The organism is Streptomyces sp. NPDC087845 (assembly GCF_044742755.1).
GTDB lineage: Bacteria > Actinomycetota > Actinomycetes > Streptomycetales > Streptomycetaceae > Streptomyces.
The window spans coordinates 57,090-172,432 of record NZ_JBIUVC010000014.1 but is presented as its reverse complement, the minus strand read 5'-3'; the positions used below and the strand labels follow the sequence as shown (position 1 = coordinate 172,432).

Below are 115,343 nucleotides of genomic sequence, written 5' to 3'. Positions count from 1 at the left end.
GGACGTCGCGTGCGGCGGATGCGGGCGGCGGGCGGTGGCCGGGAGGGGGGCCGGGGGTGGGGCGGGGCGGTCGGAGGCGGCCGGGTCGGCTCGTGTGCTCGTCACCGTCGTGGCCGGTGCGGTCGGTTCCCTGGTTGCTGCCCATGGCGATGGCGCCCCTCTCCCCTTGGTGCGATGTCGCTGTCGCGTGCGCGATGTACGTCGTGCGGCAAACGCCGGCCGCGCCCGGGACTCCCCGGACCGGGCGCGGCCGACGCCCGGATCATGCGGTGGTGGCGCGGTTCGCTACGGTTGTGCCGGTTCGTGCTCCCAGAGCTGCCCCGTGAAGGCACGCTGCTGAAGCGAGGCGAAGAGTTCGTCGAGGCGGGCGAGGTGGACGTGGTGCGCGTCCCGTGTACGCCTGGTCTCCCGAAGACGCCGGTCGAACGTGTCCTGCATGTCCCGCGGGGGGACCGGAATCCGCAGGGACCGCACGTCGTCGAAGTTGAGACCGGCTTTCACCGCCTGCCGGTTCCTTCCCAGGATCTGGCGCTGCCCGGCCGGGCTCGAAATGTACTCAGCGAGAAAGTTCGGGTTCAACGACGGCGCCCGCAGGATCGCGAGGTGCTGGTTGATGTGCGCGTCCCCCAGCTCTTCGGGGACCACCGCGACCCGTCCCAGGTCGGCCGTGATGCTCAGGAGCACGTCACCCGCCCGGACCCGGGTCCGCTCGGCCTCCTTGGTCTGCGGCGGGGTCACGTACGCGATGTCGTCCAGCAGGAGTTCGCCGCCGCGTACGTTCTGAATCCGCAGGAACAGCACGCGTGGATCATCGGTGTAATACTTCGCCCACCCCCGTGAACCGCTGGTCAGGAAATCCAGGGCATCACCCAGCGGCCTGGTAGGCCAATTCTCCAGGATGTCGGACGGGCCGCCGAACATGTCGAGGAAAACGGAGCCGGCCAGGTCGGCGAGGAGGGCGGCGGCCTGGCGACGGCGCGCGCGCAGAGCATCCACCTGGTCGAGAACCGCGGCGATACGGCGCTGCTCGGCGGGCGGAGGCAGGGGGATCTCGATGTCCCTCAGCGCCTTCACGGAGAGGTGTTTCACCGTGACGAACGGTGTGGCGTCCTCAATGGCCTTGAGCGCCGACGGCAGGAATCTCACGAGATACCCGGCATCGAGCCGGTCGGACACGCTCTCGACCTTGCAGACCCGCTGGTTCAGCAGTGCCTTGCCCCCGCGCCAACGAGCCAGCGAGAACTCCCCGTCCATTCCGATCAGATAGTCACCGTCGGACACAATGAATTTGGGATCGTATTCGCCGCTGTAGTAGGTGTCCGAACGACCGGCCTTGACATCGCGAATCCTTACGATCGGAAGCCCTTCGCCCTCCGTATTGAAAAAGGCGGACTTGAAGGCGAACCCGGAAAGGAAAGATACGTGCTCACCGAGCCGAGCAGTTGCGGGGAGTGTCACCCGAGCATCCCCCTGAGCTCCTCCGTGCCCTGGGCGATCTCCTTTTCGATGAGCTCCAGGTCGGCCAGAATCTCCAGCGGGGCCCGCGTCTCGATCCGGTCGTGGACGATTTCCTTGTAGCGGGTCAGGCTCAGGTCATATCCCTGGCCCGCGACTTCCGCCTTCGAGACGCAGAAGCTCTGTTCCGTCCTCGCCCGGCTGCGCTCCGAGCCGTCGCGCTCGATCCACCGCGCCAGGACATCGGGGAGGTTGTTCTTCGCGTGCTCGGCCGCCGTCAGGGGACCGCCCGTCGGGCGGACGCCCAGGCGGTCCTCCGGCAGGAGTTCGTTGCGCTTGTCGTCGAGGCTCAGCCCGTCGGCCCTGACGTCGTAGAACCAGACGTCCTCCGTGCCCCCGCTGTCCGTGCGGGTGAAGAAGAGAATCGCCGTCGAGACTCCGGCGTACGGCTTGAACACGCCGCTCGGAAGCTTCACCACCGCCTGGAGCTGCTGTTCCTCCACCAGCATTCTGCGCAGCTCCTTGTGAGCCTTGGACGAGCCGAACAGGACACCGTCCGGGACGATGACCGCCGCCCGGCCACCGGGCTTGAGGAGGCGCAGGAACAGAGCCAGAAAGAGGAGTTCCGTCTTCCTCGTCTTGATGACCGCCTGCAGGTCCTTCGCCGTCGACTCGTAGTCGAGGCTGCCCGCGAAGGGGGGGTTGGCAAGGATCAGGGAGTACTTCTCGGACTCGCCCGCCGCCGACTCCGCGAGGGAGTCGCGGTAGCGGATGTCCGGGTTCTCCACACCGTGCAGGAGCATGTTCATCGAGCCGATGCGGAGCATGGTGCTGTCGAAGTCGAAGCCGTGGAACATCGACTCGTTGAAGTGCTTGCGCTGCTCGGCGCCCAGCAGCGCGTCCGCGTGGGTCCGCTTGACGTACGACGACGTCTGGACGAGGAACCCCGCCGTACCGCACGCCGGGTCGCAGATCTCGTCACCGGGGCCGGGCCGGGTCATCTCGACCATCAGGTCGATGATGTGCCGGGGTGTGCGGAACTGGCCGTTCTGGCCGGCGGAGGCGATCTTGGCGAGCAGGTACTCGTAGATGTCGCCCTTGGTGTCGCTGGACTCCATCGAGATCTCGTCGAGGAGGTCGACGACCTTCGCCAGCAGGTTCGCGCTCGGGATCGTGAAGCGCGCGTCCTTCATGTGGTGCGCGTACGTCGACTCGTTGCCGCCCATGCGGCGCAGGTACGGGAAGACGCCCTCGGCGACCAGCCCGTACATGATCTCGGGATCCCTGACCTTGAAGTTCTGCCAGCGCAGATCCTGCTGCTCGCGGGTGAAGAACGGGGCGGGGTCGGGTGTGCCCGTGGCGTTCGCCCTGCGGTCCTTGACCGTCTGGAGCTCGTCCAGCCGCTTGACGAAGAGCAGGTAGGTGATCTGCTCCATCACTTCCAGCGGGTTGGAGATACCACCCGACCAGAACGCGTCCCAGACGCGCCCCACCGTGCTCTTCAGTTCGCCAGTAATCACCCTGCGAGCTTACTTCCGCCCACCGACAGCGGGGGTCGCGCGGTGCAGCCGGCCCCGGCTGTACCGGGCGGCGGAGGCCGGGGCTCCCCCGTGGAATCCCCGGCCTCCGCTCCGCCCGCGGCGGCTACGCGGCCAGCTTGGCCAGTGCCGCGTCGACGCGGGCCAGGGTCTTCTCGCGGCCCAGGATCTCCAGGGACTCGAAGAGAGGCAGGCCGATCGTGCGGCCGGTGACGGCCACGCGGACCGGGGCCTGGGCCTTGCCGAGCTTCAGTCCGTGCTCCTCGCCCGCGGTGAGGATGGCGTTCTTCAGGGCGTCCGCGTTCCACTCGGCGTCGGCCAGCTTGGCGCGGGCCGTGACGAGCAGGGCGTCGGAGCCCTCCTTCATCGCCTTGGCCCAGGACGCCTCGTCCGTCGCCGGCTCGTCGAGGAAGAGGAAGTCGACGTTGGCGGTGATGTCCGAGAGGACCGTGACGCGGGTCTGGGCGTGCGGGGCGATCGCCGCGAACCGGTCGGCGTCGAAGGACTCCGGGGCCCACGGGGCGAACGGGGCCTTCAGCCAGGGGCCGCACGCCTCGGTGAAGGTCTTCACGTCGAGCTTGCGGATGTGCTCGGCGTTGATGTGCTCGCACTTCTTCAGGTCGAAGCGCGCCGGGTTGGCGTTGACGTCCTTGATGTCGAACGCGGCCACCATCTCCTCGATGGAGAAGATGTCGCGGTCCTCGGCGATCGACCAGCCGAGCAGGGAGAGGTAGTTGAGCAGCCCCTCGGGCAGGAAGCCGCGCTCGCGGTAGAGGTTGAGCGAGGCCTGCGGGTCGCGCTTGGAGAGCTTCTTGTTGCCCTCGCCCATGACGTACGGGAGGTGGCCGAAGGCGGGGGTGCCCTTGGCGATGCCCAGCTCGATGAGCGCCTTGTAGAGGGCGAGCTGACGCGGGGTGGAGGAGAGCAGGTCCTCGCCGCGCAGGACGTGGGTGATCTCCATCAGCGCGTCGTCGACCGGGTTGACCAGCGTGTAGAGCGGGGCGCCGTTGGCACGGACGATGCCGTAGTCCGGCACGTTCTCCGGCTGGAAGGTCAGCTCGCCGCGGACCAGGTCGGTGAAGGTGAGCGCCTCGTCGGGCATCCGGAAGCGGACGATGGAGGTGCGGCCCTCGTTCTCGTACGCGGCGGTCTGCTCGGCCGTGAGGTCGCGGCAGTGGCCGTCGTAGCCGGACGGCTTGCCGGCGGCGCGGGCGGCGTCGCGGCGGGAGTCGAGCTCCTCGGTGGTGCAGTAGCAGTGGTACGCGTACCCGCCGGCGAGGAGCTTCTCGGCGACGTCCCGGTAGATGTCCATGCGCTGCGACTGGCGGTACGGGGCGTGCGGGCCGCCGACCTCGGGGCCCTCGTCCCAGTCGAAGCCGAGCCAGCGCATCGACTCCAGGAGCTGGTTGTAGGAGTCCTCGGAGTCGCGGGCGGCGTCGGTGTCCTCGATGCGGAAGACCAGGGTGCCGCCGTGGTGCCGGGCGAAGGCCCAGTTGAAGAGTGCGGTGCGGACCAGGCCCACGTGGGGGTTGCCGGTCGGGGAGGGACAGAACCGTACGCGGGGGGTCGCCCCCTGGCCGAGCGGGGCCGGGAGCTTGGGGGAGGATGCGTTAACCACGCTTGATCACCTTGTTGGTGAGAGTGCCGATGCCTTCGATGGTGACGGCGACCTCGTCGCCGACATGGAGGGGTCCGACCCCTGCGGGAGTGCCGGTGAGGATCACATCGCCCGGGAGCAGCGTCATGGCTTCCGTGATGTGGACGACCAGATCCTCGATCGAGCGAATCATTTCGCTCGTACGGCCCAGTTGGCGTTGCTCGCCGTTGACCGTGGCCTGAATGGTCAGGTCGCCGGGGTCGAGGTCGGTCTCCACCCACGGGCCGAGCGGGCAGGACGTGTCGAAGCCCTTGGCCCGGGCCCACTGCTTCTCGCGCTTCTGGGCGTCGCGGGCGGTGACGTCATTGGCGCAGGTGTAGCCGAAGATGACGTCCTTCACGCGCTCACGCGGCACTTCGCGGCACATGCGGCCGATGACCACGGCCAGTTCGGCCTCGTGGTGCAGCTCGTGGGAGAAGGAGGGGTACTCGATGGCGTCGCCGGAGCCGATCACCGAGGTGGTGGGCTTGAAGAAGGCGACGGGGACGTCCGGTACCTCGTTGCCGAGTTCCGCGGCGTGCTCCGCGTAGTTGCGGCCGATGGCCACGACCTTGTTGGGGAGCACGGGCGGCAGGAGGCGGACCTTGCTCAGCGGGACCTTGGTCCCGGAGAGCTCGAACTCGGCGTACGGGATGCCCTTGATGATGTCGAGGACGAGACCATCGGGCCCCTCGCCCTCGACGGCGCCGAAGGCGACATTGCCGTCGATGGAGAACCTGGCGATGCGCACGGGATGCTGTCGCCCCTCACTTGCTGGCTGGAAGACTGACGCTCCAGGCTAACGCGGGTGAGGGGGGACAACGCGCGCATTACTCCGGGGCCGCGGCGGTGACCGGGGCTTCCATGAGGATGGTGCGGCGGGGGTTGGCCGTCTGGGTGGGCAGGTCGACGGCGTGCTCCGGCAGCTCCGGCGTCCGCAGCTCGTCGGCGTCCCTGAGGTGCGCCAGCGTGGTGCGCCGGGGGTTGGCAATGTTGCGGAACATCATCGTCGTCTTCATCTGCCGTTCGGACCCTGTCGGTACGGGCGCCGCCCGGAGGGGCGCCGGTTGTCGGATTTGCCATCCCTGTAAAGCGTCAGGCTAAACATCCGATTCCCTTCGGAAGCCCGGATGAGACGGCGATCATCATGTGAGTTTGCTCACGACCGCGTCGACAATCGCCCCATTTCAGGCGCCCGAGCACCTCGACAGAAACGGACATTGCGGCACTGAATCAGCCATTCCGCTCCTGATCATGTCGACTGGGACACCCTTCACTCTCCGCCGATTCACCCGCAATGATCCACTTTGCCCATGAACACATTCCACGGCTTGTTACTCATTCATCACAACGCGTCACCCGGGTCACGGCCGGACACGGGGCCCTTGTTGGAGATCCGGCACTGTGCTGGAATTCCACGCACCGCCGCGGGTTTCAGGGCCGGCGCGCAGGGGCGCAACGCAGCGCCGAGTGGCGGCGGGAAGGGGAAGAGCGCCGGTCACTCACGACCACCATGGGGCGGACACAACGTCCCACGACGCCGACACCGTCCCACCCGTCTTCGCGCGGAGGGACGCCTGGTCCAGAGGTTGCGACGCTAGTGCAGGGACGTTTCAAGAGGGATGGCAGCGCTGCGGCGGAACAGGAGCCGCACGGTGGGACCGACCGCGGTTCCTCGCCCCAGCACGCCCAGAACCCCGGCCCGGCCCCGGCCGGCGACAGCGGCGACCGCGACCGGGCCCCCGGTGCCACGGCGTCCAGCAGCACCGACCCCATCTCGTCGCTCAAGCCCCGGGGCCCTGTCAGCACGGGCTCGCGGGTGGCACTGCGCAACTGGCGCATCAGCACGCGCCTGGTCTCCCTGCTCGCCCTTCCCGTGGTCGCCGCGACCACGCTGGGCGGCCTGCGGATCAACGACTCCATGAACGACATGCAGCAGCTGGACCACATGCAGCTGCTGACCAGGATGACCAAGCAGGCGACCACGCTCGCCCAGGCGCTCCAGGAGGAGCGCGACCGCTCGGCCGGTCCGCTGGCCAACGGGGCGAAGACCGACGACTTCAAGGTCACCGAGCCCCGCAAGAAGACCGACCGGGCGAAGACGGCCTTCCTCGACGCCACGAACTCGATCGGCGACCCCACCGGCGACGAGGCCCTCGAAGGCATCTACTCAAGCGTCCAGCAGATCGCCAGCCAGCTGACCGAGATCCGCGAGATCCGCAAGACGGCGTACACCAAGGACACCCCGAGTCTCCAGACCGTCGACCAGTACAGCCAGCTGATCACCTCGCTGCTGAGCCTCTCGCAGGACATGGCGCAGGCGACCAGCAACTCGGAGATGATCAAGCGGACCCGGGCGCTGGCGGCCTTCTCCTCCGCCAAGGAGTACGCCTCGGTCCAGCGGGCGATCATCGCCGCGGCGCTGCCCGCCGGCAACGACAAGCAGCCGCACCTCGACAAGAACGACCAGCAGTTCGGCCGCGCCGCGCTGCGCAAGGAGACCTCGGCACGCCGCTCCTTCGCCGCCGTCTACGCGGCCACCGGCAACAACGCCGAAGAGCTGACCGCCACGCTGGACGACGGCAACCCGGAGATCAAGGCCGCCAACACCTACGCGAAGAAGGTGCTGGACAGCCCCTCGGGCATGACCGGCACGGCGCGGCGTTCGTACCTGGACTGGTACGACCAGAGCTCCACCAAGATCCAGGCGATGAAGACCATCGAGGAGACCCTCCTCGGCGACATGGAGGGCAAGGCCCGCGAGCTCCGCGACGAGTCGAAGCGCGAAGCGATCATCAGCGGTGCGCTCATCCTGCTGGTGCTCGGTGTCTCGCTGGTCGGTGCCTTCGTCGTCGCCCGGTCGATGATCCGCTCGCTGCGGCGGCTCCAGGACACGGCTACGCGCGTTGCGCAGGACCGGCTGCCCGAGCTCGTCAAGCAGCTCTCCGAGGCCGACCCGCAGGACGTCGACACCTCGGTGGAGTCGGTCGGTGTGCACTCCCGGGACGAGATCGGCCAGGTGGCCGCGGCCTTCGACGACGTGCACCGCGAGGCGGTCCGCCTCGCCGCCGAGCAGGCCCTCCTGCGGGGCAACGTCAACGCGATGTTCACCAACCTCTCGCGCCGCAGCCAGGGCCTCATCCAGCGTCAGCTGTCGCTCATCTCCGAACTGGAGTCGCGCGAGGCCGACCCGGACCAGCTGTCCTCGCTCTTCAAGCTCGACCACCTCGCGACCCGTATGCGCCGCAACGGCGAGAACCTCCTCGTCCTCGCGGGCGAGGAGCCGGGCCGCCGGTGGACCCGCCCCGTCCCGCTGGTCGACGTGCTGCGCGCCGCCGCCTCCGAGGTGGAGCAGTACGAGCGCATCGAACTGGCCGCGGTGCCCGCCACCGAGGTCGCGGGCCGGGTCGTCAACGACCTCGTGCACCTGCTCGCCGAGCTGCTGGAGAACGCCACGTCGTTCTCCTCGCCGCAGACGAAGGTCCGGGTCACCGGTCACGCGCTGCCCGACGGGCGGGTGCTGGTCGAGATCCACGACACCGGTATCGGCCTCTCCCCCGAGGACCTCGCGGCGATCAACGAGCGGCTCGCCTCGCCGCCCACCGTGGACGTCTCGGTCTCCCGGCGCATGGGTCTGTTCGTGGTCGGCCGGCTGTCCCTGCGTCACGGCATCCGGATCCAGCTGCGGCCCTCCGACTCCGGCGGTACGACCGCGCTGGTCATGCTGCCCGTGGATGTCGCGCACGGCAACAAGCAGCCGGTCCCCAAGCAGGGGCCGGGACAGCAGCCCGCCCCCGGTGGTCTGCTCGGCGGTGCCGGTGGTACGGGACCGGGCAACGGCTCCCGTCCCGGCCTCGGCGGCACCCCGGCGGCCCCGGCCGGCCGGCTCGCCCCGAGCCCGGCCGCCGGGCGTGGTCAGGTCGGGGCCGGCTCGGGCCCGCGCGCCGCACTGCCCTCGCGCGACGGCGGACCCCGCCGGCCGCAGAACCAGCCGGGCCAGCAGAACGCCGGTTTCCCACCCGCCGGGCCGGTCGACGCCGGCCACCAGGACAACCCGCGCCAGGAGCCGCAGCGGCACGGCGGCGGTCTCGCCGGGGCATTCGGCAACGGTGCCCGGCTCGGTGCGCGCGGCCAGGGCGACGGAGCGGGCCGTACGGACTCGGGCCGTCCCGACCTGTTCGGCCAGAACCGCCAGGACCAGAACCAGAACCAGGACTGGAACGAGCAGGGCCGCGACGACCAGCAGGGACGGGCGAACGGCCCGGCTCCGTGGGGGGCTCCGCAGCCGCAGCAGGCCCGGCAGAACCCGGCCGGCCAGGGCGGCTTCCCGCAGGCCGGCGGCCCGGCCGAGCCCGGTCGCCAGCTGCCCCCGGTCGGCGGTCCGCGTGCCGAGCTGCCCGGTGGCAACCCGCAGCCGCAGCGCTCGCAGACCACCAGCTGGGGCGCCGACGAGCCGTCCGCACCGCGGCGTACCCCGCTGGACGCCCCGCGCGGCCACGAGGAGCCCGAGACCACCGGCCAGTTCCAGCGTCCGATGGGCCCGCCGTTCGCGCAGCGGCCGCCCATGGACGACCGGCAGGGTCCCGGCTCCACCGCCGAGTTCGCCCGCCCGGACTTCTCGGCTCCGGCCCCGCAGGCGCAGTCCCCGCAGGGGCAGTCCCCGCTGGACCGGTCGTCGCAGGACCCGGCGAGCACCGCGCAGTTCGCCCGCCCCGACTTCGGACAGCCGCAGGACCAGGGGCTGCCGGCGCCGCGTCAGCGCGACGGCGGCAACGGGGACTTCGGTGCCCCGCGTCCGCCCGCCGCGCCCAGCGGTGACGGGCAGTACCGTCCGGTCCTGCCGCCGCAGCCGCAGCCCGAGGCGCTGCCGCCGGCGGCCGGCCCCGGGGACGGTCGTACGCCGCTGTACGACACCCTGGAGACGAACTGGTTCCACGGCCCGCAGCAGGGCGGCCAGCAGCCGCCCGCCGAGCCGCAGGCGCCCGCGTTCCCCGAGCAGTCGGCCCAGGAGCGTCCCGCTCCCGCGGCGCCGCGCCGCGGCGGGGGCGATCCGGGCTCCACCACAAGTTCCTGGCGCCCCTCGCCGAACGACGAACTCGTACGGCAGGCGGAGCGGGTCAAGAAGCCCGCGGCAGGCGGAGTCACCACCTCCGGACTGCCTCGCCGGGTACCTCGCGCCAACCTGGTACCGGGCACCGCCCAGCAGCAGAACCACCAGTCCGGTCCTCAGGTGTCGCGTGCGCCCGACGATGTGCGCGGGCGGTTGACCAATCTCCGCCGGGGCATCCAACAGGGGCGGCAGGCCAACAACGGCCAGTCGACCGGCAGTTTTCCACTCGGCCCCACTCACCAGCAGGAGCGTTAGTTGAGCCCGATGAGTCAGGCCGCGCAGAATCTGAACTGGTTGATCACCAACTTCGTGGACAACACCCCCGGGGTGTCGCACACGGTGGTGGTCTCCGCCGACGGACTCCTGCTGGCCATGTCCGAAGGTTTCCCGCGTGACCGCGCCGACCAGCTGGCGGCCGTCGCCTCCGGTCTGACCTCGCTGACCGCGGGCGCCTCCCGGATCTTCGAAGGCGGCGCCGTCAGCCAGACCGTGGTGGAGATGGAACGCGGGTTCCTCTTCCTGATGTCCATCTCGGACGGCTCCTCGCTGGCCGTACTCGCCCACCCGGACGCCGACATCGGTCTGGTCGGGTACGAAATGGCCCTCCTGGTCGACCGGGCGGGCACCGTCCTCACCCCGGACCTCCGCGCCGAGCTCCAAGGCAGCCTGCTCCACTAGGCGGCCACGGATCGATGACAGACTCCATAGCCCCAGGAAACGCCCTCATCCCTCGCCCGTCGGGCCGCTCAGAGCCCCACCGGCCCCGTTCAGACGGCAAGCCGACACCCTGCTGTCACGCCCGGAGGATTCATGACCCCGCCACCCGCCTCACCCGATCCGTACGGCGCACTGCACCACGCGTCGTACGACGGTGAAGGCGACCAGCCGCTGGTCCGTCCGTATGCCATGACCGGCGGCCGGACCCGGCCCCGCTACCAGCTCGCGATAGAGGCGCTGGTCTCGACCACGGCCGACCCGGCGCATCTGGGGACGCTGCTCCCCGAGCACCAGCGGATCTGCCACCTCTGCCGTGAGGTCAAGTCGGTGGCCGAGGTCTCGGCGCTGCTGTCGATGCCGCTCGGTGTGGCCCGGATTCTCGTCGCGGACCTGGCGGAAGCCGGCATGGTGGCCATCCACCAGCCGGGCAATGGAGAGGCCGGCGGCGCGCCGGATGTGACACTGCTCGAAAGGGTGCTCAGTGGACTTCGCAAGCTCTAGTGGCGGTGCTGCCCGGGCCACCACCTCGGCGAAGATCGTGGTGGCAGGGGGCTTCGGCGTGGGCAAGACCACGTTCGTCGGTGCCGTCTCGGAGATCAACCCGTTGCGTACGGAAGCCGTGATGACGTCCGCGTCCGCGGGCATCGACGACCTGACGCACACCGGCGGCAAGACGACGACCACCGTCGCGATGGACTTCGGTCGCATCACCCTGGACCAGGACCTGATCCTGTACCTCTTCGGTACGCCCGGACAGGACCGCTTCTGGTTCATGTGGGACGACCTGGTCCGCGGCGCCATCGGCGCCGTCGTCCTCGTCGACACCCGCCGCCTCGCCGACTGCTTCCCCGCCGTCGACTACTTCGAGAACAGCGGCCTCCCCTTCGTCATCGCCCTCAACGGCTTCGACGGACACCAGCCCTACACCCCCGACGAAGTCCGCGAAGCCCTCCAGATCGGCCCCGACACCCCGATCATCACGACGGACGCCCGGCACCGGGCGGACGCCAAGAGCGGCCTCATCACGCTCGTGGAGCACGCGCTGATGGCACGGCTGAAGTAAGCACAAGTCTGTATTGACATACGGCAGTTGCCGTAACCAAACGGGGGCGGGCTGTGTCCTTTGACACGATCCGCCCCCGTATTCATAACGTTTCGACAGAGAATTGCCCTGCGTTCAGCACCCGATGCGTTCAATCGGTGCCGCTGTGCTCACGTGAGCCCCGCCTTTTGACGGGGCTCGTTCTTTATGCCCGTTTTATCTGAGGCCTGGACCACTCGGAATGGCTGGTTCCGACTGTTTGGAACGCGACCGGTCCCCGTGCTGGAATTCGATGAACTCCGGAGTAGTACGGCCCTGAACGAAACACGGCACAGCGTAGGTGCCGACGCCGAGAGGTTGTTGGTCGAGTGAGGCGAAGCAACGAGGGCTCCGCGGCGCGGTCGGAGCGGGGCAACTTCACCCCGCCGCCGCGCGCCGCGGCGTCTCCTGCCGCCGTGTCCGAAGCGGCGAAGTCCGGAGGCAGCACCAGTCGACTGGCCCCGCGCAACTGGCGGGTGCCCACCCGGCTGAACGCGATCCTCCTGATCCCGGTACTGGTCGGCCTGGTGATGGGCGGCTTCCAGGTGAAGGGGTCGATCGACACCTGGCGGGAGGCGCAGGACGCCGAGAAGACCGCGCTGATCGTGCGCGCGGCCTCCGCGTACGGCCAGGCGCTCCTCGATGAGCGCGACCTCACCGCTCAGCCCCTGCTGTCGAACAAGCGGGACGCCGCCGCCGTCGACCGGGTCCGGGCCACCACCGACGCCGCCGCGGCCGAGTTCGACAAGGCCGTGAAGGACCTGCCGCGCAAGCAGGGCCTGGAACGGCGTCTTCAGCTGTTCCGGCTGGAGGAGCCCAGACTGCCCGAGCTGCGCAAGGCCGCCTACGCCGAGGCCATGGACCCGGTGAAGACGGAAGAGGGCTATGTCCAGGTGCAGCACTCCCTGATGGAGTTCTGCAACGAGCTGGGTCTGGGCACCGGCAACATCACCAGCTACGGCCGTACGGTCTACGCAATCGAGCTCGCCAAGGCTGCAGAATCGCTTCAGCGCTCCATCGGCATGCACCTGCTGGTGCGTCCGAGCCAGGAGAACGCCAAGTTCGACGCCCAGGTCAAGGCCTTCGGCTCGTACAACTACCTGGAGCAGATCGCGCTCGGCGAGTTCCTCTCCGGCGGTACGGAGGCCGACGCGGCCCGGCTGAGGCAGGTCATGGCCGCGAAGTCGGCCGAGGGCACGAAGAAGCTGAAGAAGGCCAGGGAGCAGGCCGACGCCGCGGGGGTCCCGTTCGTCGCGCCGCCCAGTGTCGACGGCTCGGTCTTCGACGGCATGGCCCAGCAGATCGGGCAGGGACAGTCCCCCCGGAAGCTGGCCGCCAAGGGCATCACGCCCGAGAGCTGGATGGCCGCCGCCACCGCCAAGTTCGACGGCTACACCACGGTCGAGAACGAACTCGTCGACAAGGCCGTGACCGAGGCCGCGGACATCTCGTCCGGCGCCAGGAAAGACGCCTTCGTCAACGCCGCCGTCGTGATCGTGGCCCTGCTGGCCGCCTTCGTCCTGGCCGGGCTGATGGCCCGGCAGATGAGCCGCTCGATGCGCCATCTGCGCACCGCCGCTTTCGGGATCGCCGAGCAGCAGCTGCCGATGCTGGTCGACCAGCTCTCCCGGACCGATCCGGGCCGGATCGACACCCGCGTCCAGCCGATCCCGATCGACAGCCGCGACGAGATCGGCGAGGTCGCCCGCGCCTTCGACCAGGTCCATCGCGAGGCGGTGCGGCTGGCGGCCGAGCAGGCCATGCTGCGGGGCAACGTCAACGCCATCTTCACCAATCTGTCGCGTCGCAACCAGTCGCTGATCGAGGGCCAGCTGAGCCTCATCACCGCCCTGGAGAACAACGAGGCCGACCCGGACCAGCTGGAGAGCCTTTTCCGGCTGGATCATCTGGCCACCCGTATGCGGCGCAATGGCGAGAACCTCCTCGTGCTGGCCGGCGAGGAGCCGGGCAGCCGCTGGAACCAGCCGGTACCGCTGGTCGACGTGTTGCGGGCCGCCGCCTCCGAGGTGGAGTCGTACGAGCGCATCGAACTGTCCGGGGTGCCGGAGACCGAGATCCACGGCCAGTCCGTCACCGACCTCGTGCATCTGCTGGCCGAGCTGCTGGAGAACGCCACCACGTTCTCCTCGCCGCAGACCAGGGTGCGGGTCACGGCGACCCGGCTGCCCGACAGCCGCGTGATGATCGAGATCCACGACAAGGGCATCGGTCTCACCGCGGAGGACTTCGCCGACATCAACCACAGGCTGGCCAACCCGCCGACCGTGGACGCCGCGGTGTCGCAGCGGATGGGTCTCTTCGTCGTCGGCCGCCTCGCCGACCGGCACGGCATCCGGGTCCAGCTGCGGCCCTCGGGCGAGCAGGCCGGCACCACCTCGCTGGTCATGCTGCCGGACGCCATCACCCACGGTGGCGGCGGCGAACCGGCCTCCGCGCAGGACGACTTCACCGTCTCCTCGATCATTCCGCAGCAGCAGAGCTTCGAACAACCGGCGCCCCAGCCGCAGTTGCGCACGGCGGCGGAGCTCGGCTTCGACGACTCGCGCTACGAGCAGCCGTCGGCGGACGCCGCGCAGCTGGACCCGGTGGGCCGGTCGCTGATGCGCGGGGAGCGCCGGGCCACGCTGGAGGCGCAGACGACGGGTGAGCACCCCCGGTTCGCGCCGGATCCGTACGCCGGGGACCAGGCGGCCGACAGCCCGTACGCCGGGAACGGGTACGCCCAGGAGCCGCGGCAGGAGCAGTACGAACAGGCTCCGTACGAGGGCGACTACGCCCCCTACGGTGGTGGCGCGGGCTTCGCCGAGCCGTCCGGCCACACCCCGCAGAATGGCTATGCGGAGGCGGCATATGCGGCTGGCGAGAACGCGCAGCCGTCGTACGAGGAGCAGTTCACCCCCCAGCCCCACCAGGACGAGTGGGCAAATCAGGGCACGTACCAGGAAGCGTACGAGCCGTCGGCGCAGATCGAAGCGGAATCTGCTCCGAGCACCCCCGCCGAGCCGCAGGAACGCGTAGGCTTCGACCGTCCGGGGCCCACCCCGAACTCCGGCCACGAGCTGACCGAAGCCGGTCTGCCGCGCCGGGGCGGTCAGCAGCACTGGCAGCCCACCGGTCGCGGGAACAACGGGCCCGCAGCCGCGCGACAGCAGCCGCAGCAGCAGGAGGAACTGCCGCAGCGGCAGCCGTCGGCGCGACAGGACGGGAACGGCTCCGACGACTGGCGTTCGACGAACGACGAGCGCTGGGAGCGGGCCGAGAAGCTCCGGGAGCCGAAGGCGGGCGGGGTCACCCCGTCCGGGCTTCCCCGGCGGGTGCCCAAGGCCAATCTGGTCGAGGGTACGGCGGAGCAGACGCTGCAGGGCGGCCCTCAGGTCTCCCGCGCCCCCGAGGACGTCCGCGGCAGGTTGAGCAACCTGCGGCGCGGCGTACTGCGGGGACGTAACGCGGGTTCGGACACAAGTAATACCTACAACCAGGAGCGTTAGTGTGAGCCCGATGAGCCAGGCGGCGCAGAATCTGAACTGGTTGATCACCAACTTCGTGGACAACACCCCCGGGGTGTCGCACACGGTGGTGGTCTCCGCCGACGGACTCCTGCTGGCCATGTCCGAAGGATTTCCGCGTGACCGAGCCGACCAGCTGGCGGCCGTCGCCTCCGGTCTGACCTCGCTGACCGCAGGCGCCTCCCGGATCTTCGAGGGCGGCGCCGTGAACCAGACCGTGGTGGAGATGGAACGCGGATTCCTCTTCATCATGTCCATCTCCGACGGATCCTCGCTGGCCGTGCTCGCCCACCCGGACGCCGACATCGGTCTGGTCGGGTACGAAATGGCCCTTCTTGTCGACCGCGCGGGCGGCGTCCTCACCCCGGACCTCCGCGCCGAACTTCAGGGAAGTCTTCTTAACTAGTAGACAGACAGTGCGTTTCGCGCCACCGCGCCTTAAAGTGCGGTGGCGCGGACCCACTGGGATCGGGACCGGCAGGCGGAGGAGGAATCGTGACAACACCCCCAGACGGACACCGGCACAACGGTGGCCAGAACGTACCGGGTGAGCACGGGGACAACCGGTTCAACTTCCCCTCGGCACCAAGCGGGCAGGGCGCGCAGCAGCCCTACCAGCCCTATCAGCAGCCGCAGCGGCCGTATCACCAGCCGCAGCAGCCGCAGGGCGCCCAGCAGGGCTCCGGGTGGCCTCCGCAGCGGCCGCACCGCTACGAACCGCCCCAGTCGCCCCGCATCCAGCCCGTGCAGCCGCGGCAGGCCCCCGAGCCGGTCGAGCCGGCCGCGCACAATCCGCTGGTCCGTCCGTACGCCATGACCGGCGGCCGGACGCGACCGCGCTACCAACTCGCCATTGAGGCGTTGGTCAGTACCACGGCCGATCCGTCCCGGTTGCAAGGGCAGTTGCCCGAGCACCAGCGGATCTGCCGGCTGTGCTTCGAGATCAAGTCGGTCGCCGAGATTTCGGCACTGCTCTCGATCCCGCTCGGCGTTGCCCGGATCCTCGTAGCCGACCTGGCAGAGGCCGGACTCGTCGCTATCCATCAGCCCGGCGGCGACGAGTCCGCCAGCGGCCAGCCAGATGTGACACTGCTCGAAAGGGTGCTCAGTGGACTTCGCAAGCTCTAGCGGCGGAGCGGCCCGCTCCACTACCTCGGCGAAGATCGTGGTGGCAGGGGGCTTCGGCGTGGGTAAGACCACGTTCGTCGGTGCCGTTTCGGAGATCAATCCGCTGCGCACCGAAGCCGTGATGACGTCCGCGTCCGCGGGCATCGACGACCTGACGCACACCGGGGACAAGACCACCACGACGGTGGCGATGGACTTCGGTCGCATCACCCTGGACCAGGACCTGATCCTGTACCTCTTCGGTACGCCCGGACAGGACCGCTTCTGGTTCATGTGGGACGACCTGGTCCGCGGCGCCATCGGCGCCGTCGTCCTCGTCGACACCCGCCGCCTCGCCGACTGCTTCCCCGCCGTCGACTACTTCGAGAACAGCGGCCTCCCCTTCGTCATCGCCCTCAACGGCTTCGACGGACACCAGCCCTACACCCCCGACGAAGTCCGCGAAGCCCTCCAGATCGGCCCCGACACCCCGATTCTCACCACGGACGCCCGGCACCGGGCGGACGCCAAGAGCGCGCTGATCACCCTCGTGGAGCACGCGCTGATGGCACGGCTGCGTTAGAGGTGCTGCGAGGCCTCCGGGCCGCGCAGCGCGTGAGGCCCCGCACTCCAGGAGGAGTGCGGGGCCTCACGCGCTGCGGGTGTCTGTCAGCCCTGCCAGGAGTGCGGGGCGCGGAAGCCCGGGGTGCGTTCCAGGCGGCGCCAGCCTGCGGTGCTGCGGCCGCGGTGGGCGGGGGTCGCGGCGGGCTGTGCGGCTGCGCGGGCGAGCAGGACCGCGGTTATCGCGGCCAGCTCCTCGGGGTCGGCAAGACCCTTCTCGACACGCAGCACGGACTCGGTGGCAGTGCTCATGGGTGGTTTCTCCGTCTTCTCGGCAGGTCTTCGCGGGTCCGGCAGGGGCGCTGGGAGAGCCGCGGACTACTGCGGGGGGTTGCCGTGCTTGCGGGACGGCAGGTCGGCGTGCTTGGAGCGGAGCATGGCGAGCGAGGCGATCAGCACCTCGCGGGTCTCGGCGGGGTCGATGACGTCGTCGACCAGGCCGCGCTCCGCGGCGTAGTACGGGTGCATCAGTTCGGCCTTGTACTCCTTGACCATGCGGGTCCGCATGGCCTCCGGGTCCTCGGCGTCGGCGATCTGTCGACGGAAGATGACGTTCGCGGCGCCTTCGGCGCCCATCACCGCGATCTCGTTGGTCGGCCAGGCGTACGTCAGATCCGCACCGATGGACTGGCTGTCCATCACGATGTACGCACCGCCGTACGCCTTGCGCAGGATCAACGAGATCCTCGGCACGGTGGCGTTGCAGTACGCGTAGAGCAGCTTCGCACCGTGCCTGATGATTCCACCGTGCTCCTGGTCGACCCCGGGCAGAAAGCCGGGTACGTCCAAAAGAGTGATGATGGGGATGTTGAATGCATCACACATCTGGACGAACCGGGCCGCCTTCTCCGACGCCTCGATGTCCAGGACACCGGCGAGGGACTGCGGCTGGTTGGCGACGATGCCGACGACCTGGCCGTCCATCCGGGCCAGGGCGCAGATGATGTTGCGGGCCCAGCGCTCGTGGATCTCCAGGTAGTCGCCGTCGTCGACGAGCTCCTCGATGACCTTGTGCATGTCGTACGGGCGGTTGCCGTCGGCCGGCACCAGGTCCAGCAGGACGTCGCCGCGCCGGTCGGCCGGGTCGTCGCTCGCCACGGTGGGCGGGTTCTCCCGGTTGTTGGACGGCAGCATCCCGATCAGGTAGCGGACCTCGGCGATGCAGGTCTCCTCGTCGTCGTACGCGAAGTGCGCGACGCCCGAGGTCTCGGCGTGCACATCGGCGCCGCCGAGGCCGTTCTGGGTGATCTCCTCACCGGTGACCGCCTTCACGACGTCCGGCCCGGTGATGAACATCTGGGAGGTGTCGCGGACCATGAACACGAAGTCGGTGAGCGCCGGGGAGTAGGCCGCGCCGCCCGCGCACGGGCCGAGCATCACGCTGATCTGCGGGATGACACCGGAAGCCCGGGTGTTGCGCTGGAAGATGCCGCCGTATCCGGCGAGCGCGCTGACACCCTCCTGGATGCGGGCGCCCGCGCCGTCGTTCAGCGAGACCAGCGGGGCACCGGCCGAGATGGCCATGTCCATGATCTTGTGGATCTTGGTGGCGTGGGCCTCGCCCAGGGCGCCGCCGAAGATCCGGAAGTCGTGTGCGTAGAGGAAGACCGTACGGCCGTCGACCGTGCCCCAGCCGGTGATGACACCGTCGGTGTACGGCTTCTTCGCCTCCAGGCCGAATCCGGTCGCCCGGTGCCGGCGCAGCTGCTCGACCTCCTTGAACGACCCCGGATCGACCAGAAGCTCGATGCGCTCACGCGCCGTCAGCTTGCCCTTGGCGTGCTGCGCCTCGGTCGCCCGGTCACTCGGTCCGCGGCGGGCCTGCTCGCGCAGTGCCAGCAGTTCGGCCACACGGCCACGGGTGTCACTCGGCTCGCCCGGGGTTTCGTCCACAACGGTCATGTACCGACCCTACGAAGCCCGGCAAGTAAATCCTGCCGTCGACTCCGTACAGTCTCCTGACCCGTTTCCTGGTGGAGCCTGACAGAAGTTCGGCTCCATGCAGTCGAAGTACCAGCCCCCGTGGGTCCGTCTTTGTGCGGGTCCGACAAAGACTCACTGTGGTCTGCTGCACACTCGTGTCAGTCTCGGAGTGTCCTCCGGTTGGGCGTCCTGCACCTTCTGGATGGCCTCCAGACGCTCTCGCACCGGGTCACCGGGGTGAGCGATGGTCAGCAGCACCGCCTCGTAGAACGCGTCCCGCACGGCGGCCGGCATGACGTCGGAGGCGTCCAGGCAGAGCGGAACCCGCTGGTCGGTGAGCCGGCCGCTGATCCGCTTCTCGACCGCTCCGCTCTTGGCGTGCACGGCGGAGTTCGGCGAGAATACCCCGGCCTTGCGGCCCCACTCCTCCTGGGCCTTGCGGGAGGTGAGCCGCCCGAGCAGACCGCGGGCCTGCGCGGACCGGCCGAACAGCGCGGCGAAGTCGGCGGACACCTCGCGGCCCTTCACCGAGGGGCCGCCGGGCAGCAGCCGCGCGGAGTCCGTGAAGGCGGCCCGCTCCTTCAGGTCCCCGTAGAACGAACGGGCGAACGAGCCCTGGTGTTCCAGATCGCAGCCGCCGCCGAAGAGCAGCCCGTGGCCGCCGGGCCGGCCCCGGTGGTCGGAGAGCAGGGCGCGGTCGGCGGCCGCCGGGTCCTGGGCCAGCAGCCCGGCCCACCTGGTCCAGGCGTTGATCACCGGACCGTCCGTCCATGCGATGCGCCCGGTCGCCCACTGCTCGTACAGCACCGGCCCCGCGGTCTGGAGGATCAGGTCCTCGATCCAGTCGCTGCCCGGCCAGCCGGAGGCCCCGTCGTCGCCCATGCCGATGCACCAGGAGGTGAGCGGGGCGGGGGAGGAGGGCGGGGGCCGGTCCTTGCGGTACCAGACGATGCTCTTGAGGTCGGCCTTGAGCGGCACCCACAGATCGTCGGCGATGCCCTGCGCCTCGGGCTGCCAGGGCTTGCCGTACTCCTTCGGCTCGTACAGCCCGCGCAGGGAGCGCAGCCGGTTCTCGGCGGCGTACTCGACGAGTTCCCCGACGCCCGGCAGGATCGCGATGTCGGGCGGATTGCCCGCCTGCACCTCGGCGAGCAGGACTTCCCGGGTGGCGGCGGTGCCCTGGTAGGTGTAGGGGATGCCGAGCCCGTTCAGGACGTCCTTGAACTGCTTCTCCTGGTTGTCGGTCCAGGGGCCGAGGATCGTCACCTTCGGTTCTTCGTCGCTGCCGCCCGGGGCGGCGAGCCCGCAGCCCGCCGCGGTCAGGACCAGGGCCACCAGGAGCAGGACGGCGCGGGCGCGCGGGATCATCCGGCCCTCCAGTAGTCGGCGTTGAGGCGCCTTCCGATACCGACGGCGGGCAGCAGGACGATCAGCGCGCCACCGCCCAGCGCCCCGTAGTAGGTCCAGCTCTGCCAGCCCTGGGCGGCCAGATGGGCGCGCACGTCCGTCGACTCGTCGGTGACGTACTGCTGGGACCCGGCCAGGTCGTGCGGGCCCTGGGCCCGCTGTTCGATCTCGACGAGCCCGGTGTGGGCCGTGTTCAGCCGGTGCTGGGTGTTCGCGGTCGCCCACAGCGGGAACACCGCCAGCGCCACCGTGGCCAGCAGCGTGATCAGCAGCCAGGGATCGAAACTGCGCCCGCAGCGGCGGCGCAGTACCCGCAGCGCGGACAGAGTGGTCAGGGCCATCACCAGCAGGGCGAGTTCGGCGATCGCCCAGCCGGTCCGCTGGAGGGCGCCGAGGGAGCTGACGTTGTCGATCCGCTCCATCTGGTGCCTCTGGAGGACGTCGAGGCGGGGCACCACACCGGTGCCGTCGCGGCTGAGGATCGTCCTGGCCTCGGCGAATTTCTCGCGCTGCATCCGGTCGTCCGACACGTACTTGACCGCGCCGGGGGTGATGGAGCTGCTGTACGAGGTCAGCAGGCCGTTGACGGTTTCCAGCACCCCGCGGCCGCGGTCCCCGTCGATCTGTACGTCGTTGAGCCGGGAGAGGCCCTGGGCGGCGGCGGAGAGCTGGTTCTCGTAGCGCGCACCGGCCCCGACCACGTTGTCGATGTCCTGGTCGACGGAGTGCTGGGCCTCCCGGTGGGCGCGCAGCAGGGCGAGCTGGGTGGCGGCCACCCCCTGTACGGCGGGCGCGCCGCGGGTGCGCATCTCGCCCGCCGAGATCTGCACTTCGCGGTACGAGACGAGCAGGACGCTCGCCGAGAGCAGGGCGGCCGCGAGCAGGGCGGTCAGATGCCGTTCCAGGAGCCGCCGGGTCCGTGAGCCGCCGGACCGGCGGGGCCGCTGCGCCCCGGTCCACCGGGCCGGTCCGGGCATCACAGCCGCCTCCCGCAGGCGATGCAGAACCGGGCGGCGTGGCCGGCCGGGTGCTCGCACCCCGGGCAGCGGGCCGTCGGCCCGGCCGGGCCCTCGGGCGGCTCCACCCGGTGGGCGGAGGCGATGCTCAGCCGCCCCCGGCGGACGGTGCCCCGGTCGACGGTCGGCCCGATCCTGACCCGCCCCTCCCGCTCGTCGACGATCTCGGCGACGTTGCGGACCTCGGCCGGGACCCAGGTGGCGCCGATCCCGGCGGCCAGCCGCACCGCGCGTCCGAACTGCTTCTCGGCCTCCCCGTGCCGCTCCCGGTCGAGGGCGTCGTACGCGCGCCTGAGGGCGGTCCGTATCTCGGTGGAGGCGTTCATGGCGTGGACGCTCCGGTCCGCGCCGCCGGAGTGGTCCGCCGTGGCCGCGGCGGCTCCCGCGGGCAGCCAGCGGATCACGACCGGTTCGGTGAGGTCGCCGACGGTGACGGTCGCGAGCTGGAGCGGCACCCCGAGGGGATCGTTGCCCGCGTCCACCCGGAGGGAGAGCAGGTAGTCGCGGGTCTCCGGCTTCCACTGGCGGGTGAGGAACTCCAGTCGGCGCGGATCGTCCCCGTCGCCGGCCGGGTCGAGCCGCTGCTGGCGGGGGGCGGTCTCGGTGAGGGTCACCTGGCGGACCGCCGGACGTACCGTGACCGTGAGGGCAAGCGCGGGGCTGCGGATCCGGCGCAGTCGCCCGACGGCCGCGGCAATGGCCGGGGCGAACGCGTCGGGCGCGTACGCGGCGTCGCCGTGCAGCCGCTCGGCGACGGCGATCAGCGGAGCCGGGTCCCAGGACTCGCCCACGGCCAGCACGTCCGCGGTGAACTCTCCGCCGCAGCGGGTGAGTTCGGTGCGCAGCGCGCTGTCCTCGCGGTAGGCGTCGCCGTCCTCGCCGCGACCGCTCCCGTCGGTGATCAGCACCAGATGCCGTACGGGGAGCGCGCTGTCGGCGAACAGTTCGCGCGCCCCGGCCAGCCAGCGGGCGTATCCGGCGGGACGGCGCACGGCGGGGGCCGCGGCGATCCGGCCGACGCTGAACGCGGCACGGCGCCGGTCGTCCGTATCGGCGACCGCCCAGCGGCCGTGCAGGGGGTAGCACCGGGAGGCTTCGCCGTCCAGCACCGTGTAGGAGATCCCGTCGGGCAGCGCGCCCACCGCTTCGGCCAGCGCGGCGACGGCCGCGGCACGGCGCGACGCGGCGACGTCCACCGCGATGACGAGGGCGAGTTCGGCGGCGGGAATGGCGTCCCGGGGGCCGACGGCGACCGCCTCGATCCGCACATGGGCTTCGATCCGGACGTCGCGGCCCGGCGGGTGCCTCTCGGGGACCTCGACGAGCAGACCGGGTTCGAGGCCGGGCGAGGGAGCGGTGCGGCCCATTCAACTGCCTCCAGGGGTGCGGCGTCGGGTTCGGGGTCAGAAGCGGGTCTGCGGGCGGACCGCGTGCGAGAGGTCGATCAGCCGCTCGTACTCCGCGGGTTTCTGGCGCTGCCGGGCCAGCCAGCGGTAGCACTGCTCCAGCTCCTCGCGTACGGCCCGCTCCCCGGGGACCGGCGGCGGGGGCACCCCCTGCCGCCGTCGGCCGCGCCGCGGGCCGGGGGCGGCGGCCCGGACGACGTCGAGCTTCCACTCGAACAGCTCGGTGCGCAGCAGCCGTGCCGCTTCGTCGCCCGACACCGCGGACGCCGGGTCCGGGCCGCCCTCGCGGAGCGGGACCGCGGCGAGACTGGCGTCGATCGCCCGCGGCTCGGGCAGCGGCCGCTCCCCCGTCGCGAGCCGCGCCGCGCGGATGCGCAGCGCGGCCACGCGGGCGACGGCGTGGTCCCGCGACTCGTCGGGCACCCGGTCCAGGACGCCGGCCGCCGCTTCCCGGTCGCCGCGCGCCAGGGCCAGCCTGGCCAGCCCCAGCGCGGCGCCGACGTGCGAGGGGTTGCGGGCGTGCACGGCCCGGAATAGTTCGTACGCCGACGGGGCCGTCCCGGCCGGGAGGTCCGGGCCGAGCTGTTCCGCGACGTACGCGAGCGCCAGCTTCGCCGCGTACTCGCCGGGCAGCGCCCGGTGGACGGCCGCGAAATGCTCCAGGGCGGCCTCCAGCATCTGCCGCCGGTCGTCCAGCACATCGGCGCTGCGCAGCGCGACGAGTCCCCGGTGCCAGCGCAGCCGCCACTGCCGCACCGGGCCGGGCCCCGGGATGCCGTTCGCCTCCTGCACCTGTTCGCGCGCCCCGGCCAGTGCGTCCGCGTCCTCCTGGCCGAGCAGCAGCCGGGCGTTGTGCAGGCAGATCTCCACCGACCGCTCGCCCTCGGCGGGCTGGGTCAGCGGCCGGCCGGGGTCGTAGCTGCTGACCAGGAACCGGGCGGCCGCCGGGTCCCCCGGGTAGGGCCTCGGCACCGGCAGCCGCCGGGCGATCTCGGTGGGGGTGGGCAGCCCGGAGTCCAGGGCCGGGGCGTCGGGCGTTTCGTGGCGGCGGTAGAGGGGGCGGCGCAGCCAGTGCGTGTAGTCGGGTACGGAGCCCAGCCGGGCGCCGAGCAGTTCGGTGGACGGGGTGAAGTAGGCGGAGGGCTCGGGCTGGTCCCGTTTCCCGCGCAGCGCCCGGATCTCGCGCAGCACGCCGCGGAGCTGGCCGGCCATCTCCTCGGCGGTGCCGAAGCGCCGTTCCGGGTCGCGGGCCGTGGCGCGCTCCACCACCAGCCGGAAGGAGCTGATGCCGAGGCCGGGCACGTCGTCGCCGACCGCCCAGCCCGCGAGTTCGGCCAGGGTCGCCCCGACGGTGTGGATGTCGTGGGCGACGGTCAGCGGTCTGCCGCTGTCCGTCTCGGGCGCCGCGAATCCGGGGGTGATCACGGGGGGCGGTTCGGTGGCCCCGCTCTTGCGCACCCCGCCGAGGTCGATGACCTTGATGCCGTCGTGCCGGTGGACCACGTTGGACGGCTTCATGTCCCCGTACAGGAATCCCATGCCGTGCAGATGGGCGAGGGCTTCGAGGATCTGGCAGCCGTAGGTGACGACGTGTTCGATGTCGAGGACGAAGGTGCCCTGCCGGGTCGATTCGACGATCGCGGAGAGCGTGCGGTCGCCGACGTCGTCCATCACGATGTAGCCGCCGGAGACCGTGCCGTCCTCTCCGCGGGTGCTGATGAAGTCCCGGATGCGGACGATGCGTTCGTGGCGGATGGCGACGAGGCTGCGGCGCTCCTCGTCGGCCTGGGCGGCGCCCCGTTCCGCGTAGCGGTTGAGGAGTCCCTTCACGGCGACGTACTCCTCCAGGTGGGTGTCCTCGGCGAGGTAGACCCAGCCCTGGCCGCCGTGGGCGATGGGGCCGCGGATGCGGTACTGGTCCTGGAGCAGCGGCCCGTCCTCGGTGAGTTCGGGCCGGTAGGCGTACGGGGCGCCGCACTTGGGGCAGTGGCCGGTGTCCGGGGGCGGGGCGGCGGTGTACGGGGCGATGAAGTAGGTGGCGCAGGACTTGGCCGAGCAGCTCATCAGGACGTGTGCCTGCGAGGTGGCGGCGTCCAGCCGCCGGTCGGGGCCGCTCGGTTCGAGCGGGGGCAGTTCCAGCAGGCCGCCGGGGCCGTACTTCTCGGGTGCGGTGGGCAGCGGCGGGAGTCCGGGGCCGTTCCTGGAGCGGCCGCAGGTGTCGCAGTAGCCGGTGGACTGCACGGCGCCGCCGCAGGGGGCTCCGGTGAACCGGCGGTGCGGGCAGTCGGTCCTCATCGGCGCTCCGTCCGTCCCCGGTCGGTGCGCGGTCCCGGGACGTCCGCCCGGCCGGCTCCGGCGTGCCGGTCCAGGTCCGCCTCCAGCTCGCGCAACAGGACGCGCAGGGAGGCGAGTTGCTCCCTCGGGTCGGCGAGCGCCCGCAGCCGCTCCAGCTGCCGGTGGCGGCGGGCCGATGCGACCCGGGGCAGCGGGGCCAGCGAGGCGGATTCCACCATGCCGTTCAGCACGGCCCAGTTCCGCTCGATGGATTCGACGCGGCCGAGGAGCGCGGTCGCGCGTTCGTCGAGGGCCGGTACGAGCAGGTGCCGCGCCACCTCGGTCACACCGTCGCCGGATGCGTCCCTGACGACGACCAGCAGCCGGAAGCCGAGCGTCCGCACCCGGGCGAGTAACGGGACCAGTTGGCGCGGCCGGCGGTCCTCGTCGAGTCCGATCACGGCGAGCGTGGGCCCGGCGGCCCCGGGCAGCGGGCCCGCCGTCCGGTCCGGCGGGGTGCCGCCGTCCAGCAGCCAGTCGCGGTAGGCGCGGAGCTGGTGGCGCGGCGGGCGCAGCCGCGCCACCAGCTCGTCGACGAACTCCTCGGGCGTGGTGCGGCCGCCCCGGTAGACGAGGTGGGCGCGGTACAGCTGGTGGCGCAGGGTCCGCTCGCGGCCGCCGCCGCACGGCACGACGCTGAAGCGCACCGCGGGCTGCTCACCGCCGGCGAACCACTCCCTCAGCCGTCGGGCGAGGCCGTGGTCCCAGCCGTCCGGTCCGCTCAACTCCGCGACGAGCGGGACGAGTTCGGCGATACGGTCGATCGAGACCATGTACGAGAACGCCAGGTCGTTCTCGCGGGGCACCCCCAGGTCCAGGTCGCCGCGCCAGCTGACCACCATGCCCACGACCCGCTCCGGCCGCCCCTCCCCGTCACCGCGCACCTGCACGGCGGCACCGCTGAACCCCGGCCGCACCACCTGTTCGTTGCGCCGGGCGTCGAGCTGGATCCACCCGCCGTGCGCCCCGCTGATCCGGCCGCCCAGCCACATGCCGTCGGCGAAGCTCCGCGCGTACCCGCCGATCCACACCTCGCCGTTGCGCTCCAGGCTCCGGTCGAGCGTCGCGGGGGTGGCCTGCGGGCGCGGGCTGTCCAGGGCGAGTACGGCGATGTCCTCGCGGGTCGCGCCGAGGCCGGGCAGCCAGCCGTCCTCGGCGACCCGTGCCCCGACCCCTGCGATGCCGGGGTTCTCGGCGAACTCCACCCATATCCGGGCGTCCGGCTCACCGACGACATGGGCGCAGGTCAGCGCCCGGTCCTGGGTGAGCAGCACTCCGGCGCCGCACACCGGCCCGTGCGGCTCGCCGCGACGCAGCCGGAGCCGCCAGTCCGCCTTCAACTCCCCCATAGCACATGAGGGTACGCGCGCAACCGGCACCGCTCCCAGTCCCCGGACATACTCCGGTCACCCGGTGTCTACCGGACGTCACACCGCAGGGTGCGTCCCTCCGTCCCCGGTTCGATCCTGAGCACCAGGCGCCGCCCGGTGGCGCGCACCTCGATGCCCGGGTCGGCCGAGACGACGGTGTGCACCGGCCGCTCCCAGACGACGTCCACCGGCGCACCCGTCCGGTCGGGGCCGCTGACGCACACCGTGCTCGTACGCCGCCCCTCCCGTACGAGCACGCTCGCCGCGGCCGTGGCGGAGAGCGGACCGGCCGCGCCCGGCTGCCAGAAGTTGGCGGCGGTCACCCCCAGCGAGCGGACGGCGACCGCCTGCGCGGCGCCGGTGTTGGCGAGCACGGTCAGCCACTGCCGGTCGGCGGCGCGGGCGGTGACGGTGCGGCGGGAGGCGCCGGGCATCAGCAGGTAGACGTAGCCGGCGTCGACCGGGTCGGTGCCGTGGTCGAGCCAGAGGGTCTGGTAGCGGCGGGTCCGGCGCTCGGTGGAGCTGGTGGTGTTGATGTCGGACCAGGCGCCGGTGCGGTCCTCGCGCAGGGTGCGCAGGTCGGCTCCGCCGGGGAAGACCCAGCCGCCGTGGCCCTCCAGGTGGGCCCAGCGGGGGGCGGTACGGTCGTCGACGGTGAACGGGTCCGTGCCGCCCTCACCGAGCATGCGGTTGTCGACGATCGTCTCGACCGGGACCTGGTCGGTGCTGGTGATGCCGGAGCCGAGGCAGATGACCGTGTCGGCGACGCAGAACCACGACTTGCGGGCGCCCAGGGTCGACCCGAGGCCCTTGAGGTGCTGGCCCACCGCACCGAATTCGCCGTCCGTGGCGCCGCCGACCCATTTCACCGCGGGCTTGGACGCACCCCATTCGCCGCCCGCCCGGTCGGCGAGCCGCTTGGTGGACACGGTCGTTCCGGGCAGCCGGTAGGGGTCGACGGTGGGCCAGAACCAGTCGGTGTACTGGTCGTTCTCCTTCTCGCCCGGCCACCAGTAGAGCATTCCGGCGCCGGTGTGCCAGCCGCGCGGATTCTCGCCGTTGCCGCACTCGTAGTACGAGATCCGCTCCGAGGCCATGGAGATGCCCGCGGCCCAGTCCGGGCGCCGGTGCACGGCGCGGGCCATGCCGGCGAAGAGGTGGTGGCCCACCCGCTCGGGCGCAGCCGGCACGGCGGTGGCCTGGACGGCGTGCAGCCGGGCGAGGTCCGCGATGCCGAACTGGCGGGCGGTGAGGATGGGGCTGGTCCGGTCACGGGCGATCCAGCCCTTGACCATGCCGTGCCACCGGTCGCGCTCGGCCGCCGAGGCGCCCGCGGCGAGGAGGGCGATCCCGGCGATGATGCCCTGCCCGTGGAAGTGGTCGCCGCGCATCACCTTCAGGTCGTCGTTCTTCAGGTAACCGCGGCTGATGGCACGGCCGTTGACGCTGTCCATGACCAGACCGTTGTAGATCAGCGGCGCGTAGGCGCGCTCGACGCTGTCCAGGATGATCTGCCGGCCGGGGTCGGTGACGGCCCAGGTGGATCCGGCGAGCAGCGCGAAGAGGCGGCCGAGGCCGTCGAGCATGACCTGCCCGTAGGTGCCGGAGTAGGCGATGGTGGTGTGCTGGATGAAGGACCCGTCCGCGTACAGGCCGTCTCCCCCGGTGACGTACGGGAAGACGGGGGACAGCGCGTCCCTGGCCAGGGCGATCTTCGCGGGCGCACGGCCCAGGACGCCGCGCAGGGCGACGGAGCGGCAGAGGTCGACGCGGTTGGCGCCGGTGGAGGTGCCGCTGTAGTCGTGGAGCACCGAGTCGGGGATGAAGTGGTCGACGGCGGCGCAGGCGGCCTCGACGCGGGCCGTGCCCAGCTGCCCGTACAGGGCGGACGTGATGTCCATGAGGAGGCGCGGGCTGCCGATCTGCCACTCCCACCAGTTGCCGTACGGGGTGACGGAGGCGTGGTAGGCGTGCGCGGCGAGGTGGTCGTAGCCGCGGAGGATGTCGGCGAGGAGGGCCGCGTCGCCGGTCGATCCGGTGCCGTCCTGGGCGTACGCCTGGGTCATCGTCCACAGCCGGCTGTAGCTCTGGGTGATGCCGGACGGTGGGTCGAAGGTGGTGCCGGGCCACAACGAGTCGGCGGCCGGGCTCATCGTGTCCCGGAATCCGCGGGCGAGCGTGCCGGTCTCGGCGAGGCGGGAGGCGAAGGGTTCGGCGGTCGCGTCGAAGCCGGCGCCGAGCGTGATGTCGGCCCAGCGCAGCCGGAGCACGTCGAATTCGTCGGCCCCGGCGGCGGTCGCGGCCGTCGCGGAGGCCGGGAGGGAGATCGCCAGTGCGGTGGCGGTCGAGAGGGCGAGCAGAGTGCGGCGTGAGATTCCGGACGGGTTCGGCATGTGCGGCTCCAGGCTCCAGGTCGTCAGGGGGTGGACGTCGTCGGGGAAAAAGGGAGGGCGGGGCGGGTGCTCGCCATGCGCACCCACCCCGCATCCTGCGGTCTCAGCCACCGCAGTGGAAGCGTGCGTCACCCCAGTCCGCGTGGTCGTTTCCGTTGCCGTCGCCACCGTCGCCGACGACCAGTTCGACGTACTTGGCGCCGGTGGTGTCCGCCGTGAGCGACCAGGCGCTGTCGGCCGCCTTCAGGACCGGCGACTTCACCTTCTCGGTGCCGTCGGCCGTGACGCTGAACTGCACGCTGCCGCGTGAGGTCTGTACGTCGTCCACGCCGACCTGGGCGGTGAAGGAGGTGCACTTGCCGCCCAGGTAGTAGCGGACCTTCGCCGGGGCGTGGCTGCCGAGGCCCTTGGTGTAGACGGTGCCGCCGATCTTCAGCGGGGTGCCGTCGCCACTGCCCTGCTCACCGTTGGAGAGATCCCGCTCGACGGGGCCCCAGCCGTTCTCGGAGGCCGTCCAGTCGAGGTCGCTGGCCCAGCTGTCCGTGGTGGGCGGCGGCGGCAGGGTCCGTACGGAGGTCTGCGCGCCGAGCGTGCGCCGTTCGCCGCCGACGGTGTACGTCGCCTGCGAACTCAGGCTGTATGCCTGGTACTTGGCGTCGACGGGCGGGGTGACCAGCCAGCTGCCGGTGGCCTCGGCGCCCGCCGCGACCGAGTCGAAGGCGACGGCGCCGGCGGGCTTTGCCTTCCAGCCCTCGGGGACGGTCAGGCTCAGCGCGACACCGGTCGCCGCGGTGGCCTCGTAGTTGGTGAAGCTCGCCTTGACGGTGTTGGCCGTGCCCGGCTCCAGGGTCTCGGCGACCGGGTCGATGCCGAGCGTGCCGCAGGCGGCGATCTCACCGGCCGGGGCCGGGCCGAGGTCGGTCACGGTGAAGGAGTCGAGGACGAAGTCGGCGCCGTCGGGTGCGTCGCCGCGCTTGCGCAGCCCGGTCCAGGTGTCGCCGCAGCCCGCGGTGACGGTCTCGGTGAAGTGGCCGGTGGTGCGCTGCTGTCCGACGGGGGTGGTCCGGGTCTCGACCGAGTCGGGCTTGCCGTCGGCGGTGATCCGGTCGTAGCCGTCGACCCACTCGTAGGCGCCGGCGTGGCTGGACTGGTAGTCGTACTCGACCTTGTAGCGGTGGCCGTCGGCCATCGGCACGGTCCAGGGAGCGGTGCGGTAGACGAGCCCGGCGTTCTCCTCGTGGGCCTTGAGGGACTCCTTGCCACCGATCACGTCGTCGATCAGCTTTCCGTTCCACCCGGCCTGGGTGTACGGGGCGTGCAGCTGGGAGATGACGGTCCGGGGGTCGGTGGAGCCGCCCGCGTCGCCCTTGAGGAAGGGGCCCCAGCCCTGGTCGACGTCCTCGAAGTCCTCGTGCACGACGGTGTTCTTCTCGACCGCCGGGGCGTTGGCGACGATGCGTACGTCGTCGGCCCGTACGCTCGCCGCACTGCCCCCGGCCGCTTCGATGCGGAACGTGGTGCGGCCGTTCGCGGGGGCGGTGAAGTTCACCTTGGCGCGCTGGAAGTACGTGCCGTGCCAGTCGGAAGCGGCGACGTAGTCCTCGGCGGTGGAGCGGTCCACGGCGACGGACCGTCCGCCGATCGAGAGCGTGGTGTGCCGGGTCTTTCCGGGCTGGACCTCGATCAGCGCGGAGGCGGTGTAGCGCTTGCCGGGGGTCAGGCCGTCGACGCGCTGCGACAGTGCCGCCGTGCCGGTGCCGGAGAGCCTGGCGCTGTTGCGGCCCTGTCCGTCGGTGTCGCGGGCGACGGTTCCGGTCTTCGACCAGGCGTCGAGCCCGTCGTCGTTGAAGCCGGGGTCGCCGACCGGGGTGCCCTCGCCCCACCGGGGGTCGGCGGCCTTCGGCGCGTGGTCCGGGTAGAGGACGTACGGCTGTCCGGCGGTGGCCGTCAGCGTGATCCTCCCGTCGACGGGCTTGACCGTGCCGGTCTTCACCCGGCCGTTGTCCGTGAGCTTGTAGACGGTGTACGCGCCCTTGGAGGGCACCGCCCAGCTGCTCGTGCCGCCGGACTTGCTGTAGTGGTAGAGCTTCTTGCCGCCGTCCCACGGCAGCAGGTAGTCGGTGCCGCTGAGCACCTTGCGGCCGTGTTCGTAGAAGGTCCGCCTGCCGTCCTCGACCGCGCCCCGGACACCGTCGGTGAAGGTGATGTCGTTGCCGTCCCAGCGGGTGATCTTCTGCTGCTGGAGGTACTTCGCGGGCAGGTCGCGCTGCCAGATGTTGTCGTAGAAGGCGTTCCAGTCGGTCTCGTTGGTCCAGCCCTCGAACTCCTCGATGGCGGTCTGGCCGAGGACCGGATCGTTGTTCCAGACGTCCTTCTCGTCGTTGCGGATGAACCGGATGATCTTCGAGTTGAGGCCCTTGTTGGTGGCGCCGCCGTAGTCGAGGTCATTGGCCCAGTGCGACCAGAGCGAGCCTCGCTCGAACTTGTCCGCCCACTCGGTGCCGACGTTCCAGCCCTGCTTCTGCACGGCCTGGAGGGTCTTGTCCGCGATCCAGCCGTGCGTGTAGTACACGTCGATGTAGAGCAGGCTGAGGTTGCGGTCGGTCTCGTCGCGCAGTTGCTGGAAGCGCTTGGCCAGGTCACCGCTGTTGATGTCGCGGCGCTGGTCGATGTAGTAGCTCTGGCCGAGCCAGTTCCAGCCGGGCTTGGTCTTGTCGACGAGCTTCTCGTCGAAGGCCCCGGCGTCCGGGTACGCCTCGGTGGCGTTGACGTGGACGCCGAAGGTGGCGCCCCACTTCTTGCCGTCCTTGAGGAGCGCGTTGAGGTCCTTCAGGCCACCGGCGCGCTGGTTGTAGTTGCCGCCGTAGTCGGGATGGGCGGAGTCGTGGCCCTCGGAGGCGTACCCCTTGAGGAGCGCCATCTGCCCGAGGCCGTCGGTGGCGAGCGAGATCCGCTTGACGTCGTCCAGCGTGCGCAGGAAGGGATGGGTGGCCTGGCTGGCGAAGTTGAACGGGATGTGGGTGATGACCCGGTCCGGGGTGTCCTCGCTGCCGGGCGCCTTGACGCCGATGGAGCGGAACGCGACGGCGCCGTCCTGCCAGTCGACTCTCCTGTCGCCGTTGGCGTCGGGGGTGACGACGACCTTCGCCCAGGGGAGGCCGTCCCCGCTCTCCGGCTTCGGCGCGCCCTCGCCGCGGTAGGTCCACTGCCCGGACCAGACGCCGACCCGGACGCTGCCGTCGTCGGCCTTGCGGGCCTGGTGCCAGAACCGGGCGTCGTCGCCGCCGGTGGCGCCGGCGGGCTTGTCGTACGAGGAGTTGGACTCGACGGCGGCGGCGAGGGAGCCGGTGTTGACGATCGCGTACGAGGCACCGACCGGTGCCTGGTCGGCGGCGGTGTCCGGGGTGACCGCGGCGAAGACGTCGGCGGTCTTCGTCGAGTCGTTGTCCAGCCGTGTGAAGGCGGTGGCGCCACCGGTGTCCGTGGAGCCGACGGAGACCAGGTCGTGGCCGGGGATGTCGATGGTGCCGACGCGGAACGCCTCGGTGTCGCGGACGGCCGTCACCTTGAAGGTGGTGGCGCGGCCGGAGACGGAGAGCGAGGCGTCGATCTCGATGCCGGGCAGGTCAGTGAAGGTCAGCGTGTAGCGGGCGGTCGTGGCGGTGACCCGGGGGGCGCCCTTGAGCTTCACGGGGTGCGCGGTGCCGTTGAGGGTGACGGCGGTGACCGGCTGCGTACTGCCGAGCAGCCGGCTGCCACTGGCCCTGTCGGTGTACGCCAGAACGCGCGGGAAGTCGTCGGCGACGGCGACCGAGAGCTGTGCGGACCGGATGACGGTGGCGTCCGCGGGCACGGCCGACTCGACTGCGGCGGGAGCGGGAGCGGCGGCTGTGGCGGGGAGCGCGGTCCCCACCAGCGCCAGGACGGCGGCTGAGGCGGCGGCGACAGCGCCCGCCGAAGTGAATCTTCGCGACATGTGCTCTGAGTAGCCCCCGTGACCGGACACCGTCAACGACCTGCGACGACTCGGAGCCCTCCAGTCCAACAACCGCTTTGCGTAAGTCCAAGTGGACGGCAGGTTTACAGGGAGGGGCTCGGTGAACACCCGGCAAAGGCGGTGCGGAAAATGTCGGGTGATCAAGACCGGTGTCGCCGCACGATGGGGGCATGGATGACACGACCTTGGTATCCCGCTTCCTCCGCGACGGCTTCGTGAAGCTGGAGGGCGCCGTCGCGCCGCGCGTGGCCGCGGACTGCGCGCGGCTGCTGTGGCGAGAGACGGGCTGCGACCCGGACGATCCGGCGACGTGGACGCAGCCCGTGCACTGGGTGGCCGGCATGGCGCAGGGGCCGTTCGCCGCCGCACCCAACTCCCCGTCCCTGCAGCGCGCGTACGACCTGCTCGTCGGCGCGGGATGCTGGGAGCCGCGCTACTCGCTGGGCACGTTCCCGCTGCGCTTCCCGCACGAGGAGGAGCCGGACGACGCGGGCTGGCACATCGAGGGGAGCTATCTGCCGGAGGGCGAGAGCTGGTACTTCACAAATCTGCGCTCCCGGGGCCGCGCACTGCTGATGCTGTTCCTGTTCAGCGAGGTCGGTGAACAGGACGCCCCGACCCGCATCCGGGTCGGCTCACACCTCGACGTGCCGAAGGTGCTGGAGAAGTACGGGGAGGACGGGGCGAGCGGGCTGGCCCTTGCGCCCGATCTGGTGGCGGCGTCCGACCACCGGCCACTCGCCCTCGCCACCGGGTCCCCGGGCGACGTCTTCCTGTGCCATCCGTTCCTGGTGCACGCGGCGCAACCGCACCATGGGGTGCGGCCGCGCTTCATGGCCCAGCCGCCGCTGATGCCGGCCGCGCCGTACGAACTGGAGCGGGCCGACGGCGCGTACTCACCCGTGGAGATCGCGATCCGTCGGGGTCTGGGACAGGACACCCCCGGTCCGGACGGGGACGGCACCGACTGCAGCGCCGGGTAGACAGGCTTCGTCCGTTCCCAGAACTGGGCGGAGAACCAGTGTCCGACAGCGGCACGTCCGGCAGCGCCGCGCCGTCCGTTGTCGGCCGTCGGGCGAGTGCTGTCCACAACACACCAGCCTCACGACGATCCTCCGGCGGGCGCAGGGGGCGGTGGTGGCGGTGGTGCGGGCACCCTTGCATAGGCTGGCCGTCTCATCCGACGCACTGCGACGAGGATCGGCCCATGCGCAGCAGCACCAGGATCCGCCTGATCGAGCCCACCGACGCCGCCCCGATCGCCGCGCATCGGGTGCGGGACTACGAGGCTTTCCGGCCGTGGGAACCGGCCCAGCCGGCCGACTTCTTCACCCCGGAGGGCCAGGCGGAGCGGATCGACAGCCTGCTGGCCGGATACCGGGCCGGCACGGTCTGGCCGGGCGTGGTGCTCGCCGACGACCAGGTGATCGGGCAGGTCACCGTCGGAGGCATCCTGCCGCAGCCGCACCTGCGCCGCGGCTCCGTCGGATACTGGATCGCCGGCGTCGCCCAGAATCAAGGGCACGCCGGGCACGCCGTCGGGCTTGTGCTTTCCGGGTGATGACGGACGAACTCGGGCTGCATCGCGCCGAGGCGTCCACCAATCTGGAGAATCTGCCGTCGCAGCGGGTGCTGCGCCGCAACGGGTTCAGCCCGTACGGCGTCGCGCACTCCTCGATCTTTCTCGACGGGAGCTGGCGGGACGGGCTGCTGTGGGAGCGGGTCCTCGGCGACTGACCTCGCCGTTTCGGCCGAGATGGGGCCGAAAACGGGGAGGGAGTACGAAAGTGCCTTCTGAGCTGGGACGATGAACCTTGTCGAGGGGTTCTGTGGGTCCAGGCGGAAGGCACTTCCTGTCGAGGGCCGCCGTTCCAGGAATGGCCCACGTGCGGCCGGAACCGGTGGACCGCGCCGATCCTGTGTCTCGACCCCCGGGCCTATCTCGTCGACATGCCGCGCCCCACCCCCACCGACACCTCGAACTCGCACCACACCACCTTTCCGGGGTTCCGCTCCCCCACCCCCCACTTGTCGGCGAGCGCCGCCACCAGCAGCAGCCCCCGCCCGCCCTCCGCATCGGGTGCCGGGTCCGCACCGGCGGGGCCCACCTCTCCGTCGCCGCTGTCGTGGACCTCGACCCGCAGGACACCGTCGACCGGTTCCAGGCGGAGCTGGAGGCGGAATCCTCGACCGGGCGGTACGCCGTGCAGCAGGGCGTTGGTGACGAGTTCGCTCACGCAGAGCAATACGTCGTCGGCACGGGACTCGCACGCCCAGTCGACGAGAGCCGCACGCACGAACTGTCGTACGAGCGGGACGGACCGGCGCTCCCGGCGGTGGAACACCTCGCGGAAGTGGGGGAGTTGAGTTGTCTCGTTCACGCTTCCAACGTCACACAAAGTCACTACGGTTGAGCAGCGCGTCGGGTCGTACAACGGCGATGTACGACTTCTGACGGGTCATCCGGGGTTCGTGACGGGGAGAGGCAGTTCATGCAACCGGCAAAGAAGAAGAGCAAGCGGATCACGTCCTGGCATCTGATCGGCGCCCAGCTGGCGATGTTCCGCAAGGCGGCCCGAATGACACAGGCGTCCCTGGCCGAGCGGTGCTCCGTGGGCGACGACACGATCGCGTCGATCGAGCAGGGGCGCAGGACGCTGCAGTGGGATTTCGCAGTCAAGCTGGACGAACTGCTCGATACGAAGGGGGCGTTGCGGGTTGCGGTGGAGAAGGTGCCGAAGAAGGAACGGTTCCCGGCGTTCGTACAGGACTTCATCGACTACGAGCAGGAGGCGCTGACGCTGCTCTCGTACGAGAACCAGGTGGTGCCGGGGCTGCTCCAGACCGAGGGGTACGCCCGGTTCGTCTTCTCCTGCCTCTATCCGCCTCTCGAAGACGACCAGTTGGAGGAGTGGGTGACAGGCCGACTCGACCGGCAGAAGCTCCTCGAACGCAAGCCGCGCCCGATGCTGCATTTCGTGCTGGAGGAGAGCATCCTGCGCAGCGAGATCGGGGACCCCGCCATAATGCGGAGGCAGATCGAACACCTGCGTCGCTGCATGGAACTCCCCTTCCTGGGCCTTCAGATCATGCCGATGAAGCTGCCGAAACATGCCGGGCTCGCGGGACCGATGGTGCTGCTGGAAACCCCCGATCACGACCATCTCGCCTACGTCGAGGGGCAGCTGACCAGCTACCTCCATGAGGACCCCGACGCCGTCAGTTTGCTCCAGCAGAAATGTGGGATGCTGCGTTCGCAGGCGCTTTCCGTCGAGAAGAGCGCGCGCCTACTGGACGAACTGCTTGGAGAGACATGACCCGCGCAGCACACCCGGCCCCTCGTACCGCCGCCCTCGCCTGGTTCAAGTCCAGCTACAGCGGCAGCCAGGGCGGCGACTGCCTCGAAGTCGCCCACGACTGGCGCAAGTCGAGCTACAGCAGTGACCAAGGCGGTAACTGCGTCGAGGTCGCCGCCCACCCCGCCGCCGTGCACATCCGTGACTCCAAGGTCACCGACGGCCCCGTCCTCACCGTTCCCCCCACCGCCTGGGCCGCCTTCCTCGCCGTCACGGTCTGAGAACCCGCAGCGCTCCCGCCCCGTCCGGGCGGCGAGAGATCGAGACCTTCCTCGGCCATGGGCCCTGCGCGTCGAAGTGCAGGCGCGGGGCCGGTGGCTGCGACAGCACGTCCGCCGTGTTCCTCCTCGACAACCCGCAACCCGCGCGACTCGGCCCGCGCCCGGGTCCGCACCGCGTTGCGGTCGTCGGCGACCAGGGCGAGATCGCGCGCATCCGTACGAGCTGTGCGTGCCGGTGACGCCCTGGGACGCGGTCCGGCGCCGCGACCCGCCGGTCTCGGCCCCAGCGAGCCACCCCGCTCGGCGCAGGTCGCGGACCACCGGGCACCGCCGACCGCCGAGGGCATCCACCCGGATGGGCGCCGAGCCCCGGTGGACGGCCTCCTCGCCACCCGCTGACGGGTCGCCGCCAACGAGGTACGCCCGACCGCCGACCGGACCCTTCCCGCCTGGATCTCAGGCGGCTCTCCGGTGTCGGCACCCGCTCGTCTGCCCGACATCCGCCCCGCGTGATCACGATTCCGCAGGTGGGTGGTGTCGGCAACCCGCGTCGGAAATCAACGTCGCAGAACGGTGCCTGGGGTAGTTTCCGACCGTGCCCATCGGCCACTTCCGCATCTCGACGGCCGACCAGAACCCTGATCCATCAGATCGGCGCCCTGCTGCGGGCCGGCGTCGACCGCGACAACATCCACGTCGACTCCGCGTGCGGCGCGCAGGCGTCCCGCCCGTAGCTCGACCTCGTCATGCAACTGCCGCGCGAACTCCACCGGACCGCGGCCGGTCCGCTGCGGGCGGCCGTCGGCACCGTGCGCTACGGGGCGATCCGCTCCGCACACACCGGTGTCGACGATGAACGACTTCGGGCGGTCATGCCGACGGCCCGCGATGAGGAGCAGGAGGTGGGCCCGTGACCGGCGCAACCGGCAGGGTGGCCTTGGTGACAGGGGCCAGCAGTGGAATCGGTGCGGCCACCGCGCGCCTTCTGGCCGCGCGAGGGATGCGTGTGGTGGTCAACTACCTCCGCAGCGGCACGGCCGCCGAGGAGGTCGTGGCCGGCATCGAGGCCGCCGGCGGCCGGGCCATGGCCGTGCAGGCCGACGTGCGCGAGGCAGCGGCGGTCGAGAGCATGATCGAGCAGGTCCAGGCGGCATGGGGCGGCATCGACGTGCTCGTGAACAACGCGCTCACCCCGTATGCGATCAAGCCGTTCCAGGACATGTCGTGGGAAGAACTGGGCGGCAAGCTCGACGACGAGATGCGTGCGGCGTTCACCGTCACCAAAGCCGTCCTGCCCGCCATGACCGAACAGGGCTGGGGACGCATCATCTATCTCGGTACCGGCCTCAGCCGCCGGCCCCGGGAGGGCATGATCGCACTGGGCACGGCCAAGGCCGCACTGACGCAGTTCGCCCGGTACCTCGCCCAGGAACTGGGCCCGCGGGGCATCACGGTCAACGTCGTCGAGCCCGGCCCGGTGGAGGACACCCGCATGGCGGATGTGCTCGACGACGAGAACAAGCAGCGCCAGGTGGCCGCCACTCCCCTGGGCCGCCTGGCACACCCGGACGACGTCGCCCAGGTGGTCGCCTTCTACTCCGGCGAGGACAACGCCTTCATGACCGGCACCACGGCCGCGGTCAACGGCGGGATGGCCATGTACTGACCCCCGCCCCGCCGCCCTCCGCACCCGGGGCCGTACACGGGGCCGCGCCATCCCGGTCCGGCCGACGGCCGGACCGTATCCGGCACACCGTCGCCTCAGCACCATGGGCCGCAGCCGCCGGGCCCTCGGCACACGCGGGCGCGTGGCGGTGGCACGATCAAGGAAAACCTTCATGTACACGATCGATCTCGCCTACGTCGGGCGGGGCCTGCACGAGGAACTGGTCGCCTACATCGCCGACCAGCAGGACTACTACGCCGCCGAGGGCGTCCACGTCGCGCTGCGCGACGGCTGCTCATGGGACGAGGAGCGGCTGCGCCACGGCGCCACCATCGGGCTCGGCCGGGCGCTGCTGTCCCGACTGGCCCATGGCATCCCCTGGACCGCGCTCACGGTCAACACCCACCGCCCGCTGTTCTGGTTCCTCGCCCGCCCCGGCCTGACCTCCCTGGCCGACCTGGCCGGCCGACGGCTGGCGGTACACGCCCCCCACACCGCACCGGGGTGCTTCGCCCGGATCGTACTGCGCCGGGCCGGCCTCGACCCGGACCGCGACCTCCACACCGTCGTCCGCCCACCCGGCGACTACGGCATGGATCTGCGCCGGCTGCACGACGGCAGGATCGACGCCGCGCTGGTCGGCAGCACCATCGCACCGGAGGCGGTAGCCGCCGAGCACGGCTGGCAGGTACTGGCCTGGGTCGGCGACCACTTCCGGATCCCCACCGTGGGCATGGCCGTCGACCCCACCTACATCGATCCGGACGACCCCGCGATCCAGGCCGTCGTACGAGCCCACCGACGCGCCCTGCTGGTGATCCGCAACGAACCCGACACCACCGTGCGGCACATGCGGACGTTCCTCGGCCGTCACACCGCGGACGAAGTCCAAGCCCACTACGAGGCGTTCATCGCACCGTATTTCACCACCGACGGCCAAGCCGACCTCGCCGTCGGCGCCACCGCGATCACCGCGGTCGCCGCCGAACTCGGCGTCCCCGCCACCGTCACCGCAGCCGAGTTCTACCGCACCGCAGCCACCGCACCCCGGGAGCCCGGCGACGGCGGCGCCACCGTCGTCTAGGCGATCAGCCCCCGGCGGAACCACCGAGTGAGAGACGGACAGGACGGACGGGGTTCTTCAGCCTTTGACGGCCGGCCGCACCGCCCGGTCCCGCACTGACCGTCAACAACGGTTCACCGCTGTCGAGTTGTGAAGAAATCACTCTCCTGAGAGCGCTCTCAGTCACAAGTCTTGACGCTCTCACCGACCACCGCGACAGTGGTGCACACCCGCGGACGCCTCCCGGACCCCGCTCCCCCACGACCGTCCCGTCCGCGCCCCCACACACACCTCGGGAGTCCTCTCATGCTTTCCCGCAGAACGTTCCTGACGCGCGCCGCCACCGCCTCCGCGACCGCCCTCACCTACCCCCTCTGGGGCGGCGCACTGGGTCCGAGCGCGTCGGCCGCCCCCGCGACCTGCGAACTCGCCCTGGAGAATCGTTCGTTGCCCGGCAGGGTCAACGCCTATGTCACCGGCCACGAGCAGGGCACCGACCGCTGGGTGCTGCTGCGGGCCGACGGCAGCGCCTACCGCCCCGACTCCCCCGCCGCACCGCAGACGCCGCTGCCGGTCGACTGCGCGATCCCGCTGAACGCGGCGGGCGGCGCTCCGGTGGTCCTGTCCCTGCCCCAGATGTACGGCGCCCGGGTCTACTTCGTACGCGACGACACCCTCACCTTCTACCTCAACCCCGGCCCCGCCCTGGTCGAACCGGCGTTCGCGACATCCACGGACGCCAACTACGGGCGGACCTGGTCGTTCTGCGAATTCACCTTCAACCCGCAGCAGCTGTACGCGAACATCAGCTACGTCGACCTGGTCACCGCGCTGCCGATCGGCCTGACCCTGGAGGGCGACACCACGCACACGGTGGCACCGCTCCCGGACGGTGCGGTGCAGCGGATCGCCGACGACCTCACCGCCCAGGCCGCCTCCGACGGCCAGCCGTGGGACAAGCTGGTGATCCGTGGCGCGGACGGCGGCGTGCTGCGCGTGATCTCGCCGCAGAACCTGATGGCGCCGTTCTTCGACCGGCCGGACGAGATGCCGTTCCGCGACGCGTTCACGGCCTACGTCGACCAGGTCTGGGAGAAATACCGCTCCACCGATCTGCGGATCGATCTGCAGGGCGGCCGCGGCGTGCGCACCGGACGGGTCGGCGGCGACCTCCTGACGTTCGACGGCGGGCACACCTTCACCAAGCCGGCCTCCAAGGACGTCTTCACCTGCAACCACGGCCCGTTCGCCAACAATCCGGCGGACCCCGACGACAAGAAGGCCCTGCTCGCCCGGCTCGCGGCCGGTTTCAACCGCTCCCTCATGCTCACCCACCCCGACCAGCCGAACGGCACCTCGGCCGCGGACTACTACCAGGGCACCGTGACCAACCACTGGTCACGGGTGGTCCACGCCCACACACCGATCGGCTACGCGTTCCCGTACGACGACGTACGCCCGGACGGTCAGCCCGACGTCTCGGGCGCCGCGAACGACGGCAACCCGCGGCGGTTCACGGTGAGCGTGGGGGCCTGAGTCCGCTCCGATTCTCGTGGACGGGGGCGTTCACGGGCGGTCGGTGGCCGGCTCGGGCGGGCCGGCCGCGCCGGCAGGCTGCCGGGAGCCGCGCCCCGGAGCGTGCTTCCTCCAGGGCGCCGACGTGCGCGTCCTGGAGGTGCGTTCACACGTCGCGGCGCCCCATGACGAGCACGGCGCGTGCGACCGCGATCAGTGGCCGGAGCGAGCCTGGTCGGCGGCGTCGTACGCGAGGCGAGTGATGCGGCGCCGAGCATGAACACGGAGCACCACGACGCTGAGCCACCCGGTGAGCAGCAACGCCAGAGCTGCGGGCACCAGCGCCCATGCGGACAGGCCGCCCGGATCGGCGCTGTTGGCGAGCAGACTGCTGCCTGCAGCGGCACCTGCGGCGGAACCGAGATACATGGCGGCCATCTGGAACGCGACGATCGGCACCGCCTGCCCGGGTCGGTCTCCGGTCAGGGCCTGCTGCAGGGTAGGGACGCTCGCCCATCCTGCCGCACCCCACAACGCCGCTGCGACGAGCCACACCACCGGCGCGGTGAAGACCCAGAAGGCCGCGAAGCTCCCCAGTAGCACTGCGGGCAGAGCGATGAGCAGAGTGCGGGGCCCGGACGCGTCCAGATGCCTGCCGACCAGGGCAGAGCCGGTGACGCCGCCGATGCCCCAGGCCCACACCAGCGCGAATCCCCAGTCCTGGAGCCCTCGGGCCTCGGCCATGGGCAGCAGGTAGGTGTAGAGCCCGAGACTGGCCACACCGAGGAGAAACGCAGCAGCGACCCCGATGAGAGTCTTCGACGACCGCAGCGCCGCGAAAGCAGGACCTCGCGAAACGGGCAGCGACGGGATCGTGCGCGCCTTGACAGCCAGAGCACCCATGCTGAGAAGACCGACAGCGACGACCAGGCCCATCGTCCATCGCCAATTCAGCTGGTTGCGGACGACCATCCCGACCGGTACTCCAGCGACTGTTCCGGTGGACAGCCCGAAGGTCACCATGGCCATGGCGCGACCCCGTTCATGGTCGGCGACCATCGCAGCGGCAGCGGCGGTTGCCACCGCGGTGAGCACGCCGGCACCGGCGCCCGCGATCACCCGCGAGGCGAGAAACACCTCGGCCCCCGGCGAAACCACGGTGATGAGGTTGCCGAGATTGAATACACCCAGCGCGATCAGCAGCGCTTTGGCGGTACTCCCACGGATCAGCATTCCCGACAGCAACGGCCCCGCCAGAGCGTAGGCCGCGGTGAACGCTGTCACGCCCAGGCCGACCGCCGCGACCGTCGTGGCGAGCGAATCAGCGATCGAGGGCAGCACCGCAGCGAGAACATAGGCATCGACACCCAGCGCGATCGCGGCCGCGGCAAGGGGCCAGACGCGGCGGATCACGCGTCCCCCTTTGCAGGAGCTTCCTGATACCCGTCGAGGACCGTGTTGATCAGGCCCGGGAACCGCGCCTCCAGGTCGTCGCGGCGTAGCCGGATCATGCACTTGCGTCCTTCGGCGCGGACGAACACCACCCCGGATTCACGCAGAAGGCCGGTGTGATGTGTGAGCGTCGACCGTGGCAGGTCCGGCCCCAGCTCGATGCTGTCCACCTCACCGCGCTCCGCGAGCATCCGCACCATCGACAACCGCAGCGGCTCGCTCAACGCGAACAGCACCCGCGGGATCGCGATCTCATCAGCCTCAGGATGCTCGTACACCCGTGACGGCGCCATCAGAACCACCTTGAATCGTGCGGCTATTTCCGCACGATAATAGTGCGAAAATTCTCGAACGATCAAGTCGATCCGCCAAGCCCTCCCGTGGCAGTGGCGGCGCGGCCTCGATGCGTTGGAGGTGTGACAGCTCCGGGAACGGGTCGGCGCGAGGGGCCGACCTCGGCATATGCAGGCGAAAAGCCCTGGTCAGGGTCTCGACAGCGGCGGGGACATCGACGGCGGTGAGGGGGCGTACGGCACGGGCGTTCCGGTTGTGCGGCATGCCGGGCTGAACGGCCTTGCCGGGGGGGCAAGCTTCCGCATGACCCCCATGCGACCCGGGCCGTCCCGGAAATGGCAACGGAAGTTGCCCACGGCGCAAAGCCGGAGCACGTTGGGGGCCGGAGGTGATCGCCGTGATGAAGGCGACGACGAACACGCAGAACGGCGGCACGGTACCGGCCGCCGACGAGGTCTATGACGTGGTGGTCATCGGTGCCGGAGCGGCCGGCCTGAGCGCAGCGCTCGTTCTAGGGAGGGCCCGTCGCCGGGTTGCGGTGGTGGATGCGGGAGAGCCGCGCAACGCTCCCGCCGCGCACATGCACGGCTTCCTGTCCCGGGACGGGATGCCTCCGGCCGACCTGCTGGCGGCAGGCCGGGCCGAGGTCGCCGGTTACGGGGTGGACCTGTTCGAGAGCCGTGTGGATCAGATCGACCCCGGCTTCTTCGTCCGGCTGGACGGCGGCGCGGTGCTCAGGGCCCGCCGGGTGGTGGTGGCCACCGGACTGCGGGACGAGCTCCCCGCGATCCCGGGCGTACGAGAACGGTGGGGCAAGGACGTGCTGTTCTGCCCCTACTGCCACGCGTATGAAGTACGCGACCGGCCCATCGGAGTGCTGGGCACCCACGCGGGCGCGGTGCAGCACGCGCTGCTGCTGCGGCAGTGGTCGCACGACGTCGTCTTCTTCGCGGACACCCTGCATCTCGGCGCGGAGGAGCGGGATCAGCTGGCCGCCCGCGGCATCGTTGTCGCTGACGGGACCATCAAGCGCCTGGTGACAGAAGGCAACCAGTTGCGCGGCGTCGAGCTGGCCGAGGGCCATGTCTTCCCCCGCAGCGCGGTCTTCCTCTTCCCGCACGTGGTGCCCCACGACACCCTGCTCACCGGCCTGGGGTGCGAGCGGGACCAGAACGGCTGGGTGACCACCGACACCGCGGGCCGGACCAGCGTGTTCGGAGTGTGGGCGGTCGGCAACGTATCCGACGCGAAGGCGCTTGTGATCACCGCAGCGGGGCAGGGTGCCGCGGCCGCGTTCGCGCTCAACCACGACCTCGTCGCGGAGGACGTCGAGCGTGCCGTGGAGAACAGCAGCCCCTCGCCGCAGACGCCCCCGCACTTCCCGCGGCCGGCCCCGCAGGCCACCCGGTCCGACTGACCCCCGGCCGTCTCCCGGCCCATGCCGTCCGGGCCCGCCGCGAGCCGCGCGCATACACGAATACACGAATGCACCGACAAGGAGAGTCCCACCATGGCAGCAAGGTCCAACGGTCCTGTGGACAGTGTCACCGAGCAGACGTTTCCCGCCCGCGTACTCCAGGCGAAGCGGCCCGTCCTGGTCCAGTTCTGGGCCCCGTGGTGCGGGCCGTGCATCAGGGTCACCCCCCTCATCGAGGAGCTGGCCACCGAGCATGCGGGCGTCCTGGACGTCGTCAAGATCAACGTCGACGAGGAGCCCGGACTGGCTGACCGGCATGGAGTCTCCTCGATCCCCGCTTTCATGGTCTACGCCGACGGCGCCCTCGCAAAGGCATGGACGGGCGCCGCCCCGAAGCCCCTCCTGGAACGCAATCTCGCCCCCTTCCTTCGCTGAGCTCCGGCGGGCACCACGCACTCGACGCGGCGGGGGCGGGCCGGGTCGGGGTGCCCGCCGTTCGTGTTTCTGGAACTGGAGGACTCATGAACTCACCTCACCATCAGGACATCGAGTGGGACGCCTCGGGCACGCACCGGGAACGCGAAGCCAGGCTGCACGCCCCCGCCCTCACACAGACCATGGACTGGTTGCGGGATCTGTTGCGGACCAGCAGTGGCGGACATACTCCCATCCACCGGGTACTGGACATCGGCAGCGGGCCGGGGGTGGTCACGTGCCTGTTGGCGCACACCTTCCCGGACGCGGAGATCATTGCCGTCGACCGGTCGCCCGCCATCCTGGAACGGGTCCGTTCGCGCGCGGTGGCGCAGGGAATGGCGGACCGCGTCCACACCCAACTGATGCAACACCAAGGTGAGTTCGACTCGCTGGGTTCCGCGGATCTGATCTGGAGCCGCAATGGCGTCCGCCATATGGGGGACCAGGAAGCGGCATTGCACTCCCTGGCCGGCTCCTTGCGGCGCGGCGGGCTTCTCGCCGTCGCCGAAAGCGGGCTGCCCCCGCGTTTCCTGCCTCGCGACATCGGCATGGGGCGTCCGGGCTTGCAGGCCCGGCTGGACGCCGCCGCCGAGGACGCCTTCGCCGAGATGCGCGACCAACTGCCCGGATCGGCCCAGACGGTGGAGGACTGGCCGACCATGCTTGCCCGGGCCGGGCTCATCCCCAGCGGAACGCGCAGCTTCTTCACCGATCTCCCGTCCCCCCTCGGGATGTCGGCGCGGGAGTATCTGCACACGCGTCTGAGCCGGCTGCGCGATCGGATCGGTGACCGGCTGGACCCGGAGGACCGCGCAACGCTGGAGTGTCTCGTGGACAGGGACACATATACGGGGATCCTCGGCCGCCCTGACGCCTTCTATCTCGCGGCCGCCACTGTCCACACGGCCCGCTCCTGCCGCACCGGGGTTCAGCAGGGCTTTGCCGGGTGATGTCGCAGGGCTGCCGTGGGACCGGCTGCCGGCAGGTGGGTCAGGTGACGAAGAGGCGGTCGGCGAGCATTTCGTCGAGGCTCGTGCCGAAGGCTTGTGCGATCTCGTCGAGGTCGTCCGCGGTATGGGCGGCGCTGATCAGGAAGCTGTGGAGCTCGGGCAGGTACACGCCGTGTTTGCGCATGTAGTACGCCAGGGCGATGGTGGCTTTGAAGTTGCTGCCCGTCATACGGTCCCGGTACAGCTCCGGTTCGTTGTGGCTGAAGGTGAGGGAGAAGATGGAGTTGCGGGCTTTGACCCGGCAGGCGATGCCGCGTTCGCGGGCTGCTTGGCTCAGCATGGCGGCGAGCTGTTGGGTGTGGTCGTCGAGCTGCCGGTAGAGCTCGGGATGTGCCTTGAGGTGTCGCACGGTGGCCACGCCGGCTGCGCAGGTCAGTGAGTTGCCGCTCAGTGTGCCGCCGGCGAAGATCCGGTTCTCGTAGTCGGAGAAGGGGTCCTGGGAGCTTTTGGCCATGTCGATGAACTCGGTGCGCCCCACGACCGCACCGCAGGGCAGTCCGCCGCCGATCACTTTTCCCAGGCAGGTGAGGTCGGGCTGGATGCCGGTCATCACCTGGACGCCCCCGTAGGCGACCCGGAAGCCGCTGACCACTTCGTCGAAGATCAGCGGGATGCCGAGTTCGGTGCACTCGCGGCGCAGTTCGCTGAGGAACGTGGTGTTGAGGGCGACCACCGAGGTGGGCATGGGTTCGAGGACGACGCATGCCAGGTCGTCGGCGTGCTCGCGAAGCCGGCCCAGGCCGGGGAGGTCGCCGTACTGGAGCACGAGCGTGTTGTCGACCGTACCGGGGTCGGATCCCAGCGATCCCGCGATGGGTGTGGGGTGGTCGCGGTCGCCGGAGAAACGGAACCACGAACTGACCATCCCCTGGTCGGAGAAGCCGTGGTAGTGCCCTTCGAACTTCGCCACCTTGTGGCGCCGGCGGTACCCGCGGCACATCCGGACGGCGAACAGGATGGCTTCGGTGCCCGAGTTGCACAGCAGGGCCTTGTCGGCTGCCGGGAACGCGTCTACGAGGAGCTCTGCCAGTTCGATTTCGCGGGGGTGGCCGATCCCGTTGACCAGTCCCTGTTCGAGCCCTTCGGCGATCGCGGTTCTGACAGCCGGGTGGCCGTAGCCGAGAAGGTGGGGGCCATATCCTCCGCACAGGTCGAGGAACTCGTTTCCGTCGAAGTCGCGTACGCGTCCGCCCGATGCCTGGTGGACGAAGACCGGGAAGACGCTGGGGAAGAAGTACCGGTCGATGTGGGTGGGAGCCACCAGCGCCTCTGCGGCGCGTTCGCGCAGCCGCAGTGAGGTGGGCATCTGCTGGGCGAAGACGGCCTGGAAGCGGGCCTCCACCTCTGCGCTCATGTAGGGCGAGTAGCGGTCGGTGAACTTGCGTGCGTTGACCCAGATGTCGATCTCGGGACTGACCTGCGAGGCGAAGCCTTCTCCGGACAGGAACACCAGCTCCACCTTGGTGAAGTTGGTGGTGTACTGCGACGTGTACTTCCGCAGCACGTCGTTCACGTCGTTGAAGTAGGCGACGGTGGACCACTGGTTCGAGCTGACGTCGAAGTGGTGGGTCAGCACGCGCGTCATGTCCGCGTCGTACTCGTGCCGCCGGGCGGTCAGCTCGGGGCTGGTGCGGACGAAGAAGCGCGTGAAGCGGTCGGTCGCTACCTCCCATTCCTTGCGGATGCAGGCGTAGTAGAAGGAGGACAGGCCCCATTTCTCGCCCTCGCTCAACTCCGCGGTGACACCGAAGTCGAGAAGGATGATCTCCCCGGTGGGGGTGAACATGACGTTGCCCGGATGGGGATCGCCGTGGCTGAGCCCGTGCATGTACAGCATGGTGTTGACGGTGTCCTGCATGCGCTGGGCCAACTGGTGGCGGGGCAGGCCGACTTGGTCGGCGTTCTTACCGGGGATGCCGTCCATGAACTCCATGACCAGCATCCGGGTGGTGACCAGCTCCGGGTACACAGCGGGCACGCGCACGTAGGCGTGCCCGGAGAAGTTGTGACCGATGCGCTGCTGCTGACGGGCTTCCTGTCGCATGTCGGCCTGCGGCCTCAGCAGCCGGGCCACCTCGTCGAAGCGCCGGGACACGTCCAGCTGTCGTGCCAGCGACGAGCAGCGGTTGACCAGCCCCAGCAGTGTGGACAGTGCGCGCAGAGACTTCTCGATCTCCTCGGGGACGCCGTCCTTGACCAGTTTCACCGCCACTTTCTGCCCGTCGTACAGTTCGGCGACGTGGACCTGGGCCACCGATGCGCTGGCCACCGGCTCCAGATCGAAGGTGCGGAAGGTGGATTCCAGCGGTCCGCCCAGTTCGCGCTCGACCGCGCGCCGCGTGTCGGACGGGGTCATGTGGGGGGTCCGGTCCTGCAGGGCCCGCAGCGTGTTCACCCAGTCCGGGGTGAGCAGATCCGATCGGGTGGCCGCGACCTGGCCCAGTTTGATGTAGATCGGGCCCATGTGGAGCAGGAATCCCAGGACGGCTTCGGCCCGGCGCCGATCGCGGGTCGTGGCGTCGCGCTGCACCGCGCACGCGCGCGCGTACCTGGCTGCGCCCAGCGTGATGCCGGAGACGGCCTTGACGAGGTGTCGCAGCATGTTCTTCTCCCGCCGGAAGGTCAGAGGACGAAGGTGAAGGCGCCAAAGGACATCCCGGCGCTGCCGACCCAGCCGACCGCGCGCTGACCGGGCCGGAGCCGACCTGCTTCGATGGCGGAGTCGATGGCCGCGGGAACCGAAGCCGAGACCACGTTGCCCATCCGGTCGTAGATGTGATGGATCACGGCGCCGAGCCCGAGCCTGTCGGCGCCCGCCTGCCACTCACGTTTGCTGGACGCGTGGGTGAACAGGGCCGCGACCTCGTCGATCGGTGGATCGAGCTGCTCGAAGACCTTGTCCGCCTCGGGCTTGCCGGCTGCGTGCATGTCGAAGCCGAAGGAGGTGAAGGTTCCGACACCGTTGTGGGCGATCTTGTCCGAAGGGTCGCAGTAGCCTTCGTAGCCCTCAAGGGTGACGTTGCACAACGGCGCGAGATCCGGCCGGGAGACGAAGCGGAACCGCCACGGCTCGGCGTCCTCCGCGGTGAGCACGGTCGCGGTCGCAGCCTCACCGAGCGTGAAGGCGGGCAGGGTCGATTGAAGGTCCTCGACGCTCTCCAGCTGGAACGCGCGAGGATAGACCGGGCCACCGGGACGGAGATTGAATTCCGCATTGACGACCATCGCCGTGCGGTATTCCCCGGTCCGGAACAGGGCGTCGGCGAGCTGTACTGCTCTGGTCCAGCTCATGCACGCGTCGAGGATGTCGAAGCACTGGGCGTTGTCGAGACCGATCGCCGCGGCCGAGTGATAGGCGCCCGCCGGTTCGAGGAACCCCCGGGAGACCCCGGTGTAGATGAGCACGTCGATCCCTCCTGCGGTGATACCGGCCTTCGCCAGCGCGGAGTTCGCGGCAGTGCGCAGCAGGTCGATGGGGCGTTCCCCGGTGTCGAGCCAGTACCGCGTGACCGACCCGGAATACCGCAGGAATGCGGCGATCTTGTGCACGGTGCGGTCCAGATCCCCCGTGAAGTGCCCCGTACTGTGCTGGTGGATCAGCCGAGTGACGTCCGAATTGGTGACCTCGCGAGAGGGAAGTTCTGTCACGACGGAACGCAGTTTCATGTCAGTCCTTTCCTGCCGGGCAGGGCACCCGGGGCAGAGCGCACGAACACCTGTCTCTTCTTGCGAGGAGGTTCCACGGGGCGGCTGTCCCCTCCCTCGGCGCGGTCACGGCCACGGAAGGGTCTGCTCGATGCAGGCCGGCGGCCCCACGATGATCCGGGCACCGCCGGCGGGCGCCATGGTCACACTGTTGAGAACGGCCGCTTCCGGCTTCGACCGGTCGGTGCTGATGGCCCGGGTGGAGAGCAGCACCCGTAGCACCTCGACGGACTGCATCACGGACAGATACGCCCCGATACAGCGTCGCGCGCCACCGCCGAAGGGGATGAAAGCATGCGGTGGAACGTTCTTGTCGAGAAAGCGTTCGGGGCGGAATACCTCCGCGTCCGGGTAATGTGCCGTATCCATGTGGACGATCCCGATGAGCGGCATGAGCGTGGCCCCTCTGGGCAGCCGGAATCCTGCCAGCTCGACATCCTCGGTCAGCGTCCAGATCGATTCGAAGATCGCCGGACGCCGCCGTAGTGATTCCTTCACCACCGCTTCCAGATAGGCGGAGTCGTCCACGAGCGCCGCCCGCACGGCGTCGCGTGCCACCCGGGGATTGCGCGCCAGCTCGTGCAGCGTCCAGGCCAACGTCGTGGCGGTGGGTTCATGGCCTGCGAGCAGGAGCGTCATGATCTGGTCGCGGATCTCGACGTCGCTGAGCTGCTCGGTCGCGTCGCCCGCGCGGATCAGCCGGGACAGCATGTCCTCGCGTCCGCGCAGATCGGGTGCTTTCCTGCGCTCGGCGATCGTTTCGTGGATGAGGGAGTCGAACCGCTCCAGCAGCGCCGCAGCGCGCTTCCACGGCGCGACGCGACGCGCGGCAGAGCTGTTCAGCCCGATCAGCACCGCGAGTTGCCCCACCGGAAGTTCGCCCACGAGAGCACGCGTCTCATCCAGGCGCGCATCCTTGTCGGGGCCGAAGATGATCCGCCAGATGATGTCGAGATTCAGTGTGCGCATTTTGTCGAGACTCTTGAAGGGCACTCCGACAGGCCAGCGCTCCAGCTCGTTCTTTGTCAGCTCCTGGATCGCGCTCCGGTAACCCCGCACCGCGGTTTTCCTGAACAGCGGGGCCATCAGCTTCCGCAGCCGCCGGTGCTGATCGTCGTCGGAGGTGAGCAGCGACTGTTCGCCGAACACCGGCGCCAGCACCCGATTGCCCTCACCGACGTGGAACAGCGATGCCGATGCACTGAACATGGCTCCGATGTGCTCGCTGTTCATGACCAGGACCACGGTGCGCCACGGGAAAACCTTCAGTGAAACGACATCACCGTGACGCTCACGCAGAATCTTGGCCCACTTGTGCCGCCACCAGGTAAAAATGACGGTCTGTACGGGCCAGGGCATGCGCGGACCGGGCGGAAGCGGTCCGTTCCCTTCTCCGTTCTCGATCCGGCTCAGCATGAGGAATGTCTTCCTTTCCTCGGTTCGGGGGAAATTGACCGCGACACACACGGCGCCGTCGGCCGTGCGGGCAGCAGCGGATGCGCCAACACACCGGATCCGTAGGCCAGTTGTCCGATCCGACTGGGACCGTTCCCGTCACCGGTACGGACTGCCGCCTGCGGCTCTGCCGGTCGGTCCGGGGCGCCGCCGCCTCATTCGGTCAGGGGACCTGAACAGCTTGTCCGGCGTAGGCCAAACCGGCTCCGTAGCCGACCAGTACCGCCCATTGGCCGCTATGGATCCTGCCCGAAGCCCGCAGACGGTCGAGGGCGAGCGGCACCGATGCGGCACTGGTGTTGCCGGTGAAACGACCGTCGTCGGCCACCACGACCTTGTCGGGCACACCGAGTGCTGTGACGACCCGTCGGATCATCTTCCAGTTGGCCTGATGCGGAATGAACGCTGCCACGTCGTCCCAGCCGATTCCGCTGACCGCCAGGATTTCACGCACTGCGGCGGGAACGGTGGCACAGGCCCATCGGGTCACCGCCAGGCCGTCCATGTGCAGACGCGGATGCACCCGCGCGGCGATGTCCAGCTCACGAGGGTGCGGGCGCACTTCCAGCGCTGCCGCCCGCTGCCCGGACGAACCCCACACGACCGGCCCCACCCCCGATGCCCCCTCCGCGGCGCAGACGACCACCGCACCCGCTCCGTCTGCGAACAGCGGGGCGGTGACCGGATCATCGGGGTCGACCATGTCCAGCATGCGGTCCGCGCCGATCACCAGCACCGTGTCGCAGCCACCGGCGCCGATCAGCGAACGCGCCACATGCAGGGCGTAGCAGAACCCCGCGCAGGCGATGCTCACATCGAACGCGGCCACCTGAAGTCCGAGAGCCGCGGCCACCTGCGGGGCGATGGCCGGGCACAGTTGGAGATTGGACGACGTGGCCACCAGCACGACGTCCACCGCGTCGGTCGGCAACTGTGCCGCCGCCAGCGCCTCTTTCGCAGCAAGGGTGGCCATGGAAGTCAACGACTCGTCCGGGCCGGCCACGCACCGGGACTCCACGCCCGTCCGTGACAGCACCCATTCCCGTGTCACGCCCAGCCGCTCTGCCACCTGTCGGGCGTCTGCCGGCGCCGGCCGGTAGGAGCCCGTGGACACGATGCGGCACGGACGCACAGCTTCGACGCTCACGGGTTGCCCAGGCCGCCGGCCGCGGCCACGAACTCCATCATCGAACGCGGGGTGGTGAGGTGGCCGGCCTCGTCGTCACCGATCTCGACCTGGTAGGTGTCGCTGATCACCGTCATCATCTCGGCCCGCGCCAGCGAGTCCACGTCCAGTTCGTCGAACGGCTTGTCGAGTGCCTCCTCGGGAAGCCTGATTGCCTTTTCGGGGGACGCTTTTTCGCCGTGCACAACGCGCGTCAGGATCTGCTCGAACTCCTCAAGCGTCACGACATCTCCATTCATGGCAAAGGGTCGGAGACACCAGCATTCGCGTCACGCGAAGTGGGCGGATTTCCCGCTCCACCGCGAGTCCGTTCTCACGGTTAGCAGGCCGCCCCAGAAGCATTGCAGAAACACCTGCTTCTTCGTCACCACAGAAAAGAGCGCGCGTGAAGCTCAAAGTAGTAAACGGAGCATCATCGGAGTGCGACACGTAGAGAGCGGCCCGGGATGCAACCTTTCGCACCTACGGCGCCGTTTACGCTCCGGGACGCGATGTGAACGTGAATGCGTGAGGTCGGTCAGCCGTCTCCGTGACCGGGCCGGTACCGGCGCCGAGCCGCGGGAGTCGACGTCGGCCCCTGCGTGTGGGCCGCAAACGACGAGGCCGCAGTCCGTGGAGCTGCGGCATCGTCACCTCAAACGCAGTTGCGGCAACTGGCTTCGGCCTTTCACGAGGTGGGCTGTCCGAAGCGTGATCGAAAGCGCGAGAAGTGCTCGTCAACAAGAACAGTGGGCTATGCCTGTCGGTGGACCAGGCTTCGAAGGAGAATTACGCCCGTGCCACCCAGCATCCGTGCGGATCGCCCCTCCACCCGGACCAATAATGAAGGTTTGATTTTGACTCGGTGGACAACACTCGGCGAATAATAAACAGGAACAGCAATAAGTTCCTGGCGATCCAGTACGGAAGTCAGGACGATACTGCTCCGGCCATTCAGTTCTCCTGTGGGACCTACCCAGACCACTTCTGGAAGGCGGTCCAGCTGACTCACGGATGTCTTGTGTTCATGCAGAGGGAATGGTCTGGGGAAAGCGTTGGCGGGGACGTGTGGGAATCGTGCCCGGCGCGATCCTGGCCGAATCGCGGCATGAATGGGCCCGGCAGTAGGAAGCCTGTCGACAGGGCGTCCAGCAAGGCTGGCGAAAATCAGCCATCTGCCGCATGCGTCCACCCCTGCATCCGCGAGCATCGGGTACGCCTCACTTGCAGCAGCGGCTCCCGCCGGCTGGTGTCCCCCGTTGGTGTCAACCGCCGTGCCGAATCGATGTGTTCAGGCGCTCCACGCGGCTAAAGTTTTTAGTGACGACTGGCACCGGTGTAGGGGGCGTGGATGATCGAATTGGCCAGTGTGATCAGGGATCTGCGGGAAGAGTTGGAACAGGCGGTCGTCGCGGCGGAAGGTGAGGCGCTGCGCTTTGAATTGGGGACGATCGAGCTGGAATTGTCGGTCGCTGTGGAGCGAACCGGGCACGCTGGGGCGAAGGTACGGTTCTGGGTGGTGGAGTCCGGTGCGGACATGACAGCAAGCCGCACCTCGACGCAGTTGATCAAACTGGCGTTGCAGCCCACCCTCACCGGGTCGCACAATCCGCCGTTCGTCTCCGGCCGCGCCGGCAGGAACGAGCGATGAGTGCCGCGGACGGCGGCGCAACCGAGGCGTCCGAGCCGGACGGGTTCGATGTACGGCGAGTGGTCCAGGTCGTCATCGTCGGGCGCGGAGGCGAGGGGTGGCGCGGATCGGGCTACCGCGTGAGTGGGGATACGGTGCTCACGGCCGCGCATGTCGTGCGGGACGCGGTCTCAGTCACGCTGCGTTTCCTCACCGAGGACGGTGACGTAACGGAGTTGTCCGCCGAGCCGGACCCTTTGTGGGAGGACTCCGGAGTCGATATCGCGGTGCTCAAGATCGCGAAGGACGCGGGCAGCAGAGGGGTGTACGCCGCTGAGGTCCCGCCGGTGCGGTTCGGCCGCATCACCCAGCCCGTGGATTGCGAATCGCTGGGGTTCCCCAAATTCAAGCTGCGTCCCGACAATGCATCGTCGGAGCTCAATAGGATCACCCAGTACCGGGATTCCCACCATGCGCTGGGCAGCACCACGCCGTGGGCGGACCTGCGCAAGGGCACCCTGGAGATCTCCGTAAGCGCTCCTGGGTCCGATCCGGAGGGCCGCTCCCCATGGGAAGGGATGTCGGGAGCCGCGGTGTGGAGCAGCGGGTACCTGATCGGAGTGGTCAGCCTGCATCACGCCACCGACGGTCCAGGCAGGCTCACGGCAAGCCGGGTGCAACGCTGGTACAAAAGCCTCAGTCGAGACCAGATCGATGAACTGAGCGAGCTGATCGGCTTGCCGACCCGTGCCGCCCACCTCGCGCGGCTCCCACCGCCACCCGCGCAGCCACAGCCGGCTGATGACGACCCGGCCGAGGCCCTCGCCCGCGAGGTGTCCAAGCAATGGCGCAAGGAGGAGGAGCAGCGGCGGGTGCACGACCCGTTCCCGCTCCCCCTGCGTTTCCGGTGCACCGACCGGAATGTCTTCGATCACTGGGCCAACATCCGCAAGCTCCCGCGCGGGGCAGCCGCGCAGCCTCTCCCGCTGGACGGTGAACTCGACCAGATCGTGGAGGCGTACCTCTCTGTCCCGTCCTGTCGGCTGGTGGTGCTGGGTGAGGCCGGGGCGGGCAAGTCGATCCTCACCCTGCGCTTCCTCGTCGACTGGCTCGATGCCCGCGTCCCCGGCGACCGGGTACCCGTGATCTTCGGCCTGGGCTCCTGGGATCCGGCCGCCACTTCGCTGCGCGACTGGATGTGCGCCCACCTGGTGCGCGACCACCCCCTCCTCGCGGCTCCGGCCGCGCACGGAGGCAGTCTGGCCCGCGACCTTCTCGACACGGGCAAGATCCTTCCCGTTCTCGACGGTTTCGACGAGATCCCCAGTGGCCTGCACGGCAAGGCGCTCGAAGCGCTCAACAAGGCCACCACCATGCCGCTGCTGCTCACCAGCCGCCCCGGCGAATACAGCAGGGCCGTCAACAACTCCAAAGAATCCGACGTGCTGACCGCCGCCGCAGTTATCGAACTGGAGGGTCTCACCGTAGAGGACTACGCCGACTACCTGACCCGAGCCAGCCGGCCGGTCAGAGGCGGCGGCGCGGACAGTACCGTATGGGACGCCGTCCTGGCACGGTTGCGCGAACTGCCGTTCACCCCGTGCACGGCGAACCTCGCCGAGGTTCTCACCACCCCGCTGATGGTCTCCCTGGCCCGTACCATCTACAGCGACGCTCCCGGACAGGATCCCCGGGAGCTGCTGGACTTCCGAACGTCCGAAGCCCTGCAAAAGCATCTCCTGGCCGCGTTCGTCCCCGCCGTCTACAAACGCGCGCCCACGGACGATCGCGACGCGGACAGTCCCCGCCGTCGCCGCCGTCACTGGACTCCCGAACATGCCCAGCACTGGCTCGGCTACCTCGCCACGCACCTGGATGAACTCCATACCCATGACCTCGCATGGTGGCAACTGGGCACCACCGTGCGCCGTTCGACGCGCATGCTCGTGGTCGGGTTCCTGGCCGGTATGGCTTTGGGAGTGCCGACCGGGATCGGGAACCTGCCCGTGGACTTGGTCGGGACGACGCATCCGCTCGGGTTCGCGATCGTGCGGGGGCTCCTGGTCTGGCTCCTGCACGGGCTGGTGGCCGGGTTGGTCTTCGGGTTCGTGTACGGGTTCATGCCCAGGGGCCCGGCGTCCGAGCCATCGACGCTGCGCATCCAGCTCTTCGGCGGGATCCGGCGGAATACTGCCGAGATAGTCCGCAGGTTCGTGCTGGGGTTCGTGTTCGGGGTGCCGTCTGCGGTTGCGCTGGAGCTCTTGGACAGGTTTGTCATTGGGCCGTTGGGGTTCGACGACGGACTCAGTGGCGGGCTCCGGGGCGCGTTGCTGTTCCCGGCGGAGCTCGGGTTCGGCGCCGGGTTCGCGCTTGCGATCATGTCCTGGCTGGAAACCCCTATTGACACTACATCCGCTATCAGCGCTTCGGACCTGTTGAGGACGAACCGCAAGAACGCGTTCGTCTATATGCTCGTGTGGTTGCTCGTGCTCGGGATCCCGGCCGGGATCGCTATCGGGCGCACGCCCGGGCACGTAGGCGAGTTCGCGACCGGACCCGTGCTCGGGCTCCTGGCCGGGCTCGCCTTCGGGATCGAGGGCGCGTTCGGCGGCGGGCTCGGATACGGACTGAGTTTCACCGCTTGGGGTCAGTGGGTGGCCCTGTCGCGCATATGGTTGCCACTGACCGGGCGGCTGCCCTGGGCGGTGGTCGCTTTCCTGGACGACGCCCACGAACGAGGGGTGTTGCGCAGGGCCGGCGCGGTCTACCAATTCCGTCACGCTCAACTCGAAGCCCACCTGGCTCACACCTTCCAGGCGCACCAAGCCTCCCGCCGGCCGAGTTCACCGATTATGGCCGAGCGGGAAACGTTGATGACCGGAAGCACGTCGCCTTGAACACGAGGAGACGCGACAGGCGCTGACCGATGAGAATCACCGCTGATCAATTGATTGGGGACAGCTCATGAATGGCAGGCGCAACACAGCAAAAGCGAGGGTGGCGCTTGAGGTAGCGACGGCAGCGGGAATCGTTGCCGGAGTCGTGGGAGGTTCCGGAGCCGGCGCCGCTTTCGCGCACCCGGTTTCACTCACGCTGAACTACACATGTTCAGTTTCTCTTTTCAGCAAGTCCGTCCCGATGGAGATCCACTTGGATATCCCGGATTCGGTCGCGGTCGGCAAGCCCACCCCGGAATTCACCCTCGACGCGACGACGACGGTGAGCAAGGAGGAGACCCACTTGATCCACACATCCCTTGGGGGCCTGAAGTCCATTGAGGGCACGGCGAACGCGAACACAGAACTGCGCTCGCCGGAGGGAAACTTCAGCGTCCCTGTGCACTTCAGTATCAACAAGGTCACCATTCCCGATTCCGACCGTGCCTTTGCCATCACGGCGACGGGCACCACCCCCTCTCGCACGTTCCACCGGCCGGGCCACGTGCAGATCGCCGTCGGCGACCTCACCCTGAAACTCGTCGGGCAGAAGGCGAACGGCCGCCCCCTGGGCACAGTCAACGCGGCGTGCAAGCTCAATGCCCACCCCCATCCCGTCGTGGCATCGTTCAAGATCACGAGGACGGGGAAGACGACCGGTTCGCCCGCCTCCGGCACTTCGGGCGCGGGCACCACGACCGGCTCGACCTCCGCCGGGGCGTCGGCTCTGCCGACGTCCATGGACAACGGTACGGCGCGGGGCACCACCGCGAACACCGGCCAGGACACCAAGGACCTGACGCTGCTGGCCGTGGGCACCCTTGTCGCGGGCGGCAGCCTCTTTCTCCTCAGCTCGCGGCCGAAGCGCCGCCGCGCCGGTGACGACGGCTGAGGTGTGTGGCGGGATCCGGCTCAGCCGGCGGCGTTCTTGCCCTGGCGCCGCGGAAGTTCATGGAGGGGCTCCCCGGCTCGCACTCCGTTGGCTGCGGGGACAAGCCGAACCGTCCGGTCTCCGCGGGTCCGGTGAGGTTGCGCACCTTCCCGCCGACGATCAGCGTCGCGCGCCGCTCCGTGGCGTGCGCGGTCGCGGTACCCACACCAAGACCCGCAACGCCCGGTGCCCCAGCGGCACTTGAGCGCATAGGCGCCCGGCGAGCCAGGGACGGGGCGGGGTCCGCGCGCAGGGCGTTGCCGATGCCGGGGTCGGCCGGGATCCCGGCCAGACGGCGACGCGACTGCCTGGATCAGGCTGTCCTCAACGTCGGCCCGTTGCCGGCATGACCTTGCCGGACACGGGCTCTCGTGGTGCGCCATCTCGCGCCGGGAGGGGCGGAGGACCGGTCACCGGTTCCGTCACGGGCGGCGGATCCATCACGGAAGGCGCATCCGTCACGGGCGGCGCGGAACCGTGGTGTGATGGCGGCGTGAGCCGCGCCGCAGAAGAGACCAACCGCCGCATGCTCCGGGCCCGGGACGCGATGGACCGCGCCTACGCCCAGCCGCTGGACGTCCCGGCCCTGGCCCGGATCGCCCATGTGTCCGCGGCGCACTTCACGCGCACCTTCCGGGCCACGTTCGGCGAGACGCCGCACCGCTACCTGCAACGCCGCCGCGTCGAGCGTGCGATGTTCCTGCTGCGCGAGACGGAGCGCAGCGTGACGGACATCTGCTTCGAAGTCGGCTTCGGCAGCCCGGGAACCTTCAGCCGCACGTTCCGCGACATCGTCGGCCGTTCGCCGAGGACGTACCGCAGGGAAGCGGAGGCCACGGGTGTACCGACGTGCTTCACGATGGCGTGGACGCGGCCGAGCGGCTGACCGTCCGCACCGGCCCGCCGCTCCACACGTCCGCACCGGCCGTTCGCGCTGGCCGTCCGCACCTCCCGCCCCCGTCCGTCGACTGAGCAGTTTTGGATAAGTTTCCGTCCGGCCCGCCCCGTAGCGTGAGGCACATGTTCAACGCCATTACGCAATCGCAGATTTACGTCCTCGACCAGGACGAGGCCCTCGACTTCTACGTCGGCAAGCTCGGCCTGGAGGTCGGCGCCGACGTCGACATGGGCTTCATGCGCTGGCTGACCGTCAGTGTCCCCGGCCACCCGGAACGCCAGATCCTGCTGGAGAAGCCGGGTGCTCCGGCGATGTCCGAGGAGACGGCGCAGCAGGTCCGCGAGCTGGTGACCAAGGGCGCGATGGGCGGCTGGCTCATCTTCACCACGGACGACTGCCGCAAGACGTACGAGACGCTGCTCGCCCGGGACGTGGAGTTCACCGAGGAACCCACCGACCGCCCGTACGGGACCGACTGCGGACTGCGCGACCCCTTCGGCAACCGCATCCGCTTCACTCAGCCGAAGGTCTGAGATCCCGCCTCGCGCAACGCACGACTGCCCCCGTTCCACCGGAACGGGGGCAGTCGTGCGTGGAGACGCGGTGCGCGGTCAGCAGCCGCCGCAGTTGTAGTACGTCACGTCCCAGTGGTTGCCCTCGTCCGCGTAGATGTTGCCGGAACCCGCCTTGTACTGGGGAGCGCCGTCGCCGCGCAGCCCTATGTACGTGAAGACGCCGTGGACGTAGTTCGTGAGGCAGGTGGACTTGGCGAAGTCGAGCTTGTAGCCGTTCCAGTGCGAGTACGTACCACTGGCGTGGCCCGTCTCGGTGCCGCCGGTGATGTTCAGCGCGCAGCCCGTGGCGCTCTTGAGGGTCTGGGCGCCCTGGGCGGTGGCCAGGTTGAGCTGGTCGAACGAGGTGCAGGTGGCGACATTGCGGTCGGAGCAGTTGCCGGAGGACGACCAGGTGACCCCGGAGGAGCTGAACCGGGCGGTGGCCTGGGCGTGGGTGAGCTTCGTGTCGGCGTGGGCCTGGGTGGCTCCGCCGCCGAGGACGCCGACGCCGGGGGCGAAGAGGACGCCGAGGACGAGGGCGAGGGCGGTCAGGACGGGGCGCAGTGTCATACGGGACACCATGGGGGGACTCCTCCTGCTCATGACAAGTAAGGGCACGGAAATACTGCCCGAGTTCTACGCGCGTCGCCAGGGGTAACGGCAGCGAATGACCCACCCGTCCCGACAATCCGGAGCGTTGATGTTGAACCTTGAACTAGATTGCGCTAGAGTCAATCTCGTTGAAGGTTAAACAATCACTTCGACCGCCGCTCGATCACGTCCCCCGAGGAGGAGCCATGGCTCTGTTCAACCGCAAGACCAACAACGCCCCGTCCGCCACCACCGCCGTCGCCACCCCCGCCGTGGACCCGGCCCTGGCCGCCCTCACGGGTGACTACACGATCGACCCGGCGCACAGCAGCATCGGCTTCACCGTGCGCCACGCCATGGTCACCAACGTGCGCGGCACCTTCGGCGAGCACGAGGGCAGCCTGAAGCTCGACGGCCACAACCCGGCCGGCTCCACCGCCTCGATCGAGGTCAAGATCGCCAGCGTCGACACCGGCATCGCCGACCGCGACGGCCACCTGGTGAGCGGCGACTTCTTCGACGCAGAGAAGTTCCCCCTCATGACGTTCCGCTCCACGCGGGCCGAGCAGCTCGGCGGCGACAGGTACCGCATCACCGGCGACCTCACGATCAAGGACGTCACGCGCCCCCTCGCCATCGACCTGGAGTTCAGCGGCTCCGCCACCGACGTCTACGGCAACGAGCGCGTCGGCTTCGAGGGCAGCGCGGACATCCTGCGCTCCGACTGGGGCCTGACCTGGAACGCCGCGCTGGAGACCGGCGGCGTCATGGTCAGTGACAAGGTCAGGCTCACCTTCGACATCTCCGCCATCAAGGCCGCCGCACCGCAGGCCTGACACCCCGCCGCGTCCGTCCCGCACCCGAGCGCGCCCGCCTTCCCCCTCCCCCGCCGGGGGCGGAAGGCGGGCGCTCGGCTCGGTCTTCGACGTTCCGCGCCGAGCGGTGCGCCGAATCCGGTCGCTCGGCCGCACAGGTCAAGGACCGGGCCCGTGGTCGTCGTCCTCCTCCCCCTCCTCCCCCTCCTCCTCCGATTCGCCGACCGTCTGCTCCGACCAGATCACCTTGCCCGTCTCGGTGTAGCGGGTGCCCCAGCGTTCGGCGAACTGGGCCACGAGGAACAGGCCCCGGCCGCCCTCGTCCATCGTCGCCGCGTAGCGCAGATGCGGTGAGGTGTTGCTGGTGTCGGACACTTCGCAGATCAGGTTGCGGTCGTACAGCAGGCGGACCTCGATCGGTCCGGTGCCGTAGCGCACCGCGTTGGTGACCAGTTCGCTCAGGATCAGCTCGGTGGTGAACGCCTCCTCGTCCAGGCCCCGGTCGGTGAGCCATTCAGCGACGTTCTTGCGCACTCCCGCGACGGCAGCCGGGTCGGTGGCCACGGACCACTGGGCGACCTGGCCGGGATCGAGCGTATGGGTGCGGGCCACGAGGAGCGCGACGTCGTCGGCCGGCTGGTCGGGCAGCATCGCTTCGAGCACGTCGTCGCAGGTCTCCTCCGGTGTCCGGTCGCGACGGGCGAGGGTCTCGCACAGCAGCTCCATACCGGCGTCCAGGTCCCGGTCGCGGAGGTCGATGAGACCGTCCGTGTAGAGGACCAGACGGCTCCCTTCGGGTACGTGGAACTCGGCCGCCTCGAAGGGCATGCCGCCGATGCCGAGGGGCAGGCCGGCCGGGACCTCGGGGAATTCGACGGTGCCGTCGGGGAGGACGAGCACGGGCCCGGGGTGGCCGGCCCTGGCCACCGAGCAGTTCCCGGAGACGGCGTCGTAGATCGCGTACAGGCAGGTGGCTCCGGCGATCTCGGTGTTGTCACCGCCGGCCGCTTCGTCCTGGTCGGTCCGGGTGACCAGCTCGTCCAGATGCCCGAGGAGTTCGTCGGGTGCGAAGTCCAGCGCCGAGAAGTTGTGGATGCTGGTGCGCAGCCGCCCCATGGTGGCGGCGGCGTGCAGCCCGTGTCCGACCACGTCGCCGACGACCAGCGCGACCCGGGCGCCGGACAGCGGGATCACGTCGAACCAGTCGCCTCCGACCTCGGCCCGCGCCGGCAGATAGCGGTGGGCGACGTCGAGGGCGTTCTGCTCGGGCAGGCCGCGGGGCAGCAGGCTGCGTTGCAGTGTCACGGCCATTTCGTGTTCGCGGGTGTAGCGGCGGGCGTTGTCCACGCTGACCGCCGCCCGCGCCACCAGTTCCTCGGCGAAGGACTGGTCGTCGTCGTCGAACGGCTCGGGGTTGCCCGCGCGCCAGAAGTTGGCCAGGCCCAGAATCACGCCGCGCGCGTGCAACGGTACGGACAGCACCGAATGGAATCCGTAGTCGAGTATTTTCGCCGCGCGGTCGGGGTCCCAGCGCCGCCACCCCAGCTGTGCGATCACCTCGGGCCCCAGCCCGGTCTCCGCGCTGTTCACGCGCATGGCCCGGATCCTGGTCGGAACGAATCCGACCGGTCGGCCGATCGGGTAGAGGGGCTGGTCCGGGTCGACTGCGGCGATGGCGGTACGGCGCATGTCCAGCGGGGCGCCGGTCAGCGTGGCCGGTTCCTCCCCGGGCAGCGCGGGATCGGCGAGGTCGACGGTCGTGGCGTCGGCGAATCCGGGGGTCGCGACGTCCGCCAGCTCCTGGGCCGTCCGGGTCACGTCGAGCGTGGTGCCGATCCGGGCACCGGCCTCGTAGAGGAGCAGCAGGCGTTCGTGGACGAGTTCCGCCCGGCCCGTGACCTTGCGGAGCTCCGTGGTGTCCCGCAGGGTCGCCACGGTGCCGGGCGGCCCGCCGCGCGTGTCCGTCGGCCGGAGATTGACGACCAGCAACCTGTTCCCGCTGCGCAGCACCTTGTCGGTGACGGTCTGGCCGGAGGCGAGCAGTTCGGCGGTGTCGGGCGCCAGCCCCAGGTCCGTCACGGAGCGGCCCTCGGCGTCGGGGGGAAGAGCGAGGAGCCTGCGGGCCTCGTCGTTGGCGAGCGTCAGCCGGTGGTCGGGGCCGACGACGATGAGGACGCCCTCGCGGACCGCGTGCAGCACCGCGTCGTGGTGCTCGTACATCCGGGTCATCTGGGCGGCTCCGAGACCGTGCGTCTGGCGGCGCAGCCTCCCGGTCACGAGCGCCGCGCCGCCCGCGGTGATCACGAGGGCGACCACGGCCGCGCCCGCGCTCAACGGGACGGAGCGGTCGGCCACGCTGTTCACCGTCTTGTCGGTGAGCCCGACGGACACCACGCCGGCGACCGATCCGTCCGGCCTGGGCACGGGTACCACCGAGTTGATCGAGGGCCCCACGCTGCCGTTGAAGGTCCGGGTGAAGCCCCGTCCGGCCAGTGCCTCCTTGTACGGGCCGATGAGGTGCTTGCCGATGAGCGCGGGGTCGGGATGGGTGTAGCGGATGCCCTGGGGGCTGGCCACCACGACGTACTCGACCCGGGCCTCCTTGCGGACCTGCTCCGCGCGTGGCTGGAGGATCGCGGTGGGGTCCTTGCTGTCCAGCGCCGCCGCGACCCCCGGCGAGTGGGCGAAGGTCTCGGCCACGCTGAACGTACGCATCCGGGCCTCCTGCAGGCTGTCGCTGCGGCCCTGCGCCACCAGGGCGATCGCGAAGCCGGTGATCAGCAGGAGCACCAGCCCGAGCACGAAGCAGAAGACCTGGCCGGCCACGGTGCGGACGCTGAACAGGGCCAGCACGTCGCGGACCGGGGAACGGCGGGTCATGTCCCGGCGGGGCGGCGCGGGGGTGGCTTGGCCCGAGCGCCCCCCATCGTGCCGATGTGGTCGCCGGACGGAGCGTCGCAGCCTCGCCCGGAATCGGCCGATACCAGACATAGATTCAGGTCTAGCATGAATCGCACCTGCCCGAGAGATCGCCGGGGCTGCCGGGATCGCCGGTCGGCGGCGAACCCCTCGGCCCGGAACCGGGTGGCCCGGACCGTCGGCTCAGAACCCGCCGCCGTCGAAGCCGCCACCTCCTCCGAGGTCGCCGCCCCCGCCGAAGCCACCGTCGCCGAAGCCTCCGCCGTCGAAGCCGGACGGGTCGAAGTCGGAGCCGGAGAAGTCCCCGCCGCTCCCGTCACCGCCGGAGCCGTAGTCGCCGCCCCCGTACTCGTCCGCGTACGCCGGGGAGGCCAGCATCGAGCCGAGCACCGTGCCGGCCAGCAGGCCGGGGAGCAGGCCGCCGCCGAAGTAGCCGCCCGCCCAGGGGCCGTACGCCGGGCCCGCCTCCCAGTAAGGGCGGCGGCGGCCGTCGCCCGTGTCGACGGTGCGGCTCAGCGGCTCCTCGCCCTCGCGCAGCCGGATCTCGTCCGCTGCGCAGACGGGCACCTCGCGGCCCGTGCCGCCGGACGGGGACCATCGGACGTCGGCGACCGAGGGGCCGTGGCGCGGGTCGAAGAAGCACGGCGGACGGCGGACGGGCAGTTCGCCGCCCGTGCGGCGGGCCTCCAGGACCGCCAGGGAGAACCGGCCGTCCTCCAGGGCCTGGGTGACCCCGCGCACGTCGGACGGGTGCCGGGCCCGGGACATGCGCGTCTTCGCGCTCTCGTAGGAGTCGAGTGCCCGCTCGTAGTCGGCCCGCATGCTGTCGTCGGCGCCGGGCTCGGCGGGGTGGAAGTCGAGACGGTCCAGGGTTTCGCCGTACGCGGTGATGTCCTCGTCCACGACGACGCGGAGCTTGTCGAGTGCGGCCCGCTCCTCGGCCTCCTTCCGCCTGCGGTTGCGACGGACGATCGTGTACGCCGTACCGCCGCCCAGCACGAGGAGCGCCGCGACCGTGATCAGTCCGGTGGAGGACGACGGTCCGGTGCCCGCCGAGGAGCCGCCCCAGGAGGCGGGGGCGCTGCCCCGGGCCTGTTCGACGGCCCGGTCGACGAAGGCGTTCAGCTGGGTCGCCGCGTCGGTGTCCGTGCCCGGTGCCTTCACCGCGGTGAGGTTCTGGACCGCCCGCGTGGACATCACCCGGGGGTCGGCGCCCGCGTTGAACCCGTCGCCCAGGCGGACCGCGTAGACGCCCGTGATGCCGGTGTCGGTGCGCAGGGTGGTGAGCAGGTTCTGCTCGGGGAACGCGGAGGTCCGCGGCAGCACGGCCACGAACACGGGCTTGTCGGCGTCCTTGATCTTCTTCGTCAGGGCGGCCGCCCGGCTCGGGGAGAGCTGGTCGGCGGCGGCCGGGTCGACGTACACCGGCCCCTTGCGCAGCGCCTGCGCGACATCATTGATGGTCGATGCACCGACCATCGCGGGTGCAGCGGGTGCCATGGCGAGCACGACCGCCGACAGCATCAGCAGCAGGCCGGCCAACACGGTCGGGAACAGCCTGTTCCGCATATGTCGAAGCTAACCCAGGTGGGTGCCGCCTGCGCGCTCACCCACCTGGGCCGGCCCCTCTCCCGACCGGAATCAGTCGCTGTCGCTGTCGCCGGTGCGGGTGCGGGTGCGGGTGCGGGTGAGGCGGATCGTGTCGCGGTACCACTTGGCGCTGTCCTTGAGCGTCCGCTCCTGCGTGTCGTAGTCGACGCGGACGATGCCGAACCGCTTGTCGTAGCCGTAGGACCACTCGAAGTTGTCCATCAGCGACCAGGCGAAGTAGCCCCGGACGTCCGCCCCCTGCGCGCGGGCGGCGGCCACGGCGGCGATGTGGTCGGCGAGGTAGGTGGTGCGGCCGGCGTCGTGGATCTGTCCGTCCGCGGAGACGGAGTCGTCGAACGCGGCACCGTTCTCGGTGACGACCGTCGGAACGCCGTAGTCCTTCTCCAGGCCCACCAGCAGGTCCGTGAGGGCGGTGGGGGTGATCTCCCAGTCCATCGCGGTACGCGGCAGGTCACGCTCCACGCCGCGGGTGACGGGCAGCCCGTCGGCGTCCACCGGGGAGCCCTCCTGCGTGACGCCGGAGAACAGCGTGCCCCGGTAGAAATTGACGCCGAGCACATCGATCGGGGTGGAGATGACGGCCAGGTCGCCGTCCTGAACCGGGAGTTCGGCGTTCTGGCGAGCGAGGTCGGCGACGACGTCCTCGGGATAGGCGCCCTTGACGAGCGGGTCCAGATAGAGACGGCGGCCCATGCCGTCGGCGCGGCGGCACGCCTCGGCGTCCTCGTGGCTGCCGGTCTCGGGGGTCGCTGTGCCGAGGTTGAGCGTGATGCCCAGTTCGAGTGCGTCGCCGCGGGTGGCGGCCGTCTCGCGGAGGTGCCGCGAGGCGAGGCCGTGGCCGAGGAGCAGGTGGTGGACGGCGCGGATCGCGTCGCCGAAGTTCTTCCGGCCGGGGGCCTGGTTGCCGTACGCGTAGCCGAGCATGGCCGAGCACCACGGCTCGTTCAGCGTCGTCCAGTGCTCGACCCGGTCGCCGAGGGCGTCGTGGGCGAGGGCGGCGTACTCGGCGAACCGGTAGGCCGTGTCCCGGGCCGGCCAGCCGCCCGCGTCCTCCAGTTCCTGCGGGAGGTCCCAGTGGTAGAGGGTGATCCACGGCGTGATGCCCCGGGCCGCCAGCTCGTCGACCAGGCGCTTGTAGAAGTCCAGGCCCCGCTCGTTGACCGGCCCCCGCCCGCCCGGCTGGATGCGCGGCCAGGCGAGCGAGAACCGGTACGTGTCCACGCCCAGGTCCGCGATCAGCCGCACGTCCTCGGGCATCCGGTGGTAGTGGTCGCAGGCCACATCGCCGTTCTCGCCGCGGACGACCATGCCCGGGACCCGGCAGTACGTGTCCCAGATGGACGGGGTCCGGCCGTCCTCGGCGGCTGCTCCCTCGATCTGGTAGGCGGCGGTGGCGACGCCCCAGCGGAAGTCGGCGGGCAGTCCGGGGACGGCCTCGGCGGCGATCTCGCGCGCGTATGCCTGGGGGGTGACGATATTCATGGGTCTCCTGTGGTGTGCGTGGGATCGCGTGGGATCGCTACGAGCGGGGTGCCGCGGCGGCCGGGGCGGGCCGGTGGAGCCAGCAGGCCACCGTGCGCGAGCCGTCCGCGTCCGGCCCGTCCGGCGCGGCGAGCACCGGGACCTGAGTGGCGCAGGCGTCGAGCGCCCGGCCGCAGCGGGGGTGGAAGGCGCAGCCGGCCGGCATCGCGGCGAGGTGCGGGGGCGAGCCGGGGATACCGGTGAGCTCACGGCGGGGGCCGTGGAGAGCGGGGAAGGAGTGCAGCAGGCCGTCGCTGTAGGGGTGGCGGGGGTCCCGGTAGATCGCCGCGGCACCGGCCTCCTCGACGATCCGGCCGCCGTACATGATTGCGATCCGGTCGGAGAACTCGATCAGCAGCGAGATGTCGTGGGTGATGAAGACGACCGAGAAGCCCAGTTCCTCGCGGAGTCCGACCAGTTGGCGCAGGATCTGGCGCTGCATGACGACGTCCAGGGCGGTCGTCGGCTCGTCCATGATGACGATCTCGGGCTCCAGCGCGAGCGCCATCGCGATCATCACGCGCTGACGCATCCCCCCGGAGAGCTGGTGCGGGTAGGCGGAGAGCCGGTCGGCGGAGATGCCGACCAGGGCCAGCAGCTCCTTGGCACGGGCGGTCCGTCCGGGGCGTGTCATGTCCGGGCGGTGGGCCCGGAGCACGTCGGTGAGCTGGCTGTGGACCGTGTGCACCGGGTTGAGCGAGTTCATCGCGCCCTGGAACACGATGGACAGCTCCTGCCAGCGGAAGGCCCGCAGCTCGGGCGCCGTCAGGGTCAGCAGGTCGAGCGCTCCGCCGTCCCGCCGGTGGTAGTGGACCTCGCCGCCGGTGATCACCCCCGGCGGCGAGAGCAGCCGGGTGACGGCGTACGCGAGGGTCGACTTCCCGGACCCGGACTCGCCCGCCAGACCCAGGACTTCGCCCCGGTGGAGGGTCAGGTCGATGTCGCGCAACGCGTGCGCGGCGTCGGCCCCGGTCCCGTAGTCGACGTTCAGACCGCGGATGGTGAGGACGGGCTCGCTGCTCATGAGCGGGTCTCCTTGTCGTGCGTACCGCGCGCCACGGGTGTGAAGCCGACCCGCATCCGCACCGTGCGGGACGCGCCGGTCGCCGTGCGCAGGCGCGGGTTGACGAACTCGTCGATGCCGAAGTTGATCAGGGCGAGCGACATGCCGAGCAGGGCGATGCAGAGCCCGGCGGGAACGAACCACCACCACGCGCCCTGGGCCAGCGCCTGGTTGGACTGCGCCCAGAACAGGACGGTCCCCCAGTTCCAGTGCGAGATGTCGGCGACGCCGATGAAGGCGAGGGTGATCTCGGAGAGGACGGCGAAGATGACCGTGCCGACGAAGCCGGAGGCGATGACGGCCGTCAGGTTCGGCAGGACCTCGAAGAAGATGATCCGCCAGGTGGACTCGCCGGTGGCGCGCGCCGCTTCGACGTAGTCCCGGCGCCGCAGCGACAGCGTCTGCGCGCGCAGCACCCGCGCTCCCCACGCCCATGAGGTGAAGGCGATGACGGTGGCGATGAGCAGGTCGCCCGCGTCGGAGACGAAACTGGCGATGATGATGATCAGCGGCAGTCCCGGAATCACCAGGAAGACGTTGGAGAGCACCGAGAGCAGCTCGTCGGCCGTACCGCCGAGGAAGCCGGCGCTGACGCCGACCAGTACGGAGAGGATCGTCGCGAGGACCCCGGCGACGAACCCGACGACCAGGACGCCCCGGGTGCCGACGAGGATCTGCGAGAGCACGTCCTGACCGGTCTGCGTGGTACCGAACCAGTGGGCACCGGAGGGTGGTTGGAGCAGTTCGTTGCTCATGGCGTCGGGGTCGTACGGTGCGATCCACGGCCCGATGACCGCGATCACGACGAAGAAGGAGAGGATCCCGAGGCCGACGGCGGTCTTGCGGCCACGCAGGAAACGCAGCCTGCGCCTGCTGGGCGCCGGGGCCGCGGTCGCGTCGATCACGGCGGCCTCGGCGGCGGTGACGGCCATGTCCTAGGCCTCCCTTCGGGTACGGGGGTCGAGGACCAGGTAGATCACGTCGGCGAGGAGGTTCGCCGCGAGGACGGACAGCGTGATGATGAGGAAGACGCCCTGCATCAGGGGGTAGTCCTTCGCCCCCACGCCCTGGAAGAGCTGGTAGCCGATGCCGGGGTAGGAGAAGACCATCTCCACCAGCAGCGTTCCGCCGACGATGAAGCCCAGCGAGAGGGCGAAGCCGGAGATGTTGGGGAGGATCGCGTTGCGTGCGGCGTACCCGAACATCACCCGGCGCTCGGAGAGCCCCTTGGCCTGGGCGACCATGACGTAGTCCTCGGAGGACACCGTCACCATCATGTTCCGCATGCCGAGGATCCAGCCGGCCACGGCGCTGAGCACGATGGTGAGGCCGGGCAGCGCCGCGTGGTAGAGCGCGCTGGAGACGAACGGCCAGTCGAAGGCGGGGACGAGCGAACTGTCGTAGCCCCCGGCGGCCGGGAAGAGCGGCCACTTCACGGCGAACAGGGCGATGGCGATGAGCCCCAGCCAGAAGTACGGAATGGCCGAGATGAAGGTGGTGACGGGCAGCAGGCCGTCCATCCAGGAGCCGCGCCGCCAGCCGGTGAAGACCCCGATGCCGGTGCCGAGCACGAAGCTGATCAGGGTGGTGACACCGACGAGCGCGAGCGTCCAGGGCAGCGACTGGGCGATCACCTCGCCGACCGGGGTCGGGAAGAAGGTGAAGGAGAGGCCGAGGTCGCCGTCGAGCAGATGCGACCAGTAGTCGGTGTACTGCTGCCAGAGCGACTGGTGCTTGTCGAGGCCGAAGAGCGCCTTGAGCGAGTTGATGGCACTGGTGTCGAGCTGGCCCTGGAAGCGGGAGACGAGGGCCTGGACGGGGTCGCCGGGCATCATGCGCGGGATCAGGAAGTTGATGGTGATCGCGGCCCACGCGGTGACCAGGTAGAAGGCGAGCCGTTGCAGCAGGTATTTCACTTCACGGTCTCCTTCTCCTGGCCGCCGGCTCCGCGGCGCCCGCCGTCGTCGGCTCCGTTGGGCTCGCCGTCGTCCGCCTCCTTCTCGTGGCCGCCGGCCCCATGGCTCTCGCCGTCGTCCGCGTACAGCCAGCAGGCCGCCCACTGGCCGTCCGCCAGGTCGAAGCGCGGGGGCGGTTCGGTGCGGCAGCGCTCCATCGCCTTGGGGCAGCGGGGGTGGAAGCGGCAGCCGGCGGGCGGGGCGATGAGCGAGGGCGGTTCGCCGCCGCCGGTCTCCTCCCGCTCCGCCTCGGCGACCACCCGGTCCGGGTCGGGCGCCGAGGCGATGAGGAGCTGGGTGTAGGGGTGCGCGGGGCGCTGCGTGACGGTCTCGCTGCCGCCGCCCTCGACGATCCGGCCCGCGTACATCACCAGGGTCGAGTCCGCGAAGTAGCGGGCCGACGCGATGTCGTGGGTGATGTAGAGGATCGCCAGGTGCAAGCGGTCCTTGAGGTCCTTCAGCAGGTTGAGCACCCCGAGCCGGATCGACACGTCCAGCATCGAGACGGGCTCGTCGGCGAGCAGGACCTGGGGATCGGCGCCGAGCGCGCGGGCGATGGCCACGCGCTGGCGCTGTCCCCCCGACAGCTCGTGCGGGAACTTGTCCAGGTACTGGTGCGGGGGAGTCAGCTGGACGCGGTTCAGCAGAGCGGTCAGGTTCTGCTCCAGCTCCGCCTCGCCGCTGCCCGCCCGTCCGTGGATCCTCAGTGCTCGGGTCAGGTGGTAGCGCACGGTGTGCACCGGGTTCAGCGAGGCGAACGGGTCCTGGAAGATGAGCTGGACCCGACGCGCGTAGGCACGGAAGGACCGGCCGCGTCCGGCCTTCACCGCCGTGCCGTCCAGCCGGATCTCGCCCCCGGTCAGCGGATACAGCTGGGCGAGCAGCCGGGCGACGGTGGACTTCCCGGAGCCCGACTCCCCCACCAGTGCGGTGACGGTGCCGCGCCGCAGTCGCAGCGAGACGTCGTCGACGGCGTGGACGGTGCGGCGCCTGCCCGTGACGAGGTCGCGTCCGGTGCGCCGTACGGGGAAGTGCTTGGTGACTCCGCGTGCTTCGAGCACGACGTGGTTCTGTTCGGGCTGTTCAGTCATGGCCGGTCCTGTGTCCCGTATCCCGTATCCCGTATCTCCTTGTTCCTGGCGCTACTTGGCGGGCTTGAGCTGGAGCACGATCTGCAGCGCGGACGGCTGGGTGTGCTGCGGCGGGGCGTACGGGTCGGCCTCGGTGGGCCAGCCCACCCAGTTCTTCGTGGAGTACTCGGCCCCGATGGGGGCGGCGGCCGTCGGGATCACCGGCGCCTGCTCGACCATGATCTTCTGGAGGGTGTTCATGGCAGCCGTGCGGGCCGAGTCCTCGGTGGCGTTCGCGAAGTCCTTGAGCGCCTCGGTCGCCTCGTCGTTCTTGAAGCGGCCGAAGTTGCCGAGCTGGGACGCCTTGCCGACGGGCTGGAGCAGCGCACCGTCCATGATGTTCTGGTACATGTCGTACGGGGTGGCGCCGCTGTTGGTCCAGTGCAGGGTCGCGTCGAAGTTGCCGTTGGCGACGTCCGCGCCCCAGGCCTCGGCGGTCTGCGTCTTGACCTTGGCCTCGATGCCGAGCTGCTTGATGTTGTCCTTGATGATCGCGAGTCCGGTGATGTAGTCGTTCCAGCCGGCCGGGTCGGTGAAGGTGAGCTTCACCGGCTTGCCGCCGGGGTCCTTCAGCACCCCGCCGCTGAGCTCGAACCCGGCGTCGGCGAGCACCTTCTTGGCCCCGGCCACGTCCGGTGCGGTGGTGGCGCTCTTGTACTCGGGCGCGAGGAAGGACTCACCGGCGGGCAGCGGGATGCCGGTCGGGTTGGTGATCTCCGGGTAGAGCGTCGCCTCGGCCTGGGTGTGGATCGCCTTGCGGTCGACGACCATCGCCATGGCCTTGCGCAGCGCCGGGTTGTCGAACGGCTTGCGGGCGGTGTTGAACCACAGTCCGTGGATGCCGAGCCCGGACGGGAACCACAGCTTGTGGTTCGCGGGGTCCTTGGCGATGAACAGCTGCTTGTAGTCCGGCATGAAGACGAACGACCACTCGACCTTGCCGCTCGCCAGCGCCGTGGTCGCCGCGCTGTTGTCGTTGTAGGCGGTGTAGCGCAGCTCCTTGACCTTGGTCGCGCCCTTCCAGTAGGTGGGCGTGGCGGTCAGGGTGGTGGTCTGCGGGGTGAACGTCTTGAGCTTGTACGGGCCCGAGCCGACCGGTGTGCGGTTGGGCCAGGTCTCCGGGTTCTCGACGCCCTCCCAGATGTGCTTGGGCACGACGAACTGCTGGATGATCTTGTTCTGGTTGACGTACTGGGACTCCTTGAAGGTCAGGACGACCTTCTTGCCCTGCACCGCGACCCCGTCGAACGGGATGCCGTTGCCGTTGAGAGCCGGGCGCTTCTTCAGGAGGTCGAAGGTGTACGCGACGTCGTCGGCGGTCAGCGGCTTGCCGTCGGCCCACTTGGCCTTGGGGTCGAGGGTGAAGGTGACCTTGGTGAAGTTGGACTCCCACGCCCAGTCGGTCGCCAGCCACGGGGCGGCCTTGTCCGCGGGCCGGATCTGGTTCGTCATCGCGAGCGGCTCGTAGATCATGAACCGGTAGCCGAGCGTGGCGCCCGCCGAGGTGTTCAGGAACGGGTTGCTGTTGTTGGTCTGCGGCCCGTCGGGCTTGCCCAGGGTCAGTACGCCGGAGGCACCGCCCCCTTTGTTGGCACCCGAGTTGGCGGACGAGCAACCGGCGGCGAGCGCGACCACGGCGGTGGCGAGTGAGAGCGCTCTCAGCGTGGCGTGACGTCGTGCGGACATGGCGACTCCATGAGGGACTGCGGGTCTGGGAGATCCGGAAAAGGGGCAGCGCTCGGCGCGCCGGGTACAGGCGGTACGGGGCGGTACAGGGCGGTACGGGGTGGTACGGGCGGTGCGGGCGGTGCGGTACGGGTGGTGCGTACGGCGAGTGGGAGGCGGGGCGGGGGCGGGCGGCCGACGGGACCGGCCGGACCGCTACGGCGCCGAGTGGCGCACGACCAGTTCGGTGGGCAGCACGACGGGCGCGTCGGGCGCGGCCGTGCCGCCGAGGCGGGAGAGCAGCATCCGCGCGGCCGTCTCACCCATCTGCCGGGTGGGCTGGCGCACGGTGGTCAGCGGTGGTTCGGTGTGCTCGGCCATCGGGATGTCGTCGAAGCCGACCACGGCGATGTCGTCCGGCACGGACCGTCCGGCCGCGCGCAGCGCCCGCAGCACGCCCGCCGCACTGATGTCGTTGTGCGCGAAGACCGAGTCGAACTCGGTTCCGGCGGCCAGGAGTTGCTCCACGGCCAGCCGGCCCCGGCGTTCGGTGAAGTCCCCGTGCACGACGAGATCGGTGGGCAGGACCGTACGGAATCCGTCCAGCCGGTCGCGTACGCAGCCGAAGTGCTGCGGGCCCGTGATGATCAGGGGTCTGGTGCGTCCGGCGGCCAGCAGATGACGGGCGGCGGACGCGCCTCCTTCGCGGTTGGTGGTCACGACGGAGGGGAATTCGGGGTGGTGTCCGCGGTCGTCGATCAGCACGATCGGCAGACCGCCGCGGTGCAGTGCGGTGAGGTGGTCGAGGGTGTTCTCGGGTTCGACGACCAGGAGGCCGTCGAAGGCGCGGGCCGACACCTGGCTGGTGAAGCGTTCCACGGACTCGGCACCGCGGTTGCAGGTGAAGAGCAGCAGTCCGTAGTCGGCGGCCTCGACGGTGTCGACGACGCCCTGGAGCACTTCGCCCATCCACGGCCAGGTGAGCGAGGGCACCAGCATGCCGACCGTGCGGCTGCTGCCGCGGGCCAGTCCGACGGCACCCGAGCTGGGCACATAGCCGAGCTGTGCGATCACTTCACGAACGCGGGCGGCCGTGGCACCGTCCACTTCGCCCTTGGCGTTGACGACCCGCGACACCGTCGTCTTGCTGACGCCGGCCTCGCGGGCGACATCGGCGATGGTGACACGCATCGGGGCCTCCGGGACAGGGCATGGCAGGCAGCTGGAACCGGTACCGCAACCGGTTCCGGAACCGGTACCGGCGTTGCGGCGTGAGTTAACCCCGCGGGAACAGTGCCGTCAATACTTCACGCCGACATTGGTCCGTACCGATCTCCTGTGCAGGCGGGGCGAGTTGTGTGTTCAGGTTCTGAACACGCGCCCTCTTGACGCGGCCCCGCAGGAGCAGTTCACTCCCGCCCCGATCGACGGCTACTCCCCCACGCCCCGCCGAGGAAGGCACCAGCCCATGATCCGATCGGGAAGAGCCCACGGGGCCTGCTCGCCGCCCTACTCGCGACGGCCGGTCTCAACGGACATCACGGCCGGCCGCCGGACGGACCCGGACCCGGACGGACCCGGGTCCGGGGACGTCCGGCGGCCGGGGACGTCCGGCGATCGGGTACGTCCGGCGGTCGGGGACGTCCGGCGGTCGGGGACGGACCGCGTTACTCCGTGGGCTCGATCCCGGCCCGCAGCAGCCCGTACGTGTACGCGTCCTCCAGCGCCTGCCAGGACGCCGCGATGACGTTCTCCGCGACACCGACGGTCGCCCAGTCACCGCTGCCGTCGCCCGTCGTGATGAGGACGCGGGTGGTGGACTCGGTCCCGGTGCGGCCTTCCAGGATGCGGACCTTGTAGTCGACCAGTTCCAACTTGGCGAGCTGCGGGTAGATCCGCTCCAGCGCGACGCGCAGCGCCCGGTCGAGCGCGTTGACCGGGCCATTGCCCTCGGCGGTGGCGACGATGCGCTCGCCCTTGGCCCAGAGCTTCACCGTCGCCTCGTTGGCGTGCGTCCCGTCGGGGCGGTCCTCGACGATGGCGCGCCAGGACTCCGTACGGAAGTAGCGGCGTGCCCGGCCCTCGGCCTCCGCGCGCAGCAGCAGCTCGAAGGAGGCGTCGGCGGCCTCGTACGTGTAGCCCTTGAGTTCGCGCTCCTTGACGCGCTCGACGACCCGGCCGACGAGTTCCCGGTCGCCGCCGAGGTCGATGCCGAGCTCCTTGCCCTTGAGCTCGATGGAGGCACGGCCCGCCATGTCGGAGACCAGCATCCGCATGGTGTTGCCGACCAGCGCGGGGTCGATGTGCTGGTACAGGTCCGGGTCGACCTTGATCGCGGAGGCGTGCAGTCCGGCCTTGTGGGCGAAGGCGGAAACACCCACATAGGGCTGGTGGGTGGAGGGCGTCAGGTTGACGACCTCGGCGATCGCGTGCGAGACGCGGGTCATGTCGGCGAGCGCGCCCTCGGGGAGGACCGTCTTGCCGTACTTGAGTTCCAGGGCGGCGACGACGGGGAAGAGGTTGGCGTTGCCGACCCGCTCGCCGTAGCCGTTGGCGGTGCACTGGACGTGCGTGGCGCCCGCGTCGACGGCGGCGAGGGTGTTGGCGACGGCGCAGCCGGTGTCGTCCTGGGCGTGGATGCCGAGCCGGGCGCCGGTGTCGGCCAGCACGGTGGAGACGACGGCCTGGACCTGGGCGGGGAGCATGCCGCCGTTGGTGTCGCAGAGGATGACGACGTCGGCGCCCGCCTCGTGGGCGGCGCGGACGACGGCCTTGGCGTACTCGGGATTGGCGCGGTAGCCGTCGAAGAAGTGCTCGCAGTCCACGAAGACCCGGCGGCCCCGCTCGCGGAGGAAGGAGACGGTGTCGCGGACCATCTCCAGGTTCTCTTCGAGGGTGGTGCGCAGGGCGAGTTCCACGTGGCGGTCGTGGGACTTGGCGACCAGGGTGATCACCGGGGCGCCGGACTCCAACAGGGCCTTGACCTGGTGGTCCTCGGCGGCCTTGCCACCGGCGCGGCGGGTCGCGCCGAAGGCGACCAGCTCGGCGTTCTTGAACTCGATCTCCTGCCGGGCGCGGGCGAAGAACTCGGTGTCGCGGGGGTTGGCGCCGGGCCAGCCGCCCTCGATGAAGCCCACGCCGAAGTTGTCCAGGTGCCGGGCAATGGTCAGCTTGTCCGCGACCGTCAGGTTGATGCCTTCACGCTGGGCGCCGTCGCGCAGTGTGGTGTCGAAGACATGGAAACTGTCGTCGGTGGGCTTGGCCTTGGTGGTCATGCTGGTCTGACTCCTGTCGGATGAGTGGATCCGGACGATCTGGCTCCACTTGCCCCCATCATCCCGCGCGCCTCGCCCCGGCCGTGGTGAGGGCCGGAAAACGAAAAAACCCCTCGCGGGTGCGAGAGGTCTGCGCGCGGGTCTGGGGCACGGTGGCCGCGCCGTACATGGTGGTACGGGGCGGTCACTGCGGACCGGCGCGCCTGTTGCCAATAATCATGACGAACGAGGGCACGGAAGCAGTCTTGCACAGGGCTGCCTCCGTGCCGTGTCCCGTCTCAGGATGCGGGCGTGACGCTGGTCGCTCCGGACGGCTCCGAGTGCTCCTGCCCGGCCTTCCGGGTGCCGACCCGGCCCAGGTCGATGTCACGGGTCTCGCGCATGGTCAGGTAGACGACCAGGGAGACCGCGGCGCACCCCGCGACGTACCAGTAGAAGCCGGATTCGGCGCCCGCCTTCTTGAACCAGAGCGCCACGTACTCGGCGGTGCCGCCGAAGAGCGCGTTGGCGACGGCGTACGGGAGGGCGACGCCCAGGGCCCGGATGCCGGTCGGGAAGAGTTCGGCCTTCACGCAGGCGTTGATCGAGGTGTACCCGGTGACGACGACCAGGGCCAGGAGCGCCAGGCCGAAGGCGGGCCAGAAGGTGCCCGCGTGCTTGAGCATCGTCATGATCGGCACGGTCAGGAAGGTGGAGCCGACGGCGAAGGTGATCAGCAGCGGGCGGCGGCCGATCCGGTCGGAGAGCAGTCCGGCCAGCGGCTGGACGCACATGAAGACGAACAGGGCGCAGAAGCTGACGAGCGAGGCGGTGGACTTCTCCATGCCGGCGCTCTTGGAGAGGAACTTGGTGAGGTAGGTCGTGTACGTGTAGTACGCGACGGTCCCGCCCATGGTCAGGGCCATCACCAGGAACGCCTCGCGCCTGTGCTGCCACAGCGCCTTCAGCGTGCCGCGGTCCTCCTGCTCGGCGGCACCGGACTCCGCGTAGACCTCGGTCTCCAGCATCGAGCGGCGCAGGTAGAAGACGATCGCGGCACCGAGCGCGCCGACGACGAACGGGATGCGCCAGCCCCAGCTGTGCAGGGCCGCGTCGGACATGTTGCGCTGGAGGAAGATCTGGAGGCCCAGGCCGATGAGCTGTCCCGCGGTCATGGACACGTACTGGAAGCTGGAGGCGAAGCCGCGCCGGTGGGGTGCGGAGGCCTCGGTCAGGTAGGTGGCGCTGGCGGCGTACTCGCCGCCGACGGACAGGCCCTGGAGCAGCCGGGCCAGCAGGAGGACGGCGACGCCGCCGTACCCCGCCACGTCGTACGTCGGCGCGACGGCGATGAGGATCGCGGAGGCCGACATGAGGGTGACGGTGAGGGTGAGGGCGGCCTTGCGGCCCCGGCGGTCACCGATCCGGCCGAGCATCCAGCCGCCGACCGGCCTCATGAAGAAGCCGACGGCGAAGATGCCCATGGTGTTCATGAGATTGGCGGTCTCATTGCCTTCGGGGAAGAACGAGTCCGCGAAGTAGACCGCGAAGGTCGCGTACACGAACCAGTCGAACCACTCGACCATGTTGCCGGCGGAGCCGACCCAGATTTTCTTCCACTGCTCTCGTCCCATGGTCCGTCACCGTGCCCGAACAGCCGGGAGCACAACAAGGGCGCAACGGGCAACGATCAGGCGTACTTACGTGCGTTTGGTTCACAACGGCCCGGGACGCTCCTGGGTGGTGAGCGAGTCGTCGATGAACTCCCCGACCCGGGCGAGGACTTGGTCCCGGCCCGTGCCCGGGATGCCGACGGCGACATGGACGCTGAACCCGTCGAGCAGGGCCCGCAGCCGGGTCGCGAACCGCTCGGCGTCGACGGTACGGAACTCGCCGCGTGAGGCGCCCTCCGCCAGCAGTGCCACCAGGTCGCGGTGCCAGGCGCCCTCGATCGCTGCCTGCCGGGCGCGGGCGTCGTCGTCGGCGTTCCGCGAGCGGTTCCAGACCTCCAGCCAGAGCGTCCAGTGCGGATCGCGGTGGCCGTCGGGGAGGTACAGATCGATGTACGCGTCGAGCCGTTCGCGGACCGTCGTCCGCGCCGACAGCAGGGCGCGCCGCTCCGCGCCGAGCCGCCCCTCGCTCCACTCCAGGGTCTGGAGCAGCAGCTCGTCCTTGGTGCGGAAGTAGTAGAGGAGGTGTCCGCTGCTCATGCCGACCTCACGGCCCAGCCCGGCCATGGTGAGGCCGTCGAGGCCGCGTTCGGCGATGGTGGCCATGGCGGCGGCCAGCAGTACCTCGCGGGGCGGGGCGGTGTTGCGTCGGCGTGGAGCGGGGGGCACGGTTCAGACCTTCGGCTGCTGCTGGGTGATGCAGTGGATGCCTCCACCGCCGGCAAAGATCGTACGGGCGTCGACGAGGGTCACCGTACGGTCGGGGAAGAGCTCGCCGAAGATCGCCGCCGCTTCCTTGTCGCGCGGGTCGTCGAAGGCGCAGAGGATCACGCCGCCGTTGCAGAGGTAGTGGTTGATGTAGGAGTAGTCGACCCACTCGCCGTCGGCCTTCAGCACGGTGGGCGCGGGGACCTCCACGACGTCCAGGGAGCGGCCCCTGGCGTCGGTGGCGGCGCGCAGGACGCGGAGCGTCTCGCGGGTGATCTCGTGGTCGGGGTGGGCCGGGTCCGGCTGGACGTGGGCGACGACGGTGCCGGGGCGGGCGAAGGCGGCGACGATGTCGACATGGCCGAGGGTGCCGTACGTGCCGTAGTCGCCGGCCAGTCCGCGGGGCAGCCAGATGGCCTTCTCGGTGCCGAGCCGGGCGTGGATCTCGGCCTCGACCTGCTCGCGGGTCAGTCCGGGGTTGCGCTCCGCACCGAGCTGGACGGTCTCGGTGAGCAGGACGGTGCCCTCTCCGTCGACGTGGATGGCGCCGCCCTCGTTGACGAGGGAGGAGCTGTGCACGGGGACGGCGGCGAGCTCGGCGACGGAACGGGCGATGTGCCGGTCGTGCTCCCAGCGGGCCCAGCTCTGGGCGCCCCAGCCGTTGAACGTCCAGTCCACGGCGGCCAGTTGCTGCCCGTCGGTGACGAAGGTGGGTCCGATGTCGCGCATCCAGGCGTCGTCGAGCGGGCGGACGGCCAGTTCGATGTCCGGGCCGAGGAGTGCGCGGGCGCTGTCCTCCTGGCCGGGTCCGACGACCATCGTGACGGGTTCGAAGCGGCGGACGGCGCGGGCGACGGTGGCCCAGGCGTCGCGGGCCTCCTCCAGTTCGGCGTCGGTGCCGAAGGTGGGGTTGGGGCCCGGCCAGGCCATCCAGGTGCGTTCGTGCGGGGCCCACTCGGGCGGCATGCGGAAGGTCATGAGGTGTCCCTGAAAGCGTGTCGGGTGATGCGATACGTAGCGGATGAGGCGATACGTGCCGGGTGGGGCGATACGTGCCGGCTTGGGCGTCAGAGGAAGTAGAGGCGGTTGAGGGAGACGGAGTCGGCGGGTTCGGAGCGCAGCGGGTCGCCGTCCAGGGTGACCAGGCCGCTGCGGGCGTCCACGGCGACCTCTCCGGTACGGGAGTTGTGGACGAGGTCGCCGGGGCCGATGCCGCGGGTGCCGCGTACTGCGACGCGGCGCCGTCGGGTGGGCATCAGGTCCGCCCCGAGCTGGGTCGCCGCCTGGGAGACGAAGGCCACGGAGAGATCGGCGGCGGTGGCTCCGTACGCCCCGAACTGCGGTCCGAGTACCAGGGGTTCGCAGGTGTCGGTGGCGGCGTTCGGGTCGCCCGTGACGCCGTACGCCGGGAAGCCGGACTTCAGTACGAGCTGCGGCTTCGCGCCGAAGAACTCCGGCCGCCACAGCACGATGTCGGCGAGCTTGCCGGTCTCGATGGAGCCGATCTCGTGTGCGAGGCCGTGGGCGATGGCGGGGTTGATGGTGAGCTTGGCGATGTAGCGCAGCACCCGGGCGTTGTCGTCGGCGGGGCCGTCGCCCTCCATCGGGCCGAGCTCGGCCTTCATCTTCCCGGCCATCGCGAAGGTGCGGCGCACCGTCTCGCCGGCCCGTCCCATGCCCTGCGCGTCGGACGAGGTGATGCCGATGGCCCCCAGGTCGTGCAGGACGTCCTCGGCGCCCATCGTTCCGGCGCGGATGCGGTCGCGGGCCATGGCGGCGTCGCCCGGCAGGTCCGTCTTGAGGTCGTGTACGGAGACGATCATCCCGTAGTGCTCGGCGACGGCGTCCCGGCCGAAGGGCAGCGTCGGGTTGGTGGACGAGCCGATGACGTTCTCGACGCCGGCCATCTTCAGGACGTTGGGGACGTGTCCGCCGCCGCAGCCCTCGATGTGGAAGGCGTGGATCGTGCGGCCTTCGAGGACGCGCAGGGTGTCCTCGACCGACAGGCACTCGTTCAGCCCGTCGCTGTGCAGGGCGACCTGGACGTCGTGCTCCTCGGCGACGCGCAGGGCGGTGTCCAGGGCGCGGGTGTGGGCGCCCATGTCCTCGTGGACCTTGAAGCCGCAGGCCCCGCCCTCGGCGAGCGCCTCGACCAGCGGCGCCGGGTCGGAGGACGAACCGCGGCCCAGGAAGCCGATGTTGACGGGCCAGGCGTCGAAGGCGTTGAAGGCATGGCGCAGGGCCCAGGGCGAGTTGACGCCGACGCCCCAGACCGGGCCGAACTCCTGGCCGATGACCGTGGTGACACCGGAGGCGAGCGAGGCCTCCATGATCCGGGGCGAGAGCAGGTGGACGTGGGTGTCCACGGCGCCCGCCGTCGCGATCATGCCCTCGCCGGAGACGATGGTGGTGCCCGTGCCGACGACGACGTCGACACCGTCGAGGGTGTCCGGGTTCCCGGCCCGCCCGATCGCCGCGATCCGGCCCTCACGGATGCCGATGGACACCTTGCGGATGCCCTGCACGGCGTCGATGACCAGCACATTGCTGATGACGACGTCGCAGGTGTCCCGGACGGCCGCGGCCTTGAGGTGCAGCCCGTCGCGGGCGGTCTTGCCGAAGCCCGCGAGGAACTCCTCGCCGTACCGCTGCGCGTCGGACTCGACGCGGACGGTCAGCCCGGAGTCGCCGAGCCTGACCCGGTCCCCGGCGCGCGGGCCGTGCACGGAGGCGTACTCGTGAGGATCGATGCTCATCGCCCGGCTCCCAGGTATCCGCAGGCCACCGCGCGCCGCAGGGCCTCGTCACGTGCGCCGGGGGCGTCGAGCGGCCCGTCGACCAGACCGGCGAATCCGATGGCGATCCGGTCGCCGCCGATCGGCACCAGCCCCACGTCCACGGACTCCCCCGGTCCGAAGCGGACGGAGGAGCCGGCGGGTACGCAGAGCCGCATCCCGTACGCGGCCGACCGGTCGAAGTCGAGCCGCGGGTTGGCCTCGAAGAAGTGGAAGTGCGAGGTGACGGAGACCGGCACCGTCGCGGTGTTGCGCACGGTCAGCCGCGCCGCGGGCTCGGGTTCGGGCGTGGCGGGGCCGGGGACGACCGCCCCGGGCGCGTCGTCGCCGAGCCCGCCGCCCAGCGGCCGGGAGACCACGGCGAGCCGTGAACCGTCGTCGAAGACGGCCTCCACATGGACCTCGGTGACGACATCGGCGACCCCCGGAAGGACGTCGTCGGGGCCGAGCACGGAGCGGGCGGCCTCGATGGCCTCGGCGAGCCTGCGCCCGTCGCGGGCGGCCTCGCAGACCGTGTCCGCGATCAGGGCGGTCGCCTCGGGGACATTGAGCCTCAGTCCCCGGGCACGGCGGGCCCGGGCCAGTTCGGCGGCGCCGAAGAGCAGCAGCCTGTCACGTTCCGTCGGGGTCAGTCGCACGCCCGCTCACCTCCTGTTTAGAGCAGCACTCTAACCGTGGAGCAAGAGAATACGGAAGGTTGCTTCCGTCACTTTTGAGCAGCGCTCCAACCATGCGACCGGTCCGGGAGCACGACGAAGGCCGCGCCCGGCAGAACCGGGCGCGGCCTTCGCTCGTACGGGGAACGGGTCGGACGGAGTCCTAGCCGAGCAGGTGCATCCAGCCGTGGGTGTCCTCGGCGGTGCCGCGCTGGACGTCCAGCAGGCGCTCGCGCAGCTTCAGCGTGACCTCGCCGGGCACGCCCTCGCTCTGGGTCCACTCGCCGCCCGCGGACTTGACGGTGCCGACGGGGGTGATGACGGCGGCGGTACCGCAGGCGAAGACCTCGGTGAGGGTGCCGTTCTCGGTGTCGGCGCGCCACTGGTCGATGGAGACGCGGCCCTCCTCGGACTCGTATCCGAGGTCGCGGGCGACCTTGAGCAGCGAGTCACGGGTGACGCCGGCGAGCAGGGAGCCGGTCAGGGCCGGGGTGATGATCTTGTTCCCGTACACGAAGTACAGGTTCATCCCGCCGAGCTCCTCGACCCACTTGTGCTCGACCGCGTCGAGGTAGGCGACCTGGTCGCAGCCCTTCGCCGCGGCCTCGGCCTGGGCGAGCAGGGAGGCCGCGTAGTTGCCGCCGGTCTTGGCGTCGCCCATGCCGCCGGGGACGGCGCGGACACGGTCCTCGGAGAGCCAGATGGAGACGGGCTTGACGCCACCGGGGAAGTAGGCGCCGGCGGGCGAGGCGATGACGACGAAGAGGTACTCGTTGGCGGGCTTCACACCGAGGCCGACCTCGGTCGCGATCATGAACGGGCGCAGGTAGAGCGACTCCTCGCCGCCGTGCGCCGGAACCCATGCCTTGTCCTGCTGGACCAGCACGTCGCACGCCTCGATGAACGTCTCGACGGGCAGTTCCGGCATGGCCAGCCGGTGCGCCGACGCCTGGAAGCGCTTGGCGTTCGCCTCCGGGCGGAACGTGGCGACACTGCCGTCGGGCTGGCGGTATGCCTTGAGGCCCTCGAAGATCTCCTGCGCGTAGTGCAGGACCGTGGTCGCGGGGTCGAGGGAGAGCGGGCCGTAGGGGACGAGCTGGCCGTCGTGCCAGCCGCGGCCCTCGGTCCACCGGATCGTCACCATGTGATCGGTGAAGTGGCGGCCGAATCCGGGCTTGACCAGGATCGCCTCGCGCTCCGCGTCGGACAGCGGGTTCGAGGAGGGCTTGAGCTCGATCGTGGGCGTCGTCATGAGTGCGTGTCCTTCACCGGTTGTGTGTGGTGGGCCGCGCTCGCGCCGCTCCTGCCAGACAGGTGCTAGGACGTCCGAGCTTCTGTGCGAGCCACGGCCCGTTCGATTATCGCTCCCGGGTGGCCGTGCACGAAATGACGCGAATGCGGTCCAGTGTTCGATGGTGACACCCGGGGCCGCACAGGAGAAGCCGCCGGGTGCGTTTGCGACCCGGCGGCTTCGAATGGGAGTCGTCGGGTCAGCTCGCTACGCGTACCGCGAGCGCGTCGCCGATCTGGCCGGTCGTACGAGTCGTCGTCCCGTCGCGCTCCGCGAGGTCGGCGGAGACGGCGTCCTCGATGCGCACGGCCTCGGACTCGTGGCCGAGGTGGCGCAGCAGGAGGGCGACGGAGAGGATCGTGGCGGTCGGGTCGGCCTTGCCCTGGCCCGCGATGTCGGGGGCAGAGCCGTGGACCGGCTCGAACATCGACGGGAAGGCGCCCGTCGGGTTGATGTTGCCGGAGGCTGCCAGGCCGATGCCGCCGGTCACGGCGGCGGCGAGGTCGGTGAGGATGTCACCGAAGAGGTTGTCGGTGACGATGACGTCGAAGCGCTCCGGCTGGGTGACGAAGAAGATCGTCGCGGCGTCGACGTGCAGATAGTCGGTGGTGACCTCGGGGTACTCGGTCGCGACCCGGTCGAAGATGTTCTTCCACATGTGGCCCGCGTACACCAGGACGTTGTTCTTGTGAACCAGCGTCAGCTTCTTGCGGGGGCGGGAGTCCGCCCGCTCGAAGGCGTCCCGGACGACGCGCTCGACGCCGTACGCGGTATTGACGCTGACCTCGGTGGCGACCTCGGCCGGCGTACCGGTGCGCAGCGAACCGCCGTTGCCGGTGTACGGGCCCTCGGTGCCCTCGCGGACCACGACGAAGTCGATGTCCGGGCGGCCGGCCAGCGGGGTCGGGGTGTTCGGGAACAGCTTGGACGGCCGCAGGTTGATGAAGTGGTCGAAGGCGAACCGCAGCTTCAGCAGGAGGCCGCGCTCCAGGACGCCGGACGGCACGGAGGGGTCGCCGATCGCGCCGAGCAGGATGGCGTCGTGGCCCTTGAGCGCTTCGAGCTCCGCGTCCGGGAGGGTTTCACCGGTACGGTGCCAGCGCCGGGCGCCGAGGTCGTACTCCTTGGTCTCCAGCTTCACATCCTGCGGGAGAACAGCGTTGAGGACCTTGAGGCCCTGGGCCACGACCTCCTGGCCGATACCGTCACCGGGGATCACTGCGAGATTGATGCTGCGAGACATGTCCGCACCTTACTGCGCGTCCCACCCCATGACACGTCACGTCCACCATACGGACACATGGTGAGCTGTACGTGTACCGTTCACCTACTCGACGGGACGGAGTCGGGCAACGGGTGGATGTTCTGCTTCATGGACATCCCCCGTTTCGGAATTCCCGAGAAGCTCGCCGGCCGTATGAGCATGGCCGAGCAGCACGAATATCTGCGCACCCGGCTCACCCGGCGCGGCGTGCTCCGTACGAGCGTGGCGACCGCGGCCGTGGCAGGTGTCGGCCTCGCCACCGGGTCGGCCGCCTCGCCCGCCTACGCCGCACCGACCGTCCTGACCTCGCGTCACACCTCCACCCGGGTGGACGGTTCGCTGGTGGCGCCGTTCGGCCGGCACCTGGCCTACGGGGCCGACCCGAAGACGCAGATGGCGGTCTCCTGGCAGGTTCCGTTCGCCGTGAAGCGGCCCTACGTCCGGATCGGCCTCAAGCCGTGGGCGCTGAGCCGCAGGATCGACGCCGAGGTGCGCCACCTCACCACCCCCGAGCTGAACGGGGGCAAGATCGCGGCCGCCGAGCAGTTCTACGTACACGCGAGCCTGGAGCGGCTGCGGCCCGGCACGACGTACTACTACGGCGTCGGCCACGACGGCTTCGACCCCGCCGACACCCGCAACCTGGGCACGCTCGGCACCTTCACCACCGCGCCCTCGCACGCCGAACCCTTCACGTTCACCGCCTTCGGCGACCAGGGCGTCAGCTACCACGCGCTGGGCAACGACCAGTTGATCCTGGGCCAGAACCCGGCGTTCCACCTGCACGCGGGCGACATCTGCTACGCCGACCCGTCCGGCTCCGGGCAGAGCACCGACACCTACGACGCCCGCACCTGGGACCAGTTCCTGGCGCAGACGGAGACCGTGTCGAAGACCGTGCCGTGGATGGTGACCACCGGGAACCACGACATGGAGGCGTGGTACTCGCCGGACGGCTACGGCGGCCAGAACGCCCGCTGGACCCTGCCCGGCAACGGTCCGGACCCGGTGAACCAGCCCGGTGCGTACTCGTTCGTGCACGGCAACGTGGGTGTGGTCGCCCTCGACGCCAATGACGTCTCGTACGAGATCCCGGCCAACTTCGGGATCAGCGACGGCAGGCAGACGCGCTGGCTGGACCGGCGCCTCGGCGAACTGCGGGCCCGTCACGACATCGACTTCGTCGTCGTCTTCTTCCACCACTGCGCCTTCTCGACGACCAACGCGCACGCCTCGGACGGCGGGGTGCGCGACGCCTGGGTGCCGCTCTTCGAGAAGCACCAGGTGGACCTCGTCATCAACGGCCACAACCACGTCTACGAGCGCACGGACGCGATCCTGAAGAACGCGGTGCGGCGCACGGTGCCGATCGGCGAGCGCACCGACCCGACGCGGGACGGCATCGTGTACGTCACGGCGGGCGGCGCGGGCAAGGCGCTGTACAACTTCCCGGTGCCGGACACCTACGAGGGACACGTCGCGGACCGGGAGAGCGTGGACACGTACCACGTGGTCAAGGGCGGCGGGAAGGCGGCCGAGACCGTCGAGTGGTCCCGGGTGCGTTACACCGGCTTCTCGTTCCTGGCGGTGGAGGTGCAGCCCGGACGGCACGCCCGTATGAAGGTCACCGCACTCGCCGAGTCGGGCGAGCGGATCGACCACTTCGAGATCAGCCGCGGCTGAGCGCCGGTTGCACAAGGCCTCTCGGGCCGGTCGCCACGACCGGCCCGCGCGGCCGGTCTCAGTGGCCCGTGGAGCCGCCGTTGTCCCTGCGGTCGAGGGCCCGCTGCAGGGCAGCGGCGGCATTCCGGCGCTCCGAGTCGGTCGGGCGGTGGGTGTGGCGGACGCGGCGGACAGTCGTCTGGGTCATGGTGGATCGACTCCTTGAGATCGCGAGGATTTCGAGATCGAAAAAACGTGAGGGTGATTTCGAGTTCGGGATTTCGAGGCGCCGGAAGGGGCGGGGAGCGGGCGCCGCAGGGGTTGCCTGCACGGGAGCGCGCACTCACGACCGCCAGTCGCTGGATCTAGCGAGACGTTCGGCTCCTACAAAGCTAGGACAGCTCGGCCGGTCTGTCTCCACAATTACTCGGACTTCCTACTATCTGAGACGGAGGTTTACGGCCGCCCGCCCTCAGTTCCCGGATCAGGGCCCGGACGGCGAGCGATCGTGCCTGCTCAGGGGTGGTGACGTAGCCGACCGAACGTGTCGGGCGCTCCGGCCCGAGAGGGGTGATCCCGACCACGTCCGGTGCTCCTTCGAGTGACAGCTCCGGCATGATCGCCATGCCGAGACCCCGGGACACCATCGAGAGCACCGCTCCGTCGTCCTCGGCCTCGACCGTCGCCCGCGGGATCCACTCCTGCGCGGCCCACCAGTCGCGCGTGTACGACGTGCAGTTCTCCGCCCAGTCCACCAGCGGAAGCGTCCGCGGCGCCGGATGCCCGGCAGGGTGCACCAGCGCGTACCCCTCCTCCATCAGCACTCCCCCGACCAGTTCCTTCGGTACGGGGGACGTGGTCCCGATCGTCGCGATCGCCAGATCGGCGCGCCCGTCCAGGACCTCGCCCGCCGTGCCCCGCCCCACTTCGCGCACCATCCGCACCACCGGCTCGATCCCCGGGTGGGCGGCTCGGAGGCGGTCCAGTGCGGGCGGCAGCAGATGCAGCGCGGCGCTGCGGAAGGCGGCGATCCGGAGCGGCCCGGCCACGGTGGCGGCCCCCGCGGGCCCGGCCGCCGCACCGCGTGCCTCGGTGCCCATCCGCTCCAGCAGCCGCAGAATGCGACGGGCGTGCGCGACGGCGCTCTCACCGGCCGGAGTGGGCCGGGCACCGCGCCGTCCGCGATCGAAGAGGACCGCTCCGATCCTGCGTTCGCTGGTGCGGACCGAGTGGGAGACGGCCGACTGCGTCATGCCGAGCGCCTGTGCGGCGCCGGAGAAACTGCCGGCGCTCTCCACCGCGACGAGTATCCGCAGTTCGTGCGGGGCGAGGTCGGTCATCTCGGCGGTCTTCTCCTTGCATGAATGCCGTTCATGGAAACGGCTTTTCCATCGAAGCAACCCACTGCCGGGCCGATGGATTCCTTCCTACGGTCACTGCCATGACCACCACACACGCCGTGACCATTCAGCAGACGGCCCGGCCCCGGGGCTTCCCGACCGCCGGCCTCTTCTCCTTCGTCGAATCCCCCGTCCCCTCCCCCGGCCCCGGCGAGGCCCTGGTGGAGAACCTCTACCTCTCCGTGGACCCGTATCACCGCGAGGAGATGGACGGCGGCTGGGAGCTGAACGCCCCGCTGGAGGGCCGGGCCGTCGGCCGGGTCGTCGCCTCCCGCGACCCCTCTCTCGCCGAAGGCGATCTGGTCCACCACCGGCAGGGCTGGCGCAGCCACGCCCTGATCACCGCGGGCTCCCCCGGCGTGCGCAGGCTCCCCTCGTACGAAGGGCCGGCGGGCTCCGGTCAGAGCACGTCCCCGTCCCGCCAGTCGAAGACCAGCGCCCCGGACGCGGGCGGCAGCGCGCGGCCGGCCGCACCGCGGACATAGGTGCTGCCCTCCTCGTCCGGCAGCCGGTCCACTCCGCCCGGTCCCTGGACTGCGATCCGCCCCGGCCACACCTGCCAGCCGCGCCCGGCGTACATCGCGGCTCCGGCGGCCGAGGCGGACAGGGCCCCGAAGGCGTAGGCCCCGTCGACCACCTGCTCCAGCGCGGCCATCACCCGCCCGCCGAGCCCTTCCCGGCGGCGGTCGGCGCGGACGGCCACGGCCTCCACGTAGCCGATCCGGTACGAGCGGCCCTCGTGGACCACCCGGCGCTGGACGACGCTGCCGTGCGCCAGGAGCCCGCTGCCGTCCCGCACATACGCGTGGACACCGCCGAGGCCGTGGTCCCAGTCGTCGTCGCTGAAATCGCCCTCGAAGGCGGTGTCCAGGAGGGCGCGGATCTCGTCGAGGGCGGCCGGGGCCAGCCGGTAGGTGTGCTCGGTGCGCAGAATCGGCTCAGTCATGCACTCCAGCCTCCCAGACCCCGCGCCCACCAGGTACCCAGCCACCATTCGCGCACCTGCCGCGCGTCGAAGTCCAATGCGCCGCAGGCGAGTTGGCCCCATGAACGGCCTCTACGCCCTGAAGCCCCGGTACCCGGACCGGACACCGGCCGACTTGTGCGCGCCGGTTCTGTCCGACCGCCCTCTGGTCCGGACCTGCTGCCGCCGCCACACTGCCGGCATGTCTGACACCGCAGCCACACCCCCGCAGTGGACGCCCACCCATGGCGAGCCGTACCGGCCGGTCCCCTACCGCCCCGAGCGGACCCCGGCCGAGGAGTCCCTCGCCCGTTCCGCACAGCTGAGCCGGCGGATGGCCGAGCGCAGAACCGTACGCCGGTTCTCGGCGGATCCCGTACCGGAGCAGGTCGTGAAGGATGCCATCGCCTGCGCCGCGACCGCCCCGTCCGGCGCGCACCAACAGCCGTGGACCTTCGTCCTGGTCAAGGACCCGGAGGTACGGCGGCGCATCCGGGAAGCGGCCGAGCACGAGGAGAAGATCAGCTACGACGGCAGGCTCGGCGAGGAGTGGCTGGCGGCACTGCGCCCGCTGGGCACGGATGCCGTCAAGGCCCACATGACGGATGCCCCGGCCCTCGTCGTGGTGTTCCAGCAGCGGTACTGGGTGGGCGAGGACGGCACCAGGCACAAGCACTACTACGTCGACGAGTCGGTCGGGATCGCCGTCGGAATGCTGCTCTCGGCCCTGCATCTGTCGGGCCTGGCGGCGCTGATCCACACACCGAGCCCGATGCGGTTCCTGCGCGAGGTCCTGGACCGCCCGGAGAACGAGAAGGCGTTCGCGGTGATCCCGGTCGGCTATCCGGCCGACGACTGCCACGTACCGGACCTGGTACGCAAGTCGCTGGACCAGGTGCTCGTGGAGATCTGAGCCCGGGGCGGACCGGTCCCGGAAATGGAAACCGCCTCCCGGCCGGCAGGGGAACCGGGCGGGAGGCGGGAATCGTGGCGGGGCGCCGGGGTGTGGCGCCCCGGGGGGTGTCAGCCCTGGTGGGGGTAGGTGTAGTCGGTCGGCGGAACCAGCGTCTCCTTGATGGCCCGGGTCAGGGTCCAGCGCTGCAGGTTCTGCGGGGCGCCCGCCTTGTCGTTCGTACCCGAGGCACGGCCGCCACCGAAGGGCTGCTGGCCGACGACGGCACCGGTCGACTTGTCGTTGATGTAGAAGTTGCCCGCGGCGTACCGCAGCTTCTCCATCGTGTGTGCGGCCGCGGCACGGTCGCCCGCGATGACGGAACCGGTCAGCGCGTAGTCGGAGACCGACTCCATCTGCTCCAGCATCTCGTCGTACGTGCCGTCCTCGTAGACGTGCACGGCGAGGATCGGGCCGAAGTACTCGGTCGTGAAGACCTCGTTCGAGGGGTCGCTGCACTCGATGACGGTCGGGCGGACGAAGTAGCCCACCGAGTCGTCGTACGTGCCGCCCGCGACGATCGTGCAGGACGGGTCGGCCTTGGCGCGGTCGATCGCGGCCTTGTTCTTGGCGAACGCGCGCTCGTCGATGACGGCGCCGATGAAGTTCGACAGGTCGGTGACGTCACCCATGGTGATGGAGTCGACCTCGGCCGCGAACTTCTCCTTGAAACCGGAGTTCCAGATGGAGGCCGGGACGTACGCGCGGGAGGAGGCCGAGCACTTCTGGCCCTGGAACTCGAAGGAGCCACGGGTCAGCGCGGTCTTCAGGATGGCGTGGTCGGCCGACGGGTGGGCGACGACGAAGTCCTTGCCGCCGGTCTCGCCGACGAGCCGCGGGTAGGTGCGGTAGTTGGCGATGTTGTTGCCGACCGTCTTCCACAGGTGCTGGAAGGTGGGGGTCGAGCCGGTGAAGTGGATACCGGCCAGGTCGCGGTGGTTCAGGGCCACCTCGGAGACGGCGATGCCGTCGCCCGTCACCAGGTTGATGACGCCCTTGGGCAGACCGGCCTCTTCCAGGAGCTGCATCAGCAGCACGGCGGCGTGGGTCTGCGTCGGGGACGGCTTCCACACCACGACGTTGCCCATGAGGGCGGGGGCGGTGGGCAGGTTGCCCGCGATCGCCGTGAAGTTGAACGGCGTGATCGCGTAGACGAAGCCCTCCAGCGGGCGGTGGTCCATGCGGTTCCACACGCCCGGCGAGTTGGCCGGGGGCTGCTCGGCCAGGATCTGGCGCGCGTAGTGCACGTTGAAGCGCCAGAAGTCGACGAGCTCGCAGGGGGTGTCGATCTCGGCCTGCTGGGCGGTCTTCGACTGGCCGAGCATCGTGGACGCGGCCAGCGTCTCGCGCCAGGGGCCGGACAGGAGCTCGGCGGCGCGCAGGATGATCGCGGCGCGGTCGTCGAAGGACATCGCGCGCCAGGCCGGGGCAGCGGCCAGCGCGGCGTCGACGGCGTCCTGCGCGTCCTTCTGCGTGGCGTTGGCGAAGGTGCCGATGACGGCCTTGTGGTTGTGCGGCTGTACGACGTCGAAGCGCTCGCCGCCGCCCATCCGCTTCTCGCCACCGATGGTCATCGGAAGGTCGATCGGGTTTTCGGCGAGCTCCTTGAGCTTCACCTCCAGGCGGGCGCGCTCCGGGGAGCCCGGGGCGTAGGAGTGCACCGGCTCGTTGACCGGCGCGGGGACCTGGGTCACAGCGTCCATGAGTGCCTTGTCTCCTTGTGTCGGGGGGTGGGGGTCAGCCGGGCAGGTCAGCCCTTGGTGAGGATGGAGCGGCCGAAGAAGAGCAGGTTCGCCGGCTTCTCCGCGAGGCGGCGCATGAAGTAGCCGTACCAGTCGGTGCCGTAGGCGGTGTAGACGCGCATCCGGTGGCCCTCGGCCGCGAGCCGGAGGTGCTCGTCGCTGCGGATGCCGTACAGCATCTGGAACTCGTACTCGTCCAGCTTGCGCCCGGCCTTGCGGGCCAGCTCCTGGGCGATGGCGATCAGTCGGGGGTCGTGCGACCCGATCATCGGGTAGCCCTCGCCCTCCATCAGGGTCTTCAGGATGCGGACGTACGCCTTGTCGATCTCGGCCTTGTCCTGGTACGCGACGGAGGCGGGCTCCTTGTAGGCGCCCTTCACGATGCGGACGCGGCTGCCGGCGGCGGCCAGGCGGCGGGCGTCCTCCTCGGTGCGGAACAGGTACGCCTGGATCACACAGCCGGTCTGCGGGAAGTCCTTCCGCAGCTCCTCGTGGATGGCGAACATCGAGTCGAGGGTGGTGTGGTCCTCGGCGTCCAGCGTGACCGTGGTGCCGATCTCGGCGGCGGCCTCGACGACCGGGCGGACGTTGGCAAGTGCCAGCTCGTGGCCCCCGTCCAGCGCCTGGCCGAACATCGACAGCTTGACGGACATCTCGGCCCTGGTGCCCAGACCGAGGTCCTTGAGGCGCTCGACCAGTTCCAGGTAGGCGTCGCGGGCGGCGGCGGCCTGCTCGGGAGTGGTGATGTCCTCGCCCACCACGTCGAGGGTGACTTCGAGGCCCTTTCCGGCGGCGTCCTCGATGATCGGGACGACCTGGTCGACGGTCTCACCGGCGATGAACCGGTCGACGACCTGCTTGGTGCCAGGTGCGGCCGATATGAAGCGGCGCATCTTGTCGCTGCGGGACGCGGCGAGAATCACGGGACCCAGCACGGGGCACCTCCACGGAAAGTACGAACGAAGGCCGTACCGGCAGAGGGGGAACAAAGCGGTACAGCACGGAGAACCACCGTGAAATCTAAGGATCCCTCCGATCGTGTGCCATCGACAGCTGTCACGCATCCGCTCCCGGGATCTCAGACATATGTCTGAAAGGGGTGCGAGAATGTTCGGGTGAAGGGCGATTACCAGGAGCTGGTCGACGAGATCTCGGGGCTGCTCGGCGCCCCCGCGACGCTGGAGAACCGGGATTTCGGCCTGGTCGCCTTCGGCGCCCACGACAGCGACGACGACACGGCGATGGACCCGGTCCGCACCCGCTCGATCCTGACCAGGCGCTCCACGCCCGCCGTCCGCGCCTGGTTCGAGGGCTTCGGCATCGCCCGCGCGACCGGCCCGGTCCGCATTCCGGCCGCCCCGGAGGCCGGGGTGTTCCGGGGCCGGATCTGCCTGCCGGTACGCCATCGGGGTGTGGTGCTCGGTTACGTATGGCTGCTCGACGCGGACCCCGGGCCGACCGGCGAACAGCTGAACGCGGCGATGGAGGTGGCGGCCCGGATCGGGGGACTGCTCTCCGACGAAGCGCGGGCCGGCACGGATCTGTCCCGGGAGTTCGGTGCGGTCCTCACCGCCGGGCGGGGCTGGCAGCACGACATGGCGGTGGCCGCGCTGCACGAGGCGCTGGGCCGGGACGCGGAGGGGCTGCACACGCTGGTGTGCGTGACGCCGTGGACCGACGATCCGCCGTCGGTCGGTACGGTGTCGTCGGCGGCGGCACTGACCTCGGTGCCGGCCCCGGGGGCCGCCGGGGCCGCTTCGCTGGCCGCACTGGTCCGGCTGCGCTCCACCGATGTCCTCGACCCGGCGCTGACCGCCGCGGACCGGCTGCGTTCCGCGGCGGGCCGGGGCGCCACGGCCGGGGTCGCGGTGCCCCGCCGCGGCCTGGCGGAGCTGGCCGCGGCCTGGCACGAGGCGTCGGCCGCCGCCCGTGCGGCGTCGGCCGAGTCCCGCTTCGGTCCGGTCGCCGAGTGGTCGGCGATCGGCCCGTACCGGCTGCTGACCGCACTCCCCGCGGAAGCGGCCGCGGACCGCGCGGTGCACGCCCTGCTCACCCCGCCGCACAAGGATCTGGCCCGCACCGCCGAGGTGTTCCTCGACTGCGCGGGCCAGGCGTCCCGGACGGCCGCCGCGCTCGGCATCCACCGCCAGACGCTCTACTACCGGCTCTCCCGGGTCCAGCAGCTCACCGGCCTCGACCTGAACGACGGCGAGGACCGGCTGCTGCTGCACATGGCGCTCAAGGGCGCGCGGCTCTGACCCCGCGCCCCCGCCGTGACGGGGTTCGGGGCGAGCCGGACGCGGCCGCCGGCGGGGCGGCTTTCACCGCTCGTCCGGAGCGGTGACCGGCCGGTCGCTGACGAGGGCCGCCAGCACCAGCGGCGCGTCGCCGTCGCTGTGCCCCACACTCACGCCGACCCAGCGGCCGGTGGCGCCCACCGGGCCCCAGACGGACAGGTCGCCGAGGAGGTCCTGGTCGAACAGCGCGCCGAACAGCGGCTCGACGGGAGCACCCTCCTGCCGCCGCAGCAGCGGAAGGTGCAGTGGCACCGCACGGTGCGGGCCCCATCTGCGGTCCAGTTCCCCGGCGAGGGCGGCGAGATGGCCCTCGGCCGCCTCCTGCGCGTCGTTCCAGTCGGGGGCGTACACCCCGGTCAGCGGGTCGCCCTCCCAGAGCGGGACGACGCGGAAGCCCTCGCCGCCGGTCGCGGTCCACTCCCCCGTCTCCGGATCCCCCTCGGCCATGGTGGGCCCGGTCGCCGGTACGGGGCCCGCCAGCAGCTCCTCGACGTCCGCCAGCGCGCGGGCCGTGGTGAAGGGCTCCCCGGCACGGGAGCTCACAGAACGGCCCGGTCCATCGGCCGGGGCAGCGGATCGAGCGCGCCGGCCTCGCGGAGCCGCTCGTAGGCCGTCACCACCTCTTCGCTCGCCCCGGGGTCCGCGACGCGCAGGAGGACGCCGCCGCCGGGCAGTTCCTCACGGGCCGCCTTCAGGCTGTCCGGGACGAGGGCCGCACGGCGCGGGGAGAGGTATCCGACCCGGCCCACCACGGGGTCCCCGACGGAGAATCCGGCGTCGTCCTCCAGCGCGTCGAGCACGTCGTTGTCGCTCACATCACCGAAGTCCGGCTCCCACACCCGGGCGAGGACGGCGAGGATCCCGGCCTCCGGGACCTCGGCGCCGTCGGGCGCGTGGAGCGTCACCACGAGCGACTGGAGCAGGAACTCCGGGGCGCCCCCGGCCAGTCCGCTGATCTCGGTCTGCCAGCCGGGCCCACCCGTGTGGACCAGCCGCAGCGCCGTGCCGGTGAGGTCGGACCAGTCCTGGGCCGTCTGCGCCTCCCGCAGAGCGTCGAGCAGTGCCCCCTCGTCCGCCGCCAGGCCGGTCGCCGGGCCGGAGCCGTGGACCTGCTGCCAGGCGCCGGCTCCGGCCGCGCCGCCCGTCGGCGCCGCTTCGGGCAGCAGTTCCGTGAGCCCGTCCAGCGTCCGCTTCCAGCGTCCGGCGAGCGCTTCGGCCGGCTCCGGCCGGGGGCCCCAGAAGCCCCGCACTACACGTCGCATGCACTTTCCTCCGTCGAGCTTCGTCCGTCGGGCGTGGCGCCCGGGCGCGGCCCGGGCACCACCGCGTGCAGGCTACTCGTCGAAGGCACCCGGTTTCCTGGTGCTGTCGTTCACCTTCGGCTTGCTGTAGACGACCTTGATCGGCAGCTGCTCGTCCCGGAACGCCTGGCGGGCCGCCTTGGCCACCTCGGGGTCGGAGAAATGCCACTCCACCGCCCGGCCGCCGGACGCCTCCACCTGGGCCGTCGCCTCGGCGATGAACTTGTCCTTGCCGGACTTGGTGAGAGCGCCCTGTTCGGTCTGGGACAGATAGCTGCGGTAGCCGTTCTTGGCCTCCAGGAAGGTCTGCCTGCCCGAGTCCCAGCCGTCGTACTCCACGGCCGGCTTGCCCTCCTTGGGGTGCGGTACGACGTACTCCTGCCCCCGGTTGGTGCCGGTGACCTGCTCCTGGTACCGCAGCCAGGACTCGTTCTTCCAGTTGGGTGCGGGGTTGCGGTCGCGGCTCGCCCAGTAGCCGTCGCCCAGGTCCGCGTCGCCGAGGGTGTGGTCCTTCAGCTCCTTGGCCCAGGACGGCGGGTTGTAGTTGCGCGGGTCGGAGGTGTCGTTGCGCGTCGGCTCCGGGTACTGTTTCTTGTCCAGTTCGGCCTTGCGGGCGCGCTCCGGCTCCTCCAGACGCTTCTGCTCCAGGTGGGCCGCCCGCTCCTGGGCACGTGCCTCCGCGGCCTTGGCCTTGGCCGCCTCGTCGCACCCGCCGTCCGCGAGGACCACCCGGCCGACCGAGCCGGAGGCCAGTACCCCGGTACCGGAACCGCCGACTCCGGCAACGGTTCCGCCGCCGTGACGCACCAGGAGCGGCCCGGAAGCGATGACACAGCCGGTCCGGCGCGCCGCGTCCTCCGCCGCGTCCGCGGCGTCGTCGGCCTCCTTGGCGGCCTTGCGGACTCCGTTGAGGTCACCGAGCTCGGCGGCCTTGCGGGCGCGGCGGGCCGCGGCGCCCGCGTCCCCCGCGGCCTCCGCCACCTTCTCGGCGACCTTGCCCAGCTTGCCGAATTCGCCGACCTTGCCGACGACCTTCGCCACGTCGTAGCCGGGGATGAAGAAGGAACCGATGTTCCAGACGACGTCGGTGACGGCACGGGTCTTCTCGCCGTTGTTCCAGCGGTCGCGGACGTCGTCGCCGACGATGACGTCGTCGCCGACCTTCGCCACGGTGTTGACCGACGCCTTGCCCCAGTCCCAGACGGCGCCGAGGTAGTCGCCGTCGTTCCACTTGTCACCGGCGCCCTTGGAGTCCTGCATCCACTGGTTGCCGAGCTGCTTGCCGTAGTCCGCGATGCCGGACCACGTCTCGGGCTTGAACAGGTCGACGATCCCGGTGAGGTCGCCCCAGATCCCGTCGACCGCGACCCCCTTGACGACCTGGGTCGTGCGGTCCCAGGCGCAGCCGAAGAAGCCCCAGCCGCCGCAGTCCTCTTCTTCGGTCTTGCTGCCGCCGTCGCTGTTCCCGTTGTCGTCCTTGTCGGACGCGGGGACGTCGTAGTCGGCCTCGGGCTCCTCGCCGTTCTCGGGATAGGTGTCCACCCCGCTGCCCGGACGGCCGTCGTCGGGGCCTCCGGTGCCGCCGCTCGCGCCCGTACCGCCGGAGGGGCCCCCGGTGGCGTCGCCGCCGTTGGTGTTCCCGCCGTTGGTATTCCCACCGGCCGCGTTCCCACCGGCCGTGTTCCCGCCGGTCGCGTCACTGCCGGCCGGGCCGCCGTTCGTACCGCCCTTCGAGCCGGTACCGCCCGTGACCGTCGAGCCGGCGTCCGCGCCCGCGGCTCCTCCCCCGGCCGCTCCCCCGCTCGTGGTGCCGTCGTCCTGGCCGTGGCCCGCCTCGACCCGCCCCGGGCCGTCGCCGGACGCGGGGCACGAGTAGCCGCTCAGCGAGCAGACCGCCGACTGGAGTTGCGCGGTGATCCGGCCACCGAGGCCGCTCAGTGCCATGGCCGCGATCAGCGCGACCACGATCAGCACCAGGCCCAGGTACTCCAGGGCCGTCTGCCCCCGGTCCCGGCGCCAGGTGATCATGTGCGGAAGCGAGAACTTCGGCCGCTCACCCCGTTCGCCCGAGGGCAGCAGGAACCACGCCCGGCTCTGCGACCGGGTGAGGAACACCAGGATCAGGACCGGCAGCAGCAGCTGCGTGAAGCCGTGCGCCGACCCGTCCCCGATGTTGGCCACACCGCCGAGGACCAGCCACACCTGGACGGCGACCAGCCCCCACCAGACCCGCCTGCCACCGGTCCGCACGTGCCGCGCCAGCAGCAGGCCGAGGACTCCCGGCAGGGAGGCGTACAGCAGGATGCCGATGACTTCGGCGCCCATGGCGTCCACCGCGAGCGCCGAGCCGAAGAGGCCGAGCGCGCCCAGGACCGTCGCGCCGAACAGTACGAGGAGCAGCACCCGCACCGTGTTGAGCGGACGCGGAAGCTCTCGCCGCCGCGCACCTGCCGGCGCCGGACCCCCCGGAACCGGTATGCCACCGATAGCAGACATACGTGCCCCGACCCCCGGTGTCAGTGAGTGACATGACAGTCACTCACCCTAGGGTCGGGCCGCCGTCCGCGTCATGGGTCTCCGGGCCCAACATCAACCCCATGTGGGCCCCATGATGTGCCGTCGGCGAGGTCGGCCCACGACCTCCGCGACGCCCGCGGCCGCTAGTGCCGGTCACGGCACTAGCTCACGCGCCCGTCCAGCACCGCCTTCAGACCATCCGTCAGATCCTGTGCGGACGGGGCCGATTCGCTGTCCATCAGCCACTGCACCATCACGCCCGCGAGCAGTGCCTGGCAGAACAACCCGGCCACCCGCGCCCTCTCGGGGTCGGTCTCCGGATCGATGCCGAGCATGTTCTCGGCGAGCCCGTCGCGGCCCTCGCGCTGCGGGCCCGCGAGAGCCTTCCGCAGCTCCGGATCCTGGTCGATCCGGGAGATGACCTCCATCTGGAGCTGCCAGACGGGCCGGGTCCGCTCATAGCTGTCGATCACCCGTTCCCAGGTGTCGCGGAACTGCTCCAGCGGCGGCCGGGCCCCGCCGTCGCCGTCCGCGGCCTCGTCCGGCCGCTCGGTGAGCAGATCGCCCCACTCCTCCGTCACCTTGAGGAAGGCGAGGTTGAGCAGGGCCTCCTTGGAGCCGTAGTGGTAGCCGATGGAGGCGAGGTTCGTGCCGGAGGCGGCCACGATGTCGCGTGCCGTCGTCCGGGCGTACCCCTTCTCCAGGAGGCAGCGCTTGGCGCCTTCGAGCAGATCCTCACGATGTCCCATGAAAGCAGCGTACCCGGCATGCAGACGTTTGTGTAAGACGCACGTCTAGATGCCGGGTACGCGGGGCCTGAGGCCGTCAGTCGGTCAGGTTCACCGTACGGGCCGAGGTGGCCCCGATCTCCGAGGAGATCTCGGCGAGCACCGACGCCGGGACGTCGTCGTCGACGGTGAGGACGACCAGCGCCTCGCCGCCCGCGCCCGTCCGCGAGACCTGCATGCCCGCGATGTTCAGACCGGCCTCGCCGAGGATCCGGCCGACCGTGCCGACGACACCGGGACGGTCCTCGTAGCGCAGCACCACCATGTGGTCGGCCAGCGCCAGGTCCACGTCGTACTCGCCGACGGCCACGATCTTCTGGAGGTGCTTGGGTCCGGCCAGCGTGCCGGAGACCGAGACCTCCTCGCCACCCGAGAGGGTGCCGCGGACGGTGACCACATTGCGGTGGTCCGGCGACTCGGAGCTGGTGGTGAGGCGGACCTCGACACCACGCTCCTGCGCGAAGAGCGGGGCGTTCACATACGACACGGTCTCGTCGACGACGTCCTCGAAGACGCCCTTGAGCGCGGAGAGTTCGAGCACCTTGACGTCGTGCTGGGTGATCTCGCCGTAGACCTCGACATCGAGGCGGACAGCGACCTCGCCCGCGAGCGCGGTGAAGATCCGGCCGAGCTTCTCGGCGAGCGGCAGGCCCGGACGCACGTCCTCGGCGATCACACCGCCCTGGACGTTGACCGCGTCCGGCACGAGCTCGCCGGCGAGGGCCAGCCGGACGGACTTGGCGACCGCGATACCGGCCTTCTCCTGGGCCTCGTCGGTGGAGGCGCCCAGGTGCGGGGTGCAGACGACCTGGTCGAACTCGAACAGCGGGGAGTCCGTGCAGGGCTCCTTCGTGTAGACGTCGAGACCGGCGCCGGCGACCCGGCCCTCCTTGAGGGCGGAGGCGAGCGCGGCCTCGTCGACGATGCCGCCGCGCGCGGCGTTGACGATGCGCACGGAGGGCTTCACCTTGTGCAGCGCCTCGTCGCCGATCAGGCCGAGCGTCTCGGGGGTCTTGGGCAGGTGCACGGTGATGAAGTCGGCGACCTCCAGCAGCTCGTCCAGCGTGAGGAGCTTGACGCCCATCTGGGCCGCGCGCGCGGGCTGCACATAGGGGTCGTACGCGACGATCTTCATACCGAAGGCCGACATGCGCTGCGCGACCAGGACGCCGATGCGGCCGAGGCCGACGACGCCGAGGACCTTCTCGCTCAGCTCGACGCCGGTGTACTTGGAGCGCTTCCACTCGCCGTTCTTGAGGGCGGTGTTGGCCTGGGGGATGTTGCGCGCGGTGGCGATCAGCAGACCGCAGGCCAGCTCGGCGGCGGTCACGATGTTGGAGGTCGGCGCATTGACGACCATCACGCCGGCCTTGGTGGCGGCGGAGACGTCGACGTTGTCCAGGCCGACGCCCGCGCGGGCGACGACCTTCAGCTTCTTCGCGGCGGCGACGGCCTCGGCGTCGACCTTGGTGGCGGAGCGCACCAGAATGGCGTCGACATCGGCGATCGCGGGAAGGAGCTCGGCGCGGTCCGCGCCGTTGCAGTGCCGGATGTCGAAATCCGGACCCAGGGCGTCAACCGTGGCGGGCGACAGCTCTTCAGCGATGAGTACGACAGGTTTCGAGCTCACGTGAGTCCTCACAAGTCCAGTGCGGACGGCCGTCCCGACGGCCGCAGGCGGTGGAGGGGCTTGCCGCGTGGAAGACGCACGACACTGTGGGCCTGACGCGTGTATGTGTGGAGCAGTGTAGTCATGCGCCAGGAGGCTTTCTTCGCCCCGATGGAAGGATCACCCACATGGGGGTGGACGACTTGTACACACGTACGACGCCGCCTCTTCCAGCGGTGAAGCGGGGGGAACGCCCCGGGGGCGGGTCCGCGGACCCGCCCCCGGGGTGCCGGTACTACGCGTCCTCGTCGTTGACCCAGCTCATGAGCTTGCGCAGCTCACGGCCGGTGGTCTCCAGGAGGTGGTCGCTGTCCGCCTTCTTGTACTCGTTGTACTTGGGCAGACCGTTGTGGTACTCGGCCATCCAGTTCTTGGCGAAGGTGCCGTCCTGGATCTCCGCGAGGATCTTCTTCATCTCGGCCTTGGTGGCGTCCGTGATGATCCGCGGGCCGGTGACGTAGTCGCCCCACTCGGCGGTCTCCGAGATGGACCAGCGCATCTTCTCCAGGCCGCCCTCGTACATGAGGTCCACGATGAGCTTCAGCTCGTGCAGGCACTCGAAGTACGCGATCTCCGGCTGGTAGCCGGCCTCGGTGAGGGTCTCGAAACCGGCCTTGACCAGGGCGGCGGTGCCACCGCAGAGGACGGCCTGCTCACCGAACAGGTCGGTCTCGGTCTCCTCGGTGAAGGTCGTCTTGATGACGCCGGCGCGGGTGCCGCCGATGCCCTTCGCGTACGACAGGGCGAGCGCCAGGCCGTTGCCCGAGGCGTCCTGCTCGACGGCCACGATGCACGGAACGCCGCGGCCCTCCTCGTACTGGCGGCGGACCAGGTGGCCCGGGCCCTTCGGGGCGACCATGCAGACGTCGACGCCGGCCGGCGGCTTGATGAAGCCGAAGCGGATGTTCAGGCCGTGGCCGAAGAACAGCGCGTCGCCGTCCTTGAGGTTGTCTTTGATGGACTCCTCGTAGACCTGGGCCTGGATCGGGTCCGGGACCAGGATCATGATGACGTCGGCCTCGGCGGCGGCCTCGGACGGGGTCACCACGCGCAGGCCCTGCTCCTCGGCCTTGGCCTTGGACTTGGAGCCCTCGTGCAGACCGACACGGACGTCGACACCCGAGTCGCGCAGCGACAGCGCGTGGGCGTGGCCCTGGCTGCCGTAGCCGATGACCGCGACCTTGCGGCCCTGGATGATGGACAGGTCGGCATCGTCGTCGTAGAACAGCTCGGCCACTGGGTCTCTCCTTGGTGTGCAGGTGTTGCGTCCCACCGTACGGCGGGGTGCGTCAGATACGTTTTCGGGTCTCGCCATACGAGCGGCGAGGCGGCGGTGCCTAGGCGGTACGGTCGAGGGCGCGCAGCGAACGGTCGGTGATCGAGCGCGCGCCGCGCCCTATGGCGATCGTGCCGGACTGGACCAGCTCCTTGATGCCGTACTGCTCCAGCATCTTGAGCATGGCCTCCAGCTTGTCGGCGCCGCCGGTCGCCTCGATCGTGACGGCCTCCGGGGAGACGTCCACGGTCTTGGCGCGGAACAGCTGGACGATCTCGACGATCTGGGAGCGGGTCTCGTTGTCGGCGCGGACCTTCACCAGGACGAGCTCGCGCTGGATCGCAGCGGACGGCTCGAGTTCGACGATCTTCAGGACGTTCACCAGCTTGTTGAGCTGCTTGGTCACCTGCTCCAGCGGCAGGTCCTCGACATTGACGACGATGGTGATGCGCGAGATGTCGGGGTGTTCGGTGGTACCGACCGCGAGCGAGTCGATGTTGAAGCCGCGGCGGGAGAACAGTGCGGTGATCCGGGCGAGGACACCGGGCTTGTTCTCGACCAGGACGGAGAGCGTGTGCTTGGTGGACATGGAGTCGGTCTCTCTCTGTCTCTCAGTCGTCTTCGTTGTCGCCGAAGTCGGGGCGGACCCCGCGGGCGGCCATGACCTCGTCGTTGGAGGTGCCGGCGGCGACCATCGGCCACACCATGGCGTCCTCGTGGACGATGAAGTCGATCACGACGGGGCGGTCGTTGACGGAGTTGGCCTCTTCGATGACCTTGTCCAGATCGGCCGGGTCCTCGCAGCGGATCGCGTAGCAGCCCATGGCCTCGGACAGCTTGACGAAGTCCGGGACGCGGGTGCCCTTCGCCGGGACGCCCTCGGTGTCCGCACCGGAGTGCAGCACGGTGTTGGAGTACCGCTGGTTGTAGAACAGGGTCTGCCACTGGCGGACCATCCCGAGTGCGCCGTTGTTGATGATGGCGACCTTGATCGGGATGTTGTTGAGCGCGCAGGTGGTGAGTTCCTGATTCGTCATCTGGAAGCAGCCGTCGCCGTCGATCGCCCAGACCGTACGGTCCGGCATGCCGGCCTTGGCGCCCATCGCGGCCGGGACGGCGTACCCCATCGTTCCGGCGCCGCCGGAGTTCAGCCAGGTGGCGGGCTGCTCGTACTGGATGAAGTGCGAGGCCCACATCTGGTGCTGGCCGACGCCCGCCGCGAAGATCGTGCCCTCGGGGGCGAGCTTGCCGATGCGCTGGATGACCTGCTGCGGCGAGAGGCTGCCGTCCTCCGGCAGGTCGTAGCCGAGGGGGTAGGTCTCGCGCCAGCGGTTGAGATCCTTCCACCAGGCTGAGTAGCGTGTCCGGGCGGCCTCGCCGACGTGCCCCTCGGTGTGCTCGGCCTGGACGGCCTGGACCAGATCGGCCAGGACCTCGCGGGCGTCGCCCACGATCGGCACGTCCGCCTCGCGGTTCTTGCCGATCTCGGCCGGGTCGATGTCGGCGTGGACGATCTTGGCGTACGGGGCGAAGCTGTCCAGCTTGCCGGTGACACGGTCGTCGAAACGGGCTCCGAGGGCGACGATCAGGTCGGCCTTCTGCAGCGCGGTGACGGCGGTGACCGCACCGTGCATGCCCGGCATTCCGACGTGCAGCGGGTGGCTGTCGGGGAATGCGCCGAGCGCCATCAGTGTGGTGGTGACGGGCGCTCCGGTGAGCTCTGCGAGGACCTTCAGTTCGGCGGTGGCCCCCGCCTTGATGACGCCGCCGCCGACGTACAGCACCGGGCGCCTGGCCTGGGTGATCAGCCTGGCGGCTTCGCGGATCTGCTTGGCGTGCGGCTTGGTGACCGGGCGGTAGCCGGGCAGGTCCAGGACGGGCGGCCAGCTGAACGTGGTCTGCGCCTGGAGGGCGTCCTTGGCGATGTCGACGAGGACGGGCCCCGGACGGCCGGTGGAGGCGATGTGGAAGGCCTCGGCGATCGTGTGCGGGATGTCCTCGGCCTTGGTGACCAGGAAGTTGTGCTTGGTGACCGGCATGGTGATGCCGCAGATGTCGGCTTCCTGGAAGGCGTCCGTTCCGATCGCCTTGGAGGCGACCTGGCCGGTGATCGCGACGAGCGGGACGGAGTCCATGTGGGCGTCGGCGATCGGCGTCACCAGGTTGGTGGCGCCGGGGCCCGACGTGGCCATGCAGACGCCGACCTTGCCGGTGGCCTGCGCGTACCCGGTGGCGGCGTGTCCGGCGCCCTGCTCGTGGCGGACCAGCACATGGCGGACGCGGCTGGAGTCCATCATCGGGTCGTACGCCGGCAGGATGGCGCCGCCGGGAATGCCGAATACCGTGTCGGCCCCCACCTCCTCGAGAGACCGGATGAGTGACTGCGCGCCCGTGACGTGCTCAACGGTGGCGGCGGGTGATCCGCCGTTACGGGCCCGCGGCTGGGGATGGTGGGCCCCGGTGGCCTGCTCGGTCATCGGCATTCTCTTCTCGAAGCTGAGGGTTTTTGCGGGTTTCTTGCGGGTGCTTTGCGACGTTTTGCCTGGTGCCGGTGCAACAAAAAACCCCTCGTGCCGTGAGGCAAGCGAGGGGAGCGCGTCGGTGTGGTCTGCAGGGCCTCAACGAGGGACTCTGCTTCAGCCGACGCGCTTTCCAAGTACGAGAATTCGGGTGCGCATGGCAATGACCCTCTCTCCGACGCACACAAGGTGTCAAGTGGGTGGGACGGGAGTCTCAGCATGTGAGCCGCTGAGGAGTGGGATCGAGCCGCCTGCCAGGACCGGCTGGGCGGTGGTGCTGCCGGGCACCGGAAACTCGCCGCGGGCCAGGGCGCGGCGCAGCCGGTACTCGTCGAGCGGCCCGGAGAAGGCCATCCCCTGGCCGTGCGTACAGCCCATGGCGCGCAGCGCGAGGACCTGCTCCGGTACGTCGACCCCGTCGGCGACGGACTGCATGCCGAGGTCGCAGGCGATGCGCAGGAGGCCGCTGGTGATCTTGTGCAGCCGGGCGGATTCCACGACTCCCTCGACAAGGCCGCGGTCCAGTTTCAGTACGTCGATGGGGAGCCGGCGCAGGGCGTTGATCGCGGCGTAGCCACTGCCGAAGCCGTCGAGCGCGATACGGACGCCGAGGCGGCGCAGCGCGACGAGACGCTGTTCGAGTTCGTCGAAGGAGATGCGGGGGTCGCTGTCGGAGACCTCGATCATCAGGGCGCCGGAGGGCAGGCTGTGGCGGGTGAGCAGCGCCTCGACGGAGCCGAACGGCATGCCCTTGTCGAGGAGCCTGCGGGCGGGGAGCCGCACGGTGACGGAGACCGGGTGCCCGGCCCTGGACCGGTCGGCGGCCTGCTCGACGGCCTTTTCGAGGAGCCAGCGGCCGAGCTCGGCGGTGCGGTCGCTGTCGTCGGCGACGCGGAGGAATTCGGCCGGGGTGAACAGGATGCCCTGGGCGGAGCGCCAGCGGGCCTGGGCGGCGACGGAGGCGACGGTCCCGCTGGCGAGGTGCACGACGGGCTGGTGGAGCAGGGCGAACTCGCCGTCGCGCAGCGCGGTGCGCAGCCGGGCCGCCAGCTCGGAGCGGCGTACGACCTCGGCCTGCATCTGCGGGGCGTACAGCTCGACCCGGTCCTTGCCGCCCGCCTTGGCGCGGTACATGGCGAGGTCGGCGTTGCGCATGAGGTCGCTGGGGCTGATGCCGGGCTCGGCGAAGGCGACCCCGATGGACGCGGCGACCCGGACCTCGCCGACGCTGACGCCGACGCGGTAGGGCTGGGAGAGGGTGAGGCGCAGCCGGTCGGCGATCTCGTGGACCTGACATTCCCGGGCGGACTGCTCGCGGGTGCCGTCGCCGAGGATGATGGCCGCGAATTCGTCGCCGCCGAGGCGGGCGGCGGTGTCTCCGGCCCGTACGGATTCGTGGAGGCGGCGGGCGGCCTGGATGAGGAGCTCGTCGCCCGCCTGGTGGCCGAGGCGGTCGTTGACCGCCTTGAAGCCGTCGAGGTCGATGAAGAGCACGGCGGTGCCGGGGTCGCCGGAGCGGCGGCCGCCGAGGGCCTGGCGGACCCGTTCGGTGAACAGCGCCCGGTTGGGCAGGTCGGTGAGCGGGTCGTGCTCGGCGTTGTGCTGCAACTGCGCCTGCAGCCGCACCCGCTCGGTCACATCGCGGCTGTTGAGGATCAGCCCGCCCTGGTGGCGGTTGACCGTGGATTCGACGTTGAGCCAGTCGCCCGTACCGGACCGGAACCGGCACTCGATCCGGGTGGTGGGTTCCTCGGCCGGCGGGGCGGCCAGGAACCGGCGCACCTCGTGGACCACCCGCCCCAGGTCGTCGGGGTGGATGATCGAGGAGAGCTCGGCGCCGACGAGGTCTTCGGCGTCGCGCCCGTACACGCCTGCGGCGGCGGGGCTGACGTAGCGCAGGACACCCGTGGGGGCGGCGATCATGATGACGTCGCTGGAGCCCTGCACCAGGGAGCGGAAGTGGTTCTCCTTCTGCGCCAGCTCCTGGGTGAGGGCGATGTTGTCGACGAGCATGATGCCCTGGCGGACGACCAGGGCGAGCACCACCGTGCAGCCGGTGAAGACCACCACGCGGTCCACTCGGCGGCCTTCGATGACGTTGTAGAGGATGCCGAGCGTGCAGACGGCGCCGGCGAGGTACGGCGTCAGTGCCGCCAGCGATCCCGCGATGGGCCGACTGGTCGGCCGCGGCGCGTCCCGAGGCGGTAGGGGGTGGTCCGGTGCGCTGCTCGCGCCCCAGGGCGCGTACGCGAGAAGCAGGGAACCGGCGAACCAGCCCGCGTCCAGCAACTGGCCGGAGTGGTAGGTCTGGCGGAGCAGTGGGGAGGTGAACAGGGCGTCGGACAGGACCGTCAGGGCGAGGGCCGCGATGGCGGTGTTCACCGCGGAGCGGTTGACGTTGGCCCGCCGGAAGTGCAGGGCCAGCACCATGGAGACCAGCACGATGTCGAGCAGCGGGTAGGCGAGCGAGAGCGCCGCGCGGGCCACGCTCGCCCCCTCGGCGTCCACGAGGTGCGCGGTGTGGGCGAGGGCGAGGCTCCAGGAGAGCGTGAGGAGCGATCCGCCGATCAGCCAGGAGTCCAGCGCGAGACAGACCCAGCCGGCCCGCGTGACGGGGCGTTTGGCGAGGACGAGCAGCCCGACGATGGCGGGCGGTGCGAAGCAGAGGTAGAAGGCGTCGGCAAGGGAGGGGCTGGGCACCTGGACCCCCAGCAGGACCTCGTACCAGCCCCAGACGGCGTTGCCCCCGGCGGCCATGAGCGAGGAGAGCGAGAACAGCAGCCAGGCGGGCCGGCACCGGTCACCGCGGGCCCGCGCGTAGAGGAAGCAGGAGACGGCCGCGACCGTCGCGGCGGCGCTGAGGCCGAAATCCCCCATGAACAGCGCAAGTTCCGTCGAACCCCAGCCGAGGGCGGCCCCGACCGCGTAACCGCCGCAGACGAGGCCGAGCAGGACCTGCGACACCAGCGAGGAGGTGCCACCGACGGTCGACCGCCGGGAGAGGAGCGCGCCGAGGGCGCCGGCCGGCGCGCTCACCGTGGCGCACCCGGCGCCGGGTGGGCCCGCACCCGGCGCCCCGCCGGTGCCCGGTCCGGGCTTCCCGCCGCCGCGATGTCCGGCGCGCGCTCCCCCGAGCTCTCGGCTCCGCCGGGACAGGACAGACCTTCCTGCCGTGCGGCCGGGCCCGTCCGCGTACGTCCGGTGCGAGGAGGCCCCTCCGTCTCGCGGTCGCACGCATCGCAGTGCGCGACACCCGCCCCGCGGGCGGGGGACGGGAAGACCCGAGCGGGCCCGATTCGCCGTCGACTGCCCCGCGGTGTCGGATCGTTCGCCCATCGGCCGTGCATCACCCGTCGCCCCCTCGCGTGTTGCGTCCTCCCCGGCGCCGTCCCTTCCTCCGGCGCAGCGCCCCTTTCGGGACGATACACCAGACCAGTCACGGAGGGACATAGGTTATCTACTCTCAGTGACGATCAAGGGGATTGCCGGTACGGTGCGCATCCGAACGGCCCCGTAGCGTGGTCAGCCGGTGGTGCGTACGACGTTGCGCACCGGCTCCCCCGCGGCGAACCGGCTCAGCTGCCCGGCCACCAGACGCTTGGCGCGCGGCAGGAACGCCGAGGTGCTGCCGCCCACATGAGGAGTGATCAGGACGTTCGGAGCATGCCAGAGGGGATGGCCGGCGGGCAGCGGTTCCGGGTCGGTGACATCGAGAGCGGCGCGCAGCCGGCCGGACTCGAGTGCGAGCAGCAGCGACTCGGTGTCGACGACGCCGCCCCGTGCGACGTTCACGAGCAGCGCTCCGTCCGGCATCGCGGCGAGGAACTCCGCGCCCACCAGCCCTTGTGTGGACGGGTTCAGCGGGGTGGACAGGACGACGACGTCGGCCTCGGGCAGGAGTGCGGGCAGGTCGTCGAGTGTGTGTACGGGGCCGCGTGCCGTTGTCCGCGCAGAGCGCGCGACGCGTGCCACTCGCGCGCACTCGAAGGGCGCGAGCCGGTCCTCGATGGCGGCACCGATCGATCCGTACCCCACGATCAGCACGGACTTGTCGGCGAGCGCGGGGTAGAAACCGGACCGCCACTCCTCCTTGTCCTGGCCGTGCACGAACCCGGGGAAACCGCGCAGCGAGGCAAGGATCAGGGCGAGGGCGAGCTCCGCGGTCGAGGCTTCGTGGACCCCCTTGGCGTTGCACAGCCGCACCCCGTCCGGCAACAGGCCGAGGCCCGGCTCGACATGATCGATGCCCGCGGTGAGCGTCTGCACGACCTGGACCCGCGCCATGCCGGCGAGCGGGCGGACCACGACCTCGGAACTCTTCATGTAGGGCACGGCATAGAAGGCGCAGTCGGCCGGGTCGGCGGGGTAGTCCGGCCCCCCGTCCCAGAAGCGGTAGGCGAAACCCTCGGGAAGTCCTTCGATCTCGTCGGCGGGAATCGGCAGCCATACGTCGGGGGTCTTTGTCGAAGTCATGGTCAGGAGGCTAATCGCCGGGAGGCTGCGCGCGGGACGGCGGTCGGCAGAGGTTACTTTGGGGTGCGTTGCGGTCCCGCGGCGGGGGCTGGGTCCCGTCGTCGACTGCCGTCGCCGCCCGCCGGGCGGCCGTGCGGCGTCCGGCGTGTGCGATCGCAAGGCGCCGAAGAGGTGCAGCGGAGCTACTTGGGTTTTTCGGCATCGCCGCGAGCGTGCGTGCCGGACGCCGCACGGCAGACGGCGGTTCGGCGGCGGGGCCCAGGAAGGGTTGGGGGAGTTGGAGCGCAGGAGTCTCGGTGCGGCGGCGCTCGCCGTGGGGGCGGTCGGTCTCGGCTGCATGCCGATGAGCTGGGCGTACAGCGCGTCGCAGCAACGCGGTGACCGTGCGTTGCGTGCGGTGCACGCCGCGCTCGACGCGGGCGTCCAACTGCTCGACACGGCCGACATGTACGGCCCCTTCACCAATGAGCTGCTGGTGGGCCGGGCGCTGAAGGGCCGCCGGTCCGAGGCCTTCCTCTCCACCAAGTGCGGGCTGCTGGTGGGTGATCAGCACATCGTCGCCAATGGCCGCCCCGGTTATGTACGGCGGGCCTGTGACGCCTCGCTCCGGCGGCTCCAGACCGATGTGATCGATCTGTACCAGCTGCACCGGGCCGATCCCGAAGTGCCGGTCGAGGAGACCTGGGGCGCGATGGCGGAGCTGGTGACCGCGGGAAAGGTGCGGGCGCTCGGGCTCTGTGCGGTCGGGGCGCGGGCCTCGCGCCGCCGGGGTGCCCGTAGGTATGACGAAACGATCCGTCAGCTGGATCGGGTGCAGCAGGTCTTCCCGGTGAGCGCGGTGCAGGCCGAACTCTCGGTCTGGTCGCCGGAGGCGCTGGAGTCGCTGCTCCCGTGGTGCTCGGCGCGGGGGGTGGGCCTGCTGGCGGCGATGCCCCTGGGGAACGGCTATCTGACGGGCACGCTGACGCCGGGGCAGGGCTTCGAGCCGGAAGACCTGCGGGCCCGGCATCCGCGGTTCACGGCCGAGATGATGGCGGCGAACCAGCCCGTGGTGGCCGGGTTGCGGCGGATCGCCGAGCGGCACGGGGCGACCACGGCGCAGGTGGCGTTGGCCTGGGTGCTGCGGCAGGGACCGCATGTGGTGCCGGTACCGGGAACCAAGCGGGAGCGGTGGGCGGTGGAGAACGCGGGAGCGGCCGGGCTGGCCCTGACCGCGCAGGATCTGCTGGAGATCGCCCGGCTCCCCGCGGCGCGGGGGTCATGGGACTGATTCCCGGTCACGTCCCGCCTTCGTGGCCAGCGAGCGGGGAAACCGGCGGGTGCGGGCACCCCGGGGCGGTCGCGCGGTGTAAGAGACAGTAGTCGGATGGCCGTCGAAGGGATCGGTGCTGTGCGCGGTGTTCTGTTCGGATCTGCACGAGGCTCTGCGGTGCATCGGGAGCGTCGGGGGCGGCGCCGGCGCGGCGAGGTGCGCCGGGGAACGGTGGCCGCGCTGGCGGCGGGCGCGCTCCTGCTGACCGCGGGCTGTTCCCCGGGGGACGGTTCCGGCAGCGCGGCGGGCGTCGGCGACCTGCCGCCGTCCCGCCCCTCCTCCGCCGCCTCGGGCCCGGCGCCCTCCCCGTCCCCGTCGGTCGCCCCGCCGCCCGCGAAGGGCTCGGTCGAGGTGGTCTCCACGCTCACCGAGGGTCTCGACTCGCCGTGGGGGCTGGCGGAGCTGCCCGGCGGCGACCTGCTGGTCTCCTCGCGCGACAAGGGCACGATCACGAGGATCGACGGGAAGAGCGGGAAGAAGACCCTGCTGGGCGCCGTGCCCGGGGTGTCGCCCGGCGGGGAGGGCGGGCTGCTGGGCATCGCGGTCTCCCCCGCGTACGGCTCGGACCATCTGGTGTACGCGTATTTCACGACCGCGTCCGACAATCGCATCGCGCGCATGCAGTACGACGAGAACGGCACGACGCCCGGCCGGCTGCTGGGCGCGCCGGACACGATTCTGCGGGGCATCCCGAAGGGCTCGGTCCACAACGGCGGACGGATCGCCTTCGGCCCGGACCACATGCTGTACGCGGGCACCGGGGATACGGGGGACGACGGGCTCGCGCAGGACAAGAAGTCCCTGGCCGGAAAGATCCTGCGGATGACCCCGGACGGCCGGCCGCTGCACGGCAACCCGGAGGCCGACTCCGTCGTGTACTCGTACGGGCACCGCAATGTGCAGGGGCTGGCCTGGGACGGGCAGAAGCAGCTGTGGGCATCCGAATTCGGGCAGGACACCTGGGACGAACTGAACCGGATCGTGCCGGGTGGGAATTACGGCTGGCCCGCGGCCGAGGGCAAGGCGGGAAAGAAGGGCTTCATCGATCCCGTGGCACAGTGGAAGACGTCCGAGGCGTCCCCGAGCGGGATCGCCTTCGCCAGGGGTTCGATCTGGATGGCCGGCCTGCGCGGAAAGCGGCTCTGGCGGATTCCGCTGTCCGGCAGGGCGGACGGGGAACCGGTGGCGGCCCCTCAGGCGTTCCTGGAAGGAAAGTACGGCCGTCTGCGTACCGTGCTCGCCGCGGGCGGCGACAGGCTCTGGCTCGTCACGAGCAATACGGACACCCGTGGCACCCCGAAGCCGGGAGACGACAGGATCCTGGCGTTGCAGGTGCGGTAGCGGCTACGGCAGGTGAAAGGGCGTACGGCCGGTGTTCAACTTCTTCGAGGAACTCTTCGCGCCGGGCCGCAAGCATGCCGCCGAGGAGCAGAAGCGGCTGGAGCTGTCCCGGGTGGATCTCGGCATCGGCGACCCGGGGCGCGGACCGATAGACCTGGCCTCCGGAAAGGTGACCGTCAGGGCGCCCGGTGCCGATGCCGGAGGCGGCGACGGTGCTGACAGCGGCAGCTCCGCCGGCGGTCGGGCGGCGGATCGTGGCGCGATACCCGGCCGGGGCGGGGTCGCCGACGCCCCCGGAATCGCCGAAACCCCCGGGGAGGCGTCCGGGCCGGGTCCGCAGGCCGGACCGCAGACCGGACCGGAGGGCGTACCGGAGAACGGACCGCAGGCCGGTCGGGAGGACGGGCCGCGGAACTGACCGCAGGACCGACCGCGTGCCCGACCGGGCCGGGGGCCTTGAGGGGCCGGGGCTTTGAGGGGCCGGGGCGGCCGGCCGGTGGCGGCGCTGTGTCAGGGAGTGTTCCGGGCGGGGTAGAGACGGAGCCGGTGGGCCAGTGCGGCCGCCTCGCCGCGGCTGGAGACACCGAGCTTGGCGAGGATGTTGGAGACGTGCACGCTCGCGGTCTTGGGTGAGATGTAGAGCTCCTCGGCGATCCTGCGGTTGGTGTGACCGGCGGCGACCAGCCGGTGCACGTCCTGTTCGCGTCGCGTCAGCCCGAAGGACTCCACGGCCGCCGCGGCAGCCTCGCGCAGATCGTCCCCGGTCCGCTCCCGGCCCCCGGCCCCGTCACCGTCCTCGGCGAGGACGGTGACGGCGTCCGGTGTCTCGTGGTCGGGGCCGTGGGCCGGGGCCCGGTCCGGCGCGGTGAGGGCGATACGGGCACGGCCGGCCAGCAGCTCGATGGTCTCGGTCAACGGATGTGCGCCGAGCCGCCCGGCGGCGCGGTGGGCGTCGCGCAGCAGGGTGGTGGCCGCGGACCGGTCGCCCGAGGCGACGAGAAGTGCCTCGGCCCAGCGGTGACGGATCTGTGCCAGCTCGTACGGGCGGTGCAGGGGGGCGAAGGCGGTGGCGGCACGGGACCAGTGGTCGGGGGTGTCGAGCCCCTCGGCACGGGCCAGTTCGGCGTCGACCAGGACACCGTGGGCGGCCCAGATGGGGACGAGCATCGGCAGCCGCTTGAGGTGGGTGCGGATGGCCGCGAGGATCGCGGGCCGGCCGCGGTCGGCGGCGGGCAGCCCCCGGGCGTCGGCCTCGGCCGCGGCGGCGGCATGGAGCAGCGGCAGGGCGTACCGCTGGGTGCCGGGCGGGAAACCCTGTTCCGACTGCCCCTCGAACTCGGCCCGCGCCTCGGCGAGCCTGCCCCGCTGCGCGGCGAGGGTCACGGCATGGCGTACCGGGGTGATGAAGTGCTGGGGCTGCGGGTCCCGCGAGCCGAAATGCCTTCGTGTCAGGGCAAGTTGCAGCTCGGCCTCGGCCAGGTCGCCCTGGGCGAGGGCCAGTTCGGTGCGGCGTGAGGCGACGAGCCCTTGCGCCTTGCCGGACTGGGCGGCACGTGCCGCCGCGTCGGTGGTGGCCCGGCTCTCGTCCCAGTGGCCGAGGGAGAAGAGCGAGGCCGCCTGGTTGCAGCGGACCCACGCCTCCATGTCGGCGATGCCGTGGCTGCGGCTCGTCTCGATGCCGTGGTCGGCGGCGGCCACGGCCTCCAGGGAGCGGCCCATGGATTCGAGGGTGGAGGGGAGATTGACGCCGGCCCGGCTCAGGATGCCGACCAGGTGCAGTTCGTCGGCGCGGTCGCGGACGGCGTACATCTCCGCGATGCCCTCGTCGACGCTGCCCGCGTCGGCGGTGAGCCAGCCGCGGGTGAGCCTGGCGTGCAGTTCGATGTACTCGTCGCCGACGAGCTGGGCGTACTCCACGGCCCGGTCGACGGCGACCAGCGTCTCGGCGCCGGGGCGGTGCAGGGCGCCCCATCCCGCCACGCTCATCAGGACGTCGGCATGGACGACGGACGGAGGCAGTCCGCGGACGAGCTCCTGGGCGTTGGTCAGTTCCTGACGGCCGTCGCCCCGGGCGAGGTCCTGCATCAGCCGGGAGCGCTGGACCCAGAACCAGGCGGCGCGCAGCGGGTCGTCCTCGCCGTCCAGGACACGCATGGCCTTCTTGGCGATGGTCAGGGCGCGTTCGCGGTCGCCGCCGAACCGGGCGGCGACGGTGGCCTCCGCCATCAGGTCGAGATAGCGCAGCGGGGTGGCGTCGGGGTCGCAGCCGCACACCGGGTAGCTCTCGGCGTAGTCGATGGGGCGCAGGGTGCGGCGCACGTCGTCGGGGGCGTCGTCCCACAGCTCCATCGCCCTTTCCAGCAGGCGGAGTTGTTCGGAGAAGGCATAGCGGCGACGGGCCTCGACCGAGGCTTTCAGTACGGCGGGCAGGGCCTTGGCCGGATCGTGCGCGCCGTACCAGTAGCTGGCGAGCCGGGTGGCGCGTTCCCCGGCGCGGACGAGGGTGGGGTCGACCTCCAGGGCTTCCGCGTAGCGCCGGTTGAGCCGGGAGCGCTCGCCGGGCAGCAGATCGTCGCTGACGGCCTCGCGGACCAGGGAGTGCCGGAAGCGGTAGCCGCTGCCCTCCGGGGTGGTGAGCAGCAGATTGGCGCCGACGGCCGCCCGCAGGGCCTCGATGAGTTCGTCCTCGGCGAGCCGGGCCACCGCGGCCAGCAGTCCGTACTCGACGGTGGAACCGCCCTCGGCGACGATCCGGGCGATCTTCTGGGCGTCCTCGGGGAGGGCCTCGACCCGGACGAGCAGGAGATCGCGCAGCGAGTCGGAGAGCCGGGACCGGTCGCCGCTCTCCAGGCTGCGGGCGAGTTCCTCGACGAAGAAGGCGTTGCCGTCGGACCGTTCGAAGATCTCGTCCACGAGGGTGGCCTCGGGGGTGGCGGCGAGGATGCCGGTGAGCTGGCGGCGGACCTCGGCGCGGTTGAAACGGGCGAGTTCGATCCGGTGGACGGCCCGGAGCCGGTCCAGTTCCGCGAGGAGGGGGCGCAGGGGGTGGCGGCGGTGGATGTCGTCGGAGCGGTAGGTACCGATCACGACGAGGCGGCCGCTGCGCACGGTGCGGAAAAGGTACGCGAGGAGATGGCGGGTGGAGGCGTCGGCCCAGTGCAGGTCCTCCAGGACGAGGACGACGGCACGCTGTGCGGAGATGCGCTCCAGGAGCCTGGCGGTGAGTTCGAAGAGGCGGGCGGTGCTGTGCTCGTCGGTCGCGTCCCGGTCGGCCTCGCCGAGTTCGGGGAGCAGCCGGGCCAGTTCGCCCTCCTGCCCGGCGCAGGCGGTGGCCATCTCGTCGGGCAGGGTGCGGCGCAGGGCGCGCAGGGCGGTGGAGAACGGGGCGTAGGGCAGGCCGTCCGCGCCGACCTCGACGCAGCCGCCGACGGCGACGACGGCCTCGCGCCGCACCGCCTCGGTGAGAAATTCCTCGACCAGCCGGGTCTTGCCGACACCCGCCTCGCCGCCGATGAGCAGCGCCTGCGGCTCGCCGCCGGAGCCGTCGGCCCGGCCCGAGCCTTCGCCGGTCGCACGGGTGAGGGCGTCGACGAGCGAGGCGAATTCATCTGCGCGGCCGACGAACACGGGACTGACGGACCTGGTCTCCACGTCGCCGAGCATCGCACACGGGTCCGACGGTGCGGGCCGCGGAATCGGATCGTCCGGCATCGCGCGGCCCCCGCACGGCCGCTACGCGGCGTGGGCGAACCGGTTCCGGTCCGTACTCACCGGCCCCTCGGACTCCTTGCTCGCGGCATCACGGGCGGCTCTGCGCGCGGTCCGGCGAGCACGGCGGGCCTCCCCGGCGAGCCGCTCCTGCTCGGCCCAGCGCCGCAGTTCGGCCTCGTGCAGCTTGTGGAGTTCGAACGTGAACATGTGATTCTCCCGGAGGACGACGGCCCGTCGGGGCCTGGGGGCGGCAGTGCTTCTGCCGTGCCCCCACTGTCGTCTCCCAGGGGGTGCCGCCACATCGGGCGAGTTCCGCATCTTCGCGGTGCGGGGGGCCTTAGCCGGACGCGGGCCCCACCGCATACGGGCCGGGACCGCACCGGCGGATGCCTTAGACGGCGATGGGGCGGCGTGTACTCACTGGGTGGCGCCCGTGGTCGGCAGGGGCACGATGAGGTCGAAGTACATGCCGACGGAAATCACCGCGCCGAGGACGCCGAGCGCGATGCCGGCGGTCGCGACGGCGCGCACCCAGCCGGGCTGCGGGTGCGGGGAGGGTGCGCCGAAGGCCGGGCGGACCAGGGCGAAGATGCCGACCAGCAGGGCGAGCAGCGCGAAGAGGCCGTTGACCAGGGCCGTGGAGTGCCAGGCATCGCCGTAGATCTCGGAGATCTGCTGGGCCGCGGTGCCGCCGGACGAGGTCTTGATCTGCCCGATCAGGGTCTCGCGCTCGGCGACGACCTTGCCGGTCCAGGACCCGGTGAGCGCGACGACACCGAGACCGGCGGCGGCGACGGCCGCAGCGGCCGCGCCGAGGCCGGACGGCTTCTTGCCGGAGCCCTCGGAGTCGGGATCGTCGAGGTCGTCGAGGTCGATGTCATCGGAACCGGAGTCCTCGGAAGGGGCCTCACCGGTACGGGCCTCACCGGAACCGGAGCCCTCGGAACCGGCTTCGGTGCGTCCGGCGTCCGGGGCGGTGCCCGCTCCGCCGTCAGCCGGTGCGGACTCCCTCCCGGCTTCGGCCGCCCCCTTGTCGAGGCCGACGGCCGCGTCCTCGGCCGCGGCCTCCTCGACGCCGGGAGCGGCGGGGCCGGTGGGAGAGGTGGGGTTTGCGGGGGTCCTGGAGTTCATGTCCCGCACGCTAGGCGGGGCAGATGAGAACCCTCTTAACGCGCCCGGCCCCGGCCGGTGTGACCAGCCGCTCCCGGGGGCCTCAGACGTTCCGCGCCCGCCACTCCGGGGCCAGCACGGACCAGATCTCCGAGTCGTGCCGCTCGCCGCGGTACAGGTAGTTCTGGCGGAGCACCCCGTCGCGCGTCATGCCGAGCCGCTCGGCCACGGCGACGCTGCGGGTGTTCGCGGCGGAGGCGTCCCACTCCACGCGGTGCATGCCGCGCTCGTAGACCGCCCAGTCGATCAGCTTCCGTGCCGCCCGGGTGATCAGGCCCCGCCCCTCCGCCGCGGGTTCCAGCCAGCAGCCGACCTCGCAGTTGCCCGACTCCGCGTCGAAGATCCGGAACAGGACGCCCCCGACGAGCGTCCCGTCCAGCCAGATGCCGTAGAGCCGCCCCGTGTCGGCCGCCTGCTTCTGCGCGTAGGACCGGAGCACGGCGCGCGCCGAGTCCAGGTCGGTGGCGAGGGAGGCGAGGGGGATCCAGGGATCGACGAGTTCGCGGGCCCGGTCCATGTGGGCGAGGAACTCCGCTGCCTGCCAGATCTCCAGCGGCCGCAGTTCCGCTCCGTCCTCGCCCAGGGATATCGCGAACATCATGCTCCTTCTCGAACCGCTTCCACCGCGTGCGCGGTCTGCGGAACCTCCGTCGCGTGCGCGGTCTGCGGAACCTCCGTCGGTTGTGCTGCCTGCGGGATCTTCGCATGCTGTTCGGGAGGCTCGATGCTGATCCGCGGCAGCCGCCGGTCCAGCCAGCCCGGCAGCCACCAGTTCGCGCCGCCCAGCAGATGCATCAGGGCGGGGACCAGCAGCGTACGGAGGACGAACGCGTCGAGCGCCACGGCCGCCGCCAGCGCGATGCCGAACATGGCGATGACCCGGTCCCCGCTGAGGACGAACGCGAGGAAGACCGAAATCATGATCACGGCCGCGGAGTTGATCACACGGCTGGTTTCG

The 115,343-nt window shown here is 70.5% G+C and carries 91 protein-coding genes and 2 pseudogenes (2 of these 93 cut by a window edge); 32 read left to right on the top strand and 61 right to left on the bottom strand.

Annotated elements, in window-relative coordinates; all coding sequences use genetic code 11:
• The 6 genes from ACIOMQ_RS30700 to ACIOMQ_RS30675 form a co-directional block, all read right to left on the bottom strand.
• On the bottom strand, positions 1-145 hold the 5' portion of the coding sequence (locus ACIOMQ_RS30700) for a DEAD/DEAH box helicase family protein (RefSeq protein ID WP_402191222.1). The gene continues 3,512 nt to the left of window position 1, outside the view; only the first 145 of its 3,657 coding nucleotides appear in the window; the start codon lies at positions 143-145; its stop codon lies beyond the left edge, outside the window.
• Positions 146-285: 140 nt separating this feature from the next.
• Positions 286-1,458, bottom strand: coding sequence for a restriction endonuclease subunit S (locus tag ACIOMQ_RS30695; RefSeq protein ID WP_362203998.1), 1,173 nt, complete (start codon positions 1,456-1,458; stop codon positions 286-288).
• Positions 1,455-2,975: a class I SAM-dependent DNA methyltransferase gene (locus ACIOMQ_RS30690; protein ID WP_362203995.1), complete on the bottom strand. Its 1,521-nt coding sequence runs from the start codon at positions 2,973-2,975 to the stop codon at positions 1,455-1,457. Before ACIOMQ_RS30690 ends, ACIOMQ_RS30695 begins: the two co-directional genes overlap by 4 nt.
• 124 nt (positions 2,976-3,099) lie before the next feature.
• Positions 3,100-4,611 carry a glutamate--tRNA ligase gene (gltX, locus tag ACIOMQ_RS30685; RefSeq protein ID WP_362203992.1) on the bottom strand — a complete coding sequence of 504 codons (1,512 nt, stop codon included), beginning with the start codon at positions 4,609-4,611 and terminating at the stop codon, positions 3,100-3,102.
• Positions 4,604-5,380, bottom strand: a complete 777-nt coding sequence (locus ACIOMQ_RS30680) for a fumarylacetoacetate hydrolase family protein (protein WP_402191219.1) — start codon at positions 5,378-5,380, stop codon at positions 4,604-4,606. The genes gltX and ACIOMQ_RS30680 overlap by 8 nt, the downstream gene beginning before the upstream one ends.
• A 79-nt stretch (positions 5,381-5,459) precedes the next feature.
• On the bottom strand, positions 5,460-5,648 hold the full coding sequence (locus ACIOMQ_RS30675) for a hypothetical protein (protein ID WP_401985191.1): 189 nt from the start codon (positions 5,646-5,648) through the stop codon (positions 5,460-5,462).
• Between the two features lie 581 nt (positions 5,649-6,229).
• On the opposite strand from ACIOMQ_RS30675, the gene ACIOMQ_RS30670 reads away from it, so the two are divergent.
• The 8 genes from ACIOMQ_RS30670 (at position 6,230) to ACIOMQ_RS30635 (ending at position 16,754) form a co-directional block, all read left to right on the top strand.
• Entirely contained in the window at positions 6,230-9,994 is a 3,765-nt protein-coding gene (locus ACIOMQ_RS30670; RefSeq protein WP_402191216.1) for a nitrate- and nitrite sensing domain-containing protein, read from the top strand.
• Positions 9,995-10,417, top strand: a complete 423-nt coding sequence (locus tag ACIOMQ_RS30665; RefSeq protein ID WP_003966009.1) for a roadblock/LC7 domain-containing protein — start codon at positions 9,995-9,997, stop codon at positions 10,415-10,417.
• 132 nt (positions 10,418-10,549) lie between these two features.
• The gene (locus tag ACIOMQ_RS30660; RefSeq protein ID WP_003966010.1) at positions 10,550-10,957 is read left to right on the top strand and encodes a DUF742 domain-containing protein; all 408 of its coding nucleotides are present in this window, start codon (positions 10,550-10,552) and stop codon (positions 10,955-10,957) included.
• Positions 10,938-11,519, top strand: coding sequence for an ATP/GTP-binding protein (locus tag ACIOMQ_RS30655; protein ID WP_072487286.1), 582 nt, complete (start codon positions 10,938-10,940; stop codon positions 11,517-11,519). Before ACIOMQ_RS30660 ends, ACIOMQ_RS30655 begins: the two co-directional genes overlap by 20 nt.
• A gap of 347 nt (positions 11,520-11,866) precedes the next feature.
• Positions 11,867-15,046 carry a nitrate- and nitrite sensing domain-containing protein gene (locus tag ACIOMQ_RS30650; protein ID WP_402191214.1) on the top strand — a complete coding sequence of 1,060 codons (3,180 nt, stop codon included), beginning with the start codon at positions 11,867-11,869 and terminating at the stop codon, positions 15,044-15,046.
• Positions 15,047-15,056: 10 nt separating this feature from the next.
• Positions 15,057-15,470 carry a roadblock/LC7 domain-containing protein gene (locus tag ACIOMQ_RS30645; protein ID WP_073771622.1) on the top strand — a complete coding sequence of 138 codons (414 nt, stop codon included), beginning with the start codon at positions 15,057-15,059 and terminating at the stop codon, positions 15,468-15,470.
• 89 nt (positions 15,471-15,559) lie between these two features.
• Positions 15,560-16,192, top strand: coding sequence for a DUF742 domain-containing protein (locus ACIOMQ_RS30640; RefSeq protein ID WP_401271698.1), 633 nt, complete (start codon positions 15,560-15,562; stop codon positions 16,190-16,192).
• Positions 16,173-16,754 (top strand): ATP/GTP-binding protein, encoded by a 582-nt coding sequence (locus ACIOMQ_RS30635; protein WP_014048542.1) that lies wholly within the window; start codon positions 16,173-16,175, stop codon positions 16,752-16,754. Before ACIOMQ_RS30640 ends, ACIOMQ_RS30635 begins: the two co-directional genes overlap by 20 nt.
• 86 nt (positions 16,755-16,840) lie before the next feature.
• On the opposite strand, the gene ACIOMQ_RS30630 is transcribed toward ACIOMQ_RS30635, so the two are convergent.
• The 9 genes from ACIOMQ_RS30630 to ACIOMQ_RS30590 form a co-directional block, all read right to left on the bottom strand.
• Positions 16,841-17,044 carry an acyl-CoA carboxylase subunit epsilon gene (locus ACIOMQ_RS30630; RefSeq protein WP_362203972.1) on the bottom strand — a complete coding sequence of 68 codons (204 nt, stop codon included), beginning with the start codon at positions 17,042-17,044 and terminating at the stop codon, positions 16,841-16,843.
• A gap of 66 nt (positions 17,045-17,110) precedes the next feature.
• Complete coding sequence (locus ACIOMQ_RS30625) at positions 17,111-18,694, bottom strand: acyl-CoA carboxylase subunit beta (protein ID WP_362203969.1); 1,584 nt, start codon at positions 18,692-18,694, stop codon at positions 17,111-17,113.
• A gap of 153 nt (positions 18,695-18,847) precedes the next feature.
• Entirely contained in the window at positions 18,848-20,083 is a 1,236-nt protein-coding gene (locus ACIOMQ_RS30620; protein ID WP_362203966.1) for a carbohydrate ABC transporter substrate-binding protein, read from the bottom strand.
• Positions 20,080-21,099, bottom strand: coding sequence for a hypothetical protein (locus ACIOMQ_RS30615; RefSeq protein WP_402191212.1), 1,020 nt, complete (start codon positions 21,097-21,099; stop codon positions 20,080-20,082). The genes ACIOMQ_RS30620 and ACIOMQ_RS30615 overlap by 4 nt, the downstream gene beginning before the upstream one ends.
• Positions 21,099-22,505 carry a hypothetical protein gene (locus ACIOMQ_RS30610; RefSeq protein WP_402191209.1) on the bottom strand — a complete coding sequence of 469 codons (1,407 nt, stop codon included), beginning with the start codon at positions 22,503-22,505 and terminating at the stop codon, positions 21,099-21,101. Before ACIOMQ_RS30610 ends, ACIOMQ_RS30615 begins: the two co-directional genes overlap by 1 nt.
• Positions 22,506-22,541: 36 nt before the next feature.
• Entirely contained in the window at positions 22,542-24,839 is a 2,298-nt protein-coding gene (locus ACIOMQ_RS30605) for a tetratricopeptide repeat protein (protein ID WP_362203957.1), read from the bottom strand.
• Entirely contained in the window at positions 24,836-26,227 is a 1,392-nt protein-coding gene (locus ACIOMQ_RS30600; RefSeq protein WP_402191207.1) for a serine protease, read from the bottom strand. The genes ACIOMQ_RS30605 and ACIOMQ_RS30600 overlap by 4 nt, the downstream gene beginning before the upstream one ends.
• Before the next feature lie 68 nt (positions 26,228-26,295).
• Positions 26,296-28,641: a polysaccharide lyase 8 family protein gene (locus tag ACIOMQ_RS30595; protein ID WP_401942170.1), complete on the bottom strand. Its 2,346-nt coding sequence runs from the start codon at positions 28,639-28,641 to the stop codon at positions 26,296-26,298.
• Positions 28,642-28,744: 103 nt separating this feature from the next.
• Positions 28,745-32,617, bottom strand: coding sequence for an endo-alpha-N-acetylgalactosaminidase family protein (locus tag ACIOMQ_RS30590; RefSeq protein WP_402191205.1), 3,873 nt, complete (start codon positions 32,615-32,617; stop codon positions 28,745-28,747).
• Positions 32,618-32,808: 191 nt separating this feature from the next.
• Here ACIOMQ_RS30590 and ACIOMQ_RS30585 point away from each other — a divergent pair, with 191 nt between their 5' ends.
• Entirely contained in the window at positions 32,809-33,621 is an 813-nt protein-coding gene (locus tag ACIOMQ_RS30585; protein WP_362203945.1) for a phytanoyl-CoA dioxygenase family protein, read from the top strand.
• A 224-nt stretch (positions 33,622-33,845) separates the two neighbouring features.
• Positions 33,846-34,375: pseudogene (locus ACIOMQ_RS30580) on the top strand (GNAT family N-acetyltransferase).
• 200 nt (positions 34,376-34,575) lie between these two features.
• On the opposite strand, the gene ACIOMQ_RS30575 reads toward ACIOMQ_RS30580, so the two are convergent.
• Positions 34,576-35,019, bottom strand: a complete 444-nt coding sequence (locus ACIOMQ_RS30575; RefSeq protein WP_362203939.1) for an ATP-binding protein — start codon at positions 35,017-35,019, stop codon at positions 34,576-34,578.
• A gap of 111 nt (positions 35,020-35,130) precedes the next feature.
• Here ACIOMQ_RS30575 and ACIOMQ_RS30570 point away from each other — a divergent pair, with 111 nt between their 5' ends.
• The 6 genes from ACIOMQ_RS30570 to ACIOMQ_RS30545 all read left to right on the top strand — a co-directional run bounded on the left by ACIOMQ_RS30570 (position 35,131) and on the right by ACIOMQ_RS30545 (position 40,480).
• Positions 35,131-35,955 (top strand): helix-turn-helix transcriptional regulator, encoded by an 825-nt coding sequence (locus ACIOMQ_RS30570; RefSeq protein WP_362203936.1) that lies wholly within the window; start codon positions 35,131-35,133, stop codon positions 35,953-35,955.
• The gene (locus ACIOMQ_RS30565) at positions 35,952-36,215 is read left to right on the top strand and encodes a DUF397 domain-containing protein (RefSeq protein ID WP_362203933.1); all 264 of its coding nucleotides are present in this window, start codon (positions 35,952-35,954) and stop codon (positions 36,213-36,215) included. Before ACIOMQ_RS30570 ends, ACIOMQ_RS30565 begins: the two co-directional genes overlap by 4 nt.
• A 746-nt stretch (positions 36,216-36,961) precedes the next feature.
• Positions 36,962-37,129: a hypothetical protein gene (locus ACIOMQ_RS30560; protein ID WP_401758181.1), complete on the top strand. Its 168-nt coding sequence runs from the start codon at positions 36,962-36,964 to the stop codon at positions 37,127-37,129.
• Positions 37,126-37,881 (top strand): SDR family NAD(P)-dependent oxidoreductase, encoded by a 756-nt coding sequence (locus ACIOMQ_RS30555; RefSeq protein ID WP_401758183.1) that lies wholly within the window; start codon positions 37,126-37,128, stop codon positions 37,879-37,881. Before ACIOMQ_RS30560 ends, ACIOMQ_RS30555 begins: the two co-directional genes overlap by 4 nt.
• Before the next feature lie 172 nt (positions 37,882-38,053).
• On the top strand, positions 38,054-38,965 hold the full coding sequence (locus ACIOMQ_RS30550) for an ABC transporter substrate-binding protein (protein ID WP_402191202.1): 912 nt from the start codon (positions 38,054-38,056) through the stop codon (positions 38,963-38,965).
• A gap of 285 nt (positions 38,966-39,250) precedes the next feature.
• Positions 39,251-40,480, top strand: a complete 1,230-nt coding sequence (locus tag ACIOMQ_RS30545) for a glycoside hydrolase family 64 protein (RefSeq protein WP_402191200.1) — start codon at positions 39,251-39,253, stop codon at positions 40,478-40,480.
• A 192-nt stretch (positions 40,481-40,672) separates the two neighbouring features.
• Here the strand turns inward: ACIOMQ_RS30545 and ACIOMQ_RS30540 are convergent, their stop codons facing one another.
• Entirely contained in the window at positions 40,673-41,872 is a 1,200-nt protein-coding gene (locus ACIOMQ_RS30540) for an MFS transporter (protein ID WP_402191197.1), read from the bottom strand.
• Positions 41,869-42,270 (bottom strand): ArsR/SmtB family transcription factor, encoded by a 402-nt coding sequence (locus ACIOMQ_RS30535; protein ID WP_402191195.1) that lies wholly within the window; start codon positions 42,268-42,270, stop codon positions 41,869-41,871. The genes ACIOMQ_RS30540 and ACIOMQ_RS30535 overlap by 4 nt, the downstream gene beginning before the upstream one ends.
• A gap of 335 nt (positions 42,271-42,605) precedes the next feature.
• Here ACIOMQ_RS30535 and ACIOMQ_RS30530 point away from each other — a divergent pair, with 335 nt between their 5' ends.
• The 3 genes from ACIOMQ_RS30530 to ACIOMQ_RS30520 all read left to right on the top strand — a co-directional run bounded on the left by ACIOMQ_RS30530 (position 42,606) and on the right by ACIOMQ_RS30520 (position 45,049).
• Positions 42,606-43,622, top strand: a complete 1,017-nt coding sequence (locus tag ACIOMQ_RS30530; protein WP_401942150.1) for an NAD(P)/FAD-dependent oxidoreductase — start codon at positions 42,606-42,608, stop codon at positions 43,620-43,622.
• A 93-nt stretch (positions 43,623-43,715) separates the two neighbouring features.
• The gene (locus tag ACIOMQ_RS30525) at positions 43,716-44,057 is read left to right on the top strand and encodes a thioredoxin domain-containing protein (RefSeq protein WP_362203912.1); all 342 of its coding nucleotides are present in this window, start codon (positions 43,716-43,718) and stop codon (positions 44,055-44,057) included.
• A gap of 86 nt (positions 44,058-44,143) precedes the next feature.
• Complete coding sequence (locus ACIOMQ_RS30520; protein ID WP_401260768.1) at positions 44,144-45,049, top strand: class I SAM-dependent methyltransferase; 906 nt, start codon at positions 44,144-44,146, stop codon at positions 45,047-45,049.
• Between the two features lie 40 nt (positions 45,050-45,089).
• Here the strand turns inward: ACIOMQ_RS30520 and ACIOMQ_RS30515 are convergent, their stop codons facing one another.
• The 5 genes from ACIOMQ_RS30515 to ACIOMQ_RS30495 form a co-directional block, all read right to left on the bottom strand.
• Positions 45,090-47,711 (bottom strand): aminotransferase class III-fold pyridoxal phosphate-dependent enzyme, encoded by a 2,622-nt coding sequence (locus ACIOMQ_RS30515; RefSeq protein WP_401942147.1) that lies wholly within the window; start codon positions 47,709-47,711, stop codon positions 45,090-45,092.
• A gap of 20 nt (positions 47,712-47,731) precedes the next feature.
• Complete coding sequence (locus tag ACIOMQ_RS30510) at positions 47,732-48,775, bottom strand: 3-oxoacyl-[acyl-carrier-protein] synthase III C-terminal domain-containing protein (RefSeq protein WP_362203903.1); 1,044 nt, start codon at positions 48,773-48,775, stop codon at positions 47,732-47,734.
• 105 nt (positions 48,776-48,880) lie between these two features.
• Positions 48,881-50,230, bottom strand: a complete 1,350-nt coding sequence (locus ACIOMQ_RS30505; protein WP_401260772.1) for a cytochrome P450 — start codon at positions 50,228-50,230, stop codon at positions 48,881-48,883.
• A 202-nt stretch (positions 50,231-50,432) separates the two neighbouring features.
• Positions 50,433-51,383, bottom strand: a complete 951-nt coding sequence (locus ACIOMQ_RS30500; protein ID WP_362204117.1) for a ketoacyl-ACP synthase III — start codon at positions 51,381-51,383, stop codon at positions 50,433-50,435.
• A gap of 29 nt (positions 51,384-51,412) precedes the next feature.
• A complete protein-coding gene (locus ACIOMQ_RS30495) occupies positions 51,413-51,679 on the bottom strand; it encodes an acyl carrier protein (protein WP_401985213.1) in 267 nt (88 codons plus the stop codon).
• Between the two features lie 1,106 nt (positions 51,680-52,785).
• Between ACIOMQ_RS30495 and ACIOMQ_RS30490 the strand changes: the two genes are divergently transcribed.
• The 5 genes from ACIOMQ_RS30490 to ACIOMQ_RS30470 all read left to right on the top strand — a co-directional run bounded on the left by ACIOMQ_RS30490 (position 52,786) and on the right by ACIOMQ_RS30470 (position 58,362).
• Positions 52,786-53,085 carry a trypco2 family protein gene (locus ACIOMQ_RS30490; RefSeq protein ID WP_401260776.1) on the top strand — a complete coding sequence of 100 codons (300 nt, stop codon included), beginning with the start codon at positions 52,786-52,788 and terminating at the stop codon, positions 53,083-53,085.
• Entirely contained in the window at positions 53,082-55,961 is a 2,880-nt protein-coding gene (locus ACIOMQ_RS30485) for an NACHT domain-containing protein (RefSeq protein WP_402191191.1), read from the top strand. The genes ACIOMQ_RS30490 and ACIOMQ_RS30485 overlap by 4 nt, the downstream gene beginning before the upstream one ends.
• 67 nt (positions 55,962-56,028) lie before the next feature.
• Positions 56,029-56,892, top strand: coding sequence for a DUF6801 domain-containing protein (locus ACIOMQ_RS30480; RefSeq protein WP_402191189.1), 864 nt, complete (start codon positions 56,029-56,031; stop codon positions 56,890-56,892).
• 532 nt (positions 56,893-57,424) lie between these two features.
• A complete protein-coding gene (locus ACIOMQ_RS30475; RefSeq protein ID WP_402191187.1) occupies positions 57,425-57,817 on the top strand; it encodes a helix-turn-helix domain-containing protein in 393 nt (130 codons plus the stop codon).
• Between the two features lie 134 nt (positions 57,818-57,951).
• Positions 57,952-58,362 (top strand): VOC family protein, encoded by a 411-nt coding sequence (locus tag ACIOMQ_RS30470; protein WP_362203882.1) that lies wholly within the window; start codon positions 57,952-57,954, stop codon positions 58,360-58,362.
• Between the two features lie 78 nt (positions 58,363-58,440).
• Here ACIOMQ_RS30470 and ACIOMQ_RS30465 read toward each other — a convergent pair whose 3' ends face one another.
• Positions 58,441-58,965, bottom strand: a complete 525-nt coding sequence (locus tag ACIOMQ_RS30465) for a hypothetical protein (RefSeq protein ID WP_362203880.1) — start codon at positions 58,963-58,965, stop codon at positions 58,441-58,443.
• 215 nt (positions 58,966-59,180) lie between these two features.
• Between ACIOMQ_RS30465 and ACIOMQ_RS30460 the strand changes: the two genes are divergently transcribed.
• Complete coding sequence (locus ACIOMQ_RS30460; protein ID WP_402191184.1) at positions 59,181-59,810, top strand: YceI family protein; 630 nt, start codon at positions 59,181-59,183, stop codon at positions 59,808-59,810.
• 138 nt (positions 59,811-59,948) lie between these two features.
• Here the strand turns inward: ACIOMQ_RS30460 and ACIOMQ_RS30455 are convergent, their stop codons facing one another.
• The 17 genes from ACIOMQ_RS30455 to ACIOMQ_RS30375 all read right to left on the bottom strand — a co-directional run bounded on the left by ACIOMQ_RS30455 (position 59,949) and on the right by ACIOMQ_RS30375 (position 83,270).
• Positions 59,949-62,669 (bottom strand): SpoIIE family protein phosphatase, encoded by a 2,721-nt coding sequence (locus ACIOMQ_RS30455; protein WP_402191181.1) that lies wholly within the window; start codon positions 62,667-62,669, stop codon positions 59,949-59,951.
• Between the two features lie 222 nt (positions 62,670-62,891).
• The gene (locus ACIOMQ_RS30450) at positions 62,892-64,277 is read right to left on the bottom strand and encodes a hypothetical protein (protein WP_402191179.1); all 1,386 of its coding nucleotides are present in this window, start codon (positions 64,275-64,277) and stop codon (positions 62,892-62,894) included.
• A gap of 72 nt (positions 64,278-64,349) precedes the next feature.
• Positions 64,350-65,801: a GH1 family beta-glucosidase gene (locus ACIOMQ_RS30445; RefSeq protein ID WP_402191177.1), complete on the bottom strand. Its 1,452-nt coding sequence runs from the start codon at positions 65,799-65,801 to the stop codon at positions 64,350-64,352.
• Between the two features lie 37 nt (positions 65,802-65,838).
• A complete protein-coding gene (locus ACIOMQ_RS30440; RefSeq protein WP_362203866.1) occupies positions 65,839-66,864 on the bottom strand; it encodes an ABC transporter ATP-binding protein in 1,026 nt (341 codons plus the stop codon).
• Positions 66,861-67,835, bottom strand: a complete 975-nt coding sequence (locus ACIOMQ_RS30435; protein WP_362203863.1) for an ABC transporter permease — start codon at positions 67,833-67,835, stop codon at positions 66,861-66,863. Before ACIOMQ_RS30435 ends, ACIOMQ_RS30440 begins: the two co-directional genes overlap by 4 nt.
• A 3-nt stretch (positions 67,836-67,838) precedes the next feature.
• Complete coding sequence (locus ACIOMQ_RS30430) at positions 67,839-68,819, bottom strand: ABC transporter permease (RefSeq protein WP_362203860.1); 981 nt, start codon at positions 68,817-68,819, stop codon at positions 67,839-67,841.
• Positions 68,816-69,949 carry an ABC transporter ATP-binding protein gene (locus ACIOMQ_RS30425; RefSeq protein WP_362203857.1) on the bottom strand — a complete coding sequence of 378 codons (1,134 nt, stop codon included), beginning with the start codon at positions 69,947-69,949 and terminating at the stop codon, positions 68,816-68,818. Before ACIOMQ_RS30425 ends, ACIOMQ_RS30430 begins: the two co-directional genes overlap by 4 nt.
• A gap of 51 nt (positions 69,950-70,000) precedes the next feature.
• Positions 70,001-71,674 (bottom strand): ABC transporter substrate-binding protein, encoded by a 1,674-nt coding sequence (locus tag ACIOMQ_RS30420; RefSeq protein WP_401758221.1) that lies wholly within the window; start codon positions 71,672-71,674, stop codon positions 70,001-70,003.
• Between the two features lie 195 nt (positions 71,675-71,869).
• Entirely contained in the window at positions 71,870-72,844 is a 975-nt protein-coding gene (locus ACIOMQ_RS30415) for a LacI family DNA-binding transcriptional regulator (protein ID WP_362203851.1), read from the bottom strand.
• 476 nt (positions 72,845-73,320) lie between these two features.
• Positions 73,321-74,928 (bottom strand): citramalate synthase, encoded by a 1,608-nt coding sequence (gene cimA, locus ACIOMQ_RS30410; RefSeq protein ID WP_362203848.1) that lies wholly within the window; start codon positions 74,926-74,928, stop codon positions 73,321-73,323.
• Positions 74,929-75,206: 278 nt separating this feature from the next.
• Complete coding sequence (locus ACIOMQ_RS30405) at positions 75,207-76,541, bottom strand: MFS transporter (protein ID WP_402191173.1); 1,335 nt, start codon at positions 76,539-76,541, stop codon at positions 75,207-75,209.
• Between the two features lie 81 nt (positions 76,542-76,622).
• Positions 76,623-77,246, bottom strand: a complete 624-nt coding sequence (locus ACIOMQ_RS30400) for a TetR/AcrR family transcriptional regulator (RefSeq protein WP_401758224.1) — start codon at positions 77,244-77,246, stop codon at positions 76,623-76,625.
• A gap of 3 nt (positions 77,247-77,249) precedes the next feature.
• A complete protein-coding gene (locus ACIOMQ_RS30395) occupies positions 77,250-78,263 on the bottom strand; it encodes an agmatine deiminase family protein (protein ID WP_362203839.1) in 1,014 nt (337 codons plus the stop codon).
• Between the two features lie 89 nt (positions 78,264-78,352).
• Complete coding sequence (locus tag ACIOMQ_RS30390; protein ID WP_362203836.1) at positions 78,353-80,041, bottom strand: urease subunit alpha; 1,689 nt, start codon at positions 80,039-80,041, stop codon at positions 78,353-78,355.
• The gene (gene ureA, locus ACIOMQ_RS30385) at positions 80,038-80,718 is read right to left on the bottom strand and encodes an urease subunit gamma (RefSeq protein ID WP_362203833.1); all 681 of its coding nucleotides are present in this window, start codon (positions 80,716-80,718) and stop codon (positions 80,038-80,040) included. Before ureA ends, ACIOMQ_RS30390 begins: the two co-directional genes overlap by 4 nt.
• A gap of 181 nt (positions 80,719-80,899) precedes the next feature.
• Positions 80,900-81,988, bottom strand: coding sequence for a branched-chain amino acid aminotransferase (locus ACIOMQ_RS30380; RefSeq protein ID WP_402191169.1), 1,089 nt, complete (start codon positions 81,986-81,988; stop codon positions 80,900-80,902).
• A gap of 238 nt (positions 81,989-82,226) precedes the next feature.
• On the bottom strand, positions 82,227-83,270 hold the full coding sequence (locus ACIOMQ_RS30375) for a 3-isopropylmalate dehydrogenase (RefSeq protein ID WP_362203827.1): 1,044 nt from the start codon (positions 83,268-83,270) through the stop codon (positions 82,227-82,229).
• 129 nt (positions 83,271-83,399) lie between these two features.
• Between ACIOMQ_RS30375 and ACIOMQ_RS30370 the strand changes: the two genes are divergently transcribed.
• Positions 83,400-84,974, top strand: coding sequence for a metallophosphoesterase family protein (locus tag ACIOMQ_RS30370; protein WP_362203824.1), 1,575 nt, complete (start codon positions 83,400-83,402; stop codon positions 84,972-84,974).
• A gap of 58 nt (positions 84,975-85,032) precedes the next feature.
• On the opposite strand, the gene ACIOMQ_RS30365 is transcribed toward ACIOMQ_RS30370, so the two are convergent.
• Together ACIOMQ_RS30365 and ACIOMQ_RS30360 are read right to left on the bottom strand one after the other, a co-directional pair.
• Positions 85,033-85,161 carry a hypothetical protein gene (locus tag ACIOMQ_RS30365; protein WP_362203821.1) on the bottom strand — a complete coding sequence of 43 codons (129 nt, stop codon included), beginning with the start codon at positions 85,159-85,161 and terminating at the stop codon, positions 85,033-85,035.
• Positions 85,162-85,345: 184 nt separating this feature from the next.
• The gene (locus ACIOMQ_RS30360; protein ID WP_402191167.1) at positions 85,346-86,293 is read right to left on the bottom strand and encodes a LysR family transcriptional regulator; all 948 of its coding nucleotides are present in this window, start codon (positions 86,291-86,293) and stop codon (positions 85,346-85,348) included.
• 101 nt (positions 86,294-86,394) lie between these two features.
• Between ACIOMQ_RS30360 and ACIOMQ_RS30355 the strand changes: the two are divergent.
• Positions 86,395-86,739, top strand: a pseudogene (locus tag ACIOMQ_RS30355) (NADP-dependent oxidoreductase); the annotation flags it as partial.
• Positions 86,740-86,753: 14 nt separating this feature from the next.
• Here ACIOMQ_RS30355 and ACIOMQ_RS30350 read toward each other — a convergent pair.
• Complete coding sequence (locus ACIOMQ_RS30350; protein WP_402191165.1) at positions 86,754-87,299, bottom strand: GNAT family N-acetyltransferase; 546 nt, start codon at positions 87,297-87,299, stop codon at positions 86,754-86,756.
• 220 nt (positions 87,300-87,519) lie between these two features.
• Here ACIOMQ_RS30350 and ACIOMQ_RS30345 point away from each other — a divergent pair, with 220 nt between their 5' ends.
• Positions 87,520-88,230 carry a nitroreductase family protein gene (locus ACIOMQ_RS30345; protein WP_362203811.1) on the top strand — a complete coding sequence of 237 codons (711 nt, stop codon included), beginning with the start codon at positions 87,520-87,522 and terminating at the stop codon, positions 88,228-88,230.
• Between the two features lie 110 nt (positions 88,231-88,340).
• Here ACIOMQ_RS30345 and pruA read toward each other — a convergent pair whose 3' ends face one another.
• Entirely contained in the window at positions 88,341-89,972 is a 1,632-nt protein-coding gene (gene pruA, locus ACIOMQ_RS30340; RefSeq protein WP_362203808.1) for an L-glutamate gamma-semialdehyde dehydrogenase, read from the bottom strand.
• A 47-nt stretch (positions 89,973-90,019) separates the two neighbouring features.
• On the bottom strand, positions 90,020-90,946 hold the full coding sequence (locus tag ACIOMQ_RS30335) for a proline dehydrogenase family protein (protein WP_362203805.1): 927 nt from the start codon (positions 90,944-90,946) through the stop codon (positions 90,020-90,022).
• A 180-nt stretch (positions 90,947-91,126) separates the two neighbouring features.
• Here ACIOMQ_RS30335 and ACIOMQ_RS30330 point away from each other — a divergent pair, with 180 nt between their 5' ends.
• Positions 91,127-92,269 (top strand): PucR family transcriptional regulator, encoded by a 1,143-nt coding sequence (locus ACIOMQ_RS30330; protein WP_401260809.1) that lies wholly within the window; start codon positions 91,127-91,129, stop codon positions 92,267-92,269.
• Between the two features lie 63 nt (positions 92,270-92,332).
• Here the strand turns inward: ACIOMQ_RS30330 and ACIOMQ_RS30325 are convergent, their stop codons facing one another.
• The 10 genes from ACIOMQ_RS30325 to ACIOMQ_RS30280 form a co-directional block, all read right to left on the bottom strand.
• Positions 92,333-92,851 carry a hypothetical protein gene (locus ACIOMQ_RS30325; RefSeq protein WP_362203799.1) on the bottom strand — a complete coding sequence of 173 codons (519 nt, stop codon included), beginning with the start codon at positions 92,849-92,851 and terminating at the stop codon, positions 92,333-92,335.
• Positions 92,848-93,570, bottom strand: a complete 723-nt coding sequence (locus tag ACIOMQ_RS30320) for a hypothetical protein (protein WP_362203796.1) — start codon at positions 93,568-93,570, stop codon at positions 92,848-92,850. The genes ACIOMQ_RS30325 and ACIOMQ_RS30320 overlap by 4 nt, the downstream gene beginning before the upstream one ends.
• A 72-nt stretch (positions 93,571-93,642) precedes the next feature.
• Positions 93,643-96,105 carry a Tox-REase-5 domain-containing protein gene (locus ACIOMQ_RS30315; protein ID WP_402191162.1) on the bottom strand — a complete coding sequence of 821 codons (2,463 nt, stop codon included), beginning with the start codon at positions 96,103-96,105 and terminating at the stop codon, positions 93,643-93,645.
• Positions 96,106-96,287: 182 nt separating this feature from the next.
• On the bottom strand, positions 96,288-96,875 hold the full coding sequence (locus ACIOMQ_RS30310; protein ID WP_362203790.1) for a TetR/AcrR family transcriptional regulator: 588 nt from the start codon (positions 96,873-96,875) through the stop codon (positions 96,288-96,290).
• A 76-nt stretch (positions 96,876-96,951) separates the two neighbouring features.
• Complete coding sequence (gene serA / locus ACIOMQ_RS30305) at positions 96,952-98,544, bottom strand: phosphoglycerate dehydrogenase (RefSeq protein WP_362203787.1); 1,593 nt, start codon at positions 98,542-98,544, stop codon at positions 96,952-96,954.
• A 274-nt stretch (positions 98,545-98,818) separates the two neighbouring features.
• Entirely contained in the window at positions 98,819-99,820 is a 1,002-nt protein-coding gene (gene ilvC, locus ACIOMQ_RS30300; protein WP_362203784.1) for a ketol-acid reductoisomerase, read from the bottom strand.
• A 100-nt stretch (positions 99,821-99,920) separates the two neighbouring features.
• On the bottom strand, positions 99,921-100,448 hold the full coding sequence (ilvN, locus tag ACIOMQ_RS30295; protein WP_018553223.1) for an acetolactate synthase small subunit: 528 nt from the start codon (positions 100,446-100,448) through the stop codon (positions 99,921-99,923).
• A 22-nt stretch (positions 100,449-100,470) separates the two neighbouring features.
• On the bottom strand, positions 100,471-102,342 hold the full coding sequence (locus tag ACIOMQ_RS30290) for an acetolactate synthase large subunit (protein WP_362203780.1): 1,872 nt from the start codon (positions 102,340-102,342) through the stop codon (positions 100,471-100,473).
• A gap of 228 nt (positions 102,343-102,570) precedes the next feature.
• Positions 102,571-105,414: a putative bifunctional diguanylate cyclase/phosphodiesterase gene (locus tag ACIOMQ_RS30285; protein ID WP_401260821.1), complete on the bottom strand. Its 2,844-nt coding sequence runs from the start codon at positions 105,412-105,414 to the stop codon at positions 102,571-102,573.
• A 486-nt stretch (positions 105,415-105,900) separates the two neighbouring features.
• Positions 105,901-106,851: a 2-hydroxyacid dehydrogenase gene (locus ACIOMQ_RS30280; protein WP_362203774.1), complete on the bottom strand. Its 951-nt coding sequence runs from the start codon at positions 106,849-106,851 to the stop codon at positions 105,901-105,903.
• Positions 106,852-107,164: 313 nt separating this feature from the next.
• On the opposite strand from ACIOMQ_RS30280, the gene ACIOMQ_RS30275 reads away from it, so the two are divergent.
• The 3 genes from ACIOMQ_RS30275 (at position 107,165) to ACIOMQ_RS30265 (ending at position 109,922) form a co-directional block, all read left to right on the top strand.
• Positions 107,165-108,121: an aldo/keto reductase gene (locus ACIOMQ_RS30275; RefSeq protein ID WP_362204114.1), complete on the top strand. Its 957-nt coding sequence runs from the start codon at positions 107,165-107,167 to the stop codon at positions 108,119-108,121.
• 213 nt (positions 108,122-108,334) lie between these two features.
• Positions 108,335-109,504, top strand: a complete 1,170-nt coding sequence (locus ACIOMQ_RS30270; protein ID WP_362203771.1) for a PQQ-dependent sugar dehydrogenase — start codon at positions 108,335-108,337, stop codon at positions 109,502-109,504.
• Between the two features lie 31 nt (positions 109,505-109,535).
• Positions 109,536-109,922, top strand: a complete 387-nt coding sequence (locus ACIOMQ_RS30265) for a DUF6191 domain-containing protein (protein WP_362203767.1) — start codon at positions 109,536-109,538, stop codon at positions 109,920-109,922.
• Positions 109,923-110,014: 92 nt separating this feature from the next.
• Here ACIOMQ_RS30265 and ACIOMQ_RS30260 read toward each other — a convergent pair whose 3' ends face one another.
• The 5 genes from ACIOMQ_RS30260 to ACIOMQ_RS30240 form a co-directional block, all read right to left on the bottom strand.
• On the bottom strand, positions 110,015-113,167 hold the full coding sequence (locus ACIOMQ_RS30260; RefSeq protein ID WP_362203764.1) for an AAA family ATPase: 3,153 nt from the start codon (positions 113,165-113,167) through the stop codon (positions 110,015-110,017).
• A gap of 69 nt (positions 113,168-113,236) precedes the next feature.
• Positions 113,237-113,422 carry a hypothetical protein gene (locus ACIOMQ_RS30255; RefSeq protein WP_362203761.1) on the bottom strand — a complete coding sequence of 62 codons (186 nt, stop codon included), beginning with the start codon at positions 113,420-113,422 and terminating at the stop codon, positions 113,237-113,239.
• A 210-nt stretch (positions 113,423-113,632) separates the two neighbouring features.
• Entirely contained in the window at positions 113,633-114,346 is a 714-nt protein-coding gene (locus ACIOMQ_RS30250; protein ID WP_402191159.1) for a hypothetical protein, read from the bottom strand.
• Positions 114,347-114,428: 82 nt separating this feature from the next.
• Positions 114,429-114,983 (bottom strand): GNAT family N-acetyltransferase, encoded by a 555-nt coding sequence (locus ACIOMQ_RS30245; RefSeq protein WP_401759340.1) that lies wholly within the window; start codon positions 114,981-114,983, stop codon positions 114,429-114,431.
• A protein-coding gene (locus ACIOMQ_RS30240; RefSeq protein WP_402191156.1) for an MMPL family transporter crosses the window boundary here: on the bottom strand, positions 114,983-115,343 show its 3' end. The gene runs 1,895 nt beyond the window's last position; 361 of the gene's 2,256 nt are visible here — the last part of the coding sequence; its start codon lies off the right edge, out of view; the stop codon is at positions 114,983-114,985. The genes ACIOMQ_RS30245 and ACIOMQ_RS30240 overlap by 1 nt, the downstream gene beginning before the upstream one ends.

Coding starts and splice junctions, on each gene's coding strand:
- ACIOMQ_RS30440 (WP_362203866.1), bottom strand. CDS start 66,864: ATGAGCAGCGAGCCCGTCCTCACCATCCGCGGTCTGAACGTCGACTAC.
- ACIOMQ_RS30530 (WP_401942150.1), top strand. CDS start 42,606: ATGAAGGCGACGACGAACACGCAGAACGGCGGCACGGTACCGGCCGCC.
- ACIOMQ_RS30460 (WP_402191184.1), top strand. CDS start 59,181: ATGGCTCTGTTCAACCGCAAGACCAACAACGCCCCGTCCGCCACCACC.
- ACIOMQ_RS30465 (WP_362203880.1), bottom strand. CDS start 58,965: ATGGTGTCCCGTATGACACTGCGCCCCGTCCTGACCGCCCTCGCCCTC.
- ACIOMQ_RS30345 (WP_362203811.1), top strand. CDS start 87,520: ATGTCTGACACCGCAGCCACACCCCCGCAGTGGACGCCCACCCATGGC.
- ACIOMQ_RS30590 (WP_402191205.1), bottom strand. CDS start 32,617: ATGTCGCGAAGATTCACTTCGGCGGGCGCTGTCGCCGCCGCCTCAGCC.
- ACIOMQ_RS30675 (WP_401985191.1), bottom strand. CDS start 5,648: ATGAAGACGACGATGATGTTCCGCAACATTGCCAACCCCCGGCGCACC.
- ACIOMQ_RS30280 (WP_362203774.1), bottom strand. CDS start 106,851: ATGACTTCGACAAAGACCCCCGACGTATGGCTGCCGATTCCCGCCGAC.
- ACIOMQ_RS30245 (WP_401759340.1), bottom strand. CDS start 114,983: ATGTTCGCGATATCCCTGGGCGAGGACGGAGCGGAACTGCGGCCGCTG.
- ACIOMQ_RS30490 (WP_401260776.1), top strand. CDS start 52,786: ATGATCGAATTGGCCAGTGTGATCAGGGATCTGCGGGAAGAGTTGGAA.
- ACIOMQ_RS30415 (WP_362203851.1), bottom strand. CDS start 72,844: ATGCGTGTCACCATCGCCGATGTCGCCCGCGAGGCCGGCGTCAGCAAG.
- ACIOMQ_RS30375 (WP_362203827.1), bottom strand. CDS start 83,270: ATGTCTCGCAGCATCAATCTCGCAGTGATCCCCGGTGACGGTATCGGC.
- ACIOMQ_RS30425 (WP_362203857.1), bottom strand. CDS start 69,949: ATGACTGAACAGCCCGAACAGAACCACGTCGTGCTCGAAGCACGCGGA.
- ACIOMQ_RS30320 (WP_362203796.1), bottom strand. CDS start 93,570: ATGCGACGTGTAGTGCGGGGCTTCTGGGGCCCCCGGCCGGAGCCGGCC.
- ACIOMQ_RS30545 (WP_402191200.1), top strand. CDS start 39,251: ATGCTTTCCCGCAGAACGTTCCTGACGCGCGCCGCCACCGCCTCCGCG.
- ACIOMQ_RS30390 (WP_362203836.1), bottom strand. CDS start 80,041: ATGAGCATCGATCCTCACGAGTACGCCTCCGTGCACGGCCCGCGCGCC.
- ACIOMQ_RS30660 (WP_003966010.1), top strand. CDS start 10,550: ATGACCCCGCCACCCGCCTCACCCGATCCGTACGGCGCACTGCACCAC.
- ACIOMQ_RS30505 (WP_401260772.1), bottom strand. CDS start 50,230: ATGCTGAGCCGGATCGAGAACGGAGAAGGGAACGGACCGCTTCCGCCC.
- ACIOMQ_RS30560 (WP_401758181.1), top strand. CDS start 36,962: ATGCAACTGCCGCGCGAACTCCACCGGACCGCGGCCGGTCCGCTGCGG.
- ACIOMQ_RS30550 (WP_402191202.1), top strand. CDS start 38,054: ATGTACACGATCGATCTCGCCTACGTCGGGCGGGGCCTGCACGAGGAA.
- ACIOMQ_RS30445 (WP_402191177.1), bottom strand. CDS start 65,801: ATGAATATCGTCACCCCCCAGGCATACGCGCGCGAGATCGCCGCCGAG.
- ACIOMQ_RS30370 (WP_362203824.1), top strand. CDS start 83,400: ATGGACATCCCCCGTTTCGGAATTCCCGAGAAGCTCGCCGGCCGTATG.
- ACIOMQ_RS30625 (WP_362203969.1), bottom strand. CDS start 18,694: ATGACCGTTGTGGACGAAACCCCGGGCGAGCCGAGTGACACCCGTGGC.
- ACIOMQ_RS30395 (WP_362203839.1), bottom strand. CDS start 78,263: ATGACCTTCCGCATGCCGCCCGAGTGGGCCCCGCACGAACGCACCTGG.
- ACIOMQ_RS30420 (WP_401758221.1), bottom strand. CDS start 71,674: ATGTCCGCACGACGTCACGCCACGCTGAGAGCGCTCTCACTCGCCACC.
- ACIOMQ_RS30380 (WP_402191169.1), bottom strand. CDS start 81,988: ATGACGACGCCCACGATCGAGCTCAAGCCCTCCTCGAACCCGCTGTCC.
- ACIOMQ_RS30510 (WP_362203903.1), bottom strand. CDS start 48,775: ATGAAACTGCGTTCCGTCGTGACAGAACTTCCCTCTCGCGAGGTCACC.
- ACIOMQ_RS30255 (WP_362203761.1), bottom strand. CDS start 113,422: ATGTTCACGTTCGAACTCCACAAGCTGCACGAGGCCGAACTGCGGCGC.
- ACIOMQ_RS30610 (WP_402191209.1), bottom strand. CDS start 22,505: ATGGGCCGCACCGCTCCCTCGCCCGGCCTCGAACCCGGTCTGCTCGTC.
- ACIOMQ_RS30600 (WP_402191207.1), bottom strand. CDS start 26,227: ATGGGGGAGTTGAAGGCGGACTGGCGGCTCCGGCTGCGTCGCGGCGAG.
- ACIOMQ_RS30405 (WP_402191173.1), bottom strand. CDS start 76,541: ATGGGACGAGAGCAGTGGAAGAAAATCTGGGTCGGCTCCGCCGGCAAC.
- ACIOMQ_RS30630 (WP_362203972.1), bottom strand. CDS start 17,044: ATGAGCACTGCCACCGAGTCCGTGCTGCGTGTCGAGAAGGGTCTTGCC.
- ACIOMQ_RS30365 (WP_362203821.1), bottom strand. CDS start 85,161: ATGACCCAGACGACTGTCCGCCGCGTCCGCCACACCCACCGCCCGACC.
- ACIOMQ_RS30250 (WP_402191159.1), bottom strand. CDS start 114,346: ATGAACTCCAGGACCCCCGCAAACCCCACCTCTCCCACCGGCCCCGCC.
- ilvN (WP_018553223.1), bottom strand. CDS start 100,448: ATGTCCACCAAGCACACGCTCTCCGTCCTGGTCGAGAACAAGCCCGGT.
- ACIOMQ_RS30585 (WP_362203945.1), top strand. CDS start 32,809: ATGGATGACACGACCTTGGTATCCCGCTTCCTCCGCGACGGCTTCGTG.
- ACIOMQ_RS30570 (WP_362203936.1), top strand. CDS start 35,131: ATGCAACCGGCAAAGAAGAAGAGCAAGCGGATCACGTCCTGGCATCTG.
- ACIOMQ_RS30315 (WP_402191162.1), bottom strand. CDS start 96,105: ATGTCTGCTATCGGTGGCATACCGGTTCCGGGGGGTCCGGCGCCGGCA.
- ACIOMQ_RS30455 (WP_402191181.1), bottom strand. CDS start 62,669: ATGACCCGCCGTTCCCCGGTCCGCGACGTGCTGGCCCTGTTCAGCGTC.
- ACIOMQ_RS30260 (WP_362203764.1), bottom strand. CDS start 113,167: ATGCTCGGCGACGTGGAGACCAGGTCCGTCAGTCCCGTGTTCGTCGGC.
- ACIOMQ_RS30620 (WP_362203966.1), bottom strand. CDS start 20,083: ATGATCCCGCGCGCCCGCGCCGTCCTGCTCCTGGTGGCCCTGGTCCTG.
- ACIOMQ_RS30290 (WP_362203780.1), bottom strand. CDS start 102,342: ATGCCGATGACCGAGCAGGCCACCGGGGCCCACCATCCCCAGCCGCGG.
- ACIOMQ_RS30480 (WP_402191189.1), top strand. CDS start 56,029: ATGAATGGCAGGCGCAACACAGCAAAAGCGAGGGTGGCGCTTGAGGTA.
- ACIOMQ_RS30645 (WP_073771622.1), top strand. CDS start 15,057: ATGAGCCAGGCGGCGCAGAATCTGAACTGGTTGATCACCAACTTCGTG.
- pruA (WP_362203808.1), bottom strand. CDS start 89,972: ATGGACGCTGTGACCCAGGTCCCCGCGCCGGTCAACGAGCCGGTGCAC.
- ACIOMQ_RS30310 (WP_362203790.1), bottom strand. CDS start 96,875: ATGGGACATCGTGAGGATCTGCTCGAAGGCGCCAAGCGCTGCCTCCTG.
- ACIOMQ_RS30350 (WP_402191165.1), bottom strand. CDS start 87,299: ATGACTGAGCCGATTCTGCGCACCGAGCACACCTACCGGCTGGCCCCG.
- ACIOMQ_RS30450 (WP_402191179.1), bottom strand. CDS start 64,277: ATGCGGAACAGGCTGTTCCCGACCGTGTTGGCCGGCCTGCTGCTGATG.
- ACIOMQ_RS30360 (WP_402191167.1), bottom strand. CDS start 86,293: ATGACCGACCTCGCCCCGCACGAACTGCGGATACTCGTCGCGGTGGAG.
- ACIOMQ_RS30525 (WP_362203912.1), top strand. CDS start 43,716: ATGGCAGCAAGGTCCAACGGTCCTGTGGACAGTGTCACCGAGCAGACG.
- cimA (WP_362203848.1), bottom strand. CDS start 74,928: ATGACCACCAAGGCCAAGCCCACCGACGACAGTTTCCATGTCTTCGAC.
- ACIOMQ_RS30595 (WP_401942170.1), bottom strand. CDS start 28,641: ATGCCGAACCCGTCCGGAATCTCACGCCGCACTCTGCTCGCCCTCTCG.
- ACIOMQ_RS30605 (WP_362203957.1), bottom strand. CDS start 24,839: ATGAGGACCGACTGCCCGCACCGCCGGTTCACCGGAGCCCCCTGCGGC.
- ACIOMQ_RS30565 (WP_362203933.1), top strand. CDS start 35,952: ATGACCCGCGCAGCACACCCGGCCCCTCGTACCGCCGCCCTCGCCTGG.
- ACIOMQ_RS30470 (WP_362203882.1), top strand. CDS start 57,952: ATGTTCAACGCCATTACGCAATCGCAGATTTACGTCCTCGACCAGGAC.
- ACIOMQ_RS30435 (WP_362203863.1), bottom strand. CDS start 67,835: ATGGCCGTCACCGCCGCCGAGGCCGCCGTGATCGACGCGACCGCGGCC.
- ACIOMQ_RS30520 (WP_401260768.1), top strand. CDS start 44,144: ATGAACTCACCTCACCATCAGGACATCGAGTGGGACGCCTCGGGCACG.
- ACIOMQ_RS30485 (WP_402191191.1), top strand. CDS start 53,082: ATGAGTGCCGCGGACGGCGGCGCAACCGAGGCGTCCGAGCCGGACGGG.
- ACIOMQ_RS30615 (WP_402191212.1), bottom strand. CDS start 21,099: ATGCCCGGACCGGCCCGGTGGACCGGGGCGCAGCGGCCCCGCCGGTCC.
- ACIOMQ_RS30515 (WP_401942147.1), bottom strand. CDS start 47,711: ATGCTGCGACACCTCGTCAAGGCCGTCTCCGGCATCACGCTGGGCGCA.